The sequence below is a fragment of the Streptomyces sp. NPDC054842 genome (assembly GCF_053611025.1).
Genome location: NZ_JBSGZN010000001.1, coordinates 114,229 through 226,972 on the forward strand (window position 1 = coordinate 114,229; position 112,744 = coordinate 226,972).

The window sequence follows — 112,744 nt, forward strand, 5'->3', positions numbered from 1 at the left end:
GCCGCCAACGCCTCGCCGGGCGGCGTGAGTTCGGAGACCAGCCCGATCTCGTACGCCCGCCGGGCCGAGAGGCGCTCGGCGGTTCCCATGAGGGCCGTCCGGGCGGCTTCCCCGTACGGCATCCGCTGCACCATGTGGACGGACTCGTAGGCGCTGACCATGCCGTATGTCGTGTGCGGGTCGAAGAACGCGGCGGTCTCGTCCGCGACGACGAACTCGGCCTCGCCCAGCAGGTAGAAGGCGCCGCCGCAGGCCATTCCGGCGACCGCGGCGACGACCGGCTTCCAGAGGCCGTTCGCCTTCGGGCCCACCGTCAGCAGCGGATCGTCCATCATGTACGGCGAGTCGGGCTGCCGGACGGCCGCGCTGCGGTCGATGCCCGTGCAGAACGCGCGCCCCCCGGCGCCCGTGAGCACGACGGCCCGTACGGAGTCGTCGAAGCGGAAACCCCGCCAGGCGGCGGCCAGTTCGGCGGCGAGCGCGAGGTCGATGGCGTTGAGCCGCTCCGGCCGGTCGAGGGTGACGACGGCGACGCCGGTGTCCTTGTCGGTGGCGGTGCGCAGGCCGCCGCTCACGGCCGCTCCAGTACCCAGCGCGGCACCGTCGTGCCCGCGGTCCCGGACGGGTCCTGCGGGTCGGCGGGGCCGAAGACGACCTGCACCCGCGCGCCGATCCGCAGGCGCTCCGGGTCGACGGAGCCGAGCGGTGCGTCGGGCCCGGTGACGAGGTTCCCGACGAGCCGGATCCGCGGCGCCTCCGCCAGCTCCACCACGATCACGTTGTACGGCGCCTGCTCCGCGTAGCCCGGCAGCAGGGGCGGATGCGGCACGACGTAGGACCAGATCCGTCCGCGCCCGCTCGTCCTGCGCCACTCGGAGGCGAAGGAGTGGCAGTGCGGGCAGCAGGGGCGCGGTGGGAAGCGCAGCTCGCCGCAGCCCGGCCGGGCGCAGGCCTGGACGCGCAGTTCGCCCCGGGCGGCGTACCGCCAGAAGGGGGCGCCGTCGTCGTCGGGGACGGGGGACAGCAGGGGCATGCGGGCTCCTCAGGTCCTGAGCAGGAGGGCGGAGGTGGGGACGCCTTCGCCGGCCGTGACCAGGCAGGTGGCGGCCCCCGGGACCTGGGCGGTGCTCGTGCCGCGCAGCTGCTTCACGCCCTCGTTGATGAGGTTGAAGCCGTGCACGTACGCCTCGCTGAGGCCGCCGCCGCCGGTGTTGAGGGGCAGCCGGCCGCCGATCTCCAGCGCGCCGCCCTCGGTGAAGGCGCCGCCCTCGCCCCGCCCGCAGAAGCCGTAGCCCTCCAGCGACAGCGGTACGAGGGGGGTGAAGGCGTCGTAGATCTGGGCCACGTCGACGTCCTCGGGGGTGAGGTCGGCGTGCTTCCACAAGTGCCGGGCGGCGGTCCAGGCGGGCCCGGTGAGCGGGTCGTCGGTCCAGTAGTTGACCATGCCGTGGTGCTGCGCGGGCAGGCCCTGGGCGGCCGCGTGGACGTAGACGGGCCGGTGGCGGCAGTCGCGGGCCCGCGCGGCCGAGACGATCACGCAGGCCAGCGCCCCGTCCGTCTCCAGGCAGTTGTCGAACAGGCACAGGGGTTCGCTGATCCAGCGGGAGGTCATGTACATCTCGCGGGTCAGCGGGCGTTCGTACATCATGGCGCCCGGGTTCTGGTTGGCCCGGTTGCGGCAGGCGAGGGCGACGTTGAACAGGTGGTCGCGGGTGGCGCCGTACTCGTGCATGTAGCGGCGGGCCAGCACGGCGATCTCGTCGGCGGGTCTGAGCAGGCCGAAGGGTCGCGTCCACTGGGCGGGCGTGGGGAGTTGGACGGCGGTGTTCCGCCACGGCCGGGGGCCGCTGCCGCGCTTGCGTGAGCGCCAGGCGACGCCGACGGTGGCCTGGCCGGTGGCGACGGCGGCGGCGAGATGGGCGACCGTGGCACACGAACCGCCGCCGCCGAAGCCGACCTTGGAGAAGTGGGTGAGGTCACCGAAGCCGACCGCCTTGGCGATCTCCACCTCGTCGGTCTCCTCCATGGTGTAGGAGGCGAGCCCGTCGACCTCGGAGGGCGCGATGCCGGCGTCGTCGAGGGCGGCGAGCACGGCCCGGCACGCCAGGGTCTTCTCGGATTCGGGGAGTTGCTTGGCGAAGGCCGTCTGCCCGATGCCGACGACGGCGGTGGCGTCCTTGATCCCGGCCGTGCTCCCCGGCCCGCTTCCCGACATGGGCGCACCTCCGCACGCGGTCCCCGACTGCTGACAGGTCGTCAGGTTACAGCTAATCTGACGGTCAGTCAGCTAGTGGTGTGTCCGGTCGTCCGGTCAGGGGAGGCGTGCGATGCGCGGGGACCTGGAGTGGGGCAGCATCCCGGGGCTGGTGTGGGCGGCGGCCGAGCGGTACGCCGGCACCGAGGCCGTCGTGGAGGGCCGTACGCGGCTGTCGTACGCGGAGCTGGGCGCGCGCGTCGAGCGGGCCGCGGCGGCGTGCCTCGCCAACGGGGTGCGGGCCGGCGACCGAGTGGCGGTCTGGGCGCCCAACACCCTGGACTGGATCGTCTCGGCGCTCGGGGCGGTGTGCGCGGGGGCGGTGCTGGTCCCGCTGAACACCCGCTTCAAGGGGGCGGAGGCGGCGTACGTGCTGTCCCGGAGCCGGGCGAGGCTGCTGTTCGTGACGGGTACCTTCCTCGGGACGTCGTACGTGGCCTCGCTGCGGCGGGCCGCCGGCCGGGGGGAGGGGAAGGGCCCGCTGCCGGGGCTGCCGGACCTGGAGCAGGTCGTGGTGCTGGCGGACGACGCCCCCGCCGACTTCCGTACGGTCAAGGACTTCCTGGTCGACGGAGAGGGCGTCGGGGCGGCGGACGTACGGGCGCGCGGCGACGCCCTCGACGGCTCCTCGCCCTCCGACATCGTCTACACCTCGGGGACGACGGGCCGGCCCAAGGGGGCGATGATCACCCACGGCCAGACGCTGCGGGCGTACGCCGTCTGGTGCGAGCTGTCCGGCCTGCGCGAGGGCGACCGCTACCTGATCGTGAACCCGTTCTTCCACACCTTCGGCTACAAGGCGGGCATCGTCGCCTGCCTGATGCGGGGCGCGACCATGGTCCCGCAGCCCGTCTTCGACGTCGGCACCGTCCTCGCGAACATCGCCGCGGAACGCGTCTCGGTGCTGCCGGGCCCGCCCACCCTCCACCAGTCGCTCCTGGACCACCCGTCCCGGGACGCCCACGACCTGTCGGCGCTGCGGCTGGTGGTGACCGGCGCCGCGGTCGTCCCCCTCCAGCTCGTGGAACGGCTGAGGACCGAGCTGGGGATCGGCACCGTCCTGACCGCGTACGGGCTCTCCGAGGCGAGCGGCATCGTCACCATGTGCCGGCGCGGCGACCCGGCGCCGGTGATCGCCTCGACGTCGGGGCGGGCCATCCCCGGCACGGAGGTGCGCGTGGTGGACGCGTCCGGGACCCCGGTCGCACCCGGCTCACCCGGCGAGGTCCTGGTCCGCGGATTCAACGTCATGCGCGGCTACTTCGAGGACGCCCCCGCCACGGACGCCGTCCTCACCCCGGACGGCTGGCTCCGCACGGGCGACGTCGGCGTCCTCGACCCCGACGGCAACCTCCGCATCACGGACCGCGTCAAGGACATGTTCATCGTCGGCGGCTTCAACGCGTACCCGGCGGAGATCGAGCAGCTCCTCGGCCTCCACCCGGACGTGGCGGACGTCGCCGTCATCGGCGTCCCGGACGCCCGCCTCGGCGAGGTCGGCAGGGCCTACGTCGTACGCCGCCCGCACACCACCCTGACCGCGGACGACCTGATCGCCTGGTCCCGCCGCGAGATGGCCAACTACAAGGTCCCCCGGTCGGTCGAGTTCGTCCCCGCCCTCCCGCGCAACGCGAGCGGGAAGGTGCTGAAGGGGGAGTTGAGGGGACTCGTGCGGCCGGCGGAGGACCAGCCCCGAGAGGCCCCGCCACGCCCCTGACCCGCTTGCGGGCCACTCCTTGGCGACACTGGGTTCGCTTGCCGTATCGGCGGGGGCGGTGCCGACAGTCCGGCTCGCAGCCTGACCGGTACTGGCGGGGGCGTCGCCTACGGCTTCACCATGACGAACGCTGCCGAGGTCGGCCTCGGCAACGATGAAGTCCTCCGTCGCCATGTCCGTGGAGCGAGCCACCGAACAGGGAAGTCAAAGAGCTTCCCACCGCCGACGCACGCGGGGACGAGCCAAGGACCCGGTTGGACATGGGCGTCCTCGCGTACTACCTCAGAGCCACCCAGGTGGTGTACTTCGAGTGCGACGTCGATCTTCCCGCCGGGTCGCCCGCGTACATGAAGCGGGACAAGTACATCGGCGTCGACGTCTACGCCCGGCCGATGAAGGGCACCGGCCTCTCCGCGGTCGAGGCCCGCAAGGTCGGGCTCGACATCATGCTCCAGCTGGCGCACGACCTCGCCGACCGGGCCGGCTGCGAGAACGACACCGGCCTCCCGGACGCGGTCCCGGCGATCAGCGACGCCAACTGGCCCGGTCACCAGGGCTGAACCGGCCCCGGACGCACCTCGGCCGCGACGGCTCCCCCTCCGCGCCGCCGCGGCCGATCCCCCGTGACCGGTGGCTTGTCAGACCTGCTCGTCGGTGATGTGCGTGTCGAGCGGCTTGAGGGTGCCCGCGTCGGCGTCGGTGATGTGGGTGTCGAGCGGCTTGACCGTGCCGGCGTCGGCGTCCGTGATGTGCGTGTCGAGCGGCTTGATCGTCCCGGCGTCGGCGTCCGTGATGTGCGTGTCGAGCGGCTTGACGGTGCCGTCGGTCTTCTTGTCAGCCATGGTTCCTACTCCCCGTGAAGGTGGTGAGACAGCCCGCCCGGCGACTCCCCCGAGGGCCGCCGGGCGGGCTGTGCAAGGGCCGTTCACCATATGTGATGGGCCACTCGCCGATTCGTCTGCCCCCCGACGCGACGGATCGACGAGCTCAGAGTGGCGCAGCGCGATAAACGAACGATGAACGAGCGGGCAGCGGCACCCGAAAGCCGCGGACGGCCCCTACGCGGCGGGCAGCGGCACCGGATGAACTGCGAACAGCCCTACGCGGCGGGCAGCGGCACCGGAAAGCCGCGGACAGCGCCTACGCGGCGGCCAGCGGCGAGAGCAGCGCCCGTACCTCCGTGGACTCGGACGACCCCAGCTCCTCGTAGATGGACAGCGCCTCGCGCCAGCACGCCTGGCCGCGGTCGGTCTGGCCGATCGCGCTCAGCGCCCGGCCGAGGACGGTCAGCACGTTCCCGCGGCGCCAGTCGCCGCCGATCCCGCGCAGCACCGCGAGCGACTGCTCGGCGAGGGCGGCCGCCCGCGCGGGCTTTCCCTCGGTCAGCCGGATCTCCGCCATACGGAAGATGGCCATGCCCTCCCAGAGCCGCTGGCGGCTGTCGCGGAAGACGTCGAGCGCCTCGGTCAGCTCCGCCACGGCCTTGGCGGGGTCGCCCGCCTGCGCGAGCGCGAGGCCGAGCGCGTAGCGCCCGTTGGCGCCGCGCAGGGTGTGCCCGAGATGGTCGTAGATGCCGATGCCCTGTTCGGCGAGCGCGATGGCGCTGGCCGTCTGGCCCATGGCCAGCTGTGCCCGCGAGAGGTTGCACAGGGCGCTGGCCTCACCCGCCAGGTTCCCGTCGGCCCGGAAGCAGGTGATGGCCTGCTGGAGGTACGCCGCTCCGGCCGCGTGCTGACTGCGGTAGACGGCGATGACCCCGAGGTGGTTGGGCACCCAGCAGTTGAGGGCGGCGTCGTCGATCTCGCGCGCGAGCGCCGCCGCCCGCTCCGCCTCCTCCGCCGCCCGGTCGAAGCGGCCGCCGGCCAGATGGGCCTCGGTGAGAGCCGTCCGGGCCCGGGCCTCCGCGCGCGGGTCGCCGGCCCGCTCGGCGGCGTCGCGCGCGCCCACCGCGTTGCTGCCGTAGTCACGGGCGTTCGCGCCGGACTCCGCCAGGTCCTTAGCCGCCCAGAGGAGGTCCACCGCCCTGCTGAGCCGTGCGTCGCCGAGGGACTGGTGGACGCAGGCCAGCAGGCAGTTGGCCTCGGCGTACAGCCAGTCCAGCGCCGCGTGCCGGTCGGCGAACCGCAGCCCCGGGTACTCGGTCGGCTCCAGATGGTCCACCAGCCGGTCCCCGGGACGCTCGATCGCGTACACCCCCGCCGCCGTCGCCAGATAGAAGTCCAGGAGCCGTGACATCGCGGCGTCCCGTTCGGTCGGCGGGTGTTCGTCGCGGTCGGCGCAGGCACGCGCGTAGAGCCGGACCAGGTCGTGGTAGCGGTAGCGGCCGGGCGCGGCGGATTCCACGAGGGACGTGTCGACCAGGGACTCCAGGAGGTCCTCCGTCTCCTCGGCGGGAAGGTACAGGACCGCGGCGGCGGCGGCCAGGGAGATGTCCGGGCCGTCGGCGAGGCCGAGGAGGCGGAAGGCGCGGGCCTGGGCCGGTTCCAGCTGGCCGTAGCCGAGCTCGAACGTCGCCTTGACGGCGAGGTCGCCCGCCTGGAGCTCGTCGAGGCGGCGCCGCTCGTCGGCGAGCTTGGCGGCCAGCACCGAGACGGTCCAGGTGCGCCGGGCGGCCAGCCGGGACGCGGCGATCCGGATCGCGAGCGGGAGGAACCCGCACGCGGCGACCACGTCAAGCGCGGCCTCCCGTTCCGACGCCACCCGCTCCGCCCCGACGATCCTGGTGAAGAGCTGGAGGGCCTCCTCCGGGGACATCACGTCCAGGTCGACCAGGTGCGCCCCGGCGAGGTCCACCATGCGCACCCGGGAGGTGACGAGCGCCGCGCACCCCTCCATCCCGGGGAGCAGCGGGCGTACCTGCGCGGCGTCGCGGGCGTTGTCCAGCAGGACCAGGACGCGGCGGCCGTCGAGGGCCGACCGGTACAGCGCGGAGCGCTCCTCCAGGGAGTCGGGGATGGCGGAGTCCGGAGTGCCGAGGGCGCGCAGGAAGGCGCCGAGCACCGTCTCGGGTTCGGCGGAGCGGGCCCCGGCGCCCTGGAGGTCGACGTAGAGCTGGCCGTCGGGGAAGGCGCCGCGCGCCTGGTGCGCCACGTGCACGGCCAGGGTGGTCTTGCCGACGCCGCCGATGCCCGCGAGGGCGGAGACGGCCATCACCCGGCCCTCGGCGTGCGACGCGGCGGCCAGGACGTCGCTCAGTTCCTGGACGAAGGCCGCGCGGCCGGTGAAGTCGGTGACGGTCGCCGGGAGTTGCGCGGGCCGTACGGGTACGGCGACGGGTTCCGCGGGCGGCGCCGAGGGTTCCGCGAGCCCGGGGTCCGCCCGCAGGATGCGCTGCTGGAGCTCCTGGAGGCCCGCCCTGGGGTCGACGCCCAGCTCGTCGGCGAGGAGGCGCCGGGTGTCGGCGAAGACCGCGAGGGCCTCGGCCTGCCTCCCGGAGCGGTAGAGCGCCAGCATCAGGAGTTCACGCAGGCGTTCCCGCAGGGGGTGGGCGGCCGTCAGGGCGGTCAGTTCGGACACGGCCTCCGCGTGGCAGCCCTGCTCCAGGTCCATGTCGAGGCGCGTTTCGAGGAGTTGGAGCCGCCATTCCTCCAGGCGGGTGCGCTGGGTGTCGGCGTAGGGGCCGGGGACGCTCGCGAGCGGCTCCCCGTCCCACAGGCCCAGCGCCTCGTTGAGCAGGGCGCGGGCCCGGCACAGGTCGGCGGCGGCCCTGGCCTTCTCGGCGTCGGCGGCGAGCTGCTGGGCCCGCGCCAGGTCCAGGGCGCCCGGGTCGGCGAGGCGGATGGCGTAGCCGCCGGACTCGCTGACCAGCGTGCCGGGGTTGAGGACCTTGCGGAGCCGGGACGCGTAGGTGCGGACGGCGGCCAGTGCCTGGGACGGGGACTCCTCGCCCCACAGCGCGTCGATCAGCTCGGAGGCCGTCGCCGTACGCCCCTCGCGCAGCAACAGCGCGGCGAGCAGGGCACGTTGCTGCGGGGACCCCATGGGCAGGGGCTCCGCCCCCCGCCAGGCGCGCACCGGGCCGAGCACGCCGAAGCGCAGCGCCACCGAGTCCTCGGGGCTCCGCTGCTCCGGCACTCGCGGTACACCGTCCATCGCTGTCCCCCTGCCGACCGTCATGACAACGAGGCCAGTTTGCCTTGTTCATGGCGGATGCGTCAGCCGTGGGAGACAGCGATCACAGGGGGCCGCCCGGGACGGCACACAGTCCTCACACGCTCTCCCCACAGTTGCGCCCGGAGCGGGCCGGCGCGGACGGCGGAAGCGGGTGGGCGACAGGGAGCTGACGGGCCGTCAGATCGGCGCTACGGTGACTCGTATGGAGACCACGGAAACCACGCGGAGTCCCGCGCCGTCCTTCCCGAAGATCATCTCGGTGGACGACCACACGGTGGAGCCGCCGGGCGTCTGGCAGGACCGGCTCCCGGCGAGGTACCGGGACCGGGGCCCGCGCGTGGTCCGCGCGCCGCTCAAGGAGATGACGTTCCTGGGCGGCAGGTTCGCGCCCGTGATGGGCGCCCCGGGCGACGACGGGCCGATCGGCGACTGGTGGGTGTACGAGGACCTGCGCCGCCCGCTGACCCGCCTCGACACCGCCGTCGGCTACGCGCGGGACGAGATCAAGCTGGAGATCATCACGTACGAGCAGATGCGGCCCGGGTCGTACGACGTGCCGCAGCGGCTGGCCGACATGGACGTCAACCACGTCCAGTCGGCGCTGTGCTTCCCCACCTTCCCCCGGTTCTGCGGGCAGACGTTCACCGAGGCGGACGACCGCGAGCTGGGGCTGCTCGGGGTGCGCGCCTACAACGACTGGATGGTGGAGGAGTGGTGCGGGCCGGCGGCCGGGGGGCGCCTGATACCCCTGACGCTCGTCCCGCTGTGGGACGCGGAACTGGCGGCAGCGGAGGTGCGGCGCAACGCCGCCCGGGGCGTGCGCGCGGTGGCCTTCTCCGAGATCCCGCCCCACCTGGGGCTGCCCTCCGTGCACACCGACGACTGGGACCCCTTCCTCGCGGCCTGCGACGAGACCGGCACGGTCGTCGCCATGCACATCGGCTCCAGCAGCCGCATGCCCTCGACCTCCGCCGACGCCCCGCCCGCCGTCGGCTCCACCATCACCTTCGCCAACTGCTGCTTCTCGATGGTCGACTGGCTGATGAGCGGCAAGTTCGAACGCTTCCCGGACCTGAAGGTGATGTACGCCGAGGGCCAGATCGGCTGGATCCCCTACATCCTCGAACGCGCCGACGTGGTGTGGGAGGAGAACCGCGGCTGGGGCGGCGTCGCCGACAAGGTGCACCGGCCGCCGTCGGAACTCTTCGCGGACCACGTCTACGGCTGCTTCTTCGACGACGCCTTCGGGCTGCGGAACCTGGACGCGATCGGCGTCGGCAACGTCCTGTACGAGACCGACTACCCGCACTCCGACTCGACCTGGCCGAAGTCCCGCGAGGTGGGCGAGGCCCAGATGGGCCACCTCGCGCCGGACGTGGTCGACCGGATCGTACGGCGCAACGCGATCGAGCTGCTGGGACTGACGGACGACGGACTCTGGACGGCGTGAGCGACCGGCCCGCCGGGCCCGCCTTCACCGGAGGCCCGCACACGCTGACCCCCGCCGGAGGCCCGCACCCGCTGACCCCCGATCGAGGGCCCGCCCGCGGTGACCTCTCGCCCGAGTGCGCCCGCGGTGACCTCTCGCCCGCGGTGACCTCTCGCCCGAGGGTGCCCGCGGTGACCTCCCGGCGGCGACCCGCCCCCGCGACCTCCCGTCCGGGGCGCCGCGCACCACGAGCACGACACGGACATGACGACCGTCACCTGAGGGGTGCGCGCCCATGGAGATGCCGCCGCAGGGACGACTGGCGTACGGGATGCAGCTTCCCGTCCAGTCGCAGAGCACCATCTACGCCGAGCCGTGGGAGGCGGCGGCGGGCCCCGGCGACCTGGCCGAGATCGCCCGCACCGCCGACCGCTCCGGCTTCGCCTACCTCGCGAGCTGTGACCACGTCGGCGTCCCGCGCCGCCTCGCCGACGCCATGAGCACCGTCTGGTACGACCCCGTCGCGACCCTCGCCTTCCTGGCGGGCGTGACCGAGCGCGTCCGGCTGCTCAGCCACGTCGCCGTCGTCGGGCTGCGCCACCCGCTCGTCACCGCGAAGCAGTACGCGACGCTCGACCACCTGTCGGGAGGGCGGCTGGTGCTCGGTGTCGGCGCCGGACACGTGCGGGAGGAGTTCGAGGCGCTGGGCGTGGACTTCGAGCGGCGGGGCGCGGTGCTCGACGAGTCCATCGACGCCCTGCGTGCCGCGCTCGGGCCGGAGGAGTATCCCGAACACCACGGCGAGCTCTACGACTTCGGGGGCCTCGGGCAGCGCCCGCGGCCCGCGCAGGAGCGGGTCCCGGTCTGGGTCGGCGGGTCGTCCCCGGCCGCGGTGCGCAGGGCGGCCGTCCGCGGGGACGGCTGGCTGCCGCAGGGGGACCCGCGCGAGCGGCTCCCGGAACAGATCGCGCGGCTGCACCGGCTCCGGGCGGAGGCGGGCGTCGGCGGGCCCGTCGTCGTAGGCGCCATCACCGAGCCGCTGTACGTGGGGGAGCCGGCGTGGGACGTGGGGCGGCGGACGCTCCGGGGGGCGCCGGACGCGCTCGCCGAGTCGCTGCGCGCGTACCGGGCGATGGGGGTGCACCAGATCCAGGTGCGGTTCCGGTCGCGGAGCCGGTCCGAACTCCTCGACCAGATGACGGCGTTCGGGGCGGACGTCGCGCCCCACCTCGACTAGGGAGAGCCATGGGCAAGCTGGACGGACGCGTCGTGATCGTCACCGGCGCGGCACGCGGGCAGGGCGAGCAGGAGGCGCGGCTCTTCGTGGCGGAGGGCGCCCGCGTCGTCCTCGCGGACGTGCTGGACGACCAGGGGAAGGCGCTCGCCGAGGAGATCGGCGCCCGGTACGTCCGTCTGGACGTGAGCCGCGAGGACGACTGGCGCGCCGCGGTGGAGGCGGCAAAGGAGGCGTACGGGCGGATCGACGGGCTGGTCAACAACGCGGGCATCCTGCGCTTCAACGAGCTGGTGCGCACCCCCTTGGAGGAGTTCGAGGAGGTCGTGCGGGTCAATCAGACGGGTGTGTTCCTCGGGATCAGGACCGTGGCGCCCGAGATCGCGGCGGCGGGCGGGGGCACCGTCGTCAACACGGCTTCGTTCGCGGGCCTGACCGGTATGGCCTACGTGGGCGCGTACGCGGCCACGAAACACGCCATCGTCGGGCTGACCCGGGTGGCCGCCCTGGAGCTGGCCGCCCGGAACATCCGCGTCAACGCCGTCTGCCCCGGAGCCATCGACACCGCCATGAGCAATCCGGCCCAGCTCGACCCCGGTGCCGACGTGGTGGACGGCGCCGAGGCGCTCGACGCGGTGTACAGCAAGCTCGTGCCGCTCGGCCGGATCGGCCGGCCCGAGGAGGTCGCGCGGCTCGCCCTCTTCCTGAGCTGCGAGGACTCCTCGTACATCACCGGTCAGCCGTTCGTGATCGACGGCGGGTGGCTGGCGGGGGTCAGCGTCATCTGACGGGCGCACGACCTTATCTGACGTCAAGTCAGCTCTTGACGGTCCAGGTGGCCGGTGGAACAGTCGCCTCAACACATCTGACGGTGCGTCAGAAACACCGTCGTCATCGCAGGGACGGTGAACCGCTGTGGAATTCGGGCTCTTCGTACAGGGATACGTGGGCAAGCGCGCCGAGACCGACCCGCTCGCCGAGCACAAGGCGCTGATGGAGGAGACCGAGTACGTCATCCAGGCGGACAAGTCCGGTTTCAAGTACGCCTGGGCCTCCGAGCACCACTTCCTGGAGGAGTACTCGCACCTCTCCGCCAACGACGTCTTCCTCGGCTACCTCGCCCACGCCACCGAGCGCATCCACCTCGGCTCCGGCATCTTCAACCCGCTCGCCCAGGTGAACCACCCGGTGAAGGTCGCCGAGAAGGTCGCGATGCTCGACCACCTCTCCGAGGGGCGCTTCGAGTTCGGGTCCGGCCGCGGCGCCGGTTCGCACGAGATCCTCGGCTTCATCCCCGGTGTCACCGACATGAACCACACCAAGGAGATCTGGGAGGAGACGATCGCCGAGTTCCCGAAGATGTGGCTCCAGGACGAGTACGCCGGCTTCCAGGGCAAGCACTGGCAGCTCCCGCCGCGCAAGATCCTGCCGAAGCCGTACGGGAAGTCGCACCCCGCCATGTGGTACGCCGCCGGGTCGCCGCCCTCGTACGCCATGGCCGCCCGCAAGGGCCTCGGCGTGCTCGGCTTCAGCGTGCAGAAGGTCTCCGACATGGAGTGGGTCCTGGAGCAGTACAAGACGGCGATCGTCGAGGCGCGGCCGGTCGGGGACTTCGTCAACGACAACGTGATGGTGACCTCGACGGCCGTCTGCGCGCCCACGCACAAGGAGGCCGTACGGATCGCGGCGGGCGGCGGGCTGCACTACCTCCAGTCGCTCGTCTTCCGCTACCACGACACCTTCCCGCGGCCCGAGGGCTTCCCGGTGTGGCCCGAGACGCTGCCCGAGTTCAACGAGGAGATCGTCGAACTCCTCATCGCCGAGGAGCTGCTGATCTGCGGCGACCCGGACGAGGTGCTGACGCAGTGCAAGCGGTGGGAGCAGGCCGGGGCGGACCAGCTCTCCTTCGGGCTGCCCATCGGCATCTCGCGCGAGGAGACGCTGCAGACGATCAGGCTGGTCGGCGAGCACGTGATCCCGAAGATCGACACGGATCCGGTGCACCGTACGACCCGGTTCCGCCGGTCCGCGTGACACCGGGGACGGGCGAGGAAGGGGAGTGGGCATGCTCGACCACCTGATCAGGGGCGCCACCGTCGTGGACGGGACGGGCGCCCCCGCGTACACCGCCGACGTCGGCATCCGGGACGGCAGGATCACCGCCGTCGGACGGATCGCCGAGGAGGCGCGGACGGCCGAGGACGCGCACGGACTCGTGCTCGCCCCCGGCTTCGTCGACCCCCACACCCACTACGACGCCCAGCTCTTCTGGGACCCGTACGCCACCCCGTCCCTGAACCACGGGGTGACCACCGTCGCGGGCGGCAACTGCGGCTTCACGCTCGCGCCGCTCAACCCCGGCCGCCCCGCCGACGCCGACTACACGCGCCGCATGATGTCCAAGGTCGAGGGCATGTCCCTGGTCGCCCTGGAGGAGGGCGCGCCGTGGACCTGGCACACCTTCGGCGAGTACCTGGACGCCCTGGAGGGCCGGATCGCGGTCAACGCCGGCTTCATGGTGGGGCACTGCGCGCTGCGCCGGTACGTCATGGGCCCGGACGCGGTCGGCGGGCAGCCGACCCGGGAGCAGCTCGCGCGGATGCTCACCCTCTTCCACGAGGCGATGGACGCCGGGGCCTGGGGCCTGTCGACCACGCAGTCCTCCACCCACTCGGACGGCGACGGCGATCCGGTCGCCTCCCGCCACGCCCGCCCCGCCGAACTCCTCGCGCTGGCACGGGCGGTGGCCGACCACGAGGGCACCCAGATCGAGGCGATCGTGGCGGGCTGCCTCGACCGGTTCAGCGACGCCGAGATCGACCTGCTCGCGGAGATGAGCGCGGCGGCGGGACGGCCCCTGAACTGGAACGTCCTGACGATCGACGCCGCCGTGCCGGAACGCGTCCCGCGCCAGCTGGAGGCGAGCGCGCGCGCCCGCCGGGCCGGTGGCCGGGTCGTCGCCCTGACCATGCCGATCCTCACCCCGATGAACATGTCGCTCGGCACCTTCTGCGCGCTGAACCTGATCCCCGGCTGGGGCGAGGTGCTCGCCCTGCCCGTGCCGGAGCGCATCGCGCGGCTGCGCGACCCGGTGGTGCGGGCGGAGATGCTGCGGCGCGCGGACAGCGAGGAGGCCGGCGTCTTCCGGCGGCTCGCCCACTTCGGGCGGTACGTCATCGGGGACACCTACAGCCCCGCGAACGAGGGCCTCACCGGGCGGGTCGTCCGGGACATCGCGGCGGAACGCGGCCAGGAGCCCTTCGCGTGCCTGGTCGAGATCTGCGCCCACGACGACCTGCGCACGGTGCTGTGGCCGATGCCGAGCGACAACGACCCGGACTCCTGGGCGCTGCGGGCCGAGACCTGGCAGCACGAGGACGTGCTGCTCGGCGGCTCCGACGCGGGCGCCCATCTGGACCGCATGTGCGGGGCGCCGTACACGACCCGCTTCCTCGGGGACTGCCTGCGCGGCCGGAAGCTGGTCCCGCTGGAGCAGGCGGTGAAGATGCTCACCGACGATCCGGCACAGCTGTTCGGGCTGCGAGAGCGGGGACGGGTCGTGGAGGGCTTCCACGCCGACCTGGTGCTGTTCGACCCGGCGCGGATCGACGCGGGCAAGGCCACCCTGGTGCACGACCTGCCGGGGGACAGCCCGCGGCTCGACGCCCGGGCGATCGGGATCACGGCCGTGTGGGTGAACGGGGTCGAGTCGATCCGCGACGACGTGGTCACCGGTGCCGTGCCGGGCCGGGTGCTGCGCTCGGGGCGCGACACGCGGACGGTGAGCACCCGGTGAGCGGCGCACCGGAACGGACGGGGGAGGCCGGGTGAGCGAGGGGCAGCGGCTGTTCGTCGGGGGCGCCTGGGTCCCGCCCGACGACGGGTACTACGAGGTGACCGACCCGGCGACGGAGGGCGTCGTCGGGCTGGCCCCGGAGGCGTCGCGGGAGCAGGTGTACGCGGCGACGGCCGCCGCCCGCGAGGCATTCGGCCCGTGGTCCCGCACGCCCGCCGAGGAGCGGGCCGCCGTCCTCGGCCGGGCCGCCGGGCTCATCCGGCGCGACCTCGTGGCCTGCGCCGGGCTCGCCCAGGCGGAGAGCGGCGCCACGACGGGCACGGCGCGCGCCATGCAGGTCGGTGTCGCGGCGGCCCGCTTCCAGCGGTACGCGCGCGTCGAGCCCGTGGAGCAGCCGCTGCCGCCGCAGGTCAACGAGGCCGGGCCGTTCGGCGCGGCGGCGGTGATGGGCGCAGTTGCCGTACGCCAGCCCGTCGGCGTGGTCACTTGCGTCACCTCGTACAACAACCCCTGGGCGAACCCGGCGGGCAAGGTCGCCCCCGCCCTGGCCATGGGCAACACGGTGGTCGTGAAGCCCGCCCCGCAGGACCCGCTGTCGGTCTACCGGATGGCCGAGGCGCTGGAGGCTGCGGGCGTGCCGCCGGGCGTCGTGAACGTCGTGAGCGGTTCGCGGGCGGAGGTCGGCGAGGCGGCCGTGGACTCGCCCGACGTGGACATGGTGAGCTTCACCGGTTCGACCGCCGTCGGGCAGCGCATCGCCGAGGTGTGCGGGCGCGGGATGAAGCGGCAGCTGATGGAGCTGGGCGGCAAGGGCGCGGCGCTCGTCTTCGAGGACGCGGACCTGGACGCGGTGGTGGCCGGGATCGGCACGACGTTCTCGTTCTACAGCGGGCAGATCTGCACGGCGCCGACGCGGGTGCTGGTGCAGCGGCCGGTGCACGACCGGCTCGTCGCCCGACTGGCCGCCTACGCCGGGCGGTTGAGGGTGGGTGATCCGCGCGAGTCCGGCACGGTCGTCGGACCGGTGATCTCGGCGGCGCACCGCGACCGGGTGGAGTCCTACGTCGCACTCGGGCGCGAGGAGGGGGCGCGGGTCGTCACCGGGGGCCGCCGTCCGCCGTACGAGCGCGGCTTCTACGTGGCTCCGGCCCTGCTCGCCGACTGCACCCCCGGCATGCGGGTGGTCCGCGAGGAGATCTTCGGGCCGGTGGTCGTGGTGCTCCCCTTCGACGACGAGGACGAGGGGGTCGAACTGGCCAACGACAGCGACTACGGCCTGATCGACTACGTCTGGTCGGGCGACGTGGCGCGGGCCTTCCGGGTGGCGCGCAGGCTGCGGACGGGCGGCGTCGGCGTCAACACCGTGGGCCGCAACATGGAGGCCCCGTTCGGCGGCTTCAAGAAGAGCGGGGTGGGCCGCGACGTCGGCTCGTACGCGCTGCACGCGTACAGCGAGATGCAGTCGATCGTCTGGGCGGGGTGACGGCCGCGCGCCGCGGTGACCGTCCGAGGGGGCGGTGAAGGGCGTGCTCAGTCGTTCAGGTGACCCGCACGGTGTTCAGTCGGTCAGGTCGACCCGGACGGTCAGCAGGTCCGTACCCAGCGCGCGCACCCCGGCGCTGTTGACGCGCGGCAGGGACCGCAGCCGCGCCCGGGCGTCGTCGTCCGGCAGCGGACGGGCGACGCCGTGGTGCCACCGGCCCCGGACGCGCACCCTCACCCGCGGGTCCGCCCGGATGTTGCGCACGTACTGCGACCTCTCCCCGAACTCGGAGACGAGCCAGAACGTCCGCCCGGTCCGGCGCCCGCCGACCGGGGTGCGGCGCGGCAGCCCCGAGACGCGCCCGGTGGTCTCCAGCAGGGCCTGGAACGGCAGCCGCCGCATCAGCGGGTTGGCGATCCGCCGCTGGAACGCCGTCACCGCCCGGTGCTTCACCTCGTGATACCGCGCCATTCCGTTCCCCTCCGTACCCGGCCACCGCTGCCGTGACCGTACCCGCTCACCCGAAGGGGGCCGTTTTCGGCCGTCGTCGGCCACGGCTTCTCGCGGCGCGTCACGGGACGCGGTGCATGCGGCCGTCTTCACCCCGGACGTCACGGCGGGCACCTCGGACGAGCCCCGCCCGGACGCTTCGGGCGGGCCCGCCACCGCCGCCCGGCCGGGCGCCGTGCTCCCGAGTGGTTCGACCGCCTCGCCGACGGCCCGCGGGAGGGGACCGGCCCGGCCGGGTCCCGCGCGATCCGGTGCCGGCGCCCCTGCCCGTGGGTAGGACGTCCGGGCGGGACACCGGAGCGGGACGACGGGGAGGCCGATGGTCGTGCGGGCGGGTTGGGGAGGCGGACGTGCGCGGTCGCGGGCGGCACTCACGGGGGAGCAGGTCGACGCGGCCCGGCGGGAACTGCGCGAGCTGCCCCGCGGGAGCGACCCGGTGCCCGACGCGGCGGGAGCGGCACAGACGGAGCTGGAGGCGCTCGTCCTGACGGCCCTCAACACCGCGTTCGCACCGTGGGACCCGGTGGACGGCCCCCTCTTCGGCATCGAGCGCACCGAACCCCGGTGCGACGGAATGACGTTGTGCACCGGTCCTGGCCATGCCGTTCCCGTCCTGGAGGCACTGCTGCCCCGGCCGCACACCCCGTGGGGCGCCCGGGCGGGCACGCCGAGCGGGATACCCGGGCTGCGCTCCTCCCCCGAGCACTTCGCGGCGGGAACGGAGCTGAGCCGCGTCGGACATGAGGGGGCGATCCGTGTGCGGGTGCCGGTGGCGGAGCTGTCCGCCGTGCGGGAGTACCTCGCCGGCCACCGCACGACGCCGGGCCCGCCCGAGCCCTGGGGCGGGCAAATCACCCGATCCGAAGAGGCGTTGCTGCCCGCAGAGGCGCCGCCCGCCGACGCGCTGCCCGTCGACCTCGCGCGGGCCCGCAGCCGGGTGCTGCGCCGTCTGCCGGTCTTCGGCGGGCTGCCCGCCGTCGACCTCCTCGACGCGGAGGGCGGGGTCCCCGGCGGCGACGACTTCACCGCCCGCGCGGCCCACCGGCAGGCGGAGGTGCGGGCACCGTTCCGGGACTGGGGCCCCGGGCCGCGGCTGACCCCGCGGCGCAACGTCCTGGCCGTCGTGGCGGCGCACGACGCGGCCGGGTCGGGCTGTACGACGGTCGCGCTGTCGCTGGCCGTGGCGGCGGCCGGGCAGGGTGAGCGGGTCCTGCTGGTCAGCACGGACGAGCGGCCCGGCGTGGAGTCCCTGCTCGACGGGGCTCCGGCCCGCCGGCCCGGCGCGGGCCCGGCAGGGCGGCCGGGCGTGCTCGACGTCGTGGTCTGCCGGGCCACGGAGCTGCGGCGCACCCTCGCGGCCCGGCGGCCGTACGACCTGGTGCTGCTCGACGCCCCGCCCGCGGGCCGGCAGGCCGTCACCGACGCCTGCGACCGGTGGCTCGGCGTCGTTCCCCTCTGGCCGCGGCCCGGCGACGGGAACGCGGCCTTCCGGCCCCGGGTGCGCACGGCGGACGGCCGCGTCCTGCCCACGGCCCCGCCGGAGCGGGGCGCGGCGGCGGGGCCGTACCGGTGGGCGCACGTCATGCGCACCCACGGCTGGGCCCTGACCTGGGACATCGCGCCGAAGGACCCGGCGGGCGCGTTCGCGGGCCGGGACCCCGCCCGCTCGGCGGGGATCGTCCTCCTCGGCGCCCGGTCCGTGCCGGGCGGCGGCACGGCGGACCTCCTGGCGAACTGGCCCGACGCCCCACCGCTCAGGTCCTCGGTCCCCCGCCGCGCCGCACGGCGCGGAGCGGTCACCGGTGCCTGGTGGGGTCCCGCGGAGCAGGACCCCGACGCGTCCCTGCGCGCGGTCTACGAGGCCCTCGCCACCCACCTGCTGCCGCAGCGCCCCCGTGCCGCCGCGCGCTGAGCGGCGCCGTCCCTACGCCCGTGTCCGCCCCAGGAACACCGGGTTGGTGAACGCGGCCAGCGCCCCCGGCAGGCCCGGCGTCGTCGGCGCGTGCCGCACCTCGGCCCGTACGTAGGCCGCGTACGCCGCGGTCGTGCGCCACTCGGCGGTACCGGTGCCCGAGTCCGGCAGCGACGAGGTGAACAGGACGCCCTGGTCGGTGACGAAGCGGACCGTGCGGCCCGGGGCGCCCGTCACCTCCAGGCGTACGGTGACCGGCGCCTCCCGGTCCACCCGCAACCGCTCGCCGATCCCGGCGTGTTCGCCCTTCGGGCCGGACGCCCTGAAGGCGAGCGACACCGACGAGGACTCGGCGACGTAGCAGCGGCCGGACCGGATGCCGTCCTGGACCGCCTCGCGGGACAGCTCGTCGGCGAGGACGACGGTCTGCGGCAGGCCGACCGGGTCGGGATCGCGGTGCGCGTCGCTGTTGCCCACTGCCGGGATCCACCCGCCGCCGGTCCGGACGGAGGCGACCAGCATGCCGTCCCAGTCCGCGAGCGCGATCTCGTCGTCCGGGGTGTAGGCGCCGTTCCACACCTCGACCGCGTCCGCCTCGCCGAACCCGAACTTCCAGTTGCAGCCGATGCAGGTGGCGTGCGGATGGGCGGGCACGACGAGCCCGCCGGACCGCCGGATCCGCCGCGCGAACCGTCCGAAGCGGTTGTCGCGGGCCCGGTAGCGCCAGTCGACGAAGGTGCCCGGGTCGGTGCCGACGGCCAGCACGTGCCCGTTGCGGGTCGTCACCTCCTCCCCGAGCAGGATCAGCAGGTCGTCGCCCGCCAGGCCCGCCCAGTGGGCGTGCGAGGCGTGGGTGTTGTGCTCCGAGGTGTTGATGAAGTCCAGGCCCGCCGCCCGCGCCAGGGCGGCGATCTCGGCCGGGGTGCGGCGCCCGTCGGAGTACCAGGAGTGCAGGTGGCAGTCGCCCCGGTACCAGGCCCGGCCGCGCCCCTTGGCCCGCTCCGGCGGGTACGACGGCCTGACCGCGGCGCCCGGCTCGCCGTACGTGAGCGTCACCGTGACCTCGTACGGCAGGCCCTGCGGCGCCACCGTGTACGGGCCGAGGGCGATGTGCCAGGTGCCGGCGCGCACCGGTCCCGGGAGGTAGCCCGGCGTCGCGTCGTCCGCGCGGACGAAGAACTCCGAGCGGGCGCCGCCCGACCAGCCGCGGAAGCCCTCACCGCCCAGCTCGGTGCCGCGCTCGTCGAAGAGGCCGATGTCGAGGGCGTTGCCCGGAGTGCCCGCCGGGACCGCCGGCTTCTCGTAGCGGTACGCGACCCTGATCTCCCGTACGCCGTGCGGCACTTCGACCGGCAGGTACACGAAGTCGGGCGAGCCGGTGGGCAGGGTGCCCCGCACGGTCCGCGTCTCCTGGCCGTCCGCCGCGGCGGCGCCGCTCGCGAAACTCACGCTGCCCAGCGTCAGCGCGGCGGCCGCTCCCGTCACGAACAGCGCGCGCCTGCCGATGCCGTGGTCGTCCTCGCACATTGAGCTGCTCCCAGGGGTGATGAGGGACGGGGGTGGCACGGACCACCTTGGTATTCACCCGTGAACTCCCGTGCAAGGGAAGGGGATCCGCGCCTATCGGGTTGGCGGCGCGAGTGCTAGGAAGTGCTCATGCGGATCGCCACCACGATCTTCCTCACCGACGAGACCATCACACCCGTCCGGCTCGCCCGCGCGCTGGAGGAGCGCGGATTCGCCGGGCTGTACCTCCCCGAGCACACGCACATCCCGGTCGAGCGCACCACCCCCAACCCCTCCGGCGGGGAGCTGCCCCGCGAGTACGGCCGCACCCTGGACCCGTTCGTCGCGCTTGCCCAGGCGGCGGCCGTGACCCGGGACCTCGGCCTCGGCACCGGGATCACCCTCGTCGCCCAGCACGACCCGATCGCCCTCGCCAAGCAGGTGGCCACGCTCGACCACCTCTCCGGCGGCCGGTTCACCCTCGGCGTCGGCTTCGGCTGGAACGTGGAGGAGGCCGCCGACCACGGGGTGCGGTGGCGCACCCGGCGCGAGCTGGTCCGCGACCGGATGGCGGTGATGCGCGCGCTGTGGGCGCCCGAACCGACCGCGTACACGGGGGAGCACGGCGGCGTACGGGCGAGCCACGCCCACCCCAAGCCGCCGCACCCGCCCCGCGGACCCGTGACCGGGCCGCGCACGCTCCTCGGAGGAGCGGCGGGACCGAAACTCTTCGCCCACGTCGGCGAGTACGCCGACGGCTGGATGCCCATCGGGGGCCGCGGTCTCGCCGAGTCCGTCCCCGCGCTGCGGGCCGCCTGGGCCGCCGCCGGACGCGATCCGGCGGCCCTGCACGTGGTGCCGTCCGCCGTGCGGCCCACCCCGGGCAAGCTCGCGCACTACGCGGACCTGGGCGTCGAGGAGGTCGTCGTGCAGCTGCCGCCCGCCGGGGAGGCGGCGGTGCTGCGGACGCTCGACGCGTACGCCCCGTACACGGCGGCGGGCTCCCGGTGACACGCCCCGTACACGGCGGTGGGGCTCCGGTGACACGCCCCGTACACGGCGGCGAAGTCCCGGTGAACGGCCTCCGGCCGACGGCACCCGGTGGTGCCCGGCCCGGCGATACGAACCGGACAGTGCCTGTTTCGCCTGATCACCACGATCGTATGCTCGACGGATGACGACTTCCGCGACTTCCGAGACCTCCGGAACCGGGCCGACCGCGAACTCCATGCGGCGTGCGCTCAAACGCGCACGGGACGGCGTCGCGCTCGATGCGGGCGAGGCGGCCGTGCTGCTCCAGGCCCGCGGCACGGACCTGGAGGACCTGGCCTCGTCCGCCGCCCGCGTGCGCGACGCGGGGCTCGCCGCGGCCGGCCGCCCCGGCGTCATCACCTACTCCAAGAGCGTCTTCGTCCCGCTGACCCGGCTGTGCCGCGACAAGTGCCACTACTGCACCTTCGTCACCGTGCCGGGCAAGCTGCGCCGGGCCGGGCACGGGATGTTCATGTCCCCGGACGAGGTGCTGGACATCGCCCGCCGGGGCGCCGAACTCGGCTGCAAGGAAGCCCTGATCACCCTCGGCGACAAGCCCGAGGACCGCTGGCCCGAGGCCCGCGAGTGGCTGGACGCGCACGGCTACGACGACACGATCGCCTACGTCCGGGCCATCTCCGTCCGCATCCTGGAGGAGACGGGCCTGCTGCCGCACCTCAACCCGGGCGTCCTGTCGTGGACCGACTTCCAGCGGCTGAAGCCGGTCGCCCCGTCGATGGGCATGATGCTGGAGACGACCGCCACCCGGCTGTGGTCCGAGCCCGGCGGCCCGCACCACGGATCGCCCGACAAGGAGCCCGCCGTCCGGCTGCGGGTCCTGGAGGACGCGGGCCGCTCCTCGGTCCCCTTCACCAGCGGGCTGCTCATCGGCATCGGCGAGACGTACGAGGAGCGCGCGGACTCCCTGTTCGCCCTGCGCCGGATCTCCCGCGCCTACCACGGCATCCAGGAACTCATCATCCAGAACTTCCGCGCCAAACCGGACACCGCGATGCGCGGCATGCCGGACGCGGAACTGGACGAACTCATCGCCACCGTCGCCGTCGCCCGGCACATCATGGGCCCCGCCGCCTGCCTCCAGGCGCCGCCCAACCTGGTGGACGCCGAATACGGGCGGCTCATCGGCGCCGGCATCGACGACTGGGGCGGGGTCTCGCCGCTCACCATCGACCACGTCAACCCCGAGCGCCCCTGGCCGCAGATCGACGCCCTCGCCGCGCAGTCCGCGGCGGCCGGCTTCGAGCTGCGCGAACGACTGTGCGTGTACCCGGAGTTCGTGCTGCGGGGCGAGCCGTGGCTGGACCCGCGGCTGCTGCCGCACGTACGGGCGCTGGCGGACCCCGAGACCGGCCTCGCCCGCGAGGACGCGGTCGTCGAGGGGCACCCGTGGCAGGAGCCCGACGAGGCGTTCACCGCCTCCGGCCGCACCGACCTGCACCGCACGATCGACTCCGAGGGACGCACCGGCGACCGGCGCGAGGACTTCGACCTCGTCTACGGCGACTGGGAGTCCCTGCGCGAGGCGGCGGCCCCCGGGATGGTGCCCTCGCGCATCGACACCGACGTGCGCCAGGCCCTCGCGACCGCCGCCGACGACCCGACGAGGCTCACCGACGACGAGGCCCTCGCCCTGCTGCACGCCGACGGGCCCGCGCTGGACGCGCTCTGCCGGATCGCGGACGACGTCCGCAGGTCGGCGGTCGGCGACGACGTCACCTACATCGTCACGCGGAACATCAACTTCACCAACGTCTGCTACACCGGCTGCCGTTTCTGCGCCTTCGCCCAGCGCCGCACCGACGCCGACGCCTACACGCTCTCCCTCGACCAGGTCGCCGACCGCGCCCAGCAGGCGTGGGAGGTCGGCGCGGTGGAGGTCTGCATGCAGGGCGGCATCCACCCCGACCTGCCCGGCACGGCCTACTTCGACATCGCGAGGGCCGTGAAGGAACGCGTCCCCGGGATGCACGTCCACGCCTTCTCCCCGATGGAGGTGGTGAACGGCGCCACCCGCACCGGCCTGTCGATCCGCGAGTGGCTGACCGCCGCCAAGGAGGCGGGCCTCGACTCCATCCCCGGCACCGCCGCCGAGATCCTCGACGACGAGGTCCGCTGGATCCTGACCAAGGGCAAACTGCCCACCGCGACCTGGATCGACGTCGTCACCACCGCCCACGAACTGGGCATCCGCTCGTCCTCGACGATGATGTACGGCCACGTGGACCAGCCCCGGCACTGGCTCGGCCACTTCCGCACCCTGTCCCGCATCCAGCAGCAGACCGGAGGTTTCACGGAGTTCGTGACCCTGCCGTTCATCCACACCAACGCGCCCGTGTACCTGGCCGGCATCGCCCGTCCCGGCCCCACCGTCCGCGACAACCGCGCGGTCACCGCGATGGCCCGGCTGCTGCTGCACCCCCACATCCCCAACATCCAGACCAGCTGGGTGAAGCTGGGCACGGAGGGCGCGGCCGAGATGCTCCGCTCCGGCGCCAACGACCTCGGCGGCACGCTGATGGAGGAGACCATCTCCCGCATGGCCGGATCGAGTTACGGCTCCTACAAGTCCGTCGCTGATCTCGTCGCCGTCGCCGAGGCCGCGGGCCGTCCGGCGAAGCCGCGCACCACGCTCTACGGCGAGGTGCCGGAGGAACGGCGGCGGGCCGCCGCGGCCTCCGACGGTCACCTGCCCGAGCTGCTGCCCGTCCTGGAGTGAGGCCCGCGGGGCCGCCTCCCGCCGGAGGCGGCCCCGCGGTGCGCTACGCGCCGCCGTCCGACGGCGAGGACACCCGGCCGCCGAACGGCAGGTGCACGACCAGCAGCACGACCCCGCTCAGCGTGAGGACGCGGGTCGCGGCGTCGAGCCCGTTCCAGGTGTCCGACTGCCACATCGCGAACCACTCGCCGCCGACCCCGATGAACCCGGCACCGAACAGCAGCATCACCATCACCAGCCCGTACGTCGACAGCCGGCGCGCCTCGGTCTGCCTGCGCCGCGCCCACTGCGCGCAGGCCGCGACCAGCACGAGCGCGGAGAGCGTCTCCCACACGATGATCGCCACGTAGGCCGCGTCCTGCAGCGCCTCCGACTCGACGGCCCGCCACATCAGGTCGTCGTCCTTGAAGGTCGTGTCCATCGCGAGGACATGCCGGACGAACTGCTGGTTGGTCCCGAAGTCCGTGATGTTCCCGAACGCGACGAGCGCCATGTAGAGCGCGACGGTGCCGGTGAGCAGACCGGCGGCGAGGGGAAGCGCGAAGGGCCCACGAGAGGGACGGGTGGCGGCCATGGAGCAACTATGGCGGGGGTGGCCCGCGGGGCCCAGGGGATTTTCGGCGCTTCCGGGCCAGGGGCCGGGGAAAACCGTTCGGTGTTGTCCGTGCCCCCTGTTAGCTTCGGGCGGCTCGTGTGATCCACGGGCCGCAAGTCCACAGGGGAGGGGAAGTTGGGTATGGGGAGACGATCCGGGGCCGGACGCACCGGGGGCCGCAGGATGGCGGCGGTGTCCTGCGCGACGGTGGTGGTCACGGCCGGTTCGGTCCTGTCCGGCACGGCGTACGCGGTGGACAACCTGCCGCCGAAGCAGCCGCTCGTGCAGGACCTGAAGACCGAGAACGAGGCGTGCGGCACGGGGGACGACAAGGCGTACGTCTCGGGGCCGCCGACGCTCTGGGCGGTCCTGTACGACCCCGAGGAGGACAATCAACCCGCCGATGCCAATGTGGTCAAGGGCGAGTTCGAGGCGTGGTGGACGGATTCGGCAGGCGTCCGGCAGCGCCGCACCTACACCTCCTACGAGACGTCCTCGGGAACGCGGCAGCAGTGGAGGATGCCGCAGGACATCCCGGCGAACACCGTGGTGTCCTGGCACGTCCGCGCGGACGACGGCAAGGCCGTGTCCGCGTGGAGCGACGAGGGCGACGGCTCGGCCTGCGAGTTCGTGTACGACGACTCCAGTCCGCAGGCGGCGGTCGTCACCTCGCCCGACTACTCGGACGACCAGTGGCACGACGGTGTCGGCGTCTACGGCGGTTTCACCATGGACTCCCCGTCGCCCGACGTGGTCGAGTACCGGTACAGGTTCGTCGGCGGGACCGAAGCGGCCGTCCGGCCGGACGAGATGGGCGGACCCGCCACGATCCGTTTCCTGCCGCTCCGGAGCGGTGCCGACTACCTGAGCGTCCGGGCGATCGACCGCTCGGGGCGCAGCAGCGGGACGACGACGTACTCCTTCCGCGTCAAGGAGGGCCGCGCCCCCGCCGCCCACTGGAAGCTCGACGACCCGGCGGGCTCCCGTTCCGCCGCCGCCGAGACGGGCACCGCGGCCCGGGCCGGAACTGGGGTGACCTTCGGCGGCGCCGCTCCCTCCGGTACCGGGGCGACCGCCACCGCCGCCCTCGACGGCAGTGGCCACGGCTTCCTCACCCCGGACGTACCGGCCGTCACCCCCGGGAAGACCTTCGCCGTCAGCGCCTGGGCACGGCCGGCGCAGACCGACCGGAACATGACGGTCGCCAGCCAGGACGCGGGCGACACGGCCGGCTTCCGGCTCGGGCTGAGCAGCCGCGACTCCGGTCCCGCCTGGTCGTTCGCGATCGGCGGCACGCGGCTGTCGGGCGGCGCTGCGGAGACCGGTGAGTGGGCGCACCTGCTGGGGCTGTACGACCAGGAGACGGGCACGGCGCGGCTGTACGTGAACGGCCGCCCCGTCGGTGACGCGGTCAAGGCCACGCCCTCCGCGACGAGCGGTGCCTTCCAGATCGGGCGTGCCCGCGGCACGTCGGGCTACCACGCCCGCTGGCACGGCAGCATCGGTGACGTACAGGTGCACGACCGGGTGGTGGTGCCCGGCGAGGTGGGCGAACTGGGCTACCGGAAACCCACGTTGCTCGGCCACTGGTCGCTGGAGAACGCGGCGGACGGCGCAAGTCCGGAGCAGTCCGACGGAACCCCGCTGAGGCTCGGCACGGGGGCGACGATCTACCGTGCCCCGAGCGACTCCTGCATCCCGGAACTGGACCCCGACTGCACCTACACGCCGCCCGCGCTGGTCGGCGACGGACACCTGGAGCTGGACGGCGAGACCGGTCACGCCGTCGCCGAGGGCCCCGTGGTGGACACCGGGGACAGCTTCACCCTGGGTGTGGTCGTCCGGCTGGCGGACTCCGAGCCGGCGCGTCCGATGACCGTGCTGTCCCAGGCGGGGGAGAACACCGACGCCTTCAAGGTGCGCTACGACCCCTCCCGGCACGCCTGGCAGTTGATCGTGGCGCAGAAGGACGAGGTGGGAGCCGCCGAGACGGTCGTGTCGCAGGTGTCGGCTGCGGACGGCGGGAAGGGCGGGGGCCACCGCCTCGCCGTGGTCTACGACGACGCGGCGGACACGGTCAAACTGTTCGTGAACGGCTGGACCAACGAGCAGGCCACCGGACACCTGCCGAGCGGCTGGCACAGCTCCGGGGCACTGCAGATCGGCCGGGCCAAGTCCGGTGACGGCTGGGGCGAGTACCTGCACGGTGACGTGGACGAGGTACAGGCGTACTCCGGCGCGCTGAAGGACGACAGAATCCCTGGTCTCGGCTCGGGGACGGATCCCTGCATCTGCTGACCCGCACGACGCGCCGGCTCCGGACCCCGTCCGGATGCCGGCGCGTTACGCCACACTGGTGCTCGGCCTGACCGGTGACCGGGGGAGGGAACGGCTCATGGCGCGGGCGCGGTCCTCGACGCAGCAGGTGATCAGCGAGCGCGGCCGGCGCGCGTTCGTCGGGCGGGACGCCGAACGCGCGCTGTTCCGGGCCAACTTGGCGCACGCGCCGCAGGACGAGCGGCACACGTTCCTCTTCCACGTGCACGGCAACGCGGGCGTCGGGAAGACATGCCTCGTGCGGGAGTGGGAGCGGATCGCGCGCGAGTGCGGGGCGCTCACCGTGTACGTCGACGAGGCCGTGGGCAGCGTGCCGGAGGCGATTGCGGCCATCAGCGCCCGGTGCGCCCGGGAGGGGCACCGCCTCAAGGACCTCGACCGCCTGCTGGCCGCCCACGCCGAGCGGCGCCACGAGGCGGAGACGGCCGTCGCGGCGGCCCTCGGACCGCGGGGCGGCCACCCCGCGGACGCCCAGGGCCCCGACGCACCGGCCCAGCCGTCGCAGCTGACCCTCGCGGCGACCCGGGCCGGACTCGTGGGCCTCGGCCTGCTGCCCGGCGTCGGCGTCTTCACCGGGGCCGTCGACCCGGTGCAACTCGCCCAGGGCGCCGACCGGTTGCGGGCGTCGATGGGCGGCAGGCCGCGCAACCAGGAGGACCTGCGGCTGGTCCTCGCCCCCGAGCAGGTCCTCACGCCCGTCCTGCTGGACGAGCTCGCCGGGACCGCCGCCCGGGTGCCCTGGATCGTCCTCCTCTTCGACACCTACGAGCGCACCGGGCCCTTCCTCGACGGCTGGCTGCACGACATGCTCGGCACGGACCGCCACGGCGGTGCCCTGCCGGACAACGTCGTGGTCGTCACCGCCGGGCAGCGCCCCCTGCACACCGCCCGCTGGGGCGGCCTCGCGGACTCCGTGACGGACGTGCCGCTCGGGCCGTTCACCGAGACCGAGGCACGCCTGCTGCTCGCCGGCCGGGACGTCGTCGCCGAGCCGGTCGTGCAGGAGGTGCTGCGGCTCACCGGACGGCTGCCGGTGCTGGTCTCCACCCTGGCCGCGAACCGGCCCGCCGCCCCGGACGAGGTGGGCGACCCAAGCGCCACCGCCGTCGACCGCTTCCTGAAGTGGGAGCAGGACCCCGTACGCCGGGCCCTGGTCCTGGCCTGCGCGCTGCCCCGCCGGCTGGACGCGGACGTGTTCCGGGCGGCGTCGGTCTGCGCGGACGAGGAGGCCGACGTGCTGTACGCGTGGCTGCGGGAGCTGCCGTTCGTCGCCGACGGCGGGAACGGGCTGCGGTACCACGACGTCGTACGGGCCCCGATGCTCCGCCTGGAGCGGCGCCGTTCACCGCGCGGCTGGACGGAGCGGCACACGCGGCTGGCCGGGACGTTCGGGCGGTGGCGCGGCGAGCTGGAGGCGGGCCCGGACACCGAGCCGCCGTGGGCCGACGGGGAGTGGCGGGAGCTGCGCCTCGCGGAGTCGTACCACCTGCTGTGCGCCCGCCCCCGGGCGGCGCTCCCCGGGGTGCTGGCGGACACGGTCCGCGCGTGCGACCAGGGCGAGGAGGTGGCCGCGCGGTGGGCCCGGGTGCTGGCCGACGCGGGCCAGGACGCGGACGCCGTGGACGTGGCGCGCTGGGGACGTGACCTCACCGAGGCGCTCGCCGGCACCGGGGAACCGGCCGGTACGGGCGACCCGGAGCCCGGCGGGCAGGAGCGTCCGGACGCCGGTGTCGTCGCCGTACTCGGGCTGCTGCTGAACCGGGGCGGACTCGACCCGGCGGGGCGGGCGCTCGCGCGCTCGGTCCGCGGCGCGGCGCTGCGGCGGGCGGGGGCCCACGCCCGGGCGCTGGCCGAGTACGACCGGGCGGTCGCCCTCGATCCGGGGCTCGCCCGCGCCCACCGGGGCCGCGCCCTGAGCCGGGGCGAACTGGGCGACCACGAGGGCGCGGTGACCGACCTGGACCGCGCCCTGGCGCTGGCGCCGGACGACGGGCGGGCCTACGCGATGCGCGGCGAGTACCGGCGGATCCTGCACGCGTACGACGCCGCGATCGCCGATCTGGACCGGGGGATCGCCCTGGACCCGGCCCGCGCCTTCGCCTGGGCGTCCCGGGGCGCGACGCGGCTGGGCCGGGGCGAGCTGGACGAGGCGCTCGCGGACCTGGACCGGGCCCTGGAGCTGAGCCCGGAGTACGGCTGGGCGCTGGCCCGCCGGGCGCGCGTGTGGCGCGCGCGGGGCGAGCACGCCCGGCAGCTGGCGGACCTCGACCGGGCCGTCCGGGTCCAGCCGGACTGGGCGTGGGGCGCCTGCGAGCGCGGCGACGCCCTGCGGGTCGCCGGGCGCCACGAGGAGGCGCTCGCGGACTACGACCGGGCGCTCGCCCTGGACGGCGCGTACGCGTCGGCGTACGCGAGCCGCGGTGCCTGCCTGAACGCCCTCGGACGGCACACGGAGGCCCTCGCCGACCTGGACCGGGCCCTGGAGCTCAGACCGGGGTACGCGTGGGCCCTGGAGCAGCGCCGGGCTGTGTGCGACCGCCTGCCCGACGGCCGGGGCTGACGGCCGCCGTCCCACCGGAACACCGCGCGAGGCGGGGCAGGGCGCTCGGCACCCGACCGACCGCGAGTGCCCGCCGTGCCGGCGGAGGCGCCCGGCACCGGTCACGAGCGGACGAGCTGCCGGTCCCGCGAGCCCCCGTGCTCGGCGGACGAGCCGCCCGTCCCGTGTGACCGGGGCACCGGTCGGCGCGCCGCCGGTCCCGTGGCGCCGGGTGCTCAGCGGGCGAGCCGCTGGCCGAACAGGGCCTCCTTCTCCGGGGCGCCGAGCGAACCCGGGCCGAACGAGGCGATGTTGGTGGTCGTCGTGCCGGCCTTCGAGCCGCGCAGCACCCAGACCGCGCCGGAGTCCTTGTAGGTGCCGTCCTCCAGCGGGGCGGCCGCGACGAGGTCGGCCCGGTTGTTGGCGTTGACGTCGACGAGCAGGACCGTACGGCCGAAGTTGTCGCTCGTCTCGGACGCGCCGGGGACACCGGACGTGGACTGGTTGAAGGCCTGGGCGCCCGAACCGGTCAGGCCGGACGCGCCGCCCTTGAGCAGGACCACCGCGCCCGCCTCGCGGACCGAGCCGATGTCCTCACCGGGAACGCCGACCGCGATGTCCGGGTAGCCGTCGCCGGTCACGTCGCCCGCGGCCAGGGAGTAGCCGAACTGGTCGCCGAAGTTGCGGTAGTCGTCGCCCGCCTCGTCGGTGCCGGGGACGCCCGCCGTGTTCTGCGTGATCTTGGTGGTGCGCGTGGAGGGCCCGGTCGACGAGCCGTAGACGACCCGGACCGCGCCCGCGTCGTAGTCCATCATCTCCGACACCTGGTCGACCTGGCGGGCCACGAGGTCCCCGTAGCCGTCCTGGTTCACGTCGGCCACGACACCGCCGACGGTGTAGAAGCCGGTGCTCTTGTACGTCGAGGAGAGTCCGGTCGATGTCCCCTTGTAGTAGCGGGACTTGAACTGCATCTCCTCGAAGCCGTTCGTGGTGACGACGTCGTCCTTGCCGTCACCGTTCATGTCCCCGACGGCCATGTCCTGGGGGCCGGACTCGTCGGCGACGACGAGCGTGTCGGTGCGGGCGGGGGCGCCGGCCCGGGTGAAGGGACCGAAGCGGACCTCCAGGTTGCCGTTGCCGTTGGCGATGACGTCGGCGTGCCCGTCGCCGTCGATGTCACCGGCGGCCACCCGGTACGCGGCGTCGGCGAGCGGGGCACCGCCGCTCAGGCCCTGCGCGGAGCCCCAGAGCACCATCGGGTGGTAATAGCTGCCGACGACCAGGTCGGTGTAGCCGTCCCCGTCGAGGTCGCGGGCGGCGGTGCTGATGCCGAAGGTCCCGTACTCCATGAGATCGCCGGGCACGCCCGCGGTGGCCTGCGTGATCAGCTGCGGGTGGGCGGTGTCGGTGCCCGCCGAGGAGCCGTACACGACGGAGACGGAGCCGGCCTGGAAGACGCCGGACACGGTGGCGTACGGGGCGCTGACCGCCAGGTCGGCGAAGCCGTCGCCGTTGAAGTCCACCACGGGGGTCTTCGGCGCGGCGGCGGCGGCCGGACCGGCGGACAGGACCAGGGGCGCGGTCAGCAGGGCGGCCAGCGCCGCGCACCGTGCGACGCCGCGACGGCTCTTGGGGTGAGGCACGAGTGACTCCGAAAGTTGGGTCCGGATAGGTCTTTCGTTCATCTGGACCCGCGGGGGACCCGAACGGTTGTGGTGCAGGTGACTGATCGTGGCCCTGAACCGACCGTTCCCGTTCGATTACAGTGCTGAGCGTTGCGGACCGGAGGAGGGCGTGGTGGGTGCGACATCCGGTGCCGTCTGGGGCCGCAGGGAGCAGCAGGACTTCCGGAGCCGGGTGCGCGGGACCCTGCTGGGGGCGGCCCTCGGCGACGCCCTGGGCGCTCCCCTCGACGCGCTGACCCTGGAGGAGATCCGGACGGCGCACGGCGCGGCCGGCGCCGGTGATCTCGTCCCGGCGTACGGCAGACGCGGCACCGTCACGCACCTCACCCAGCTCACGCTGTTCACCTTCGACGGCCTGATCCGCGCCCAGGTGCGCCGGGACACCGGCGCCTGGCACCCGCCGACCGACCTGCACCGCGCCTACCGCCGCTGGGCCGCGACGCAGAGCGACTGGGGCCCCGACGAGCGCCGCAAGGACGACGGCTGGCTGGCCCGCGAGGAGTGGCTGTACGCCCGGCGTGGCCCGGCCCGCGCCTGTCTGCTGGGTCTGGGCGACGACACCATGGGCACGCTGGACGCGCCCAAGAACCCGGGGGAGCCGGGCGCCGAGGCCGCGGCGCGGTCGGCGCCCTTCGGGCTGCTCGTCGGCTGGGAGCCGCAGCTCGTGCTCCAGCTCGCCGTGGAGTGCGCGGCCCAGACGCACGGCCACCCCGTGGCCTATCTGTCGGCGGGGGCGTACGCGGTGGTGGTGCACGCGCTGGCCCGCGGCGAGAGCCTGGACGCCGCCGTGCAGCGGGCGCTGGCGCTGCTCGCCGCGCGCCCGGGGCAGCAGCCCGTCACCGACGCGCTCCAGCACGCCCTGGGTGCCGTACGGCAGGGGATGCCGTCCCCGGGCAGGGTGGAGGAGCTGGCCGGGCAGGGGACGGCGGAGGGACTGCTCGCGGTGGCCGTGTACTGCGCGCTGGTCGGCGAGGACGTGCGGCACGCGCTGTCCCTCGCCGTGAACCACGGCGGGCCCTCGGGCGCGGCCGGCGCCCTGACCGGGGGACTGCTCGGCGCCCTGCACGGCGAGACGGCCCTCCCGCCGGCTTGGCTGGCCGAGCTGGAGGGCCGTCCCACGATGCTGGTCCTGGCGGACGACTTCGCCATGGAGATGACGCAGGGGCCCGCGCTGCACGGGCCCGCCGGTTCCTCGCCGGGCTGGCTCGCCCGGTATCCGCGCGCCTGACCGGCCGCCCCGGCACGGGCGGCGGCCGGTCGGGCGCCGGTCAGTCCTTGACGGGGGTGCCCACCACCCCGTCCGCCGCCGGTGCCGGGGCGGGGACGGCGGCCGCAGCTCCGGAGCCGTCGTCGTCCGTGTTGATGATCTCGATGAGGGCGTCGCGCTCGGGGGTGTCCTCGGGCTTGAGGAAGCCGATGAGGACGTAGAGGACGAGGGAGATCGCCATCGGCACGGAGACCTGGTACTCCAGCTTCACGTCGGTGCGCTGGGAGAAGTCCAGGTGGTAGTTCATCAGGAAAAACGCGATCAGGCCGCAGGCCCAGCTGGTGAGCGCCGCCGTCGGACCGGACTTACGGAACGGCCGGAGCAGGCCGAGGATGAACGGGATCGCGATGGGCCCCATGAGGCCGGCCACCCACTTGATGACGACGGTGATGATGTCCTTGAACGTGGGGGAGTTGACCTGCGTGGCCACCGCCATGGAGAGGCCGAGGAAGGCGACGGTGGTGACGCGCCCGGCGATCAGCCCGGCCCGGGTGTCCCAGGCCCGCGCCGCCTTGGACAGCACCGGCATGATGTCCCGCGTGAAGACGGCGGCGATCGCGTTCGCGTCCGAGGAGCACATGGCCATCGTGTGCGAGAAGAAGCCGACGACCACCAGGCCCAGCAGGCCGTGCGGCAGCAGCTGTTCGGTCATCAGCCCGTAGGCGTCGGAGCCGTCGGGCTTCTCGGCCGTCACCAGCAGCGGGGACAGCCACATCGGGATGAAGAGGATGACCGGCCACACGAACCACAGCGCGGCGGAGAGGTACGCGGACCGCGTGGCCTCCTTGGCGCTGCCCGTCGCCATGTAGCGCTGGGCCTGGTTCCACATGCCGCCGTTGTACTCGAAGAGCTTGATGAACAGGTACGCGATGAAGAAGACGGTCATGTAGGGGCCCGCGAACCCGCTCGCGTGGCCGTCCAGCTTGGGCGAGTCGAGCGCCTTGGACAGCCCGCCCTGGTCGGAGATCTTGTTCAGCGCGATGACCAGCATCGCGACACCGGCCAGCAACTGGATGACGAACTGGCCGAGTTCGGTCAGCGCGTCGGCCCACAGCCCGCCGATCGTGCAGTACACGGCCGTGATGCCGCCGGTGATGAGGATGCCCTGGGTGAGCGAGACCCCGGTGAAGACGCTCAGCAGCGTGGCGATGGCGGCCCACTTGGCGCCGACGTCCACGATCTTCAGCAGGATGCCGGACCAGGCGAGCGCCTGCTGGGTCGGCAGGTTGTAGCGGTCCTTCAGGTACTCCAGCGGCGAGGCGACGTGCAGCCGTGAGCGCAGCCGGTTGAGCCGCGGCGCGAAGGCCTTGGCGCCGATCGCGATGCCGATGGCGATGGGCAGCGACCAGGTGACGTACGAGGTGATGCCGTAGGTGTACGCGATGCCGGCGTACCCGGTGAACATGACCGCGCTGTAGCCCGACATGTGGTGCGAGATGCCGGACAGCCACCACGGCATCTTGCCGCCCGCGGTGAAGAAGTCGCTGACGTCGTCCACGCGTTTGTGGGACCAGATGCCGATCGCGGTCATCACGCCGAAGTACGCGATCAGGACGGCCCAGTCGAGACCGTTCATGTGCCCCCTCCAGGGGTCCGCCTTTGTAACTGCAGATACCGGACGGCACTTCGCCAGTACGCATGGGTCCCCCGCCCGGGCGGAGCCGGGACGTCGGGGGCGGGCGGAGCCCCCGTGCGGGTGCGGGGACTTCGGGGATTGAACCGCCGGTTCGACCGGCCGGTCAAGCCCTAGTCGGTCATGGATATGAACACAGATCAGAAAGCAGAACGATTTTACTTGCTCTTGACCTGTAGGGCTGTTGTCGTGCTCGTGACGTGAACCACACGATGAGCGGGCACTTCGCCAGACGGACCAGCGACAAGGAGACAGGCGTACGGGATGCGGGTCCCGTGCGGCCGGAAGAGGAGGCGACAGCCGCGACTAGCGCATGACCTCGCCGGCGTTCACGAGCAGGGACTGCCCCGTGATCGCCCGCGCCCGGTCGGACGCCAGGAACACCACGGCGTCCGCGACATCCCCGTCCGTGGCCAGCTCGGGCAGCGCCATCCGCCCGGCCAGCCGCTCGCGCACGACCGCCTCCGGCACGCCCTCGGTGTGCGCGGTGAACCGGACGTACGCCTCGACGGGCGGTCCCCACATCCAGCCCGGCAGCACGGTGTTGACCCGGATCCGGTACGGCCCGAGCTCACGGGCGAGCGAGTACATCGCGCTCGTCAGCGCGCCCTTGGACGCCGCGTACGCCGCCTGGCGCACCTGCGTGGGGGCGGCCACCGACGACTGGGTGCCGATGACGACGACCGAGCCGCCGTCCTCCTTCAGCGCGGGCAGGCAGGCGCGGGTCATCCGCAGGGTGCCGAGCAGGTTCACGTCGATGACCGACTGCCAGGTGGCGAAGTCGGCGTCCTCCAGGCCCCCGAAGTAGCTGTCCCAGGCGGCCACATGGGCCACGGCGTCGATCCGCCCGAACCGCTCCCGGGCCAGCGCCGCCAGTGCCTCGCAGCTCGCCTCGTCGGTGATGTCCGTCGCCCGGTACGCCGTGCGGGTGCCGTCGGGGTCGAGTTCGGCGGCCGTCTTGGCGAGGTTCGCCTCCGTGCGCGCGCCGAGCACGGCGTTGCCCCCCTCGCGCACCACCGCCGCGGCGACCCGGTGTCCGAGCCCGGCGCCCACTCCCGAGACGACGACGGTCCTGCCCGCGAGCAGCGGCATCGGAGACCTCCCGGCTCTGGCGCATTGTCTGACGGGGCGTCAGAGTATGGGCTGCCGACCGAGGAGGGAAGTCCCGCGCGGGACCGGCGCAGAAAGGGGAGCGACATGAGCGAGGACACCCGCAGCGAGGTGTACGCCGAACTGGCCGCCCTCGGCCCGTACGGCGTACACCCGGGCCACGCCCTGATCACCATGGTCGAACCGCATCCGGGCCACGAGCACGCCTACAACCGCTGGTACGAGGACGACCACTACTACGCCGGCGCGATGGCCATGCCCTGGATGTTCGCGGGACGCCGCTGGGTGGCCACCCGCGACCTCCAACTGCTGCGCTACCCCGAGAAGTCGGCCGTCGCCCAGCCCGTCACCGCCGGCTGCTACCTGTCCACGTACTGGGTCACCGAGGGCCGCTACGACGACCACATGCGGTGGACCGTCGGCATCAACAAGCGCCTCAACCGGGATCACCGCATCCACCGGGAGCGCACCCATGTCTTCACCGCGTTCCAGGACCACGAGGCCACGGTCTACCGCGACGGCGCCTCGGGCCCCCGTGACACCCACGCCCTCGACCACCCGTACGCGGGCCTGGTCCTGGAGGTCGTCGACGCCGAATCCGCGGGGAGGCGGGCCGAGTTGCTGGACTGGCTGCGCACCCGCCACCTGCCCGGGCGGCTGGCCGGTTCCCCGGCCTCCCTCGTCACCGTCTTCCGGCCGACCCCGCTGCCCGGCGACCGCATGACCTACGTCAAGCAGGTCGAGGGCGTCGACACCCGGCTGACCCTGCTGTGGTTCCTCGAAGCCGACCCGCGGGAGTGCTGGGAGGCATGGTTCACGGGTCTGGACGACGCGGTGGCCGGGTCCGGGCTGGGGCGGGTGGAGCTGGTGGCCCCCTTCGTCCCCACGGTGCCCGGCACGGACACCTATGTCGACCGGCTCAGGTAGCCGCCGCCGGGCGGCCCCGGAAAGGCCGAGCCCCCTCGGCCAGGACGGCGGGCCGGACGAGAGGGCTCTGTCGGTGGTGCGTATGCGGTTGTTCGGTGTGAGGGTGGGCGTCGGTGCATCAGGTCAGGTCGAAGGCTCCCCGGCCGACCTCCGTCACGAACGCGTTCCACGAGTTCGCGGGGAACGCCAGAGTGGGACCTTCGGGGACCTTCGAGTCCCGGACGGCCATCGCCGCGACGAGCGGGGACTTGACCTCGACACACGCGCCGTTGCCGGTGGAGTAGGAGGACTTCGTCCAGGTGTCCGTGGCGCCTTGCTGGATTGCCATTTTTGCTCCGGTAGCCAGTCGTTGAGTTGCTGTCACCGCGCTGCGGGTTCCGATCGGAACCCGCAGCGCGGTTTGCGCCAACGTTGTTGCTCGATGGCGTGATCGACGCTACTCGCCAACATCGGTGGGCGAAGCGACTATTCACTCGACTGGATGGCATATTCCAGGGGGGTCTTCCATCCCGGTCCGGCGAAGGTGTACTGTGCCGCACCTTCACGCCGGAGGACCCCTTTCAGGTGGTTCCGGACGGTTCCCCGGACCCCGGCGCGGGACTCAGCGCGCGTACTCCTTGGCGATGTCCGCGATGAACTGACGGGACTGCTCCACGTTCAGCGCCTGCGCCCGCAGGTGCTCGTACATGACGCTGTACTTCTGGACGTCGTTCGCCTTCTCCAGGTACAGGTCGCTCGTGACGCCCTCGATGTAGACGACGCTGGAGTCCGCAGCGTCCGGGAACTCCAGGATCGCGTACTGCCCGTTGAGACCGGGGTGCGCGCCCATGTCGAAGGGGATCACCTGCACGGTGACGTGCGGCAGCTGCGACTGCTCGACCAGGTACTCCAGCTGGTCCCGCATCAGGGAGCGGTTGCCGACGGTCCGGCGCAGCGCCGCCTCGTCCAGCACGGTCCACAGGCGCAGCGGGTTGTCCGGCGCGGAGATTCGTTCCTGCCTGCGCAGGCGGACCTGTACGCGCTTGTCGATGTCGGCCGGGGCGGTCTCCGGCAGCGCGCCCGCGATCAGCGCCTCCGCGTACGGCCGGGTCTGGAGCAGGCCCGGGACGACCTGGGGGTCGTAGACGCGCAGGGACGCGGCGTCGGTCTCCAGGCCGATGTAGACGCTGTAGGGGATGTCGCCGAAGGAGTGCCACCAGCCCTGCTGGCGCGAGTCCTTGGCCATCTGCATCAGCGAGTCGACGATCCGGTGGTCGTCCACCTCGTAGACCCCGCACAGGTCGCGGACGTCGCGCTGGCTGATGCTGCGCCGCCCGTTCTCCAGGCGGCTGATCTTCGACTGCGAGACGAGCAGCCGCTCGGCCACCTCTTCGGCGGTCATGCCCTTGAGCTCGCGGAGCCGCCGCAGCTCCTGGCCCAGCCGGCGGCGCCGGACGGTGGGATTGACACTTGACGCCACGGGACGTGCACCTCCGGCTGCGTGCCTCTACTTTGCGTATCTGCTGCTGAGCAGACTGCCACCAAGGTGCTTTGCACCGCTGGGAAACAGTGGATGTGCGCTGCACACAGGGCAGTTCACGACGCGTCCGGTACATGCGGCCGCGCGGGGCGGCGGGGCCGTGACGGGCGTCCTGGCGGACGGACGTACGGCCCCGCCGCCCCGCGCGGGCCGGCGGCTCCCGAACCGGGTCGTGTGGGGACTGCGGTGCGGCGCTGACGTGCTGGACGTGCTGGACCTGCGGAGGTGGTGCTGGTCGTGCCGTGTGCCGGGGTACTGCGGCTCAGTGGACCACGGCCCGCGCCATGGAACCGTGGCGCGGTTGCATCGGGACGCCCCTGGCGGGCTCCGGTGCGGACCTGACGCCGGCGGTGGCCGGACGGCCTGCCGGTGCCGGGCTGCGGCGTGGCTGTGCGCCCACACCGTTCTGGACGTCCATGACCGCGTGGGCCACGAGGCCGCCCATGGGGTCGTGCCTGATCAGGTCCCGGAGCCTGGAGCGGGACGAACGTCCCTCGTTCCCCGGGTAGAGGTGCTTGCCGAGACCGACCGCGTGGGCCAGTGCGGCGAGCGCCGCGGTCCGCGGGTCCGGCGGTACGCCGGTGCGGATCGCACTGTCCAGCCGGGCCCTGATCTCCCGGCTGATCTCCGTGTCCGTCGCCTGGTAGCGAGTCGTCGGAAGCACCCCGCACATCTGGCCGGCCACGGCATGCACCATGCCGCACCTCTCCAGATGCGAGAGATAGGTCTGGCGCAGCCCCAGGCGGGGCCCGCCGATCCAGTTGACGGCGCGTACGGGTGCTCCGCGTCGGCGAAGCAGTTCCAACGCACAGTCCAGTGTCGGATCTCCAGTCGGCCGTGGTGCCACCACGGCGATACGATCCCCGTCTGGGGCTATCCGTCCGGCCAGCGCCAGCTCCACTAGCTGTGCTCCGGCCAGACCGAGGTCGAGCGACTGCGGCTGTGCGGTGGTACCCGTGGTCGGGTCCAGCGCCAGCAACAGAAGCTCCTCCGGAATTGTTCTGCGGCTCCTGCCCATCCATGCCTCCCCGCGTGGATGAATGACAGGGTGACCCCTCTCACATTGGTCTGTCGAGGGTGCGTGACCACTTCGTAGTGGAACCGGTAGATATGTCGTTCTCGTCTACCGGAGGGGTCGGGCCCGCACACAGGACACTGGTACATGGTTCGGACAGCGGTGTCCGGCGGGCGGTTCGAGGGTTCAGGGTTCGGTTGGGCGCCGCTGGGCGGCGCACGGAGGAGGCATCGGTGGCGGGCGAGTCCCCCGACAGGTCGAAGCAGCACGAGTCGTCGGCGTCGTCGGCAGAAGCGACGTCGGGGACCCCGGCCGCGGTTCCGGGTCCGACGCGGGGGTCGGCGTCGACCCCGGCCGACCCGCGGATGGCGGTGGCCCGCGAACGGGCCGCTACGGTACGGGTCGACCAGGCGACGGCGGTCTTCTCGACCCGGGCGCTGAAGGAGGCCGAGCGGTCCGAGGGCGCCTCGGCGACGCCCGGGGCCCCGGAGACGGCTCAGGAGGCGGTTCCCGAGGCGGCCGCGTCCCCGGAGTCCGCCGCGCCGGCGGAACCCGGCGAGAAGGGCCCCTCGGGTGACGCGCGGCTGCGGGCCGCGGTCGCCGCGTGGGTGGCGACCGCGGACGAACCCGCGGACGCGGCGCCCGCCTCCGAGGCGGACGCCCCGGCCGAGCGGACGGCCGTCCTGGACACCCCGGAGGCTCCGGACACCCCGGACGCCACCGGGCCGGGCACCGCCGCGGACACCCCGGACACGGGTGCCTCCGGCAAGGACACGGCCGCCGGGCCGGGCACCGCCGAGCGCCGTGCCGACGAGGCCGCCGACGCCCGCGCCGCCGAGGCCGCCGTCGCGGACGCGAAGACCGACGTGGCCCCCGGGGACGCCGAGGACACGGACGCGCCCCAGACCGAGGACGCGAAGGCCACGGAGGATGCCGACGCTCCCGAGGACGCGAGGGTCCCCGCGGACGCCGTCGCCCCCGAGGACGCGAAGGGCACCGGGGCTTCCGGGAGCGAGTCGGCCCCCGGGGACGCGAAGGACCCGAGGGCCGCGGCCACGCCCGTCGCCACCCCGGAGGACGCCAAGGGTGCCGGGGCTCCCGAGGACGCCAAGGTGACTGGAGGCGCGAGGGCTCCCGAGGACGCCAAGAGCCCCGGGGCCGCCGTAGCGCCCGAGGACGCCAAGGTGACTGGAGGCGCGAAGGCCCCCGAGGACGCGAAGGCCCCCGAGGACGCGAAGGCCCCCGAGGACGCGAAGGCCCCCGAGGACGCGAAGGTGACCGGAGGCGCGAAGGCCCCCGAGGACGCCGACGCCGCCGTAGCCCCCGAGGACGCCAAGGACGCCAAGGGCGACGGCGGGACCGGGGCCGGTGAGCCCCGGGTCGATCAGCCCACCGCCGTCTTCAAGGCCGTACGCCCGACCGCCCCGCCCGTCGACCAGCCGACGACCATGCTGAAGCTGGGCGACGCCAAGCCGGGCGGCACCCCGTCCGGCAAGGCCGGCGCCAAGCCGGAGACCGAGCCCGGGGCGAAGCCCGCCGCGGCCGCCGAGCCCGCCACCGAGCCCGGCGCCAAGCCCGGCGACAAGCCGGACGCTGCCCCCTCGGGGGACCGGCCGGCCGGAAGCGAGGCGGCCCCGGCCGAGCGGACCAGCAAGTTCGTGGCGCTGAAGCCGCTGGACGAGCCGCCGGCCGCGCGCCCCCGCGCAGCCGCCGCGCCCGCGACGGCGAAGCCCCCGGTCGCCCCGGCCGAGGCCACCACGGCCATCCCGCAGGTGGGCCCGGAGCGGACCACGCAGCAGCCGCTGCCGCCCAAGCCCCCGCTGGACCTGCTCGCCGAGCTGACGAACACGCCGCCGCCCCCGGAGACCCCGGTCCGCACGATCGTGCGGCGCTTCAAGATCTGGACCCCGCTGGTCCTGCTGCTCGCCGTCGTCTTTGCGGTAGCACAGGCCGTACGGCCGCTCCCGGCACCCGGCCTCGCGCTCACCGCCGACGAGACGTACACCTTCGAGGGCGGCGACCTCGACCTGCCGTGGCCGGGCCAGGGCCAGTCCGCGATCGAGGTCGAGGGCGTCGGCGGCCTCGGCACCGACGGCAAGCAGAAGCCCGCCCCCATCGCGAGCGTCGCCAAGATCATGACGGCGTACGTGATCCTGGAGGAGCACCCCCTCAAGGGGAACGAGGGCGGCCCGCAGATCACCGTCGACCAGAAGGCCGAGGACGAGTCGAAGAACGAGGACGAGTCGACGGCCGCGGTCTCCAAGGGCCAGAAGTTCACCGAGCGCCAGCTCCTCCAGATGCTGATGATCCCGTCCGGGAACAACGCGGCACGGCTGCTCGCCCGCTGGGACTCCGACAGCGAGACCTTCGTCGGCAAGATGAACGCCGCGGCGAAGAAGCTGGGCATGTCGCAGTCGACGTACACGGACCCGAGCGGTCTGGAGAAGACGACGGTGAGCACCGCCACCGACCAGCTCAAACTGGCCAAGGCGGTCATGCAGAAGGACGTCTTCCGGTCCATCGTCGGCATGGCCAGGGCCGACATCCCCGGCCTGGACAAGCCGATCTACAACAACAACGACCTGCTGGTGAAGCAGGTCGGCGTGATCGGCCTCAAGACGGGCTCGTCGACCCCCGCGGGCGGCAACCTGGTGTGGGCGGCCACCAAGACGGTCGACGGCAGGACGCAGACCGTGTACGGCGCGGTCCTCGGCCAGAACGCCGGCACGGGCCGGGTCTGGGACAGCCTCCAACTGGCCCTGAGCAACAGCCAGAAGCTCATCGACAAGGTCCAGCAGAGCCTGACCTCCGCCACCGTGGTGAAGAAGGGCGACGTCGTCGGGTACGTGGACGACCGGCTCGGCGGCAGGACCCCGGTGGTCGCCACCAAGAACCTCAAGGCGGTCGGCTGGCCGGGGCTGCGCACGAAGCTGTCGATCGGCCCCGGCAAGGAGGACGTCCCGCACACCGGGAAGGCCGGCACGGTCGTCGGCCAGCTGACGGTGGGCGACGGTTCCGACCACGCGGTGGACATCCCGGTCGCGCTGAAGTCGGACCTCGCCGAGCCGGGCTTCGGCGACAAGCTGACGCGGGTGAGCTGACCCGGTCGCAGGGCCCGGACGTTCACCCGTCCGGGCCTGCCCGGCGCCCGCGCCCCGGCACGGGCGGGCGTACGCCGGGTGACGTCCGCGGAGCGGCGCGCACGCACCGCGCCCGCCGGGGAGCGGCCCACCCGGGCGCTCCCCGGCGGGGTGCGTGCTAGCGTCGCGAACCGGGGCGGGTCGTGGGCCGTGGGTCCCGGCCGAGAATGCGGAACGGGACACGGGGAGTGCCTTCAGGTGGCCACAGCGGAGCCGACACACGCCGACGACGCCAAACCGGATCCGGACGCCGGTCCGCGAATACCGCTGTCCGCCGACCGTCAGGACGGGCCCGGCGCGGACACCGCTCCCACCCCGGACACCGCTCCCGCCGGCTCGGAGCCCGCTGCCGGGCCGAGCCCCGACCCGGCCCCCGGGTCCGCTCCGGGCGGCTCGTCCCGCGGCCGTCTCGACGTCGTGCTGCGGCACCCCGTCACCTTCACCACCCTGCTCGCCGGGGTCCTCCATCTCGTGTGGTTCTTCACATTCGCCAACAGTGGCGGGGACCTCGCGGCCCAGGACGCGTGGGCCGAGTTCGTGGGTCGGCATCCCGACTCGGCGTACAACCTGGCCTGGTACGGCGGCATGCACCCGGTGTCCTACAGCGTGGTGTCGCCGTATCTGATGTCCGTGCTCGGCGTGCGGACGACGATGATGATCGCCGGGACGGTCTCGGCCGGGCTGCTCACGATGATCCTGATCCGCAGCCGGGCTGTGCGGAACCCGCTGTGGCCCGCGCTGGCGGGCGTCTTCGGGCTGCTGTGCAACGCCGTGTCGGGCCGGGTGACCTTCGGCCTGGGCATGGTGTTCGGGCTCGGTGCCACCGCCGTCGTCTTCTGCTGGCCCCACCGCTGGCGTTACAAGCGCTGGGCGAAGGCCCTGTGCGCGGCTCCGCTCGCCGCCCTCGCGACCGCCGCCTCGCCCGTCGCCGGGCTGTTCGTCGGGCTGGTCGCGGTCGCCCTGTTCCTGCAGAAGCGGCGCCCCGGCGCGTGGGCGCTGGGCATCGCCCCGGCCCTCGTGGTGGCGGTCTCCGCCTGGCTGTTCCCCTTCTCCGGGACGCAGCCGATGGGCTTCGGCTCGGTCGTGCTGCCGTTCCTGTCCGCCGTCGGCGTCTTCGCCCTGGTGCCGAAGGAATGGAAGACGGTACGGATCACGTCGGCGGTGTACGGGCTCTCGGTGCTCCTGGTCTGGCTGATCAGTTCGCAGATCGGTTCCAACATCACGCGGCTCGCGATGCTCTTCACGGGGGTCGCGCTGATCGCCGCGCTCCCGTTCACGGCACCGCGCAGCCGCAAGTGGTACGCGATCGTCCTGTCCTCCGCGGTGTTCTTCGGCTGGATCGGCTTCAAGTCCGTCGACGACATCGTGCACACCACGCCCACGGCGTCCTGGGCCCGCGAACTGGCGCCCCTCGTGAACGAACTCCAGGAGGTCGGCGCCGAACGCGGCCGCGTCGAGGTGGTCCCGGCCCGCTCGCACCGCGAGGCGTCGGCGCTCGCCCCGTACGTGAACCTGGCCCGCGGCTGGAACCGGCAGGCGGACATGGAGCGCAACCCGCTCTTCTACGACGACACCCTCAACTCGGCGAACTACCACGAGTGGCTCCAGCGCTGGGCCGTGCACTACGTGGTGCTGCCCAAGGACGAGCCGGACGGCGACGGCGGCGAGCGCGAGCGGGAACTGGTCCAGCGCGGCATGCCGTACCTGAAGCAGATCTGGGGCGACGCGAACTGGCAGCTGTTCGAGGTGACCGACCCGACGCCGCTGGCCGACCCGCCGGCCGTCGTGGACCGGGCCGAGCAGGGCGAGCTGACGATCGAGGTGCGCAAGCCGGGCCGGGTGCTCATCCGGATCCCGTACTCCCCGTGGCTGGGGCTCGTCGACGCCGAGGGCCGCAGCATCAAGGCGCCCAAGGAGACGGAGGAGTCCAAGCACCGGGAGGAGGGGACGCCGAAGTCCTTCGACAACGTCCACGGCTGCCTGATGGAGGCCGAGGAGGACGCCGCCGGCGACAAGTGGACGGAACTCCTGGCCCCGTCCCCGGGCACCTACCGCCTGGCGGCCCCCTACCAACTCCCCCGAGGCACCCCCTGCCCGGAAGAACTCCGCTGACCCGACTGAGCCCGGGGACCAAATCCAGCCCCTCCGGCGTTTGAGGAGCGGGGTCCGGGGCGGAGCCCCGTGCCGGGAAGGGCAGGGGCGGAGGGGGCGAAAACTCCGGCGTCACCCGCCCCCGGGGTCACCGGAAGTCAGGGGGGACGCCCATCCCGGCCCCCGTCCCGGAAGGACCCCGGCCCACCCGTGGGGCATTACGGCACCGGGGGCCCTACGGCGCCGTAGGACCCACCGCGCCGTAGGACCTCACCGCACCGGAGGGGCCCCCCGGCCCCCGGGCGACCTACCGCACGGGAAACGCCACGTCGCACACCGCATCCTCAGGCCCCGCCGACCCCCAGTCGGCGAAATAGACCTCCCGGCAGGGACCCCCGTACTCCAGCCCCCGCTCCCGCACCCACGCCTCGACCGCCTCGAACGCGGCGAGGATCTGCGGATAGGCGACCTGCGCCTTGGTGATCCGGGCGTACGCGAGCCGGCGCGCGGGCTCGACCCGCACCCGCGTCCCCCACGCCTGCCCGTGCCGCTCCGCCCACTCCCGCGCGGCGCCCTCGTCCGCCACGGGCACGCAGGACTCGACGGGCCCGTCGCTCTCCTGCGACACCTCGGAGTGGTAGACGACGAACGGCGCCGCGACCATCCCGCCGCACGCACGCGCTCCCTCCTCCAGCCGCCCGAGCGACGCCCCGATCCACGCGGGCAACTCGTCGGCGAGCGTGTGCCGGGTCTGCGTGAGCACCACCCGCTCGGGTACGTCCACCGTCTCGACCACGAACGTTCCGTACATCTCGGAATCCCTTCCCGACAGCCGTCCACGGAGGTACGCGGCGAGCGTCCGCTGCGAGGCGAACCGCTCCTCGGCGTCGGCCCAGTACGCGGCGAGCCGCTCCGACGCCTCGGCCCCGTCCGCCTCGATCACCTCGGCGATGCGCGTGAGCGGCATGTCGAGGCGGCGCAGCAGGGCGACCGTACGGGCCCGCTCGGCCTGGTCGGCGCGGTAGTAGCGGTAGCCGCTGACCCCGTCGACGTGCGCCGGGGTCAGCAGCCCGAGCCGGTCGTACAGCCGCAGCGCCTTCGGCGAGAGCCGCGCGCGGGCGGCGAACGCGCCGATCGTGAGCAGTTCCTCGGACACGGCCCCATCCTCCGTCACCGGGCGCCCTCCGCCCGGTGGAAGGACGATGGCCCCTGCCCCAGGGGCAAGGTCCACCCGGCGGGGCCGCCGGGTGCCGGGAGGGCTACGGCAGGGCCTTCTCCACCGCGGCCACCAGCTCCGGCGCCTCCGGCTCGGTCTGCGGCGAGAACCGCGCGAGCACCTCGCCGTCCGGCCCGACCAGGAACTTCTCGAAGTTCCAGCGGATGTCCCCGGTGTGGCCCTCGGCGTCCGCGGTGTCCACCAGCAGCCCGTACAGCGGGTGCCTGCCGTCGCCGTTCACCTCGGCCTTCTCGGTCATCGGGAAGGTCACGCCGTACGTGGCCGAGCAGAACTCGGCGATCTCCTCGGAGGAGCCGGGCTCCTGCCCGAGGAACTGGTTGCAGGGCACGCCGAGCACGGTGAACCCCTGGTCCGCGTACCGCTCGTGCAGTCGCTCCAGGCCCGCGTACTGCGGAGTGAGCCCGCACTTGGAGGCGACGTTGACGACGAGGACGGCCTTGCCGCGGTACTGGGCGAGGTCCGCGGAGCCGCCCTGGAGGGCGCCGATCTCCACGTCGAACACGGAATCGAAAGTCTCAGGAGTAGTCATCCTCGGATGCTAGCCCCGCCCGGTGGCGCGCCCGCACCCGCCGGGGTTCAGCCGTCCCGCTGGGCCCGCACGAGGACCTCGCCCGCGGGCGTCCGGTAGTAGAGGACCGACCGCCCCGCCCGCCGCCGCTCGACCAGCCGCGCGTCCAGCAGCACCCTCAGATGCCGCCCGACGGAACCGAGGCCCTGGCCGGTCACGGCGACCAGCTGGCTCGTGCTCATCGGGGAGCCGAGCAGGACGAGGACGCCCGCCCGGGCCGGACCCAGCAGCGCGCCCAGGCTCTCCGGCACCGACGCGGACCCCGTCCGCACGAGCGCTCCCGAGCACGGGTACACGACGGCGTACCGGTGCGGCTCCTCCCATGACACCCAGCCGTGCCGCTGCGCGGTGATGGGCACGAAGAACAGCTCGGCACCGGAGATCTCGCGCGGCGGGTACGCGTGCCGGTTGACCTGGAGCCGGTTCTCGCCGAGCCAGCGCGTCCCGGGCCGCAGCGTGTCCAGCGCCGCGGCCCAGCCGCCCTGACCGAGCTGCGCCGTCCGGGAGACGACGTCGGCCTCCAGGACGCGCCGGCGCCGGTCCCAGTACGGGCGGACGGCCTCGGTCCACAGGAAGGTGAGCAGGTCGGCGGCGCGCTCGGGCAGGTCGTCCCGTTCCAGCGCGGCGGGCAGCGGACCGCGCAGCGCCGTCCGGAGATGGGCGCGCGCCGCCACCGGCGACGCCTCCCGCACCCGTACGACCTCGTCCTCGAAGTCCTCGGCGTCCCCGGACAGCCCGCCCGCCCTCGCCGAGACGCCATCCGCCCCGGACGCGGGGGAGCGCCCGGCGGCCCGCCCGCGGGGCGTCGGGGTCAGGAAGTCGGCGGTCCACCGCGGGCCGAGTCCGCAGCGGACGAGCAGCGCGGTGAGGGGATCGGCGGCCAGCCGCTCCCGGTACGCGGGCAGGTGGGCGTCCAGCCAGGCGTGCTCGCCGGGGTGCGCGCCGACGCCCGCGTGCAGGACCTTCAGGGAGCCGAAGGTCTCGGCGAGCGGCGACAGCACGAAACGGCTCCCGGCCAGGGTGTCGGCGTTCACCTGCCACCAGCCCACGCGGCCCGCCCCCGTTCCGTCGGTTTCGCCCAGGCGCGAAACACTAACGGCCGGCGCGGGGCCCGTCCCAGACTCCGCGCATGCGCACCTACTCCGACCTCTTCCGCACCCCGGAGTTCTCCCCGCTCTTCCTGGCCTCGGCGCTCAGGTCGGCGGCCCAGACGGTGAGCGGCCTCGCCCTCGGCACGCTGGTGTACGAGGCCACCGGCTCGCCGCTGCTCTCCGCCCTGAGCATGTTCGGCCCGTCGCTGGCCCAGGTGCTCGGCGCGGCCACGCTGCTCTCGGCGGCGGACCGGCTGCGGCCCCGCGCCACCCTGACCGGCATCGCCCTCGCCTTCGCGGCCGGCACGGCGGCCCTGGCGGTCCCCGGACTCCCGGTGTGGGGCGTCCTCGTGCTGGTCTTCGCTCTCGGCCTGGTCGCCTCGCTCGGCGGCGGCGTCACCTGGGGCCTGCTGAACGAGATCCTCACCAGGGACGGCTACCTGCTGGGCCGCTCCGTCTTCAACATGATGAACGGCCTCACCCAGATCCTCGGATACGCGACCGGCGGGGTCCTGGTGGCCGTGCTGTCGCCGCGCCGCACGCTGGCCGTGGCCGCCGGGCTGTACTTGGCGACGGCGCTCGTGTCCCGCTTCGGGCTGAGCCGCCGCGAACCCCGGACCGCGGGCCGCCCCTCCGTGGGGGAGACCTGGCGCACCAACGCCCGGCTCTGGTCGTCCGCCCCGCGCCGCCGCGTCTACCTGCTCCTGTGGATCCCCAACGGCCTGGTCGTCGGCTGCGAATCCCTCTTCGTCCCGTACGCCCCGGCCCACGCGGGCCTGCTGTTCGCCATGGGCGCCCTCGGCATGCTCGTCGGGGACGTGACGGTCGGCCGCTTCCTGCCGCCCCGGGTACGCGCCCGGCTCGGCGTCCCGTTCCTGCTCCTGCTCGCGGGCCCGTACCTGTGCTTCGTCCTGCGCCCCGGGACGGCGGTGGCGGCGGCCTGTGTCGCCCTGGCCTCCGTGGGCTTCGGCGCGAGCCTGATCCAGCAGGAGCGGCTGATGGCGCTCACACCGGACGAACTGAGCGGTCACGCCCTCGGGCTGCACTCCTCGGGCATGGTCACCTTGCAGGGAGTGAGCGCGGCGCTGGCGGGCACGGTGGCCCAACTCACCTCGGCGGCCACGGGGATGACGGTGATGGCCGCCGCGTCGGCAGCGGTGACGCTCGCGCTCTCAGCGGCGGGCAAGCGTGAGGAACGCCGTCCAGGTGGCGGGCGCGACCCGGAAGACCGGACCGTCGGGGACCTTCGAGTCGCGGACGTGGACGGCTGAGGGGAGGGGGGAGACCTCCAGGCAGGCGCCACCCTGATCGCTGCTGTAGCTGGACTTGAACCACTGCAGTTCCGTGCTCATCGCTCTCCTAGCAACCGGTCCAACAGACGCTCTGTCTCATAGGGGTTGAGGGCCTGTGTCCGCAGCATCGCATACCTGTGCTCCAGAGAGGACACCTCATCGGGACTGGCGGTGATGCGGCTGCCGTGCGGGGCCTCCGTGTAGGCGAGCCGCTGGTGATCGGGCGTCTCCAGGAGGATGAACGGGCCCGCGAGACCGGCGTGGAACTCGCGTCCGACCGGCATGACCTGGAGGGTGGTGCCGGGCGTGACGACCCACTCCCGCAGGCGGCGCAACTGCTCGAAGTGCACGTCGCATCCGCCGAGGCGATCCATCAAGGTCACCTCGGAGAAGATGAAGCTCGCCGTGGGCGGCATCTTGCGGTGCAGGATGTCCTGGCGGGCCAGCCGGGCGCCGACGCGCAACTCGATCTCGTCCTCCGTCAGGGCCGGTACGTCGTTGCGAAGGACGGCACGGGCGTAGGACTCGGTCTGCAGCAGTCCCGGCAGAACCTGGTTCTCGTACCAGGAGAGGGCGATGGCCTCCCGCTCCAAATCCATGTACTCCTCGGCCCACCGGGGGAACAGGTCCACCTCGGGCATGTGCTCAAGGGCGGCCGTCAAGACGCCCTTGGTGTCGAGGACTTGGTCGAGGAGGCCGGCGAAGTCCTCTTTGAGGGGGCGTCTGCCCTGCTCGATGGAGGCGATGGTCTCCTCGTCCACGAGGGCCCGCTCGGCGAGCGAACGCTGGGTGAAACCGGCGGCCCGCCGCAGGACACCCAACTGCGCGCCGACCATCTTCATCGCTGACGCGTTCTTGCGGGAACGCTTCCTGGAGTTCATACGGTCCAACTCCCCCTCACGGCACGTACGTCCACCGCGGGGAACCCGTACAAGAAATCTGTACGGGTCCACTCACTGCTCCATCATGACCACGGAGCGTCACTCTCGTCACGTGAACAACGAAACCGCTCACAGCCCTCGCGAGCGCTTCTACCGGCGTGAACGCCGATCGGTGCCGGCCGCACGGGAGTTCACGAGGGCCGCGCTGTCGGACTGGGGAGTACCGCCGGGCGCGTACGACGACATCCTGCTCTGCGCCGGCGAACTGACCACGAACGCCCTGGTGCACGGCGTACCGCCCGGCCGAGGTCTGCGGCTGCGCCTCGTTCCGTGCGGCGGCCTGGTGCGTGTCGAGGTCCACGACAGCGGTGGCGGCGAGCCGAGGGTGACGGCGCCGGCGGGGGAGTCGGGGCGGGGGCTGTTCCTGGTCGAGGCGCTGGCCGACAAGTGGGGTGTCGCGCACCGGAACCCCGGCAAGATCGTGTGGTGCGAGTTCGCCGTCGCCCTCGGGCTGCCGCACGGCCCGTCGAGTGCCTGACCGGGCATGCGTGGCAACTGATCACGATCGCATGACGAACCGTCACTTGAAGCCACAACTACTTCACGCCATCTTCACGTCCTGGCATGCTGCTCCAGCTGATTCCAGCACCAGCCAATGGAGCCCGCCACATGAGTGACATCCAGCCCACCACCGACGCCGGCCTGAGCGCCGCGAACCCGGCCGGTGGCACTGTCGCCCCCGCCGCCCCCGCGCCCGTCGCGCACCTGACCGGCCTGGCCATGAAGCGCCGGGGACCCGTCGCGACGTGGCTCGGCCTGCCGCTGATCACCCTCGGCATCTACCAGCTGGTCTGGTACTACAAGATCCACAAGGAGCTGAAGGAGTTCGACGGACGCCAGTCCCTCAACCCCGGCGGCAGTGTGCTGGTCCTGATCTTCCTGAGCTGGACCCTCGTCGCCCCGCTCATCTCCTTCCACAACACCGGCAAGGCCATAGCCAAGGCCCAGCGCGCGGCCGGCCTGCCGGCGACGTGCAGCCCCGCCGCGAGCATGTGGCTGGCCTTCGTCTTCGGCCTGAACACCTGGTACATGCAGCGCCAGCTCAACCTGATCACCGCCGCGTACCCGGGCGTCGAGCCCGGCGCCGGCGTGTCGCTGGCGGCCTGAACTCCCGCACGAAGCCCCGGCGTCCGTCATCGGACGACCGGGGCTCCGCGCTGCCGCCCCTGACCGGGGGCACGCCGTTCGGAGATCGGCGAGTCACCGCCCGGCCGCTCCGACCGCCCGGAACCTCCGGGTGTACGGCACCGGTCGACCCGGCGGCCGGAGCACACGGCACCTGTCGACCCGGCGGCTGCTAGGGTTCCGCTCTTCGCCGGGTGCGCCTGGACGGAGTCCCACGGCAGGTCGCCCGATGACCGTTCCCCTCGTTCCCGACCCACTCACCGCATGGCGCCGGGCGCTCACCGAGGCGGACCGCGTCTTCGCCTCAACGCCGGCCCTCAGCGCCCCCGTTGCCGGCTGTACCCACTGTTATGCCGAGTCGGAACTGCACCTCCTCGGCGGCGACCCCGACGCCGTACCGGACGACCTCCTCGGCTGCTTCCTGCGCGAGGTCCCCAGCCACTGGGACCCGGACCAGTACTCCGTACTGTGGCGCCGTCTCATGCCCCGCGCGCTGCGTCACTGGGGACCGGACGGCGAGGCCGCGGACCCGGCCGCGGAGATCGGCCATCTCGGGTCGGACGGCGCCCTGTTCGCGGACTGGCCGGAGTCCGAGCGCGCCGCGACCGAGCGGGCCTTCGGTGCCCTGCTGGGCATCGCGCTGGCCGACGGCGGCACGACAGGGGACCTCACCGGCCTCCTCGAAGGAATCGCTCACGCGACGGGGGACCTGGACCCGTGGCTGGAGCACCTCTCCGGCCTCTCGGGCCCCGGCACGGACGCCGGTCTCGTCCGCCTCGCCCTCGACTGGACGACCGACCTGCTCTGGGACGACTTCGCGTTCTCCTGGTGGTACGACGGCGACCCCCGGACGATCGCCGCCTGGCTGCCCGCCCAACGCCCCCGAGTGGCAGCCTTCGCCACGGACCACCCCGGGTGCAAGACGGCGAACGACGCCCTGGCCGCCCTCGACGCCCTCACGGCGGACGACCACAGCCCCTGGCTCTACCCGTGCGGCTACGAGAGGTGCCTGAGACTGCTCCCCTGACCGGACGGACGCACGCGACCCTCGCCGGACGCGCCCGGCGAGGAACGTACGGCGCGGCACGCGCACTCGGCCTGCGGGATGGCTACCCGTGCGGCGTACGGACGCGTCACACGTATTCGGCGCGCGGACGCGTCACAACGGGGCGGCATCGGACGCGTCACGCAGATTCGGCGTGCGGACGCGTCACCGTCACGCCGGGGCGGCGCCGACGCAGAACTCGTTGCCCTCCGGGTCGGCCAGCACGACGTGGTGCCCGTCGAACACCTCCAGGACCGTCGCGCCCGCGCCCACCAGACGCTCGGACTCGGCCGTGATCCGCGCCCACCGCGCCTCCGGACCGCCGTGCCCCGGCACCCGGACGTCGATGTGGAGCCGGTTCTTGGCCGTCTTCGGCTCGGGCACCTTGAGGATGCAGAGCCGGGGCCCGACGCCGTCGGGGTCGCGGAGCCAGGCCCCCTCGTCCACGGAGTCGTCGGCCGGGAGACCGAAGCTCGCGTGCCACTCCTCGCGGGTCGCGAAGGGCGCGGGCGGCGGCTCGTCGACGTACCCGAGAGCCGTCTTCCAGAAGCGCCGGAGGAGCTGCGCGTCGGCGCAGTCGAGAGTGAGATCGATGGTGACGGCCATGGCAGGACGGTACTGCCCGCCCACGACGACGGAACCGGCCGTCGGTACCCGGCGGTGGCCGACTGCCCGCACGCTCCCCCCGATTGACCTCGGGGGAGGCGGCGACGAACGCCGGGCGGAGGATCGGAGGGACGCTTACGGGGCGACGATCAGGGGCGGTCGAGTCCCCACGTCTGGAGGACGAAGGGCCGCCCCTTGTCCTCGCCCGCGATCAGCGGCACGTCGAGCAGGCGGAACCCCGACTTGGTGGCCACGGCGACACTGGCGTCGTTCTCGGCCTCCAGCTCCAGGATCACCCGTCGCGCACCGAGCTGCTCGAAGGCGTACGCGGCCATCACCCGCACCGCCCGCACGGCCAGCCCCTGCCCGCGGTGCGCGGGTCCGACGGCGTAGCCGATCTCCGTGCCCTCGGGAGCCCGCCGCAGCATCACCTCGCCGAGCGGCGCGCCGCCGTCCACGGTGATGGCGAGCAGGATCGCCGTACCCTCCGCACGCAGCTGCCGGTCCTTCTCCAGCCGCGCCCGGGCGGCCTCCTCGTCGAAGGGCGAGACGATGGGCGTCCAGTAGGCGATGTCGGGATGGTCGAACAGCCCCGGCATCGCGGCGATGTCGCCCTCCGTCCAGTCACGCAGGACGAGCCCCTCCCCGGACAACTCGATCCGCGCGGGAAAGGGCGACGTGGTGCTGCTCATGATGGGGCCTCTCTGACCTGTCCAGGACGACGCAGGATAACCGGCACGGAACAGGCACCCGGCGCCCAGGCGGCCCGCACCACGTGAACGCCGTACGCCGGGGATGCCAGGCGGTCGGCGGACCCGGGGTGCAGGTGCCTCAGCGGACGGGGAAGCCGAAGGAGTAGCCCTGCTCCTTGAGCCGGGGGAGGATCCGGCGCAGCGCCTCGACGGTCTGGGAACGGTCGCCGCCCGCGTCGTGGAAGAGGAGCGTCGGCCCGTTGGGCAGCTCCCGCTCGACGGTGGCCACGATGGCGTCGGTGCCCGGCTGCTCGAAGTCCTTGGTGTCCACGTTCCAGCCCAGGGGGCGCATGCCCCGGGAGGCGGCCAGCTTGCGGCTGTACGGGGTGAACGCGCCGCCGGGCGCCCGGTAGTACATCGGCCGCACACCTCCGGACGCCTTGGTGATCATGCGCTCGGCGTCGAGTATCTGCTGCGACTGGTAGCTCTCGGACTGCTTGTCCATGGCGGTGTCGTGGGAGACGGAGTGGTCGCACAGCCGGTGCCCCGCCGCGACCACCTTCCTGACGAGGTCCGGGTGGGCCTGCGCCTGCGTCCCCACCATGCAGAACGTGGCCTTGACCCCGTACTCCCGCAGGACGTCCAGCATTTGGGGCGTCCACTTCGGATCGGGGCCGTCGTCGATGGTGATGTTGACGCCGCGGGCGCCCTTGTCGGAGGCGTGCACGATGCTCACCGCGACCGCCTTGCCGTGGTTGCCCGTGGTGTCGGACACGGCGGCCTTGCGCGCGGAGCCGCCGACCGCACCGGCCTGCGCGGTCCACACCGAGGCGCCGGTGGCGAGCAGGGTCACCCCCAGCGCCGCCCCGACCACCTTGCCGTACCAGCCCCGAGCGTTCCCGTGCCGTGCCATGTCCGCCCCCGATTCCCGCAGTTCCTCGCCGCCCCCGGATGACCAGGCGCCACCTGCCAGGACGACAGAAGCCCCCGAAGGGATCCCCCCGTTACAGATCGCGCACAATTCCGCAGGGGCCCGGGGACAACCGGGCGGAAGGGAGCGGCCGGCTGGCCGCGCTGAAGGGGGCCCGAAAACGAGACGTGCTCGTCGACCACGCCCCGGGCGAGGGCGTAGCGATGCCGGGCGCTGGATACTTCTCCGACTACTGATGCGCGCAAGTGCCGCCAGTGGCAAACGCCTTGATGCCCCTGGCCGACCCGTTCTGCTCCCCACCCCGATCGGGGGCCCGCCCGCCGGCGTCCCTCGACAGGGTGACGGGCTGCCGGTTCCTCGTCGGGGATCACTCCGGCACCCCTATGGTGCGTCTCACTCTTGCAGCCCAGCACATCGAGGAGACGACGCCGCATGGCGACAGCGCCGGACCAGCAACCTGCCCAGCCCTACGGGCAGCCTCCGACGATCATCATCAACAACAGCAACTCCGCTGTGGCGTCCTCCGCGGCATTCATCGGGGGCGCGGGCTTCAGACGCCGGCATCAGTCGCTGTGGGTCCACTTCTGGCTCTTGATGTTCACCGCCGGCATCGGCAACGTCTTCTACGCGGCGCACGTGAACCGATGGAACCGAGACCGGGGTCTCTGACATCTGGGGCCTCCTCTTGGCCCGGCATCGTGCGCGGCGCCCTCGGCACACTGACGGGCCGAGCCCGAAGAACCAGCGGGTGGTGTCAGGCCGTACACAGAGGTGGCTCGACATCGCCCGCGGCACGCTCACCGCCTAACCCCCCGGGAGCTCCACGCCCGCCTGGCAGAGCTGCGCCACCACCTCGACCACTTCGAGGAAAAGTGCCGCGCCCGGACGCCCTCGCCGGACGAGGTAGGCACCGTGATCGCATGACTGGTGTCAGCGGGGCGCTAGGCCTCCGGTGTGAACATGTCGCCGATGTTGTTCCACATGAAGCCGTCGCGCCAGCCCGGCTTGCCGGTCGCCCAGCCGATGAGCGCCACCCGCACTTTCTCCTGCGAAACGGTCCGCGTCTGGTAGTGCTCGGCAGGGACGCCGTCCCGGTACTCCAGCTGGTAGGTGTTGTTGTCGCGGAACAGCACCTGGATGTACCAGTCCCCGTCGAGGTCCTCCTCCTGGCGCTCAAGCACCAAGTGCTCGTTGCCGCGCCGAAGATTGGCGAGCATCGTCCCGATGGCCGGCTTGGTGGGACGCTTCAGAAGGTGACCGTTGGCGCTTGTCGCTATCAGCATGACGGAATTCTGGCGGGAGGGTCTGACAGTGCCCTGCGAGGGCAGGGCTGAGGCCGCTTGCCCGTGCGGGCTCGGTTGGCGGCATCAATTTACGTACGTGACCCTGATCAACTCAGCTCTTCGATGAGACGCCGGTACGTTTCGAAAGCCGGCTTGGCGGTGTAGTCGTCGTGCAGAAGACCGAAGCGGTGAAAGAGCCCCTCTCCGGTGCTGTCGGCGTCTCGCAGGGCGAAGAACGAGTATCCGTCGATGTTCAGGTCGGCGGCGAGGGCGGCCACGGTCCGCACTACGACTTCGAGGACCTCGGCCTGCTGCTGCTCGGGCCGGCCGGGGCCGGTGGGCCAGCCGTTCTCACAGATACGGATCGCGACGCTGTCAGGGATGCCGGCCTTCGGCAGATCTGTTCGCCGGAACGCGGTGAGGACCGCGGTGACCGCTTCCGCCAACTGCTCGGCGGCAATGGGACGGAACACGTCAGGGAAGAAGTCCAGGCCGACGTAGTCCAGGCTCTGGCGGAAGCGGTCGTCGGCCAGGGCGCCGAGCTCGGACCAGAAGGTGTCGGCCGGGTTGAAGGTCGGCACGGCGTTGAAGCCGACCGCCAGGCCGTGACCCAAGGCCCGGGCCTCCTGCTTGGCCGCGACAACCCCCTCAACGAGCGCGTTCAGGACGTTGGGGATGCTGCCGTCGACCACGGGCAGGTCGGCGTTGGGTTCTTCGCAGATCTGGACGGATGCCAGGTGCGGCCCACCGGTGCGGACGGCCTCGCGGACGAACTCCAGCCACCCCTCCAACTCGCCGGACGGCTCCCGGAACTGCAGCACGAGGTCCAGTTTGCGGCCCCGCTCGAGATACGTCTCGGGGTCGGCGGGCGTGGGCGGTTCCAGCGGCGTCACGGTGGCGGCGAACGACTGGTAAGCGCGCACCAACAGGGTGACTGCGTCGCCTTGCAGCGCGTCAAGCGCCTCGGTGATGCGGTCCGGCAGGTCCGGGCGGACCGGGCGGACGATGCCCTGGTCGTCCCCCAGGATCCCCCCGGGATAGATGCCGAAGTGCAAGGTCATGATCCCACCCCAAGAATCTTGGTGTCACTATAATTTTGTGGTGACACTATCATTTGGGCATGGGCCTTCGAGAGACCAAGAAGCAGCAGACCCGCACGGCGATCGCTGACGCGGCCCTGCCTCTCTTCATGAAGCACGGCTTCGACCAGGTCACGGTCGCCGAGGTGGCGCGGCACGCAGGCGTCTCCACCAACACCGTGTTCAACTACTTCCCCACAAAGGAAGACCTCTTCTTCGACCGCCAGGCAGAGGTGGAAGACCATCTCGCCGCTCTGGTGCGCAACCGTGCACCCGGCACCTGCCCAGTGGAGACCATCCGCAACGACCTGCTGACCGCCCTGCGTAACGAGGACCCCACGCTCGGGCTTCACCCCGACGCGCCCAGGTTCTGGCAGGTCATCCACGACAGTTCCGCATTGCGCGCACGTGAACGCGAGATCAGCGAACGCGCCGAGGACGTGCTGGCGGCGGCCCTGGCCGAACATCCGCCGAACACCGCCAACGGATGGGATGCGGCACACCCGATGCCCGCACTCCTGGCAGGTGCCATCGCCGGCACACACCGGGCAGCCCTGCGCGAACTACAACGACGCATTCTGTCCGGCGAATCGCCCACAGACGCCCGCGACAGTGTCGCCACCGCGGCAGTCCAGGCATTCAACCTGCTCTGCTCCGGACTGCACGCAGATGCCGAGCAGACGTCGCAGGAGCTACGGCTCCCCCAGTAACTCCGCAGCCCAGCCGAGGTATTCAGACAGTTCCCATACCCGACGTCACCATTGCACGTCGCGCAGGACACCCTCGGCGCGGCCATCAGCCACTGGATCGCCGTCAAGGCGGGCCCCGCCGCAGCGTCACGTGCGCGCTTCGACGCACTGTCGTCACATCAGGAAGCTCAGCCGCTCGTCCGTCATGCCCGGCGCGATCTCGATGATCTCCGCGGTGACGACGTTCCGTGCGACGAAGGGGTCCTCGTCGACGCGCTTTTGCAGTTCCTCCGGCGAGGTGTTGTGCGCGAGGACCGCGCCCCCGAGGCCCGGCTGAATGCTGCCGACCAACAGGAAGACCCCGTCGTCCAGGCCGCGCTTGATCCACTCCTGGTGGCCGGCCATGTGCTCGGCGGCGGCGGCTTTGTTGTCGGAGAACCGGAGCAGGACCATGAACATGCTTTGTCTCATCTCTCGTAGGTGTGCAGCCAGTCGCGCATCCGGTCGACTTCGCGCTGGATGAACGCCTCGTCGTGGAAGGCGTTGGCCATGACCGCGACGCCCTGGCTGAAGGCGAGCACGTGCATCGCCAGCTCGTCGGCCTGCTCGGCGTGCCCGAGCTGTGCGAACTGCTCGCGCAGCCAGGTGCGGAACAGGGTGAACAGGCGCCCGGCCTGGCCGAGCATGGCGTGCTCCAGCTTGGCCAGCTCTGTGGTCAGGGTGCCCACGGGGCAGCCGTACTCCTGGATGTCGGCACGGTTGGTCAGCACGATCTCGACGTACCGCATGACCCGGCCGGCCGGGGTCGGCGCCTCCGCCTCCCACTGCTCCAGCATCCGCCGGGTGTCGGCGAGGCGGGCGTCGATCACCGCGTCCAGGATCGCGTCCTTGGACTTGAAGTGGTAGTAGAAGTTGCCCCTCGACAGACCGACGGCTCCGGCGATGTCCGCGAACGAGGTGTGCTCATAGCCGTGTTGGTAGAAGAGTCGGTCGGCCGCCGCGACGATCTGCTCGCGGGTCGCCACAGCAGTCATGGTGATTCCTTCCGGTGCCGTAGGACAGTCGACCTAGGATTCGAACGTAGGTCAGCCGTCCTAGATCGTCAAGCCATTGACACCGCCGAGAGCGGAGAAGCGATAGCGGCATCTGAGCCGACTGTGGAAGGCCACTACCGAGCTGCCCGTGTCGGCATGCTCGTTTTACGGGCGCTCGGGATACCGGCGGGCAAGACGCAGCGGGAGGTGGAGGATGCGGCGCTCGACGGCGCAGCGCCTGGTCATGGCGGCGCGGCGCCGACCGCCCCAGCCACGACGTACCTCTTCTCTGGCATCAAGGCTCTGATTGGTGTGTGCGCGGTACGGGCGTCGGCCGGGCTGGAGCGAGGCGGAGACTGGAACGCAGACCCGGCCGGGGCCGGGCCGCACGCGCGGGGAGCGGAGCGAGCCGCCTTGTAATCAGTAGAGAAAGTTGTAACTCAGTCGGACTGCTGGGGCTGTTCAGCCTCGGTGGGTGCTTGGCCGTCCGGCTTCACCTGGTGGGCACCGCGGCCTTCGGCGCGGAACTCGTCCAGTAGCTCGAAGAACATTTCCATGGCAGGCACGTCGGTCTGTTCCGCCCTGCGCTCGATCTCGACCGCCCAACCCAGTGAGCTGGGGTACGCCATCCCCAGGCGACGCCAAAGCCACTGAGCGAACGGCCCCAGACTCCCAGGGCGGAGATCGCAACCCTCGTCGATGCCGTGGACGCCGAGGGCCGCTGTGTAACCGATCAGCATGGACTCCAGGTGCAGGAGCGACTTGCCTCGCACCCACATGCTCGGGCGAAGCCTGACTTGGTCCAGGACGTCATACACATCCGCCAGCTCGCTGAGCTGTCTGGGCCCCCGTGCAGCCTTTGCCGTCTCTGTCATAGGACCACGCTAGTGGAGGCCGTCACCGCTGGCGGCCACCGTGGAGCGGCTTGAAGTCAGCCACTCATGCCGGAAGTTGGGTGCCCTTCCGGTGGGCGAGGGGCAGGAAGACCAGGCCACTGGTCGGATAGTCCATGTGATGCGAGTGGTGAAGAAGGTGACTGACACGGGCAGGGCTCTGAGCACAGGAAGGCTCGTCGTGTCCTATGCGGCCGTCGTACAGCCACTGCCATGCCTGCTCGGACGCTTCCGAGTCGAATGCCGGTGAGATGGTGCGGAGCGCGACGGCAACCCATCTGTCGGCCTGGGTGCCGAGTAGGCGTCAAAGGATGCGCCGAGCACCGGCTCGCCCTCGTCGGTGAGGCCTTCGGTCCAGCACTCGCACCAGTAGCCCTTGCGGGCTTCGCTCTTCAGCACAGGTGGTCTCCCGGTCAGGTGCTGGGCCACAGCAGCTCGCGTGCCGCGCTGAACTATCAGCAGATGACTAGCGACCGTGACCGCATCACCGATCGGCTCGGAGCCATGATCCGCGAGGGCGGGGGAGACGCTCCCGTGCCAGGCGGTGTGGATTCCGCGTGGACTCCAGTGGCACCGGTGTGGCACGGCCTCGAACACGACGAAGGGCCAGCCCGGAAGGAAATCCTTCTGAGCTGGCCCTTCTCTCTGTGCCCCCGGCAGGATTCGAACCTGCGACACCCGCTTTAGGAGAGCGGTGCTCTATCCCCTGAGCTACGAAGGCGTGCGGATCTCCGTGGAGACCCGGCGACTAGCCTAGCGGATGGCGGCCCGGGTCGAGGGGGCAGTCCGAGGCGTGTGGGCCGCGGCCGCCAAGGTCGCTGCGCACCCCCTGACTTGGCAGGGCGGCCCCTGCGGCGCGTCCGTCCGAGCCGGCCGGTGCCGCCTTCGCGACGCGAGTGCCGTCGGGACCCGACGTACCGCGCCCAAGCCGGGAGCGACGGACCGCCTACCCCGCACGGGACCCGACGTACCGCACCCCAGCCGGAAGCCCACGGACCGCCCACCCCGGCCGGAAGCCGACCTACCGCCCACCCCGCCCCGGCCCCGACGCGCCGCACCCCTGCCGGGACCCGACCGACCGCCCACCCCGCCCGGAAGCCGGCGTGCATGCCGCACCCCCGCCGGGGCCCGAACTCCCCTCCTCTCAAGCCCTCGCCGCCCTCCCTCCCCACCCCCCATATTCCGCACCGCCCTCCCGTATCCCCCATCCCTTCGCGGCGTTGAGCGGGGCGTTTCTGCGGAAGTCCAGTGGAGGCCCGTCGACCTTCGAGTGGAGATCGAGGCCCCGCACCCTAAACCGCATGGACGGTTTGTTACCCTCATCGGAGTCTCCGGTGAGGATGGGAGTCCCCGATGGCCAAGCAGGAGCGCGCGGTCCGTACCCGCAACGCGTTGATCGAGTCCGCCGCCCAGCTCTTCGACCAAGAGGGTTTCGAGGTGGTCACCCTGGCCGCCATCAGTGCCCGGGCCGGCGTCAGCAACGGGGCGCTGCACTTCCATTTCGCCAGCAAGGCGGCTCTCGCCGATGCCGTCGGCCGGGCCGCCGCCCAACGCCTGGAACGCATCACGGGAGTAGGTGAGGGCTCCGGAGGCGGGGGAGCGCCGCATGCCGCCGGGTCGGCCGGTCCGCCGCGAGACGACGGAGCCGTTCCCGCCGGCGGCGGTTCCCTCCAGGTTCTCGTCGACGCCTCCCACGCCCTGCTCCACGGGCTGAGTCACGACGTCGTGCTCCGGGCCGGGTTCGCGTTGACCGGAGGGGCGGATTCCGCGACCGGCGGCGATCATCTGCATCGCCATTGGCACGAGTACGTCATCGACATGCTCGGCCGCGCCGACCGCGAGGGCGTGCTCGCCGAGGACGTGTCCGCGCGGGACGCCGCGTCCACCATCGTCGCCGCCGTCGTCGGCTTCGAGACCCTCGGAGCCCGTGACGAGCGGTGGCTCTCCCGGAACACCCTCACCCGGTTCTGGACGCTGCTGCTGCCGCGCCTCGCCACCTCGGCCGCCCTGGGAGCACTGGACGCCTCGGGACGGTCCCCGGTCGGCACGCCCGGCGCACCCGGCGGAGCTGCCGCGCCTGGCGGACCGGGCATGTCCGGCGGACCCGGCACGCCCGGCGGACCCAACGGCCTCACAGGACGCCCCCGACCCGGCACCCCCGGCCCACCGCACGACTCCCCGGGACGCCCCCGACCCAGCACCCCTAACCCGCCGAACGACCCCCCAGGACGCCCGCGCCCCGGCGCCCCCGGCGGCGGGCCCAGGTAACAGCCCGGACGGTACGGACGGTACGGACGGCACTGACGGCACTGACGGCACTGACCGGACTGAAGGGACCGGAGGGACTAGAGGGACTGACGGAGCTCAGGGGACCAACGCGAGTACGGAAGTCACGACCGGAACTCACGGACCCACGGGACCGCCGGACCTCCGGAACCTGCAGACGCCCCGGAACCGCCAGACCCCCGCAACCCCGCCCCCGAAACCGACGGAACCGTCGGTAACGAGCGCTCGGAGCCCGGAGTCTCACGTGCCGGGGACCTGCCGGAATCTTCCCGCCACCCGCAGGTCCGTCTCGATGCGCGTCGCCGCCGCGTGGAGCTCGGGGAGCACCTTCGTCACGCACTGCTCCACCGTGCGGCGGCTGCTGTGCATCGCGACGTTCACGGCGGCCACGACCCGGCCCTCGCCGTCGCGCACCGGTACGGCGATCGAGCGCAGGCCCTCCTCCAGTTCCTCGTCGACCAGGGCGTACCCCTCCGCGCGTACGCGGTCCAGGGCCGCTCGCAGGTGTGCGGGGTCGGTGATCGTGTGCGGGGTCAGGCGGGCCGTCTCCGGGAGCTCGGGGTCCGGGAGGTCCGCCAGCATCGCCCGGCCCAGCGAGGTGGCGTACGCGGGCAGCCGGGTGCCGACGGTGACGTTGACGCTCATCACGCGGCGGGTGGCGACCCGTGCCGTGTACTGGATGTCGTCGCCCGCCAGGATCGCCAGCGACGCCGAGTCCTGGAGGCGCTGGGACAGGGCGGTGAGGTGCGGCGTCGCGATCTGGGGAAGGGACAGCCGGGACAGCGGCGGATAACCGAGGCCCAGGACGCGCGGGGTCAGCCCGAAGAAGCGGTCGCGCGCGGTGACGTAACCGAGGTGCTCCAGGGTGATGAGGGCGCGGCGGGCCGTGGCCCGGGCGAGTCCCGTGGCCTGGGCGACCTCGGAGAGCGTCAGTTCCGCGCGGCCCTCCCCGAACGCCGTGAAGACCGTCAGCCCGCGGGCCAGCGACTCGATGAAGTCGCGGCCCAGCTCCTGCTTGGACGCCCCCGTCCAGGTGGCGAGCCCGGTGCGGGGGGCCGGCCCGGCGGGCGGGGTGTGCCGCAGTTCCTGTTCCATCGCCCGCACGGCGGTCCGCAGGCGGGGCAGCAGGGTGTCCCGGAGGTCCGCGGCGGTGTGCCGGCTGGTGTGGCTGACCACGCTGACGACACAGGCGATGCGGCCGGAGCCCGGATCGCACACCGGCACGGAGAGGGCGACCAGGCCCTGTTCGATGAGCTGGTCGTCCAGGGACCAGCCGGACTCCCGGGCCGCCGCCGTACGCCGTTCGAAGTCGTCGCCGAGGGCGGGTTCGCGCCGGGGCGGGGCGCCGGCGTCCACCGGGGCGTCGGCGGACGCCGGTCCCGTCCCGTGGGCGGCGGCGTCGCGGTCCTCGGTCCCGTCGATCGGGCGGCTCCTGGCCGGTACCGCGGGGAAGCCGCGGTCCTCCGGGTCGGCGGCCCGGCGGGCGTGCCAGTGCGCCCATTCCGCGGGGCCCCACTCGGTGGCGAAGAGCGGCCCCGGCGCGGTGCGCTCCACCGGGAGCAGGTCGCCGATGCGGAAGCTGAGGGACATCGCGCGGCGGCGGGTGGCCTGGTGGATGAACCGGATGCCGTCGAGGTCGGCGACGGCCAGCGACACCGACTCGTCGAGTTCGTCGGCGAGCGCGTCGGCGTGCGCGCCGAGCAGGCGGGGCAGGCGCAGCGCGGCGAGGTAGGCGTTGCCGAGCTCCATGAGGCGGGGTGCGAGGACGGCGTCACGGCCGTCGAGGCGTACGTATCCCATGCGCGCGAGGGTGGCCGTGATCCGGTCGACGGTGGAACGGGCGAGCCCGGTGGCCCGTTCCAGGCCGCTGAGGCTGGACGTGCCGTCGGCATCGGTCAGCCGCCGCAGTACGGCGATGCCGCGCATCAGGGGGGCGACGGCTTCGGCGGGTACGGGGATGTCGAGTGCCGGCGAGACGTTCGATGGCATGGAAGCTCTCCGTTGCGGATCTCGGATGAGACACCGTAATGCCTGCCCGGCCGCCCCAGCAGGTCGAGGACGTCCGGCCGGCCTCGGCGCCGCCACCTGCGGCACCGTCCCGCCCGCCCGGGCGGCCGCACCGGCACCCGCGGCGCCGTCGGAGCCGCGTACGGCCGCCGCCGGTCGCCGTCCCCACGGCCGCCGTCCCCCCTCATCGCCGCGTCACGTACACCCGGTGGTCTCCCGCCACGTCCGCCCCCGCGACCGTGATCCGGACGCCCGTCTTCGGGTCCTGGAAGGACTCGCCGGGGGTGAAGGGGGCGTCGGAGAGTTCGGCGTGGACGTTGGGGCTGCGGGTGCAGCCGCCGCTGTCGCGCTGGGAGTCGAAGACGTTGACGGGGCCGTTGCCGGTGTCCACGTCGGCGTCGACCTTGTAGATGAGGATGCCGGGGCGGCAGACGGTCTCGTCGTTGCCCGCGCGGGTACGCAGCTCCAGCGCGTACCCGGTCTTCGCGCTCAGTGGGACGACGACCAGCTTGGTGCCGCCGGCCCTGGCGAGCGGGGTGAGGGTGTACTCGCTGGTGCCGGGCGTCGCGGCGCAGCGGACCTGGGACTCTTCGAGCCAGCCCAGCTTCCACTTGTGCCAGCCGAGGAGGTCGTTGTCGGCGCCCCAGTCCTCGCTCATGATGTCCCAGTGGCCGACCGCGCCGCCGCCGTCCTGGGTGTAGAGGTCGGGCAGGCCGAAGGTGTGGCCGTTCTCGTGGGGCAGGACGCGGTAGCCGGTGTCGCCGTAGGAGCCGGAGCCGTCGTCCTGGCGGCTGTAGACGAAGGACGCGTTGGCGACGGGGACGCCGTCGGCGACGGGGGCCTCGGTGTTGCCCGCGAAGGTCACCGACAGGACGGTGTCCAGGGCGGAGGGGCCCGCGTTCGGGGTGACCAGGACGTTCAGGATGTCGTACGCGCGGAAGTCCACCTTGGGGTCGGCGACGGCGACGATGTCCTGGACCAGGTCGCGGTAGCCCGGGTCGAAGGGGGCGCCGCGTTCTATGCCGTAGTCCTTGAAGGATCTCGGCATCCGCAGCCAGTCCCGGACGGGCGCCTCGGGGCGGTAGTCCAGGCGGCCGTACGAGCTGGTGCGGAACCACTCCCGGGTCTTGGGGAAGAACTCCGCCAGCCGGTCGAGCGCGCTGCCCTGGCCGGGCGCGTCGGAGAAGTCGACCATGAGGTTGAGGGCGCGGACGGTGCCGGTGGAGCGGGCGTAGCCGGCCGGGGTGGGGATGCCCTCCGACATCTGGACGCCCGCGGCGCCGGTGATCATGCAGGGGCCGAGCGCCGTGGAGCGGGCCAGCGCGATGGAGCCCGACGCGGTCGAGCCCGCCGTGAGGTGCCCGGTGCCGGCGGAGGTGCTGACCGCGAGCGTCAGGGCGGTCACCGAGGCGAAGGCGGCCACACGGCGCGGGCGTATCCGGCGGCGGGTCGGCTGCATGCATGGGCCCCTTCGCTCCCCGGCAGCCGCCGGTCTCCGGCTGCACCCTTCGGCCAGCCTCGGTCGCGGGGTGCGGGGCCGCTCGTTGGAGGAGCCCGAACGTGGGTTTCCGACCCGTAGGTGGTGTGACGCAGGTCACAGGAGGTCGGGGAAATAACCGGGGATCGTTTCCCCGTTTAGCTGTGTGTCCAAGCGAAACGGGGAGGTCTTCCCCGGATCGCCCCGGGCACCCGGAGGGGCGTCGGATCACCGCCGCGCCGGGTACCCGGACCGCGACGGAACCCGCCGCGAAGGACACGCGAGACCCGGAAGCCCTTCCGGAGCCGGCACCCCGGCCCGGAGTCGTCCGGAGAGCACCACCCCGGCAGCCGCCGGGACAGCATCACCCGGTTCACACCCGGCAGCCGCCGGGACAGCACCACCCGGAGTCATCCGGGCGAGCAGCACCTCCGGAGTCCATCCGGAGCACCGACCTACTGGAGGAGTACGCCGTGGAGACCGCCACCCCCACGCAGCGCCGAGCGACCCGGCCGCGTGCCGATGCCCTGCGCAACCGGGAGCGGATCGTCGGCGCCGCCCGGGAGATGTTCGTCGAGTTCGGCCCGGAAGTGCCGTTCGACGAGATCGCCCGCAGGGCCGGCGTCGGCAACGCCACGGTGTACCGCAACTTTCCCGACCGCGACGCACTGGTGCGCGAGGTCGTCTGCTCGGTCATGGACCGCACCTCGGAACAGATCGAGACCGCACTCGCCGGGGACGGTGACGCGTTCGAGGCACTGAGCCGCTTCGTGCACGCCGCCGCCGACGAGCGCATCGGCGCCCTGTGCCCCATGCTCTCCAAGGGCTTCGACCAGGAACACCCGGACCTGGTCGCCGCCAGGGACCGCTTCACGGAACTGGTCGAGCAGCTCATGGAGCGCGCTCGCAAGGCCGGAAAGCTGCGTCCCGACGTCGAGTTCGGCGACATGATGATCGCCCTGACCCAGCTCACCCGGCCGTTGCCCGGCACCGCGTGCCAGGGCATCGACCGGTTCGTGCACCGCCATCTGCAGCTGTTCCTGGACGGTATGCGGGCGCCGGCCCGCTCCGAACTGCCCGGGGTGGCCGCGACCGTGGAGGATCTGCGACGCGCCTGACCGATGAGTCCGGCGCCCGGCGCCGGTCACTCCTCACACCACTCTTCCGGCCGTCACCGTCGACGAGCCGACTCTCCTGACGACACCCCGGGCCGTCACCGGCGACGCCCCGACCTCTTCTTAGCCGACCCATTCCTTTTTCGCTGCGAAGTACCGAAGTGGGTACCCCCATGTCTGAAACAGTCCCGGCCACCGCCAAGGCGGATCTGGCCGACGCCCATTCCAACCGCTGGAAGGCGCTCAGCTTCATCGCGCTGGCCCAGCTGATGGTCGTCCTCGACGCCACCATCGTGAACATCGCGCTGCCCTCCGCCCAGCAGGACCTGGGGATCTCGGACGGCAACCGGCAGTGGGTCATCACGGCCTACGCCCTGGCCTTCGGCGGTCTGCTGCTGTTCGGCGGGCGCATCGCCGACCTGTGGGGCCGCAAGCGCACCTTCGTCGCCGGCCTGATCGGTTTCGCCGGCGCGTCCGCCCTCGGCGGCGCCGCCACGAACGAGGCGATGATGCTCGGCGCCCGTGCCCTCCAGGGCGCGTTCGGCGCACTGCTCGCGCCCGCCGCGCTCTCCCTGCTCGCCGTGATGTTCACGGAGCCCAAGGAGCGCGCCAAGGCGTTCGGCATCTACGGCGCCATCGCCGGTGGCGGCGGCGCCGTGGGCTTCATCCTCGGCGGTGTCCTGACCGAGTACCTCGACTGGCGCTGGACGTTCTTCGTGAACATCCCGTTCGCGATCATCGCCGCCGCGGGCGCGTACTACGTCATCCGTGAGCCGGCCGGCGGCCGCAACCGCTCGCCGCTCGACATCCCCGGCGTCATCCTGTCCATCCTCGGTCTGGTCACGCTGGTCTACGCCTTCACCCGCGCCGAGTCCGAGGGCTGGGGCGACTCCGTGACCGTCGGCCTGTTCGTGGCCGCGGCCGTGCTGCTCGCCGCGTTCGTCTTCACCGAGTCCCGGGTCAAGGCCCCGCTGCTGCCGCTGCGCGTCATCACCGAGCGCAACCGCGGAGGCGTCTACCTCTCGCTGGGTCTCGCGATCATCGCGATGTTCGGCCTGTTCCTCTTCCTGACCTACTACCTGCAGATCGTGAAGGGCTACTCGCCGGTCAAGACCGGCTTCGCCTTCCTGCCGATGATCGGCGGCATGATGGTGGGCTCGACGCAGATCGGCACCCGGCTGATGACCCGGGTCCCGCCGCGCTTCCTGATGGCTCCGGGCTTCCTGGTCGCCGCGCTCGGCATGCTGGTCCTGACCCAGCTGGAGATCGGGTCCAACTACTCCAGCACGATCCTGCCTGGAATGATCCTGCTCGGCCTCGGCATGGGTACGGCGTTCATGCCCGCCATGTCGCTGTCCACGCACGGCGTCGAGCCGCGTGACGCCGGTGTCGCCTCCGCGATGGTCAACACCTCGCAGCAGGTGGGCGGTGCGATCGGTACGGCCCTGCTGAACACGATCGCCGCGTCGGCGACGACCTCCTACATCAAGGACCACATCGCGGGCGCCGGTTCGAAGTCCCAGCAGCAGCTGGTGCAGCTCCAGGGCCAGGTGCACGGCTACACCAACGCGATCTGGTTCGCCGTCGGCATCCTCGTGGTCGCCGCGACCATCGCCGCGACCTTCATCAACACCGGCCGCCCGGACATCACGGCCGTGTCCGGCGACGGTGCGGGCGAGGGCGTCGAGGACGAGTTCAAGGTCCCGGTCATCGCCCACTGACACCCCGTACGGCCGGGTGCCGCCACACCCGGCCGGCGGTCATGCCCCGTGTACGGGCGCGGGGTGGGGACGCCTCGCCCGTACGCGTCCTGGGGTCCGCCCCGGTTCCGAGCTCAGCGGAACCGGGGCGGACCCGCGTCCGGACACCCAGGCGTCGCGGGGCGGGAGGGACTTCGCGGCCTAGCGCAGCCAGGGCAGGTCCGCGCCCGCGTCCTGCGGCTGGAGTCCCTCGGCGACGATCCGCATGATGTCGCCGAGGGACTTCTGCTGCTCCGGGGTCAGCCGGTCGAAGAGGGCCTGGCGGACGGCGTTCACATGGCCGGGCGCGGTCCGGGCCAGCACCTCGCGCCCCTCGTCCGTCAGCACCGCGAACTGCCCCCGCTTGTCGGAGGGGCAGTCCTCGCGCCGCACCCAGCCGCTCTTCTCCAGCCGGGCGACCGCGTGCGAGAGCCGGGACCGGGTGATCTTCGCGTTCATCGCCAGCTCGGTCATCCGCAGCCGCCGGCGCGGCGCCTCGGCGAGCTGCACGAGCAGGCCGTAGTAGATGTGCGGCATGCCCGCGTCACGCTGGAGCTGACGGTCGAGGTGGTCCTCGAGCAGGGTCGTGGCGTGCATGTACGCGCGCCAGATGCGCTGTTCCTCGTCACTGAGCCAGCGCGGCTCTTCCGCGGGTGCCGTGTTCATGCCTCCACTCTACGAGGCTCCTTCTTGAAGCTTAAACAAGTGCGGAGTAGTCTCGAATGCAGAGCTTTAAAGTTCAAGCATCAGCCAGGGAGCCGCCGCCATGTCCGCCACCACCGATGAGCGCCCCACGCCCGAGCGCATGCCCGCGCTCTACCTGAGCCACGGCGCCCCGCCGCTCGCCGACGACCCCGTCTGGCCCGGCCAGCTCGCCGCCTGGTCCGCCGACCTGCCGCGCCCCAAGGCGATCCTGATGGTCTCCGCCCACTGGGAGGAGGCCCCGCTCGCCCTCGGCGCGGTGGAGACGGTGCCGCTGGTGTACGACTTCTGGGGCTTCCCGGAGCACTACTACCGCGTCCGGTACGACGCCCCCGGCGCGCCCGAGCTGGCCGAGTCGGTGCGCAAGCTGCTGCGCGCCCCCGGTACGCCGGTCCAGGACATCCCGGACCGCGGCCTCGACCACGGGGCCTACGTGCCGCTGGTGGAGATGTTCCCGGACGCCGACATCCCGGTCCTCCAGATCTCCATGCCGACGCTCGACCCCGTCCGGCTCATGGAGATCGGCCGCAGGCTGGCGCCGCTGCGCGACGAGGGCGTGCTGATCGTGGGCTCGGGCTTCTTCACCCACAACCTGCGGGCACTCAGCCAGGAGGGCCGGGTCTCCTCGGTCATGGCCGAGTTCGACGACTGGGGCCGGCGGGCCCTGGACGCCCAGGACCTGGACGCCCTGCTCGACTTCGAGAACAAGGCCCCGGCGGGCCGGCTGGCCCACCCCCGCACCGAGCACTTCGCGCCCCTGTTCGTCACCCTGGGCGCGGCGCACGAGGAGCTGGCCTCGCAGCGCACGGTGATCGACGGCTTCTGGCTGGGACTCGCCAAGCGCTCACTCCAGATCGGCTGACCCCCGCGCCGGCCGCCCGGTCACGGGCCTCCGGCTCGGCTGTACGGGCCGACCGGGCGGTCGTGGCTCCCGGCGGACCCGGCCCCCTGCGGCGGCCGCGCGGTCAAGGCTCCCCGGCGGACCCGGCCCACCCCTGCGCCGCCCGCCGCGTCACAGCTCCTTCTCGTACCAGGCCACGTCCCAGTAGCCCCCGAACTTCCGGCCGACCTCGCGGTACGTGCCCACGTGCCGGAAGCCGAAGCGTTCGTGCAGTCGCGCGGACGCCTCGTTGGGCTGGGCGATACCGGCGTACGCCCGGTGTAGATCCTCGCCGGCGAGGGACTCGAACAGGGCGTTGTAGAGCAGAGTGCCGATTCCGCGGCCGCCGGCGCCGGGGGCGACGTAGACCGTCACCTCCACCGACGTGGCGTACGCGGGCTTGGGGCGGAAGGGACCGGAGGTGGCGTACCCCAGAATCCGCTGTGAGCCGGCCGCCTGGGCAACCATCAGGCGGTGCGGGCCGTCTTCCGGGTGGGAGAGCAGCCACGGGCGGCGCTCCTCCGGGGTGAAGGGAACCGTGTCGAACGTGATCGGTGTCGTCCGCACGTAGTGGTTGTAGAGGTCGGTGAGAGCACCGAGGTCAGCCTCGACTCCTGTTCTGACCTGCACCTCTGTGAGTTCCGTACTCATCCGCCCTCCCCATGTGGCCGGACAGGGTACTGCATGATCACAAAAAGAAGGGGTCGGCTTGGGAATTCTGTCCGGATTCCAGTCGTTGTTTCCATCGGATGCAGGGCACCCGGGAGGGTGAATCCAGTGTCCAGGACGACCGCCAGCCCACCACCGCAAGGGAGCACGCATGGCAACCCGTGCCGTCGCCCGTCGTAAGTCCGCCGCCGGCGAGACCGACGCGGCAAGCAGTGTTCGCGCCGCAGGCGGCGAGATCGCCGATCGCGACCTGGTCGGCATGTATCTCGACGAGATCGCGCGTACACCGCTGCTCGACGCCGCCAAGGAAGTCGAGCTGTCCCAGACCATCGAAGCCGGCGTGTTCGCGCAGCAGATCCTCGAGGGAGAGGTCGACGACGCCAAGGCGGACGCGACCCGTGAGGAGCTGGAGGCGCTCGTCGCCGCCGCCGAGCGGGCCAAGGACGTCTTCATCCGCTCGAACCTCCGGCTGGTCGTCGCCGTGGCCCGGCGCTACCCGCGCAGTGGCCTCCCCCTGCTCGACCTGATCCAGGAGGGCAACGCGGGCCTGGTCCGCGCCGTCGAGAAGTTCGACTACCGCAAGGGCTTCAAGTTCTCGACGTACGCCACCTGGTGGATCCGCCAGGCGATCACGCGCTCCATCGCGGACCAGTCCCGCACGATCCGCCTCCCCGTCCACCTGGTCGAGGAGCTGGGCCGCATCCGCCGTGTGCAGCGCGAGTTCAACCGCGAGCACGGCCGCGACCCGGAGCCCACCGAGATCGCCGCCGAGCTCGGCTCGAACCCGGAGCGGGTCATCGACGTCCTGGACTGGGCACGCGACCCGGTCTCGCTGAACATGGCGGTGGACGACGCGGGCGAGACCCAGTTCGGCGACCTGCTCGAGGACACCTCGGCGGTCTCGCCGGAGCAGTCCGTCCTCACCCTGCTGCGCAGCGAGGAACTGGACGACCTCATAGGCCGTCTCGACCAGCGCACGGCCTCCATCATCAAGATGCGCTACGGCATCGAGGACGGCCGGGAGCGCACGCTGACGGAGGTCGGCAAGGAGCACGGACTGACCCGTGAGCGGATCCGGCAGATCGAGAAGCACGCGCTCATGGAGCTGAAGAAGCTGGCTCGCGACACCGGTTTCGACGCCGCAGCGTGACGAAACGCGCCCATCCGGCGTACATGGCCAGGTAAGGCCGCTTCAAAAGGGCGGAGGCGGGGCACAAGACCTCAGGGCCCGGACATCGGGCCCGGGTCGTGCGGCCCGGGTCCCCGGGCACGAGCCGCGGCGCGGCTCGTCCACCACCCACAAGCCGAGTCCCGACGCACTCCCCCCCGGCGCCGGGACTCACCCGGGCCGAGCCCCGGCGCCTCCCCCCCCTGGCGCCGGGGCTCGGCTCTTTGTGCGCGCCCGCGAGCGGCGCCGGCCGGTGCACGCCCGCGACCTGCGCGGGGCCCGTCCGGACGGGCACGTCTCCGGGCCACCCCGAACCTGAACCCCGGGGTGACCCGGAATGGCAGATTGTGCCACAGCGGCATAACCTGCCTGCCGTGACCGGTACCTCTCGCCTCGGCGCTCTCCCCGTTCCCGCCGACGGCGGTCCCCGCGCAGCCGCCGGGCGCACCCGGCCGGCCCCCGGGCAGCGCGCCCCGCGTGTCCCTTCCGAGGCGGCGCCCTCGCTCACCGAGCGGCGGAAAGCGGCTACCCGGATGGACATCGCACGGGCGGCGGCCGGGCTGTTCGTCACGCACGGTCTTCGCGCCACCCGGGCCGAGGACATCGCCCGCGCCGCGGGGGTCGCGCCGCGCACGTTCTACCGGTACTTCGCGACCAAGGAGGAGGCCCTCGGCCCGCTCTTCGCCGCGGGCGCGCAGAAGTGGGCGGAGGCCGTCCGGGACGCCCCCGCGGAACTCGGCGTCCCCGAGGCCCTGCGCCACGCGGTCACCGGCACCCTGACTGCGGGCGTCGGGGTCAGGGCCGAGTCGCTGGAGTGGGTGCGCACCCTGCTCCGGCTGGCCGACGGCAGTCCCGCCCTGCGCCGGGTCTGGGGCGAGGCCTGCCAGACCGCGGAACGCACACTCGCGGAGGTACTGGCGGCACGCCTCGCACCGCCCAGGCCGGCCACGACCCCGGACGCCGGGGAGCCCACCGCCACCGGGCCGGCTCCCGCGCCGGGCGCCGCGTGGCCAACCACTCCGGACGCCGCGGAGTCCGCCGTCGGCGGGTCGGCTCCCATGCCGGGCGCCGAGGAGCCTGCCGCCACCGCGTCCCCGACGTCGCCCGGCTCCGCGAAGTCCGCCGCCAGCGGTGAGTCCGCCGTCGCCGGGGTCCCCGCGACCCCGGGCACCACCTCGGGAATGCCCGCCGATCTGCGGCTGGCCGCGGCCGTCGCCAGTGCCGCCGTGCGGGTGGCCGTCGAGGCGTGGGCCGCCGGTGAGGACCCGCCGGACGGTCCGACGGGACCCCCCGCGCTCGCCCTGCGCAACCTCGCGACCCTGGACGACTTCCCCTGGAGCGCCGTACGGATCTGAGGTCCCGGCCCTCGTCAGGCGGTCGTTCCGAGGCCCTCGTCAGGAGAGGTGCGGAGGCCCTCGTTCTGGGGGCCGCCCGCCGCCCGGGTCAGGCGGGTGCCCAGATCCCGCAGGTAGCCGATCAGTTCCGCCGGCTCCCGCACGGTGAACTCGCAGTCGACCATCGCCAGCCGCACCGCCAGCCACTCCACGGAGTCGCCCGCGGCGGCACGCAGTCGGCAGCTGCGGTCGTCGAGCGGTTCGGGCGCGCCCAGCCAGGCGGGCAGACGGGCCGCGACGAACTCGGCCGGCGCCGCGAAGGTGACGTCGAAGGCGTACGTCTCCTGCCGCCGGAACATGGACTGCCGCAGATACTCGGCCGCGCTGCCCGTCGGCAGTTCCCGGGGAGTGAACCGCGCCCCGGTGGCGAACGGTTCGGCGACCCGGTCGACGCGGAAGGTGCGCCAGTCCTCGCGGTCGAGGTCGTAGGCGACGAGGTACCAGCGGCGGCCGGTCGAGACGAGCCGGTACGGCTCGGTCAGGCGCCGCGAGGGCGTCCCGTCCCCGGAGCGGTAGGCGAACCTCAGCCGCTCGCGGCCCGCGACCGTCGAGGCCATCACGGTCAGCGTCTCCGGCGCGATACTGGCGCCGTCACCGCTGGTCAGCGGGGTGGTGGCCGCCTGGAGCGTGGACACGCGGTGCCGCAGCCGCGACGGCAGCACCTGCTCCAGCTTGGCGAGGGCGCGCACGGAGGCCTCGTCCAGGCCCTCGACGGCGTGCCCGGCACCGGCGCGCAGGCCGACCGCGATGGCGACGGCCTCCTCGTCGTCGAGCACGAGCGGCGGCATCGCCTTGCCCGCCACCAGCCGGTACCCGCCGTCGGCGCCCTTGGTCGCCTGCACCGGATAGCCGAGCTCGCGCAGCCGGTCGATGTCCCGGCGGACGGTACGGCGGGACACCCCGAGCCGGTCGGAGAGCTCGCCGCCGGGCCATTCGCGCGGGGTCTGCAGGAGCGAGAGGAGCTGGAGCAGGCGCGCCGGGGTGTCGGTCGTCATGGTGTCTCCTCGGTCCTGGCCGGTGGGTCTCCAGCCTGCCGCAGATCTAGGACACGATCTGACCTAATGCGGTCCTAGCGTGTCCGTATGACCTCCACCGAGACCCCTCCCAGCAGTACGGCCGCCGCGGCCGACCGGCGGCGCTGGTTCGCGCTCGCCATCGTGATGACCGCCGCCTTCATGGACCTGGTCGACGTCACGATCGTGAACATCGCGATCCCCTCCATACAGCGGGACGCGGGCGCGTCGTTCAGCCAGATCCAGTGGATCACCGCGGGCTACGCGCTGGCGTTCGCCGCGGGGCTGATCACCGGCGGGCGGCTCGGCGACATCCACGGCCGCAAGCGCCTCTTCCTGATCGGCATCGGCGGTTTCACGCTGGCGTCGGCGCTGTGCGGCTTCGCCGCCAACCCGGAGATGCTCGTCGCCTCGCGGATCCTGCAAGGGGCGATGGCCGCGCTGATGGTGCCGCAGGTGCTGTCGATCGTGCACGCGACCTTCCCGGCGCACGAGCGGGGCAAGGTGTTCGGGCTGTTCGGCGCGGTCGTGGGACTCGGCGCGGTGTCCGGTCCGCTGCTCGGCGCGCTGCTCACCGAGTGGAACCTGTTCGGGCTGGAGTGGCGGCCGATCTTCCTCATCAACCTGCCGGTCGGCGTGGCCGGGCTGATCCTGGGCCGCAGATTCATCACCGAGTCCAAGGCGCCGCGGGCGCTCAAGCTCGACCTGGTCGGCGTCGCGCTGGTGACGCTGGGCCTGCTGATGCTGCTCTACCCGCTGACCCGCGGCCGTGAGCTGGGCTGGCCGCTGTGGGGGTACGCCTCGATGGCGGGCGCGGGTGTCGTCTTCGCGGCGCTGGTGGCGTACGAGAGGCGCAAGGCGCGGCAGGACGGTTCGCCGCTGGTCGAGCTGTCGCTGTTCCGGGTGAAGAGCTTCGCCGCGGGTATCGCGGTGCAGACCGTCTTCGGGGTCGGCCTCGGCATCTTCTTCCTGGTGTGGACGCTGTACATGCAGGTCGGGCTGGGCTGGAGCGCGCTGCGGGCGGGTCTGACCGGGGTGCCGTTCTCCATCGCGGTGTCGGCCGCGGCCGGGATGTCGGTGCAGCTCCTGGTGCCGCGCTTCGGGCGCAAGGTGCTCCAGGCGGGCGCGCTGATCATGGCGCTCGGCGTGCTGCTCTACATCTGGGAGTCCGACCGCTACGGCGCCTCCATCGCCTCCTGGCAGATGGCGCTTCCGCTGGTGGTGATGGGTGCCGGGATGGGGTTCATCGTGGCGCCTCTGACGGACGCGGTGCTGTCGGAGGTCCCGCGCGAGCACTCCGGCTCGGCGTCGGGTCTGATCAACACCGTGCAGCAGATGGGCAACGCGCTCGGTCTGGGCCTGGTGTCCGTGGTGTTCTTCGGCACGATGAGCGACCGGCTGGCTCCCGCCGAGACCGGGCCGGCCTTCGTGAACGGCTTCCAGCACGCGCTGGGCTGGGTCGCCGCGGTGATGGGGGTCATCTTCCTGCTGATGTTCGCGCTGCCGAAGCGGCCCGCGCAGCATGTGGAGGGCGCGGACGAGGAGACCGGAGCGTCCGACAAGCCCGGGACGCAGAAGAAGCCCCGGACGCCCGGGACGAAGAAGGAGTCCGTGCTCGTCCCGTGAGCGACGGCTGAACGGATGAGGGCCCGGCACCGATGGTGCCGGGCCTTCCGCCTTGCCCCGCGCGGCTCCGCCCCCCGTCACCAGGTTCTCCCGGATCTCCTCGCGCGGCCCTCCGCGCACGCCAGGACCGTGCAAGCGGGCGCGACCACCCCGCCCGAATCGACGGCTCTCCCCGCCCACCCCCGGGCCGTGCACCCGCGCCCACTCCGCGGCCTGAAGCCAGCCACCCCACCCCCCGATCGAGTCCGTTCATGCCCGAATGAAGCCCGAACCTGTTTACTTTCCCGGAATCCAGTCGTAGCCTCCAAGAAGAACAACAGGTTCGGGCATCAGGCGGAGGCGAACGGACATGTACGCACCGGAGCGGCAGCAGGAGATCCTCCGGCTGGCGCGTGACGGCGGCCGGGTCGACGTCCTGTCGCTGGCAGACGAGTTCCAGGTCACCGCGGAGACCATCCGCCGGGACCTGAAGGCGCTCGACCGCGCGGGACTCCTGCGCCGGGTGCACGGCGGCGCGATCCCGGCGGGCCGGCTCGACTTCGAGCCCGACCTCGCCGAACGCGAGTCCACCGCGGCCGACGAGAAGGACCGCGTCGCCCGCGCCGCCCTGGCGGAACTGCCGGGCGAGGGCACGATGATCCTGGACGCGGGCAGCACGGTCGCCCGGCTCGCGGGCAGCCTGCCGCTGGAGTCGACGCTCACCGCCGTCACCCACAGCCTGCCGATCGCGGCCCGGCTCGCGGACCACCCCGGCATCCAGCTCCACCTCGTCGGAGGCCGCGTCCGGCACCGTACGCGTGCCGCCGTCGACGCCTGGGCGCTGCGGGCCTACGGCGAGATCCGCGCGGACGTCGTCTTCATCGCGGCCAACGGCTTCTCCGTCGAGCACGGGCTCACCACCCCCGACCTGGCCGAGGCGGCCGTGAAACGCGCCGCCGTCCGCGCCGCCCGCCGCGTGGTGCTGCTCGCCGACTCCTCCAAGCACGGCCAGGAGCACTTCGCCCGCTTCGGCGACCTCGCCGACGTGGACCTCCTGATCACCGACAGCGGGCTGGGCCCGGAGGACGTCGTCGCCATCGAACGCGGCGGCACGGAAGTGCAGTGTGTCTAGAAACGAGTCCGCATGATCCTCACCGTCACCCCCAACCCCTCACTCGACCGTACGTACGAGGTCCCCTCCCTCGGCCGCGGTGAGGTCGTCCGGGCCACCGGCGAGCGGATGGACCCCGGCGGCAAGGGGGTCAACGTGTCCCGGGCGGTCGCCGCGGCCGGACGGCGCACCGTCGCCGTCCTGCCGCTGGGCGGGGCGCCCGGCGCTCTCGTCGCCGAACTCCTCGACGCCCAGGGCATCGAGGTCGCCCCCGTCCCCGTGGCCGGCGCGACCCGCTCCAACATCTCGGTGGCCGAACCCGACGGCACCCTGACGAAGATCAACGCGCCGGGCCCCCACCTCACGCCCGCCGAGGCCGAGTCGCTGCTGGAGACCGTGCGGCGGCAGTACCGCCCCGGCGAGACGGACTGGATCGCCTGCTGCGGCAGCCTGCCGCGCGGACTCTCCCCGTCCTGGTACGCCGACCTCGTCGCCCGCGCCCACGCGGCCGGTGCCCGGATCGCGCTGGACACCTCGGGACCGGCGCTGCTCGCGGCACTGCGCGAGCGGCCCGACGTCGTGAAGCCGAACGCCGCGGAGCTCGCGGAGGCCGTCGGACGCCCCCTCGCCACCGTCGGCGACGCGGTCAAGGCCGCCGAGGAACTGCGCGGACTGGGCGCCCGTACCGTACTGGCCAGCCTCGGCGCGGACGGGCAACTGCTGGTGGACGCGTCGGGCGCCTGGTTCGGCAGCGCCCGCGTCGACGCCGTACGCAGCAACGTGGGCGCCGGTGACTCCTCACTGGCGGGCTTCCTGGTCGCCGGCGGCGGCGGTCCCGAGGCCCTCGCCTCCGCCGTCGCCCACGGCGCCGCCGCCGTCCGGCTGCCCGGCAGCGTGATGCCGGCCCCGGCCGACCTCGACCCCTCCGCCGTGACCGTCACACCGGAGGTCCCCGTGGACCGCGTCCTCACGGAGCCGGTGTCATGACGCCGGCGGCCACCCCCTCGGGACAGGCACCGACGCGGCGGGGAATCCCCGCCCCCGCCGCGGCCGTCCCCGCGCACCCCGCCCGCCGCGAGAGCGGCACCCCCGTCCCCACCCCCGCCCGGCGGTCCCCGCGGGCCATACGCGTGCGAAGGAGCCCGCGATGAGCGAGATGATCACCGCGGACCTGGTCGACCTCGACCTGTCCGCCGATACCAAGGAGGCGGCGGCGCGCGCCCTCGCCGAGCGCATGGCGGCCCTGGGCCGGGTCACCGACCTCGACGGCTTCCTCGCCGACGTGGCCGCCCGCGAGGCCCAGATGCCGACCGGCCTCGACGGCGGCATCGGCATCCCGCACTGCCGCAGCGCCCACGTCACCGAGCCGACGCTCGCCTTCGGGCGCAGCGCCACCGGCATCGACTTCGGCGCGCCGGACGGGCCCGCCGACCTGATCTTCCTGATCGCCGCCCCGGCCGGCGCGGACGACGCCCACCTCACGATCCTGTCCTCGCTCGCCCGGCAGCTGATGAACGACGAGTTCACCTCCGCGCTGCGGGCCGTGGACGACGCGGCGGCCGCCGCCGCGCTCGTCCGGGGCGACCGGCCCACGGCGCCCGCCGCGGCCCCGGCCGGCTCCGGCACGGGCGCACCCGACGACTCCGCGGCGGCGTCGAACGCGGCGGCCTCCGCCGACGCCGCCGCGGGCCCCTCCGCCCCGGCACCGGGCCGGGCCGTCCAGGACGGGGCCGCCCCGGCACCGGGCGACCCCGGCGGCGCGGGCACCGCCTTGGCGCCGGGCGACACCGGCGACGCGGGCACTGCCTTGGCGCCGGGCGACAGCGGCGGCGCGGGCAGCGGCCCGGCCGAGGGTGCGCGGCCGTTCCGGATCGTCGCCGTCACCTCCTGCCCCACCGGCATCGCGCACACCTACATGGCGGCCGAGTCGCTGGAGAACGCCGGCCGCGCGGCAGGGGATGTCGAGATCGTCGTCGAGACCCAGGGCTCGGCCGGCTTCACCCGGCTCGACCCGGCGGTCGTCGCGGCGGCGGACGGCGTGATCTTCGCGCACGACGTGCCCGTACGCGACAAGGACCGGTTCGCCGGGAAGCCGACCGTCGACGTCGGCGTGAAGGCCGGCATCAGCCGGGCCGCCGAGCTGATCTCCGAGGTCCGCGGCAAGGCGGAACGCGGCGAGGTCACCGCCGGCTCCGCCCCCGGCAGCCCGGTGGAGCGCACCGGGGAATCCGGCGAGGGCTACGGCACCAAGCTGCGCAAGTGGCTGATGAGCGGCGTGAGTTACATGGTGCCGTTCGTCGCCGCGGGCGGCCTGCTGATCGCCCTCGGCTTCGCGATCGGCGGCTACGAGGTCAACAAGGCGCCCTCCGTCATGGACCACTTCGTGTGGATGCAGGCGGACAGCTGGGGCGCGCTGTTCTTCCAGATCGGCGGCGTGGCCTTCGGCTTCCTCGTCCCGGTCCTGGCCGGCTACATCGCGTACGGCATGGCGGACCGGCCCGGTCTCGTCCCCGGCTTCGTCGGCGGCGCGATCTCCCTCACCATCAACGCGGGCTTCCTCGGCGGCCTGGCCGCCGGTCTCATCGCCGGTGGTGTGGTGATCGGCATCCAGCGGGTGCCGATCCCGGCGGCGCTGCGCGGCATCATGCCGGTGGTGGTGATCCCGCTGATCTCCGCGGCGATCGTCGGGTTCCTGATGTTCGTGGTGATCGGCAAGCCCATCGCCTCCGCGCAGAAGGGCATGACCGACTGGCTGAACGGTCTCACCGGCACGAACGCCGTCCTGCTCGGCGCCCTCCTCGGCCTGATGATGTGCTTCGACCTCGGCGGCCCGGTCAACAAGGTCGCCTACACCTTCGCCACCGCGGGCATCGCGGTCGCGAGCCCAAGCGACTCCGCGATGAAGATCATGGCCGCGGTGATGGCGGCCGGTATGGTGCCGCCGCTCGCGATGGCGCTGGCGACGACCGTGCGCGGCAGGCTGTTCACGCCGACCGAGCGGGAGAACGGCAAGGCCGCCTGGGTCCTTGGCGCCTCCTTCATCTCCGAGGGCGCGATCCCCTTCGCCGCGGCGGACCCGCTGCGGGTCATCCCGGCGTCGATGGCGGGCGGAGCGGTCACCGGTGCCCTGTCGATGTCCTTCGGCGCCACGCTGCGCGCCCCGCACGGCGGCATCTTCGTGGTCCCGCTGATCGGCAACCCGTTCCTGTACCTGGTGGCCATCGCCGCCGGGGTCTGCGTCACCACCGCCGTGGTGATCGTCCTCAAGGGCATGCGCAGGCAGGCACCGGAGGGTGCGGGGACGCTGCCCGGGGTGCCGGCACCGGCGGGCGGGAGCACGAAGGAGCCGGTCGCGGCCTGAGCGGCCGAACGGGGGCCGCGCACATGCCCCTTTAGGGCGGTGGTGAGTCGTTCACCGCTTCTGCGAGATGCGTCACGGTCCGGGGCCGAAGTCCCGGATCGTGGTGTTCACTGGGCGCATGCCTGAGCATGTGTCGAACCTTCAGCCGGCGGGCGCGAGCGTCCTGGCCCTGGCGGCCGTCATCGGGGTCGTCGGCCTGGTACGGCTGCTGCGCCGAAGCCGGTCCGCGGCGGCGCCGCGCCCCGTCGGCACGCTGCGCGCCGTGCCCGGCCAGCGGCGGTCCGGCCCGGGTGCGGAGAGCGTGGAGCTGACCCCTCAGGAACGTGCCGCCTTCGCGGGCCTGGTACGGCAGTTCACCGACAGCCGCCCATGACGAAGCCCTGACGAGACGCCTCACGGTCACTGGAGCCCGCTTGGGTCCGGGTTGCCGGTGTCCCGTCGCGGGCATGGGCGTCGGTGTGCAGATGCGTGCCGACGCGGGCGTGCGTCGGAGTGCGGGTGCCGAGGTGCGCCGTCGCGGGCGTGCAATGGAGTGCGGGTGCGCAGGCGTACCAGTGCCGGAGCGGGCGCGGGTGTGCCGTTGCGGGGGCGGGCGTCGGTGCGGTGCTGCGGTGTGCCGGTCGTCGTGATGCCGGGTCAGCCGAGCCGCGCGGCCCGGCGTTCCATCGCCTCGCGGGCCACGCTCTCCGTCGCGTACACCTCGCACATGTGCCGGCGGTCGGGGGTCGCCGTGTGCTCGACCTCCCACAGGGAGATCTCGCGCCCGTCGCGCAGCAGGAAGGCGTGCTCGTAGAGCGAGAAGCTGAGGCGGGACGTCTGGCCCGCCCGGCCGGGGCGGCCGAAGGCCTGGGTGATCTGGTGGGCGCACGCCTCACGCAGCAGCAGCGCGGTCAGGGCGGCGTCGGGCCCGTCCGCGTTCTCCGCGCGGCGCAGCAGCCGGCGCGCGTGGTCCGCCGAGTCGTCCGGGACGTACGCGTGCCGGGGCTCGGGGACGGGGGACAGCTGCACCGTCACGGGCAGCTCGAAGTCCGGTGTGTCCGAGGGCAGGGGTAAGCGGCCCGTCGCCGCCCGCAGCTCCTCCTCGTCCACGTACACCTCGTGCTGCGCCTCGGCGCCCCGCGCGGTGTTGTGGACCAGCTCCCACAGCGTGACCGCCGAGCCGTCGGCGAGCAGCCAGGTGTGCCGGTACGTCTCGCGGTGCAGCCCCGCGCTGTGGTGCGCGGAGTGCAGCGAACTGTCGTGCGCCAGCGCGCAGTCGAGCAGCCGCAGGGTCTCGTCCGGCAGCTCGAAGGAGTTCAGGGCACGGCCGAGAAGTCGCGCGAGATGCTCCTCAGGAGACTCGGGCGACTCGGGTGGCTCGTACGCTGCTGTCTCGTACGGAACGCTCAAGGCTTCTCCCGGCGTTGCTGCATGTCACCTTGTGGGTGCATACCGTAGCCCCTCGGTCGGACATCATGTCCGCGAACCGAGAAAACGTACGGAGGGAAAACGCGCGGGCCGCGCGGAGTGTTCCCGCGCGGCCCTTACGACCCCCGAAAAGCCCTCGTCAGACGGCACTTCCGGCGGTCCACTCGCTCCACGGCATGTTCCAGCCGTTGAGCCCGTTGTCGGGTGCGACCGGCTTGTCCGGGGAGTTCTTCACCGTCACGACGTCCCCGACGAGCGAGTTGTCGAAGAACCACCTGGCGACCGTGTCGCCGTGCGCGCCCCGCTCGTCGGCGAGACCCACGCAGCCGTGGCTGGTGCCCTCCCGGCCGAACGGCGGATTCCCGCGGTTGTACCAGTAGTTGCCGTGGATGAAGGTCCCCGACGTCGTCAGCCGCATCGCGTTCGGCACGTCCGAGATGTCGTACTCGCCGCCGTGGCCGACCGTCGCGCCGTTCATCCGGGTCTGCCGGAACTTCTCGGAGATCACCATCTGGCCGTTGTACGTGGTGTTCTCGGCGCTGCCCGACGAGATCGGGATCGACTTGATGGTCTTCCCGTCCCGCACCACCGTCATCGTCTGCGTCGCCACGTCCACCGTGGAGACCTGCCGGCGGCCCACGGTGAAGGTGACCGTCTTGTCCTGCACGCCGTAGACGCCGTTCGCGCCCTCCACGCCGTCCAGGTCGATCGTCATGGTGACCTTGGAGCCGGCCTTCCAGTACTGCTCGGGCCGGAAGTCCAGCCGCTGCGCCCCGAACCAGTGCCCCACGACCTTCTGGCCGCTGCTGGAGCGCACGGTGATGTGCGACTGCACCTTCTTCTTCGCGCTGATCGCCTTGTCGAAGGTGAAGGACACCGGCATGCCGGCCCCGACCGTGGCGCCGCCGTCGGGTGTGTACGTCCCGATGAAGCTGTTGGCCGTGGAGACCGTGCTGAAGTCGGAGTCGGCGGCGACCTTGCGCCCGTCACCGTCCTCGGCCGTCGCCGTGATCCGGTACTTCGTCCCGCGCTCCAACTGCTCCTTGGGCTTCCACGCCTTCCCGTTGCCGGAGATCGCCCCGGGCACGGCGGCCCCGGTCCCCGTCACCGTCATCTTCACGTCGGTCAGCCTGCCCCCGCTGACCTTGACGCCGGTCGCGTTGATGGACGCGTTCTTCGAACCGTCCTCGGCCGAGATGACGATCTTCGCCGCCGACGTCCTGGACGAACGCCCGTTCTTCCCGTCCTTGTTGTCCGCACTGGCGTCTCCGCCGCAGGCGGTGAGGGTGAGGGCGCCGACCATCAGGGCGGCACAGGCCCCCACTGCGCGCCGCATTGATATGTCCGGCGTTGTCACGGGCTGCTCCAGGTTCGTGTCGTGTGGGTGATCCGCTCCGTTGCGTGGAGAAAGAGCGCCACGTGCCTGGAAGGGTTCCTTCCGTAGCCGACGGACGCCATCGCGTGACAGAACCGCGACAATCCCCACCCCGCCCACCGTCCTTGCCACCCCGGATCCCGCAAGGCCCGCCTGGCTCACCGCCCTTCCCGCCCCGGATTCCGCAAGGCCCGCCTGGCTCACCGCCCTTCCCGCCACGGATCCCGCAATGCCCGCCTGGCTCACCGCCCTTCCTGCCCCGGATCCCGCATCTCTGCGCCGCTCTCACAGCCCGGCCTCCGCAATTCCCGGGCCGCCCAGCGCCATTGCCCCCCGGATCCCGCCCGCTACCGGCCCCCGTACAGCTCCTCGTACGACGGCCACGTCCCGCCCGGTCCCTCCACCGGCCCGGCCGTCCGCACCGCCCGGACGATCGCCCGCGTCACCACGTCCGCGCCGGCCGCGAGCACCTCGTTGAGCGCGAGGGGCTGGTCCGCTGCGAGCGGCCGGTCACCCGTGGCGAGCGCGAAGACCGTGTCCCCGTCGTTCAGCAGATGGACCGGCCTGACCGCACGCGCGATGCCGTCGTGCGCCGTGCCCGCCAGCTTCTGTGCCTGCGCGCGGCTGAGGTCGGCGTCGGTGGCGACGACGGCCAGCGTCGTGTTCAACGGCGGAGGGGCGTTCCGCTCGGCGACCTCGGTGAGCCGCCGCTCGGCCGCGGCGTGCACCTCGGCGGGCGGAAGGGCCATGGTCCCGCTCAACAACTCCCCGTACAGCGCCCCCGTCCTCGGCTCCACCGCGGAACCCGCCGCGTTGGCCACCACCAGCGCGGCCACGGTGATCCCCGAGTCGAGCAGCATGCTCGCCGTCCCCACCCCGCCCTTGAGCGGACCGACGGCCGCCCCCGTGCCGGCGCCGACGCAGCCCTCCCGCACCGGGGCGCCCGGCCCGCTCGCCTCGGCGGCCTCGACCGCGGCCCGCCCGGTGGCCGCGTCCGGCCGCGCCCGGAAGTCGCCCCCGCGGCCGAGGTCGAAGACACAGGCGGCCGGCACCACCGGCACCACGTGCGCCGCGTCGGGACCCACCCGCACCCCGTGCCCGCGTTCCTCCAGCCAGGCCATCACCCCCGACGCGGAGTCCAGCCCGTACGCACTGCCGCCGGTCAGCACGATCGCCTCGACCTTCTGGACCAGGTTCCGGGGGTCCAGCGCGTCGGTCTCCTTGGTGCCGGGACCACCGCCGCGCACGTCCACGGCCGCGACCGCGCCGCCCGGGGGAGCCAGCACCACGGTGGTACCGGTGAGCCGGCCCTCGCCGGTGAGCGTCGCGTGGCCCACCCGCAGTCCCGCGACATCCGTCAGAGCGTCAAGTGTCATGCCCCCAGTGTTCCTTCGCCGCTCCTCCGCAGCCGGATGCCCATCACCGTGGCGCGGTCACCCCCGCCGGTTCCCCGCTACCGCGGCGCGGTCGCCTGCGCCGGGTTCCCCGCTACCGCGGCGCGGTCGCCCGCTCCTTCCGGCCCGCCGCCGCCCGTCTCGCCGTCCGTGCCGTCAGCGCCACCCCGGCCGCCACCGTCGCCGCGCTCACGACGCCTGCCGCGAGCACCGCCCAGTGGCCGAGGAAGGTGCTCAGGACGACGAGGAGCGCGGACGTCGGCAGGACGAGCTGCTGGGCCACGCCCACCTTGAAGTAACGGGCGTGCAGCGCCCACACGGTCAGGAAGAACAACGCCGTCGGCAGCGTCACCGCGGCGGACGCGGCCAGCGTCGAGATGTGCGCCTGGCCGACGGCCTGCTCGACGGCCACCTCGACCCCCGCCCCGATCGCGGCCGCCGAGGCGAGGATCAGGTAGTGGCCGTACCCCCACACGAACGCCTGCACGCTCGTCCGCAGATGGCCGTGGATCGGCACCGCGAAGTAGATCCACCAGGCGGCGAACACCACCAGCAGCCCGCCCACCGCGATGGGCAGCAGCTCACCCAGCGCCTCGTGCTCGTCGACGGCCGACTTCACGGCGACCGTGGCCGCGGCGATCGTCTCGCCCAGCACGATGATGGTGAACAGGCCGTACCGCTCGGAGATGTGACGCGGATGCCAGGGCGTGGCGGCGTCCTTCTCCGCGTACAGGGGGACGGCCATCTCGACGACCGCCATCACCAGGAACACCCAGGGTCGGGCGGGCTCGGGCAGCACCAGCAGTCCGAGCCAGCCGATCTGGCAGAGCAGCACGCCGCCCGCGTACCGCAGCGCGGTCGTTCTCTCGCGGCCCTCGCAGGCCCGTGCCGCCCGCAGCCACTGGGCGATCATCCCGAACCGGATGATCGCGTAGCCGAGCCAGACGAGCAGGAAGTCGTGGTCGGCGAACGCCTTCGACACCCCCGCCGCGAGCACCAGGGCGCCGGCGATCTGGATCAGCGTGACGACCCGGTACAGGACGTCGTCGTTGTCGTAGGCCGAGGCGAACCAGGTGAAGTTCATCCAGGCCCACCAGATCGCGAAGAAGATCATCGCGTAGTTCAGGATGCCCTCGCCGGCGTGCCCCTCGGCGACCGCGTGCACCAACTGCGCGCCGGCCTGCGCGACGGCCACGACGAAACAGAGGTCGAAGAAGAGCTCCAGGGGCGTCGCGACGCGGTGTGCCTCGTCGCGGCCCCGGGCGGTCATCCTGCGCAGCGGGCTTCGGTCGGCCGGTCGCGCCGCACGGTCGGAGGCGGATGCGGAACCGGTGGAACCGGCGGAACTGGTGGTCATGAGGCCAAGCACAGCAGAGATGGAACGGAAAGTCTTGTGAAGGCGTTCACATGAAGGCGGCCCTCCACCGGCCTCGCGGCGGCGCCCGGCAAGCGCCCCCGGTTCTGGCAGGCGGACTTCTCGCCCTCCCGGTTCCGGCGAGCGGCGACCGGAACGCCTCCTCGACCCCGGCACGTACCCTGGAGGCATGAGTACCGCCCCCGCACCCGAGCCGCGCGACCCCAAGGCCGCGCTGGTCTTCGACGACCCGCTGAGCGAGCAGTCCTCGGACGACACCGACCGCGGGTGGGGCGAGCGGCCCGGCGGCGAGGGCGACAGCGCGGCGGACCTCCGGCGCTTCCTCGACGAGAAGCCGCCGCACCACATCTGAGCCGCCGTCCGCCGGCCCGCGCCTGTGCTCATTTCCGGCACGGGTGCCGGTGCCGGTTCTGTTTTCGGTGCGGGTGCGGGTGCGGGTGCGGGTGCGGGTGCGGGTGCGGGTGCGGGTGCGGGTTCGGCTTCCGCGTCCGGTCCTAGTCCCGGTCGTGGCCGGAGCCGCGCTGGGCCACCAAGGCGTCGCGGATGTCCTTGAGCACCTCCAGCTCGGTCACCTCGATGATCTCGTGCGTGTCCTCCTTCGCCTTCCGGCGGGCCTCCTGGCGGGCCAGGTACTTGGACATCGGCAGGACCATCAGGAAGTAGACGACGGCTCCCGTGATCACGAAGCTGAGCGTCGCGCTGAGCACCGTGCCCCACATGATGGGGATGCCGCTCGTGACCGTGCCGTCCTTCGCCATCGCGCAGGGCGACTTCAGGCAGGAGTGGTACTTGTCGAGGTCCTTGGTGCCGAAGGCCCCCACCAGGGGGTTGATGATGCCCTTCACCACGGAGTTGACGACGTTGGTGAAGGCGGCGCCGATGACCACGGCGACGGCCAGGTCGATGACGTTCCCCCGCATCAGAAAGGCCTTGAAGCCCTCCAGAACGCCCGGCTTCTTCTTCTCGCTCACCGAGAGGCCCCTCTGCACAAGTTGTGGAACAAACAGTTCCGCAACCTACGTCAGAGTGTCCCGGGCCTGTCCAATTCGGTCGCTCGATCGTGCGACTTGACACCATTTCCGCGAACGGCGCCCGCCCTTTTGCCCCGGTCCGGACGACGGTCCCGGTGGACATCACGGTCCCGGTCAGCACAGCGTCACCGCCAGCCGTGCCGTGGTGCCGGCTCCGGCCAGCCGGGTCGCCGTGGCCCGCGGCACCGACAGGACGACCAGTGCCCCGGCCTCGGTGGCGCCGACGTCCGGCAGCTCGGTGACACGCGCCCCGGCCGCCACCACCCGCGCCCGGCCGGTGCCGTCCGCCGCGACGACGTCCACCCGGTCGCCCGCACGCAGCAGCCCGACCGTGGCCCCGTCGGCGATGCGGACGGCCGCCGTGACGCTCTCGGGCGCGGGGCGCCCGCGTGCGGGAGCGGACACCGGAGCCCGTGGGGGAGCCGCCGTCGGACGGTCGCGGGCCCGCTCGGCGTCCCGGGGCCCGGCCGCCACGAGCGCGGCCGCCGTGACCGCCAGGCCCGCCGCCAGCGCCCGCCTCCGGTGCCGCAGCAGACGGCGAAGCCGGCCGTGGGCGCCGCGCACCCGCACGGGAGCGAAGTGCGGCACCTCGCACGGAGGAGGCGCGTCCGTGCCCGCGGGGCCCGTGACGGGGGAGACGAGCGAGGAGAACGGTGCGGGGGAGAACTGGGCCATGACTGCCACCACCTGCGACGAGAGATCGGCTTGCGATCCCACGATGAGGCCTCGCGGCCGAGCCCGCCGGAGCCCGTGGACCACCGGCGGATTGTGGACAACTCCCTCACCCGAACGAGCAGTTCCGCAGGCTCTCACCGAGAGAACCCGGGATCCGTCCCCTCAGGGAACTTGGAACCCCGAACCCGGGATCCGTCCCCCTTTAGGGCCTTACAACCCGGAATTCGCGATCCATCGCCTCAAGGGAGCTGGAACCCCGGATCCATCCCGCCCAGCGCAGTCGTGCACAGGCAGTCCCGTGTCTCGTTCGACGGGAGGCCCGCGACCGCGTCGAAGAGCACCCCGCGCAGCCGGTCCACGTTCGCCGCGAACACCTTCAGCACCTCCTCGTGGGAGACGCCCTCGCCGGTCTCGGCGCCCGCGTCCAGGTCGGTGACCAGGGTCATGGAGGTGTAGCAGAGCTCGAGTTCGCGGGCCAGCGCGGCCTCGGGATGCCCGGTCATGCCGACCACCGACCAGCCCTGCGCCTGGTGCCAGAGGGACTCGGCCCGGGTGGAGAACCGCGGCCCCTCGACGACCACGAGGGTGCCTCCGTCGACGGGCTCCCAGTCCCGCCCGCGGGCGGCGGCCAGCGCGGCCCGGCGCCCGACGGGGCAGTACGGGTCGGCCAGCGACACGTGCACGACGTTCGGCACCTCGCCGCCCGGCAGCGGCAGGCCGTCGAAGTACGTCTGCGTCCGGGCCTTGGTGCGGTCGACCAGCTGGTCCGGTACGAGCAGGGTCCCCGGGCCGTACTCGGGGCGCAGCCCGCCGACCGCGCACGGGCCGAGCACCTGGCGCACGCCCACGGAGCGCAGGGCCCACAGGTTGGCGCGGTAGTTGATGCGGTGCGGCGGCAGATGGTGGCCGCGGCCGTGGCGGGGCAGGAAGGCGACCCGTCGGCCGGCGATCTCGCCGAGGAAGAGGGAGTCGCTGGGCGGCCCGTACGGGGTGTCGACCCGTATCTCGGTCACGTCGTCGAGGAACGAGTAGAAGCCCGAGCCGCCGATGACCCCGATCTCGGCCGTGACCGGCGGCTGTGCCTGTGCCGGGCGCCCCGCGCCCGCCGGGTCCTGTGCGTTCTCCGTGTTCGCCATGACGGCACCCTAACCGGGGCCGCGCACGCCGAAGACCCCGCCGTCCAGGACGACAGGGTCTCGTAAGAAAGGCCTTACGCGGCGGTGCTGCCGGCCGACGAGGAGCCGCTCGACGAGGAGCTGCTCGACGAAGAGCCGGACGACGGCTTCGAGTCCGACGAGGACGTGGACTTGGCGTCCGACGAGCTCGACGACTTCGAGGACGAGGCAGGGCTGCTGCTCGACGAGGAACCGCGGCTGTCATTGCGGTAGAACCCGGAGCCCTTGAAGACAATGCCGACCGCGGAGAACACCTTCTTCAGGCGGCCATCGCAGTTGGGGCACACGGTCAGGGCGTCGTCCGTGAACTTCTGCACCGCCTCGAGGCCCTCGCCGCACTCGGTGCACTGGTACTGGTAGGTCGGCACTTGTCTTCCTCCTGGCACTCTCACTCAATGAGTGCTAACGACGGTCCATAGTGACGTATTCCGAGGGATCAGTCCACCGCCACCGGTGTGCGGTGACCGACGCCACGTGCGACGGTCCGGCTCCGGGGGCGCTGGGACAGGCGTGAACGCAGGGCCACCAGGGTCACCAGGGCCAGTACGGTCCCGGCCATCGGCACCAGGAAACCGGCGCCGTCCCAGAGGCGGTCCTCCAGCTGTCCGGCGACCGTGACGGCCGCCGCCTGGCCGAGGGCCACCGCCCCGGTCAGCCAGGTGAACGCCTCGGTGCGGGCGCCCGCCGGCACCAGACCCTCGACCAGCGTGTAGCCGGTGATCAGGGCGGGCGCGATGCACATGCCGACCAGCAGGCCGAGCCCGGCGAGGACGACCACGGACTGGGCGGCCCACAGGCCCGACGCGGCGAGCGCGAGCGCCCCGTAGCCGAGGACCAGGCGGCGCTGCGGGGCCACCTTCCAGGCGACGGCGCCGCAGACGACCCCGGAGAGCATGTTGCCCGCGGCGAAGACGCCGTACAGGACGCCGTTCAAACCGGGCTCGCCGATCGACTCGCTGAACGCGGCGAGGGCGACCTGCATACCGCCGAAGACCGATCCGATGCCGAGGAAGGCGACGATCAGGACGCGTACACCGGGGATGCCGAGCGCGGAGGCGTGCTTCACGCGCGTGTGCCCCGCCTCCACGGAGGCGACGGCGGGCTGGGTGCTCTTCTGCGCCGCGAACAGCAGTCCGCCGACCAGGGTGAGCGCCGCCTCGGTCAGCAGGCCCGCCGCCGGGTCCACGGCGGTGCACAGGGCGGTGGCGAGCAGCGGGCCGAGCACGAAGGTCAGCTCGTCCGTGACGGACTCGAAGGCCGCCGCGGTCGTCATCAGGGGGGAGTCCTGGAGCTTGACGCCCCAGCGGGCGCGCACCATGGGGCCGACCTGGGGCACGGAGGCGCCGGTCGGCACGGCCGCCACGAAGAGCGCCCACAGCGGGGCGCCGGTCAGCGCCAGCAGCGTGAGGGACAGGCCCGCCAGGGTGTGCACGAGGACGCCGGGCAGCAGTACCGCACGCTGGCCGTGGCGGTCGGCGAGCCGCCCGCTCCAAGGCGCGAACAGCGCCATGGAGACGCCGGTGGCCGCCGCTACGGCGCCGGCGGCCCCGTAGGAGCCGGTGGTGTGCTGGACGAGGAGCACGATGGAGATCGTGAGCATCGCGAACGGCTGTCGCGCGGCGAAGCCGGGGAGCAGGAACGTCCAGGCGCCGCGGGTGCGCAGCAGCTGTCCGTATCCCGGGCGGGAGGTGACCGTGGATGCCACGGCCCGTGCCTTTCTGCCGCCTGGTAGCGCGCCCCCCTGGTGAGCGGCGGCGCCGAGAGCTGTCCTCTTGCGCGGAACTGCGGTAGATACCGGCGTCCCGGTGGGGACGTCACGGCCGCCATACGGTCGCGCCAGCTCTGCGTCAGGCAGAGTTGGTTCGATCAAAGCTGTGCCTTCATCGTACAGGGGTGCAGGTCTGTGGCGCCTGTGAAAGCGAGCACCATGGCGGTGTCGGCCTGCGAATACCTGATGCCGTCTATGCCCTGGTAAGTCCGTGTGCGACCGTCACGCGCGCGGGGGCGCTAGTGGCCGGCCCGGTGTTCCGTCCCGTCGGCCCGGGTGCCCAGCCAGCCGGCCAGCTTGCCGCCCTGCGCCACCGCGCGCAGCCGCCTCTCGGCCGCGTCGCGGACCGGGTCGGTGGCCACCACGAGCAGCTCGTCGCCGTACCGCAGCGTCGTCGTGGGAAGCGGCACGAAGGAGGTGCCCTCGCGCACCACGAGGGTGACGGCGGCGCCCGGGGGCAGCCGCAGCTCGTTGATCTCCACGCCGTGCATGCGGGAGCGCGGCGGGATGGCGACGGACAGCAGGTGCCCGCGCAGGCGCTCCAGGGGCGCCGACTCGATCCCCAGGTCGGCGGCCTCGGTGGGCGCTCCCAGGTTCAGCTTCCGGGCCAGCCAGGGCAGGGTGGGCCCCTGGATGAGGGTGTAGACGACGACCAGCACGAAGACGATGTTGAAGATCCGGCGGCTCTCCGGGATGCCGCTCACCATCGGGATGGTCGCCAGGATGATCGGCACGGCGCCCCGCAGGCCGGCCCAGGCGATCAGCGTCTGCTCCTGCCACGGCATGCGGAACGGCAGGAGGCTGGAGAAGACGCTCAGCGGGCGGGCCACCACGGTGAGCACCAGCCCTATGACGAGCGCGGGCCAGACGTCGTCGCCCATCTCGTGCGGAGTGACCAGCAGTCCGAGCAGCACGAACATGCCGATCTGGGCGAGCCAGCCGAGACCCTCGGCGAAGCCGCGCGTGGCGGGCCAGTGCGGCAGCTTGGCGTTGCCGAGCAGCATCGACGCCAGGTAGACGGCGAGGAACCCGCTGCCGTGCGCGAGGGCACCGGCCGCGTACGCCGTGACCGCGATGGCCATGACGGCGATCGGGTAGAGGCCGGAGGCGGGCAGGGCCACGTGCCGCAGCCCCCAGGCGCCGAGCCAGCCGACCGCGAGGCCGACGGCCGCGCCGATGGCCAGTTCGAGCGCTATCTCGCCGAGGAGGGCGTACCAGTGCTCCACGGGGCCGGCGGTGGAGAACGCGACGACCAGGATGACCACCGGAGCGTCGTTGAACCCGGACTCGGCCTCCAGGACGCCCGTCACGCGCGCGGGGAGGGGGATTTTCCGCAGGACCGAGAAGACCGCCGCCGCGTCCGTCGAGGACACCACCGCCCCGATGATGAGCGCCTGCCGCCACTCCAGCCCGATCAGGTAGTGGGCGGCCGAGGCCGTGACCCCCACGCTCACCGCGACGCCGCCGAGAGCCAGGGCGGAGGCGGCCGGGAGGACCGGTCCGATCTCCTTCCACTTCGTGCCGAGGCCGCCCTCGGCCAGGATCACGACGAGGGCCGCGTACCCGATGACCTGGGTCAGTTCGGCGTTGTTGAAGTGGATGTCGCCGAGGCCGTCCTGGCCCATGGCGACGCCGATGCCGAGGTAGACGAGCAGGCTGGGGAGCCCGCTGCGCGACGAGATGCGGACCGCTGCCACCGCGATGAGCAGAACGAGCGAGCAGACGAGCAGGAGCTGGTTGAGGTGGTGGACAGTCAGCGGCCGTTCCCTTCACTGGCCCGCGCGGGTCGGCGCGGGCACACGTACTACGGACCCAAGTACTTCATTACCTTACCTAAGTCTTGACTTTTTCTTGACACTCCTGGAGGCAAGATCGAACGCCCGTGCTCTCGGGTTCCCGACTCCGCGTCAAGGCGCGGTGGGCCCTGCGCCTATGGTTGCTCCTGCGCTCAGTCAAAAGCACAGCCCGCCCTGCCGCTCGCGTTAGGACAGCAAGGACAGCGATGCCCCCCAACACCACCGCCTCTTCCGGCCAAAAGCCCGGCAAGTCCGGCAGGAAGAAGGGGCGCAGAGCCCGTCTGCTCGTGATCGTTCTGGTTCTGGCCCTCGTCGGAGGCGTCGCCTACGGCGCCTACTGGAGCATCAGCACCGTCCGGGCCTCCTTCCCGCAGACCAAGGGTTCGATCGAACTCGACGGGCTGTCAGGTCCCGTGGACGTGAAGCGGGACGGCTACGGCATCCCGCAGATCTACGCCTCCTCGGACGAGGACCTGTTCATGGCGCAGGGCTACGTCCAGGCGCAGGACCGGTTCTACGAGATGGACGTGCGCCGGCACATGACCTCGGGGCGCCTGTCCGAGATGTTCGGCAAGGGGCAGGTCGAGAACGACGAGTTCCTGCGCACCCTCGGCTGGGACCGGGTGGCGAAGAAGGAGTACGACACCAAGCTGTCGCCCTCCACGAAGAAGTACCTCCAGGCCTACGCCAAGGGGGTCAACGCGTACCTGAAGGGCAAGGACGGCGCGGACCTGTCGCTGGAGTACGCGGCCCTCGGCTTCGCCAACGACTACAAGCCGCACGAGTGGTCGCCGATCGACTCGGTGGCCTGGCTCAAGGCGATGGCCTGGGACCTGCGCGGCAACATGCAGGACGAGATCGACCGCTCCCTGATGACGAGCCGCCTCGGCCCCAAGCAGATCGCCGACCTGTACCCCGACTACCCGTACGGCCGGAACAAGGCGATCGTGCAGGAGGGGCAGTACGACGAGGTCACCAAGACCTACGTCCAGGGCGCCGCGGCCACGGGCACCGGGACCGGCACGGCGGGCTCCGCGGCGGGCAGCGGGCTGGCCGGGAACACCGCCGCCCCCGAGGGCCTGCAGAGCCAGCTGTCGGGGCTCTACGACGAGCTGGAGGACGTCCCCACGGCCGTCGGCGTGAACGGCAACGGCATCGGCTCCAACTCGTGGGTCGTCTCCGGGGACCACACCATCACCGGCAAGCCGCTGCTCGCCAACGACCCGCACCTGTCGGCCTCGCTGCCCTCGGTCTGGTATCAGATGGGCCTGCACTGCCGCAGCGTCGGCGACAAGTGCCGCTACGACGTCGCCGGCTACACCTTCGCGGGGATGCCCGGCGTGGTGATCGGCCACAACCAGGACATCGCCTGGGGCATGACGAACTCGGGCGTGGACGTCACCGACCTCTACCTGGAGAAGCTCACCGGGGACGGCTACCAGTACGGCGACAAGGTGCTGCCCTTCGAGACCCGCCGGGAGAAGATCCGGGTCGCGGGCGGCCGGACCAAGACGATCGTCGTCCGGGAGACCGACAACGGCCCGCTGCTGTCCGACCGGGACGACGAGCTGGTCAAGGTCGGCAAGAGGGCCACCGTCGACAGTGCGGCGCCCGACCGGGGCGACGGCTACGGCATCGCGCTGCGCTGGACCGCGCTGGAGCCGGGCAACTCCATGGACGCCGTCTTCGAGATGGACAGGGCCGCCGACTGGAGCGACTTCCGCAAGGCCTCGCGGTCCTTCGACGTGCCCTCGCAGAACCTGGTCTACGCCGACACCGAGGGCAACATCGGCTACCAGCTGCCCGGCCGCATCCCCACGCGCGGGACGGGCGACGGTTCGCTGCCCTCGCCCGGCTGGGAGAGCAAGTACCGGTGGACGGGCTACATCGACCAGGCCGAGCTGCCGTTCGAGTACAACCCCGAGCGCGGCTACATCGTGACGGCGAACCAGGCCGTCGTGAACAAGGACAAGTACCCCTACACGCTCACCACGGACTGGGGCTACGGCTCGCGCAGTCAGCGCATCACCGACCTGATCGAGTCGAAGATCAAGGGCGGCGGCAAGATCTCGACCGACGACATGCGGCAGATGCAGCTCGACAACAGCAGCGAGATCGCCAAGCTGCTGGTGCCCAAGCTGCTGAAGATCGACGTCGCCGACAAGGACGTGCGCCAGGCCCAGAAGCTCCTGGAGGGCTGGGACTACACCCAGGACGCCGATTCCGCGGCGGCCGCGTACTTCAACGCGACCTGGCGCAACATCCTCAAGCTCGCCTTCGGCAACAAGCTCCCCAAGGAGCTGCGGGTCAAGGGCCAGTGCCTGTACGTGGACCGGGTCGACACCACCGGGCCCGCGGACGAGGACGAGACGGTGCGCGAGTGCGGCGAGCGCGACGCGGACCAGGCGCAGCCGGACGGCGGCGACCGCTGGTTCGAGGTGGTCCGCTCGATCATCGACGACGAGGACAACGCCTGGTGGGCCTCGCCCAAGACGCGCCTGGACAAGGCGACCGGCACCCGTGACGCGCTGTTCGCCCGCGCCATGAAGGACGCCCGCTGGGAGCTGACCGCCAAGCTCGGCAAGGACATCGACACCTGGAGCTGGGGACGGCTGCACCGCCTGTTCCTGAAGAACCAGACCCTCGGCACCGAGGGCCCGCGCGTCGTGCAGTACATGCTCAACCGCGGCCCGTGGAAGCTCAGCGGCGGCGAGGCGACGGTCAACGCGACCGGCTGGAACGCGGCGGGCGGCTACGGAGTCGTCTGGGTCCCGTCGATGCGCATGGTGGTCAACCTCGGGGACCTCGACAAGTCCAAGTGGATCAACCTGTCCGGTGCCTCGGGACACGCCTACAGCGCCCACTACACCGACCAGACGGACAAGTGGGCCAAGGGCGAGCTGCTGTCGTGGCCCTTCTCGGACAAGGCGGTCGGCAGGAGCACGAGCGACACGCTGCTGCTGAAGCCCTGACGTCGTCCGCGGAACCCACCGGAACGGCCCTCCACGCACGCGTGGAGGGCCGTTCCGCGTTCCCGGGGGATCTTGGGCGGAGGGCGTCAGCGGAAGCGCCGTACGGCCGACGGGGTGACCGCCGCGTGCACCGGCCGGTCGTGGGGCTCCGCGGGTACCCGCTCCACGACCTCGGTGTCGTACAGGAGCACCACGAGGGCAGGATCGGCTCCCGCGCGCTCCAGCCGGGCCAGCACGCGGTCGTAGGAGCCGCCGCCGCGGCCCAGGCGCATCCCGCGTCCGTCGACGGCCAGGCCGGGCAGCAGGACCGCGTCCGCGTCCGTGACGGCGGCCGGCCCGAGTCGCTCGCCCGCCGGCTCCAACAGGGCCATCCGCGCGCCGTGTCGAACGCTCACGAGCGACGCCTCTCCCGTATAGGCGCCCCAGTCCAGGTCGTTGTCCGGCAGCAGGACCGGCAGGAGCACCCGCACCCGGCGCGCGCGGAGCGCGTCGAGGAGCGCGAGCGTGCCCGGCTCACTCCCCACGGACCCGTACGCCGCCACCGTGCCCGCGTGCGCCAGTTCGGGCAGCTCCAGGGCGCGCGCCGCGAGAGCACGGCCGGTTTCCCGCACGTCATCCGCCGTCAACCGGCTCCTCACCGAGAGGAGCTCTCGCCGCAACATTCGTTTGGCAGGCTCGGCTTCGCGTCCCAGGTGGCTCACAGGTTGCTCCCGTACTCTTCGTAATGTGCTCATATGAGAACGAATTAACCGGAGACACAGAATCCGCACATAGCCACCGGATATGGTTGCGGGCATGACTGAGTCGCACCCCAGGATCAGCAAGGCTGTCATCCCCGCAGCGGGCCTCGGCACCCGGTTCCTGCCGGCCACCAAGGCCACTCCCAAAGAGATGCTGCCGGTCGTCGACAAGCCCGCGATCCAGTACGTGGTCGAAGAGGCCGTGTCGGCGGGGCTGGACGACGTCCTCATGATCACGGGCCGCAACAAGCGCCCCCTGGAGGACCACTTCGACCGCAACTACGAACTGGAGTCGGCCCTCCAGAAGAAGGGCGACGCCGGGCGCCTCGCCAAGGTCCAGGAGTCCAGCGACCTCGCGACGATGCACTACGTGCGCCAGGGCGACCCCAAGGGACTCGGCCACGCCGTCCTGTGCGCCGCCCCGCACGTCGGTGACGAACCCTTCGCCGTCCTGCTCGGCGACGACCTGATCGACCCGCGGGACCCGCTCCTCGCGCGCATGGTCGAGGTTCAGGAACAGCACGGCGGCAGTGTCATCGCGCTCATGGAGGTCGCGCCCGAGCAGATCCACCTCTACGGCTGCGCCGCCGTGGAGGCCACCGGTGAGGGCGACCTCGTCAAGGTGACGGGTCTGGTCGAGAAGCCCGACGCGGCGGACGCCCCCAGCAACTACGCGATCATCGGCCGCTACGTCCTCGACCCGAGCATCTTCGGCATACTGCGCACCACCGAGCCGGGCCGCGGCGGCGAGATCCAGCTCACCGACGCCCTGCAGCAGCTGGCCACGGACGAGAAGGTCGGCGGACCGGTGCACGGCGTGGTCTTCCAGGGCCGCCGCTATGACACCGGCGACCGCGGCGACTATCTGCGTGCCATTGTCAGACTCGCGTGCGAACGTGAAGACCTGGGACCGGACTTCCGGGCCTGGCTTCGCAGTTACGTAGCCGAGGAGATGTAGCAACGTGAGCAGCGCCGCGACCCGCGCCACCGGCCAGGACCGCCTCTGGTCGGTGTCCGAGCACCTGGAGGACATCCTCGCGACCGTCCGCCCCCTGGAACCCATCGAGCTGCAACTGCTCGACGCCCAGGGCTGCGTCCTGGTCGAGGACGTCACGGTGCCGGTCTCGCTGCCGCCTTTCGACAACAGCTCGATGGACGGGTACGCGGTCCGGGTCGCCGATGTCGCGGGCGCGAGCGAGGAGTTCCCGGCCGCCCTGACGGTCGTCGGCGACGTGGCCGCGGGCCTCGCCGAACTGCCCTACGTGGGCCCCGGCGAGGCCGCCCGCATCATGACCGGCGCCCCCCTGCCGCCCGGCGCGGAGGCGGTCGTCCCGGTGGAGTGGACCGACGGCGGACTGGGCGAGGGCGCCGTCGTCGGGATGCGCGCTCACAGTTCGGCACCCGAGGGTGCCACCGGCCAGGTCCGCGTCCACCGCCCGGCGACGGCCCGCGCGCACGTGCGCGCCAAGGGCAGCGACGTGAAGGCAGGCGACCGCGCCCTGGAGGCCGGCACGATCCTCGGCCCGCCGCAGATCGCCCTGCTCGCCGCGATCGGCCGCGGCACGGTGCGCGTGCGCCCGCGCCCCCGCGTGGTCGTCATGTCCACCGGCAGCGAACTGGTCCAGCCCGACGAGCAGCTCGGCAGCGGCCAGATCTACGACTCCAACAGCTTCGCCCTGTGCGCCGCGGCCCGGGACGCCGGAGCGATCGCCTACCGGGTCGGCGCGGTCGCCGACGACGCCGAGACGCTCCGCTCCACCATCGAGGACCAGCTCATCCGGGCGGACCTGGTGGTGACCACGGGCGGTGTCAGCGTCGGCGCCTACGACGTCGTCAAGGAGGCGCTGTCCTCCGTCGCCGACGAGGACGAGGAGGGCGCCGGCATCGACTTCCGCAAGCTCGCCATGCAGCCCGGCAAGCCCCAGGGCTTCGGCTCCATCGGCCCCGACCACACGCCGCTGCTCGCGCTGCCGGGCAACCCGGTCTCGTCGTACGTCTCCTTCGAGCTGTTCGCCCGCCCGGCGATCCGCGCCCTGATGGGCCTCGACGACCTGCACCGGCCCACCACCCGGGCCGCCCTCGACACGGACAAGGCGCTGACGTCCCCGGCGGGCCGCCGGCAGTTCCTGCGCGCGACGCACGCGGACGGGAAGGTGAGGCCCGTCGGCGGCGCCGGATCGCACCTGGTGGCCGCCCTGGCGCACGCGGACGCGCTGATCGTCGTCCCCGAGGACACGACCTCGGTCGAGCCCGGAGCCGACGTCGAGGTCGTCCTGCTGGGCTGAACCGGCGGGGCCGGGCGGGTCGTCCCCGTCCGGCGGGCCGGGCCCGGGAGGGTCCGTTCCGCTCCGCACCCCGAGTTGGCGGTACCGTGTCGCGCACGACAGGCCGCGCGCCGCACCGCGAGGGGCCCTTACCGGGAGCGCCACAGCAGATGAGTACGCAGGACCGACTGACGCACATCGACGAGGCGGGCGCCGCCCGCATGGTCGACGTATCCGGGAAGGACGTGACCGCGCGCACCGCCCGCGCCAGCGGCCGCGTCCTGGTCTCGCCCCGGGTGGTCGAGCTGCTGCGCGGCGAGGGGGTCCCCAAGGGCGACGCCCTCGCGACCGCGCGCATCGCCGGCATCATGGGCGCCAAGCGCACCCCCGACCTGATCCCGCTCTGCCACCCGTTGTCGGTGTCGGGTGTCAAGCTGGACCTGTCGGTCGCGGACGACGCCGTGGAGATCCTCGCCACCGTGAAGACCACGGACCGCACGGGGGTCGAGATGGAGGCCCTCACCGCGGTCAGCGTGGCGGCGCTCACCGTGATCGACATGGTCAAGGCGGTCGACAAGGGAGCGGTCATCACGGACGTACGGGTCGAGACGAAGACGGGCGGCGCGTCGGGCGACTGGAGCCGGGCATGACCGCTCAGCCCTACCGCGCGCTCGTCGTCACCGCCTCCAACCGCGCCGCCGCGGGGGTCTACGAGGACCGGGGCGGCCCTCTGATCGCCGAGGCGCTCACCGCGTGCGGCTTCCGGGTGGACGGCCCGCGGGTGGTGCCGGACGGGGACCCCGTCGAGGCCGCCCTGCGCACCGCCGCCGAGGCCGGGTACGACGTCGTCGTCACCACCGGCGGCACGGGCATCTCGCCGACCGACCGCACGCCCGAGGCGACCCGCCGCGTCGTCGACCGGGAGGTGCCGGGCATCGCGGAGGCCATCCGGGCGTTCGGCCGGGACAAGGTGCCGACGGCGGCCCTGTCCCGGGGTCTCGCGGGTGTCGCGGGACGGACGCTGATCGTCAACCTGCCGGGTTCCACCGGCGGGGTCCGGGACGGCCTGGCCGTGCTGGAACCGCTGCTGATCCACGCCGTCGACCAGATCCGCGGCGGCGACCACCCGAGACCCAGCGGCAGTGGGGGTGCGAGCTGAACAGCCCATCCTGGCCCGTCGAGCTGCGGGAGGGCGACATCGTCCTGCGGCCGATAAAGCTGCGCGACCAGCGGGCCTGGCGCGAGGTCAACCGGCGCAACCGCGACTGGCTGCGGCCCTGGGAGGCGACGATCCCGCCGCCCACCCCGAGCGGCCCGATGGCGCACCGGCCGACCTACCGGCAGATGGTGCGGCACCTGCGCGCCGAGGCCAACGCGGGCCGGATGCTGCCGTTCGTCATCGAGTACCAGGGGCGCCTCGTCGGGCAGTTGACGGTCGCGGGGATCACCTGGGGCTCGATGTGCTCCGGGCACGTGGGCTACTGGGTGGACGAGGCGGTGGCCGGGCGGGGCGTGATGCCGACGGCCGTCGCGCTGGCGACCGACCACTGCTTCCGCACGGTCGGACTGCACCGCCTGGAAGTCTGTATTCGCCCGGAGAACGGGCCGAGCCGCAGAGTCGTGGAGAAACTCGGATTCCGCGAGGAAGGACTCCGGCCGCGTTATCTCCACATCGACGGGGCCTGGCGCGACCATCTCGTCTTCGCGCTCACCGCCGAGGAGGCGCCGGAGGGCCTGCTCGCCCGCTGGCAGCGCCGACGTGCGCACGGACCTCGGCAGAGCACCCCGGGAGACCAGTGACGAACGCCCCGCGCCGCTCCGCGTGACGCTGTGAATGCGGTGGTGGCCGGTTCACAGCCCGATCGCGGCGATAAATGAAATAGGTGTTCGAAATTGATCGGCGCGCGATCACCTGAGGGCGTTAATTTGGCGGTGTCGGCGGGCTGCTGATCGCATCGGTCACAAAAAAAGCTCGAAATATCAGCCAGATCGTGCGACACACCGGCGCAATTGGCAGATGGCCTCACGCAAACCCCTCTACCGTGTGAGGCGTGAGCAGCAGCGGCCTCATCTACGCAGTCATTGTCGGGGCCTGGGCCGCCTACTTGGTGCCGATGTGGCTCCGTAGGCAGGACGAGCTGAACGAGGCCCGTCCGACGGAACGCTTCAGCACCGCCATCCGGCTGCTGTCCGGACGGGCGGGGATGGAGCGCCGGTACGCCAAGGACCTGCAGGCGCGCTCCGCCGACGAGGAGGAGCTCAGCGCCGAACCGGAAGGTGTCACCGACTCGGTGGACGTCCGGGCCTTCGCCGTGCCCCCGACGGAGCCGCAGGTGCCGGTCGCACCGCCGCGGCCCCGGGCGCAGGCGCAGGCGCAGGAGCGTCCCCAGGTACAGGCCCGGGTACCGGTCGAGAGCCCCGAGCGGCGCGAGACGCCGGCGCCGTCCGCCGACAGATCCGCGGCCGGCCGGGCCGCCTCCCGCGACGCCGGAAGACCCCTGCCGCGGCAGACCGCCCGGTCCGGGCACCCGGCCCCGCCCGAGACCTCCGCCGCCGAGGCGCCCGAACCCGCGGAGACCGTCGCGCAGTCCGTGCCGGCCGCGCGCCGGGCGGCCTCCTCGGCGGAGGCCGCAGCGCGCGCCCGGCGCCTGAAGGTGCTCGCGCGCCGCCGGCGTACGACCGTCATGCTCTTCCTCGCCTTCACCCTCGGCGCGATCGTCGCGGCGGTCGGCGGCCTGGCGTTCCTGTGGGCGCCCGGTGTGCCCGCGGTGCTGCTGAGCGGGTACATCGCCTACCTGCGCGCCCAGGAGCGGCGCCGCTTCACCTACGTGATGGACCGGCAGCGGGCCGAGGTGGCGGCGCAGCGGCTGCGTGAGCGGCAGCCCCGGCGGCGGCCCGCCCTGGACCCGGGTGCCGAGGAGCCCGACGAGTCGCCCGAGCCGGAGGCCGACCCCGGCCTGTCCGCGCTCGCCGCCGACCGCCGGGCGCTGGTCGAGCAGACCGACCACGCCGAGTGGGTCGACCAGCAGCGCGAGCGCCAGCGCCGGCCGGGACACGGCGACAGCTGGGACCCGGTACCGGTCCCGCTCCCCACCTACGTCACCGCTCCGGTCGCCCCGCGGGCCACGCCCAGCGTCGACCTCGGGGCGCCCGACGCTTGGAGCTCGGCGCGGTCCAGCGCCGCGGAGCCGAGTGCGCCGGAGGCGGAACCCGCCGCCGAGGAGCGGCCGGAGACCGCCGACGACGACGGCCGCTGCGACGCCCGGCGGGCCGCGTCCGCCCGCCGGGCCCGTGAACGGGGGCGCACCCCGCTCTTCGACCAGTACGAGGACGGGGACCGGCCGCGCGCGGCCAACGAGTGACGAGGGGCGGCCGTCCGGGGCCCTGGTGACCAGCCAGGAACGGATTTCCAAGCACCCAGACGGGGATGCTAGAGTTTCACTCGTTGCAAGGGCCTGTGGCGCAGTCCGGTAGCGCACCTCGTTCGCATCGAGGGGGCCAGGGGTTCGAATCCCCTCAGGTCCACTGCAATTGAGAACCCCGTCGGATCCGTCCGGCGGGGTTCTCGCGTGTTCCGGGCTACAGCGGCTTCGCGAAGCAGCGGCTCAGCGGCTCGTGGCGGTAGAGGCCGAACTTGGCGCAGGGCTCGTAGCCGCTGGAGGTGTACAGGGCGATGGCCTCCGGCTGCTTCGTGCCGGTCTCCAGGACCATCCGGGTGCGGCCGGCCGCGCGGGCGTCGTCCTCCAGGGCCGACAGGATGCGCCGGGCGAGACCGAGGCCGCGCGCCTCCGGGACCACGTACATCCGCTTCAGCTCGGCGTCCCCGTCCGAGTAGCCCTCGTCGTTCTCGTCCTGGGTCCGCCAGCCGCCGGTGGCCACCGGCCGGTCGCGCTCGTCGTACGCGACGAGGTACAGGCCGAGCGGCGGCCGGAACATCGTCGGGGCGAGCGGGGTGGCGTCGCCCCCGTCCCCGTAGCGCTCGGCGTATTCGAGCTGCACCTGGTCGTTGAGCTTGACGGCGTCGGGATGGTCGTAGGGGACCGGACGGATATTCATACGGTGCATCGTACATCTATGCGCCGGACGGGAGCTCCGGATTAAGTATCGTTCGCGGGTGCTGACTGTTACCACCGCCAACGTGAACGGGCTCCGGGCCGCCGCCAGGAAGGGCTTCGTGGAGTGGCTCGCCGGAACCTCCGCCGACGTCGTGTGCCTCCAGGAGGTGCGGGCCGAACCGGCGCAGCTCCCGGACGCCGTACGGGGGCCCGAGGGGTGGCACGTGGTGCACGCGCCCGCCGCCGCCAAGGGGCGCGCCGGTGTGTCCCTCTACACCCGGCGCGAGCCCGACCGCGTCCGGGTCGGCTTCGGGTCGGCCGAGTTCGACGCGAGCGGCCGCTACGTCGAGGCCGACCTGCCCGGTGTCACCGTGGCCAGCCTCTATCTGCCCTCCGGTGAGGTCGGGACCGAGCGGCAGGACGAGAAGATCCGGTTCATGGAGGAATTCCTCCGGTACCTGAAGGGCCTGCGCGAGCGGGCCGCCGCCGACGGGCGCGAGGTCGTCGTGTGCGGCGACTGGAACATCGCCCACCAGGAGGCCGACCTCAAGAACTGGCGCGGCAACCGCAAGAGCTCCGGCTTCCTGCCCGAGGAGCGGGAGTGGCTCGGACAGGTCCTCGGCGAGGGCGCCGGGTACGTCGACGTGATGCGCGCGCTGCACCCCGGCGTCGAGGGGCCCTACACGTGGTGGTCCTACCGCGGGCGGGCCTTCGACAACGACACGGGCTGGCGGATCGACCTCCAGGTCGCCACGCCCGGGCTGGCGGGCAAGGCCGTCAAGGGGTACGTGGAGCGAGCAACGACCCACGAGGAGCGGTGGTCGGACCACGCCCCCGTGACCGTGGTCTACGACCTGTAGGCGGACCGGCCCGGCGGGGCCCGCGCGCCAGGACTGCGCACGTGTCGCGGCCCGGCGGGGGTCCCCGGCCGGTGTCCGGCGGGGGTCAGGGTGTGGGGCCGGGGTGCCGCAGGCGGCGGTCCAGGGCCATGGACAGTTCCGCCTCGACCACGCTCTTCGCCAGCGGGCGCAGGCGCCCGAGGTCCTCGGGCGTGCGGTCCTCGGTGAGGACGAGGTCGGTGAAGAGCGCGGCGAGCGCCTCGGTGTGCTCGCGGACGCGCCCGGCGGCGGCCAGTACGTCCGCGAGCGGGATGCCCTCGCGGACCAGGGCCGCCGACACGTCCAGGAGCCGCCTGCTGATGTGCACGATCTCCGTGCCGTCGGTGCCCAGGTAGCCGAGGTCGAGCGCGGCGGCCAGGTTCTCCGGGGTGGCCTGGCCCGCGAAGACGTCGGCCAGTTCCTCGGGGGAGAGGCGGACCGGCGTCTCCTCGCTGGGTTCGCCGAGGCCCAGCAGTTCGCCGACGTCCCGGCCGTGGTCGAAGGCCTCGGCCAGTTCCGCGATGCCGTTCAGGGTGTGGCCGCGCTCCAGCAGCGCCGAGATGGTGCGCAGCCGGGCCAGGTGGCTCTCGTCGTACCAGGCGATACGGCCCTCCCGCCGGGGTGGCGGGATCAGCTTGCGCTCGCGGTAGAAGCGCAGGGTGCGCACGGTGATGCCGGCCGCCTCGGCCAGTTCCTCCATGCGGTACTCGCGCCTGCCCGGCTCGGACGCGCCCGCCTGCGCCTGCGTCCGCACCCCTGGGCTCCGTTCTCCTGATCCGTCGGCCACGTCGGCACCCTACGTCGTACCCGGGGTAACTTTCCCGGCGCAGACCCCTACCCATGAGTACGAAGCTCCTCTAGTCTCCCCATTGCGCCAGTGTTCACTGGCAGAGTCGTGCGGAGCAGGGAGGCGTCGGGATGACCGAGCACGAGCATGTACGGGTGGCGGTGGTCGGCTCCGGGTTCGGAGGTCTGGGAGCCGCCGTGCGGCTGCGCCGCGAGGGCGTGACCGACTTCGTCGTCCTGGAGCGGGCGAGCGGCGTCGGCGGCACCTGGCGGGACAACAGCTACCCCGGCTGCGCCTGCGACGTGCCGTCCCATCTCTACTCGTTCTCCTTCGCCCCCAACCCGGACTGGCCGCGCACCTTCTCCGGCCAGGACCACATTCACGCCTACCTGGAGCACGTCACCGACCTCTTCGGCCTGCGCCCGCACCTGCGCTTCGACTCCGAGGTCAAGGTGATGCGCTGGGACGACGAGAAGCTGCACTGGGAGATCGAGACCGCGAGCGGCACCCTCACCGCCGACCTCGTCGTCTCCGCCACCGGACCGCTCTCCGACCCGAAGATCCCGGACGTGCCCGGCATCGACACCTTCCCCGGCAAGGTCTTCCACTCGGCCCGCTGGGACCACGACTACGACCTGCGCGGCAAGCGCGTCGCCATGATCGGCACCGGCGCCTCGGCCATCCAGATCGTGCCCGCGATCCAGCCCGAGGTGGGGAAGCTGACCCTCTTCCAGCGCACCCCGCCGTGGGTGATGCCGCGCATGGACCGCGCCATCAGCGGAGCCGAGCGCTGGCTGCACCGGCGGCTGCCGTTCACCACCAAGGCCCGGCGCGGACTGCTGTGGGGCATCCGGGAGCTTCAGGTCCAGGCCTTCACCAAGCGGCCCGAGGAGCTGGGCCTGGTGGAGAAGCTCGCCAAGCGGAACATCGCCCGCGCGATCAAGGACCCGGAGCTGCGCGCCAAGCTGACCCCGGACTACCGCATCGGCTGCAAGCGCATCCTGCTCTCCAACACCTACTACCCGGCGCTCGCCCGGCCCAATGTCGACGTCGTCGCCTCGGGCCTCGCCCGGATCGAGGGCTCCACCCTGGTGGCCGCCGACGGCACCACGACCGAGGCCGACGCGATCGTCTTCGGCACCGGGTTCCACGTCACGGACATGCCGATCGCCGAGCGGGTCGTCGGCGCGGACGGCCGGACGCTCGCCGACACCTGGAAGGACGGCATGCAGTCGCTGCGCGGCGCCACCGCCGCCGGCTTCCCCAACTGGATGACGATCATCGGCCCCAACACCGGCCTCGGGAACTCCAGCATGATCCTGATGATCGAGTCCCAGCTGAACTACCTGGCCGACTACGTACGGCAGTTGGACGTGCTCGGCGGCCGGGTGGCGCTCGACGCCCGCCCCGCCGCGGTCGACGCCTGGAACCACCGGGTCCAGGAGCGGATGCGGCGCACCGTCTGGAACACCGGCGGCTGCAACAGCTGGTACCTCGACGCCAACGGCCGCAACACCACCATCTGGCCCGGCACGACGACCGAGTTCCGCAGCGCCACCCGGCGCGTGGACCTCGCCGAGTACGAGGTGCTGCGGGCGCCCGTCGCCGGGCCCCCGGCGCAGGAGAAGGCGGAGGCCCGGGCATGAGCCGGATCACGCACGCGGCCAACGGCCCCTACGCGCCTCCCGTGCCCGCGCGGGTGCTGACGGTGGACTCCGCCGACGGCGCCCGGCTGCACGTCGAGGTGCACGGACCCGAGGGCGCGCCCGCGGTCGTCCTCGCGCACGGCTGGACCTGCTCGACCGCCTTCTGGGCGGCGCAGATACGCGACCTCGCGGTGGACCACAAGGTGATCGCGTACGACCAGCGCGGGCACGGACGCAGCCCGGCGAGCCCCGCGTGCAGCACCGACGGGCTCGCGGACGACCTGGAGGCGGTGATCCGGGCGACGCTCGCGCCCGGCGAGAAGGCCGTGTTCGCCGGGCACTCCATGGGCGGGATGGCGCTGATGGCGGCGTCCGGGCGGGCCGCCTTCCGGGAGCACGCGGCGGCCGTGCTGCTGTGCAGCACCGGCAGTTCGCGGCTGGTCGCGGAGTCCCTGGTGATCCCGATGCGCGCCGGCCGGCTGCGCACCCGGCTCACCAAGTCGGTGCTCGGCTCGCGGGCGCCGCTCGGGCCGGTGTCGCCGGTCGCGCGGCGGATCCTCAAGTACGGGACCATGGGCGCCGGTTCGTCCCCGGTGATGGTGGAGGCGTGCGCGCGGATCGTGCACGCGTGTCCGCGCCGGGTGCGCCACTCCTGGTCGCAGGTGCTCGACCTGCTCGATCTCGACCACTGCGTACGGGAGTTGCGGGTGCCGACCGAGGTCCTGGTGGGGTCGGCGGACCGGCTGACGCCCGCCGTGCACGCGAGGTCCCTGGTGGCGGCGCTGCCCCAGTGCGTCGGCGTCACCGAACTGCCCGGAGTGGGCCACATGACCCCCATCGAGGCGCCGGAGCTGGTCACCGCCAGGATCCGCGGTCTCGTCACCACATACGCACAGCCCCTGCGGCAGGAACAGCCGCTCGGTCACGACGAGTTGAAGGAGGCGGGCGCATGAGCAGGGCGAGCCTGGAAGGACAGGTCGCGGTCGTCACGGGAGCCGCGCGGGGCGTCGGGGAACTCCTCGCCCGCAAGCTCTCCGCGCGCGGCGCCAAGGTCGCGCTCGTCGGCCTGGAGGCGGACGAGCTCAAGCAGGTCTCCGAGCGGCTGCACAGCGAGAGCGACCACTGGTACGCGGACGTCACCGACCACGAGGCGATGGCGCGGGTCGCCCAGGAGGTCAAGCAGCGCTTCGGCAAGGTCGACATCGTCGTCGCCAACGCCGGTGTCGCCAGCGGCGGCCCGTTCGTCGACTCCGACCCGGTCGCCTGGCGGCGCGTCATCGAGGTCAACCTGATCGGCTCGGCCGTGACCGCCCGCGCCTTCCTGCCGGTGCTGATGGAGAGCCGCGGCTACCTGCTCCAGATCGCCTCCCTGGCCGCGATCACTCCGGCCCCCATGATGTCCGCGTACTGCGCGTCCAAGTCGGGCGTCGAGGCGTACGCGCACAGCCTGCGCGCCGAGGTCGGCTACAAGGGCGTACGCGTCGGGGTGGGTTACCTCTCCTGGACCGACACGGACATGGTGCGGGGCGCCGACCAGGACGACGTGATGCGCGAGCTGCGCCAGCGGCTGCCGTGGCCCTCGAACAAGACGTACCCGCTGGGTCCGGCGGTCGACCGGATCGTCGCCGGGATCGAGCGGCGGTCGAGCCATGTGTACGCGCAGTGGTGGTTGCGGGGCATGCAGGGCATCCGCGGCTACCTCCCGGCGCTCATCGGGGCCGTGGGGCAACGGGAGATGCGGCGCTTCGAGCCGCGGCTGACCGGGGTCGCCAAGGGGCTCGTGGGCGCGGGCGGCGCGGCGGACGAGACGGAGCGCCGGACCCCGTCCCCGTGAGCGCGCGGACCCCTCGCCGGGCCCCTGCTCACGGTGCGTGACCGGTCGACATGCGGGGTGTGACCGTCCGTGCAACTCTGGTCGAGCCCCGATCCCCTCACCCACCACGGGAGTGAATTCCATGGGCATGAAGGACCAGTTCCAGGACAAGTCCGAGCAGCTGCAGCAGCAGGCGAAGAAGAAGTTCGGCGAGCGGCAGGACGAGGCGGGCGAGCGCTCCTCGCAGGAGCGTGAGCGGGCCCAGCAGGGTGCCGAGCACGCTCAGCGCGACGCGCGTGACCGCCTCGACCAGGACTACGACGCCTGACTCGCTGCGCCCGGCCTTGGCCGGAACGGGGTGCCCTCCGCTAGGGGGGCACCCTTTCGGCGTGCCCCGCGCCTCCGGCCGCCGTTCGCCGGACAGCCGGACAGCCGGACAGCCGGACAGCCGGACAGCCGGACAGCCGGACAGCCGGACAGCCGGACAGCCGGACAGCCGCAGTGCCGCAGTGCCGCAGTGCGCCGGGTCTCCGTGGCGCCGGATCTCCGCGCGCCGTGCCACCCGTCGTGCCCGTAGTGCCGTTCAGCTCGTCGTGCGCGGGGGCAGTGGGGGCCGGGCGAGGTCGGGGACGTCCGAGAGGTCGGGCGGGGCGGCGGCGGGGTGGGTGGACAGCAGCTCCAGGGCCAGCTGGACGGCGTCGTCGAGCTGGGCGTGGCGGCCCTCGGCCCAGTCCAGCGGGGTCCGCAGGATCTCCAGGTCGGGGGAGACGCCGTGGTTCTCGACCGACCAGCCGTAGGCGTCGAACCAGGCCGCGTTCATCGGGACCGTGATGACCGTGCCGTCGCCGAGCTGGTGCCGGCCGGTCATGCCGACGACCCCGCCCCAGGTGCGCTGGCCGACCACCGGCCCCAGCTTCAGCAGCTTGAACGCCGCCGTGATCATGTCGCCGTCGGAGGCGGTGGCCTCGTCCGCGAGGGCGACCACCGGGCCGCGCGGCGCGTTCGACGCGTACGAGACCGGCTGGGCGTCGCGGGTGAGGTCCCAGCCCAGGATCCGTCGGGTCAGCGTCTCCACGACCAGCTCGCTGATGTGGCCGCCCGCGTTGCCGCGCACGTCGACGATGAGCGCGGGGCGTGACACCTCCATGCGCAGGTCGCGGTTGAACTGGGCCCAGCCCGAGCCGCCCATGTCGGGGATGTGCAGGTAGCCGCAGCGGCCGCCGCTCAGCTCGCGCACCACCTCACGGCGCTTGGCCACCCAGTCCTGGTAGCGCAGCGGCCGTTCGTCGGTCAGCGGCACCACGGCCACCCGGCGGGAGCGGCCCCCGCCCTCCGCCGGGGTGAACGTCAGCTCCACCGTCGTACCGCCCGCTCCCGCGAGCAGCGGGTAGGGGCCCGTGACGGGGTCCACGGGGCGGCCGTCCACGTGGGTGAGTACCGCGCCCTCGCGGATGCCCGAACCGGCCAGCGGGGATCGGGCCTTGGAGTCGGAGGAGTCGCCGGGCAGGATCCGCTTCAGGGTCCACCGGCCTTCCCGGTTCACGAAGTTGGCGCCGAGCAGGCCCTGCCGGCGCTGGTAGTGGGGCGGGCCCTCGTTGCGGCGGGCGGCGGAGACGTAGGCGTGCGAGGTGGCGAGTTCGCCCAGCACCTCGCGCAGCAGGTCGGCGAACTCGTCGGGGGAGGCGACCCGTTCGACCAGCGGGCGGTACTGCGCGAGGACCGCGTCCCAGTCGATCCCGCACATGTCGGGGTCCCAGAAGTAGGCGCGGATCAGGCGGCCGGCCTCCGCGTACGCCTGGCGCCACTCGGCGGGCGGGTCGACCTCGTGCAGGATGCGGCGCAGGTCGATCCAGACCGTCGAGTCGCCGTCGCCGGACTCGGTGGACGGGACGGCCCGCAGATCGCCCTCGTCGGCCACCACGAGCCGGCTGCCGTCGCCGCTGACCGCGAAGAAGTCCAGGTGGCCGACGAGTTCGGACTTCTTCGCCTTGGCGATGCTGAAGTACTCCAGGGTGGGGCGGCCGGTCGTGTCGTCGGGGTTGGCGAAGGTCTCGCCGAGCGCCCCGGAGATCGGCCAGCGCAGCCAGACCAGGCCGCCGCCCGCCACCGGGTACAGCGCCGAGTACTTGGAGGCGGTCACCGGGAAGGGCGTCACCCGGCTCTCCAGGCCCTCGGTCTCGACGGTCGTCGTGCCGCCGTCGTCAGGTCCGTCGTCGACCGGGTCGAGGCCGCCGGCGACCGGCCGCCCGTCCGGGTTGAGCGCGAAGGGGGAGGGGGTCGCCGAGGAGAGGGGCACGAGGTAGGGGCGGCAGCCCAGCGGGAAGGACAGGTCACCGGTGTGCACGTCGTAGACCGGGTCGAAGCCGCGCCACGAGAGGAACGCCAGATAGCGGCCGTCCCGGGTGAACACCGGGTTCTCGTCCTCGAAGCGGCCGTTGGTGACGTCGACGACCAGGCCGTCCTTGATGCGGGCCATCTTGATCTGCCGCAGCGACCGCCCGATGCCCGGGTGCGACCACGTCAGCCAGCTCCCGTCCGGCGAGAACGCCAGGTCCCGCACGGGCCCGTTGCCGGACCGGATCAGCTCCACCGCCCGCCCCGGGGCGAGCGTCTCCCCGGCACCCTTGGGCGCCGCCTCCCCGTCGACCTCTCCGGTCGTGTCCTCGGCGGCCGCGCCCTCGGCGATCCCGTCCTCCGTAGGCTCCTCCGTCGCGTCGATCAGCAGGACCCGCCCGTCGTGCGAGGCGACGGCGAGGCGCTCGCCCCGCGGGTCCGACACCAGCTCCAGGACGCGGCCGAGGTCACCGGCGGCGGGCCGGCGCGGTGCGCGGTCGCCGGTGGCGCGCGGCAGATGGGCGATCTCGACGGCGTCCTCGCCGTCCGCGTCGGTGACGTAGGCGACCTGGCCGCCCGAGCCGAGCATCTCGGGGAGCCGGACGCGTACGCCGGGGGTGTCGGTGATGGTGCGCGCGGGGCCGTCGCGGTGGGTGAGCCAGTACAGGGAGCCGCGTACGACGACGGCGCTGGCGCGGCCCGTCTCGTCCACGGAGATGCCGTCGACGTGCTGGGCCGCGGGCACCTGGTAGCGGCGCCGCCCGGCGCGCGGGCCGCCGAGGCGGACGTCGATCCGGCGCGGCACCGAGTCGGCGGCGAGGTCGTCGACGATCCACAGGTCGCCCGCGCACTGGTAGACGACCCGGCTGCCGTCGCTCGCCGCGTGCCGGGCGTAGAAGGCGTCGTGGTCGGTGTGCCGGCGCAGGTCGGAACCGTCGTACGCGCAGGAGTAGAGGTTGCCGATCCCCTCGTGGTCGGAGAGGAAGGCGACGCGCCCGCCGACGAACATCGGGGAGTGCAGGTGTCCTTCCAGGCCGGCGAGGAGCTGCCGTCCGTGCAGCCACAGCCGCCCCGTCGCCCCGCCCCGGTAGCGCTTCCAGGCGGCGGGCTCGTGCGGCGGCGTGCCGGTGAGCAGGAGGGTTCTGCGCTCGCCCTCGATGTCGGCGACCTGGATGTCGGAGACCGGGCCCCAGGGCAGCCGGCCGCCGGGGTCGCCGTCGGTGGGGACGCTGTAGGCCCAGGTGAAGTAGGAGAAGGGCTGGCCGTGCGAGGCGACGGCGAGGATGTGGCAGTTCCCGTCCTTGTCGGGCGGTGCCCAGCCGCAGACCTGGGTGTCCGCGCTGCCCCAGTAGGTGAGCCGCCGGCCGGGGCCGCCGTCGACGGGCGCGAGATGGATCTCCGGCACGAGACTGCGCCAGCTCGTGTACGCGATGTGGCGGCCGTCGGGGGAGAAGCGGGGGTGGCCGACCTTGGTGCGGTCGACGGTGAGGCGCCAGGCGCGTCCGGCCCCGTCGAGGGGGGCGACCCACAGGTCGTCCTCGGCGGCGAAGCACAGCAGGTCGCCGCTCAGATGCGGGCATCGCAGATAGCCGGGGGCGCTCTCGTCGGCGGTCGCCTTCTCGTGCTCGTCGCTCACCTCCCCATGCTTTGCCGACGGCGGGGTAGCGGCAAGTCGGGTGCCTCCGCGTACGGTCGTGACCGATGACACGTACGAAACGGTTTCGTTTCGCTGCCCGGAGGGGTATGTTCGGTGGCGTACGGACGTCGTGAGGCGTACGGAACGGTGTCGTTCGAGTGTGGAGAGGTGAGTGGGATGACTGAGGCCGCAACGGTGCGTCGCAGTCGCATCACGCCCGAGCGCGAGGCCGAGCTGTACGGGGCCGTGCTCGACCTGCTCCGCGAGGTCGGTTACGACGCCCTGACCATGGACGCCGTCGCCGCCAGGACCCGGTCCAGCAAGGCCACCCTCTACCGTCAGTGGGGCGGCAAGGCCGAGCTGGTCGTGCGGGCGATGCGGCACCACAAGCGGCTCAGACTCACCGACCTGGACACGGGGTCCCTGCGGGGCGACTTCCACGCCCTGGCCTCCCGGCACGACGACTGCCAGATGGAGCAGGACTCCGCGCTCATGCGGGGTCTGGCGATGGCGGCGCACGGGAACCCCGAGCTCCTCACGGCCTTCCGTGAGTACCTCGTCGAACCCGAGCGGGAAGAGATGCGCAGCGTGCTGCGGCGTGCCGTCGAGCGCGGCGAGATCCGGGCGGACAACCCCGCCATGGAGTACGTGATGCACATGATGATCGGCGCCTTCGCGGCCCGCACCATGATCGACGAACTGCCACCCACGCAGGCCTTCCTCACCTCGTACATCGACGCCGTGGTCCTCCCCGCTCTCGGCGCCTGACCCTCCCCTCGATCCCCGTTGAGTCCCTGTCCCACCTGACGCGACCGCTCACGTCGTCGGGCTGATCATCCCTGCCGTTCCCCGTGCCCCACCGGGTGAGCGCACCAGCCCCCTGCCGTCCACGACCTGACCGGGAGTACGCCTTCGTGGCCACGTTCCTCTACAAACTCGGCCGACTCGCCTTCCGGCGACGGCACTTCGTCGCCCTGATCTGGGTGGCCCTGCTCACGCTCGCCGGCGCCGGGGCAGCCTCGGCGCCCACCGCGGGCTCCAGCTCCTTCTCGATCCCGGGCACCGAGGCGCAGAAAGCCTTCGACCTGCTGGAGAACCGTTTCCCCGGTATGAGCGCCGACGGAGCGACCGCACGCGTCGTCTTCAAGGCGCCCGACGGCGGGAAGATGGCGGACGCGCCGAACAAGGCCGCCGTGAAGAAGACCGTCGAGGAGCTCGGCAACGGCTCCGAGGTCACCTCCGTCACCGACCCCTTCAAGGCGAAGACCATCAGCAAGGACGGCACCGTCGCGTACGCGCAGGTGTCGTACGAGGTCTCCGGCATGGAGCTGAAGGAGGTCTCCAAGGACGCCCTGAAGGAGGCCGCTCAGGACGCGCGGGCCTCCGGGCTCACCGTCGAGATCGGCGGCGACGCCCTCCAGGCCGTGCCCGAGACCGGGTCCACCGAGATCATCGGCATCGCGATCGCCGCCGTCGTCCTCGTGATCACCTTCGGTTCGCTGATCGCGGCCGGGCTGCCGCTGCTGACCGCGCTGATCGGCGTCGGCATCGGCGTCTCCACGATCACCGCCCTCGCGAAGGCGCTCGACCTCGGCTCCACCACCTCCACCCTCGCGATGATGATCGGCCTCGCCGTCGGCATCGACTACGCCCTGTTCATCGTCTCCCGCTACCGGGCCGAGCTGGCCGAGGGCCGGGAGCGCGAGGAGGCGGCCGGACGGGCCGTCGGCACGGCGGGCTCGGCCGTCGTCTTCGCCGGTCTCACCGTCGTCATCGCCCTCGTGGGCCTCGCCGTCGTCAACATCCCGATGCTGACCAAGATGGGCGTCGCCGCGGCCGGCACGGTCGCCATCGCCGTCCTCATCGCCCTCACGATGATCCCCGCGCTGCTCGGCTACGCCGGCCGCAAGGTGCAGCCGGCCGGACAGAAGAGCCGGCTGCTCGGCGGCGGCCGGAAGAAGGCGCGGGAGGCCGCCACCGGGGGACGGCCCAACATGGGCACCCGCTGGGCGCGCTTCGTGGTACGCCGTCCCCTCGCCGTCCTCCTCCTCGGCGTCATCGGCCTCGGTGCCGCCGCCGTCCCCGCGGCCTCGCTGGAACTGGGCCTGCCGGACGACGGCTCGCAGCCGACGTCCACCACCCAGCGCCGCGCCTACGACCTGCTGTCCGAGGGCTTCGGGCCCGGCTTCAACGGCCCGCTGATGGTCGTCGTCGACGCCAAGGCCGCCGACGACCCGAAGGACGCCGTCGCGACGGTGTCCGACACCGTCGAGAAGCTCGACGACGTCGTCTCCGTCTCCCCGGCGACCTTCAACAAGGCCGGCGACACGGCCATGATCAGCGTCGTCCCGGACTCCAAGCCGTCCTCGGTGCGCACCGAGGACCTGGTCCACGAGATCCGCGACGCGGGCGCCGGCATCAAGGCCGACTCCGGCGCGACCGTCCTGGTCACCGGCTCCACGGCCATGAACATCGACTTCTCGCAGAAGCTCAACGACGCCCTGGTCCCGTACCTGGCGCTCGTGGTCGGCCTCGCCTTCCTCCTGCTGATCGTGGTGTTCCGCTCGATCCTGGTCCCGCTGAAGGCGGCCCTCGGCTTCCTGCTGTCGGTGATGGCCGCGCTCGGCGCCGTCGTCGCGGTCTTCCAGTGGGGCTGGCTGGCCGGACTGATCGGCGTCGAGGAGACCGGCCCGATCATGTCGATGATGCCGATCTTCATGGTCGGCGTGGTCTTCGGCCTCGCGATGGACTACGAGGTGTTCCTCGTGACCCGGATGCGGGAGGCGTACGTCCACGGGGAGCGGCCCGGCCAGGCCATCGTGACCGGCTTCCGGCACGGCGCCCGGGTGGTCACCGCCGCGGCCGTCATCATGATCGCCGTTTTCTCCGGCTTCATCGGCTCCAGCGAGTCCATGATCAAGATGATCGGCTTCGGCCTCGCCATCGCCGTCTTCTTCGACGCGTTCGTGGTCCGCATGGCGATCGTCCCCGCGGTGCTCGCCCTGCTGG

General features: G+C 72.7%; 94 protein-coding genes, 2 tRNA genes and 3 pseudogenes (2 of these 99 running past the window's edge). 51 read left to right on the top strand and 48 right to left on the bottom strand.

Features of this window, described 5'->3' with window-relative positions:
* The 3 genes in view from ACWGIS_RS00470 to ACWGIS_RS00480 are tightly spaced (at most 9 nt apart) and all read right to left on the bottom strand, a layout consistent with a single transcriptional unit that may run on beyond the window.
* Positions 1–575 carry the 5' portion of an enoyl-CoA hydratase/isomerase family protein gene (locus tag ACWGIS_RS00470; RefSeq protein ID WP_453360190.1) on the bottom strand. Its footprint begins 205 nt before the window's first position, so only the first 575 of its 780 coding nucleotides appear in the window; its start codon is at positions 573–575; its stop codon lies off the left edge, out of view.
* Positions 572–1,033, bottom strand: coding sequence for a Zn-ribbon domain-containing OB-fold protein (locus ACWGIS_RS00475; RefSeq protein WP_453360191.1), 462 nt, complete (start codon positions 1,031–1,033; stop codon positions 572–574). Before ACWGIS_RS00475 ends, ACWGIS_RS00470 begins: the two co-directional genes overlap by 4 nt.
* A gap of 9 nt (positions 1,034–1,042) precedes the next feature.
* Positions 1,043–2,215, bottom strand: a complete 1,173-nt coding sequence (locus ACWGIS_RS00480) for a lipid-transfer protein (protein WP_453360192.1) — start codon at positions 2,213–2,215, stop codon at positions 1,043–1,045.
* 112 nt (positions 2,216–2,327) lie between these two features.
* On the opposite strand from ACWGIS_RS00480, the gene ACWGIS_RS00485 reads away from it, so the two are divergent.
* Both ACWGIS_RS00485 and ACWGIS_RS00490 read left to right on the top strand, forming a co-directional pair.
* Positions 2,328–3,971, top strand: coding sequence for a FadD3 family acyl-CoA ligase (locus ACWGIS_RS00485; protein ID WP_453360193.1), 1,644 nt, complete (start codon positions 2,328–2,330; stop codon positions 3,969–3,971).
* Between the two features lie 260 nt (positions 3,972–4,231).
* Positions 4,232–4,531 (top strand): hypothetical protein, encoded by a 300-nt coding sequence (locus ACWGIS_RS00490; protein WP_453360194.1) that lies wholly within the window; start codon positions 4,232–4,234, stop codon positions 4,529–4,531.
* Positions 4,532–4,609: 78 nt separating this feature from the next.
* On the opposite strand, the gene ACWGIS_RS00495 is transcribed toward ACWGIS_RS00490, so the two are convergent.
* Both ACWGIS_RS00495 and ACWGIS_RS00500 read right to left on the bottom strand, forming a co-directional pair.
* On the bottom strand, positions 4,610–4,813 hold the full coding sequence (locus tag ACWGIS_RS00495; RefSeq protein ID WP_453360195.1) for a hypothetical protein: 204 nt from the start codon (positions 4,811–4,813) through the stop codon (positions 4,610–4,612).
* 298 nt (positions 4,814–5,111) lie between these two features.
* Positions 5,112–8,063, bottom strand: coding sequence for a BTAD domain-containing putative transcriptional regulator (locus ACWGIS_RS00500; RefSeq protein WP_453360196.1), 2,952 nt, complete (start codon positions 8,061–8,063; stop codon positions 5,112–5,114).
* Positions 8,064–8,286: 223 nt separating this feature from the next.
* Here ACWGIS_RS00500 and ACWGIS_RS00505 point away from each other — a divergent pair, with 223 nt between their 5' ends.
* The 6 genes from ACWGIS_RS00505 (at position 8,287) to ACWGIS_RS00530 (ending at position 16,026) form a co-directional block, all read left to right on the top strand.
* Positions 8,287–9,534 (top strand): amidohydrolase family protein, encoded by a 1,248-nt coding sequence (locus ACWGIS_RS00505; protein WP_453360197.1) that lies wholly within the window; start codon positions 8,287–8,289, stop codon positions 9,532–9,534.
* Between the two features lie 274 nt (positions 9,535–9,808).
* On the top strand, positions 9,809–10,750 hold the full coding sequence (locus tag ACWGIS_RS00510; protein WP_453360198.1) for an LLM class F420-dependent oxidoreductase: 942 nt from the start codon (positions 9,809–9,811) through the stop codon (positions 10,748–10,750).
* A gap of 8 nt (positions 10,751–10,758) precedes the next feature.
* Positions 10,759–11,535, top strand: coding sequence for an SDR family NAD(P)-dependent oxidoreductase (locus ACWGIS_RS00515; protein WP_453360199.1), 777 nt, complete (start codon positions 10,759–10,761; stop codon positions 11,533–11,535).
* Between the two features lie 127 nt (positions 11,536–11,662).
* On the top strand, positions 11,663–12,781 hold the full coding sequence (locus tag ACWGIS_RS00520) for an LLM class flavin-dependent oxidoreductase (protein WP_453360200.1): 1,119 nt from the start codon (positions 11,663–11,665) through the stop codon (positions 12,779–12,781).
* Between the two features lie 31 nt (positions 12,782–12,812).
* Positions 12,813–14,543, top strand: a complete 1,731-nt coding sequence (locus ACWGIS_RS00525) for an N-acyl-D-amino-acid deacylase family protein (protein WP_453360201.1) — start codon at positions 12,813–12,815, stop codon at positions 14,541–14,543.
* A gap of 31 nt (positions 14,544–14,574) precedes the next feature.
* Positions 14,575–16,026, top strand: coding sequence for an aldehyde dehydrogenase family protein (locus ACWGIS_RS00530; RefSeq protein WP_453360202.1), 1,452 nt, complete (start codon positions 14,575–14,577; stop codon positions 16,024–16,026).
* A gap of 75 nt (positions 16,027–16,101) precedes the next feature.
* Here ACWGIS_RS00530 and ACWGIS_RS00535 read toward each other — a convergent pair whose 3' ends face one another.
* Positions 16,102–16,497: a nitroreductase/quinone reductase family protein gene (locus tag ACWGIS_RS00535; protein WP_453360203.1), complete on the bottom strand. Its 396-nt coding sequence runs from the start codon at positions 16,495–16,497 to the stop codon at positions 16,102–16,104.
* 358 nt (positions 16,498–16,855) lie between these two features.
* On the opposite strand from ACWGIS_RS00535, the gene ACWGIS_RS00540 reads away from it, so the two are divergent.
* Positions 16,856–18,448, top strand: a complete 1,593-nt coding sequence (locus ACWGIS_RS00540; protein ID WP_453360204.1) for a hypothetical protein — start codon at positions 16,856–16,858, stop codon at positions 18,446–18,448.
* Positions 18,449–18,460: 12 nt separating this feature from the next.
* Here the strand turns inward: ACWGIS_RS00540 and ACWGIS_RS00545 are convergent, their stop codons facing one another.
* Entirely contained in the window at positions 18,461–19,975 is a 1,515-nt protein-coding gene (locus ACWGIS_RS00545) for a CehA/McbA family metallohydrolase (RefSeq protein ID WP_453360205.1), read from the bottom strand.
* A 129-nt stretch (positions 19,976–20,104) separates the two neighbouring features.
* Here ACWGIS_RS00545 and ACWGIS_RS00550 point away from each other — a divergent pair, with 129 nt between their 5' ends.
* Positions 20,105–20,965, top strand: a complete 861-nt coding sequence (locus ACWGIS_RS00550; RefSeq protein WP_453360206.1) for a TIGR03619 family F420-dependent LLM class oxidoreductase — start codon at positions 20,105–20,107, stop codon at positions 20,963–20,965.
* Between the two features lie 163 nt (positions 20,966–21,128).
* Positions 21,129–23,723, top strand: a complete 2,595-nt coding sequence (locus ACWGIS_RS00555; RefSeq protein ID WP_453360207.1) for a bifunctional FO biosynthesis protein CofGH — start codon at positions 21,129–21,131, stop codon at positions 23,721–23,723.
* 43 nt (positions 23,724–23,766) lie between these two features.
* On the opposite strand, the gene ACWGIS_RS00560 is transcribed toward ACWGIS_RS00555, so the two are convergent.
* Entirely contained in the window at positions 23,767–24,297 is a 531-nt protein-coding gene (locus tag ACWGIS_RS00560; RefSeq protein WP_453360208.1) for a DUF2165 domain-containing protein, read from the bottom strand.
* Positions 24,298–24,501: 204 nt separating this feature from the next.
* On the opposite strand from ACWGIS_RS00560, the gene ACWGIS_RS00565 reads away from it, so the two are divergent.
* Positions 24,502–26,616, top strand: a complete 2,115-nt coding sequence (locus ACWGIS_RS00565) for a LamG-like jellyroll fold domain-containing protein (protein WP_453360410.1) — start codon at positions 24,502–24,504, stop codon at positions 26,614–26,616.
* A gap of 34 nt (positions 26,617–26,650) precedes the next feature.
* On the top strand, positions 26,651–29,215 hold the full coding sequence (locus tag ACWGIS_RS00570) for a tetratricopeptide repeat protein (RefSeq protein ID WP_453360209.1): 2,565 nt from the start codon (positions 26,651–26,653) through the stop codon (positions 29,213–29,215).
* A 215-nt stretch (positions 29,216–29,430) separates the two neighbouring features.
* Here ACWGIS_RS00570 and ACWGIS_RS00575 read toward each other — a convergent pair whose 3' ends face one another.
* Entirely contained in the window at positions 29,431–30,837 is a 1,407-nt protein-coding gene (locus tag ACWGIS_RS00575) for an FG-GAP-like repeat-containing protein (RefSeq protein WP_453360210.1), read from the bottom strand.
* 154 nt (positions 30,838–30,991) lie between these two features.
* Between ACWGIS_RS00575 and ACWGIS_RS00580 the strand changes: the two genes are divergently transcribed.
* On the top strand, positions 30,992–32,107 hold the full coding sequence (locus tag ACWGIS_RS00580) for an ADP-ribosylglycohydrolase family protein (protein ID WP_453360211.1): 1,116 nt from the start codon (positions 30,992–30,994) through the stop codon (positions 32,105–32,107).
* Between the two features lie 40 nt (positions 32,108–32,147).
* On the opposite strand, the gene ACWGIS_RS00585 is transcribed toward ACWGIS_RS00580, so the two are convergent.
* Together ACWGIS_RS00585 and ACWGIS_RS00590 are read right to left on the bottom strand one after the other, a co-directional pair.
* Positions 32,148–33,722 carry a sodium:solute symporter family protein gene (locus tag ACWGIS_RS00585; RefSeq protein WP_453360212.1) on the bottom strand — a complete coding sequence of 525 codons (1,575 nt, stop codon included), beginning with the start codon at positions 33,720–33,722 and terminating at the stop codon, positions 32,148–32,150.
* Positions 33,723–34,085: 363 nt separating this feature from the next.
* Positions 34,086–34,871 carry an SDR family oxidoreductase gene (locus ACWGIS_RS00590; RefSeq protein WP_453360213.1) on the bottom strand — a complete coding sequence of 262 codons (786 nt, stop codon included), beginning with the start codon at positions 34,869–34,871 and terminating at the stop codon, positions 34,086–34,088.
* Positions 34,872–34,976: 105 nt separating this feature from the next.
* Between ACWGIS_RS00590 and ACWGIS_RS00595 the strand changes: the two genes are divergently transcribed.
* Positions 34,977–35,816: a hypothetical protein gene (locus ACWGIS_RS00595; RefSeq protein WP_453360214.1), complete on the top strand. Its 840-nt coding sequence runs from the start codon at positions 34,977–34,979 to the stop codon at positions 35,814–35,816.
* A gap of 118 nt (positions 35,817–35,934) precedes the next feature.
* Here the strand turns inward: ACWGIS_RS00595 and ACWGIS_RS00600 are convergent, their stop codons facing one another.
* From ACWGIS_RS00600 to ACWGIS_RS00610, 3 genes are all read right to left on the bottom strand, one after another.
* Complete coding sequence (locus tag ACWGIS_RS00600; RefSeq protein WP_355785459.1) at positions 35,935–36,144, bottom strand: DUF397 domain-containing protein; 210 nt, start codon at positions 36,142–36,144, stop codon at positions 35,935–35,937.
* 273 nt (positions 36,145–36,417) lie between these two features.
* Positions 36,418–37,275 (bottom strand): helix-turn-helix domain-containing protein, encoded by an 858-nt coding sequence (locus tag ACWGIS_RS00605; protein WP_453360215.1) that lies wholly within the window; start codon positions 37,273–37,275, stop codon positions 36,418–36,420.
* 322 nt (positions 37,276–37,597) lie between these two features.
* Positions 37,598–38,353, bottom strand: coding sequence for a GOLPH3/VPS74 family protein (locus ACWGIS_RS00610; RefSeq protein WP_453360216.1), 756 nt, complete (start codon positions 38,351–38,353; stop codon positions 37,598–37,600).
* A gap of 230 nt (positions 38,354–38,583) precedes the next feature.
* Between ACWGIS_RS00610 and ACWGIS_RS00615 the strand changes: the two genes are divergently transcribed.
* Together ACWGIS_RS00615 and ACWGIS_RS00620 are read left to right on the top strand one after the other, a co-directional pair.
* Positions 38,584–41,451, top strand: a complete 2,868-nt coding sequence (locus ACWGIS_RS00615) for a serine hydrolase (protein WP_453360217.1) — start codon at positions 38,584–38,586, stop codon at positions 41,449–41,451.
* 237 nt (positions 41,452–41,688) lie between these two features.
* Positions 41,689–43,602, top strand: coding sequence for an MFS transporter (locus tag ACWGIS_RS00620; protein ID WP_453360218.1), 1,914 nt, complete (start codon positions 41,689–41,691; stop codon positions 43,600–43,602).
* A 286-nt stretch (positions 43,603–43,888) separates the two neighbouring features.
* Here ACWGIS_RS00620 and ACWGIS_RS00625 read toward each other — a convergent pair whose 3' ends face one another.
* From ACWGIS_RS00625 to ACWGIS_RS00635, 3 genes are all read right to left on the bottom strand, one after another.
* The gene (locus ACWGIS_RS00625) at positions 43,889–44,755 is read right to left on the bottom strand and encodes a MerR family transcriptional regulator (protein WP_453360219.1); all 867 of its coding nucleotides are present in this window, start codon (positions 44,753–44,755) and stop codon (positions 43,889–43,891) included.
* 85 nt (positions 44,756–44,840) lie between these two features.
* The gene (locus ACWGIS_RS00630; RefSeq protein WP_453360220.1) at positions 44,841–45,347 is read right to left on the bottom strand and encodes a glutathione peroxidase; all 507 of its coding nucleotides are present in this window, start codon (positions 45,345–45,347) and stop codon (positions 44,841–44,843) included.
* Positions 45,348–45,394: 47 nt separating this feature from the next.
* Positions 45,395–46,435, bottom strand: coding sequence for an ArsR/SmtB family transcription factor (locus ACWGIS_RS00635; protein WP_453360221.1), 1,041 nt, complete (start codon positions 46,433–46,435; stop codon positions 45,395–45,397).
* 80 nt (positions 46,436–46,515) lie between these two features.
* On the opposite strand from ACWGIS_RS00635, the gene ACWGIS_RS00640 reads away from it, so the two are divergent.
* Positions 46,516–47,748 (top strand): MFS transporter, encoded by a 1,233-nt coding sequence (locus ACWGIS_RS00640; protein WP_453360222.1) that lies wholly within the window; start codon positions 46,516–46,518, stop codon positions 47,746–47,748.
* Here ACWGIS_RS00640 and ACWGIS_RS00645 read toward each other — a convergent pair.
* Both ACWGIS_RS00645 and ACWGIS_RS00650 read right to left on the bottom strand, forming a co-directional pair.
* A pseudogene (locus tag ACWGIS_RS00645) lies at positions 47,719–47,829 on the bottom strand (DUF397 domain-containing protein); the annotation flags it as partial. The gene ACWGIS_RS00640 and the pseudogene ACWGIS_RS00645 overlap by 30 nt on opposite strands.
* Positions 47,826–48,650 (bottom strand): helix-turn-helix domain-containing protein, encoded by an 825-nt coding sequence (locus tag ACWGIS_RS00650; protein WP_453360223.1) that lies wholly within the window; start codon positions 48,648–48,650, stop codon positions 47,826–47,828. The gene ACWGIS_RS00650 and the pseudogene ACWGIS_RS00645, both read right to left, overlap by 4 nt.
* A gap of 85 nt (positions 48,651–48,735) precedes the next feature.
* Between ACWGIS_RS00650 and ACWGIS_RS00655 the strand changes: the two genes are divergently transcribed.
* The 3 genes from ACWGIS_RS00655 to ACWGIS_RS00665 all read left to right on the top strand — a co-directional run bounded on the left by ACWGIS_RS00655 (position 48,736) and on the right by ACWGIS_RS00665 (position 50,862).
* On the top strand, positions 48,736–49,188 hold the full coding sequence (locus ACWGIS_RS00655) for an ATP-binding protein (RefSeq protein WP_453360224.1): 453 nt from the start codon (positions 48,736–48,738) through the stop codon (positions 49,186–49,188).
* 131 nt (positions 49,189–49,319) lie between these two features.
* Entirely contained in the window at positions 49,320–49,817 is a 498-nt protein-coding gene (locus ACWGIS_RS00660) for a DUF4234 domain-containing protein (protein WP_453360225.1), read from the top strand.
* 247 nt (positions 49,818–50,064) lie between these two features.
* A complete protein-coding gene (locus tag ACWGIS_RS00665; protein WP_453360226.1) occupies positions 50,065–50,862 on the top strand; it encodes a hypothetical protein in 798 nt (265 codons plus the stop codon).
* Between the two features lie 189 nt (positions 50,863–51,051).
* On the opposite strand, the gene ACWGIS_RS00670 is transcribed toward ACWGIS_RS00665, so the two are convergent.
* The 3 genes from ACWGIS_RS00670 to ACWGIS_RS00680 all read right to left on the bottom strand — a co-directional run bounded on the left by ACWGIS_RS00670 (position 51,052) and on the right by ACWGIS_RS00680 (position 53,091).
* Entirely contained in the window at positions 51,052–51,486 is a 435-nt protein-coding gene (locus ACWGIS_RS00670; RefSeq protein ID WP_453360227.1) for a VOC family protein, read from the bottom strand.
* Positions 51,487–51,635: 149 nt separating this feature from the next.
* Positions 51,636–52,178: a GNAT family N-acetyltransferase gene (locus tag ACWGIS_RS00675; RefSeq protein ID WP_453360228.1), complete on the bottom strand. Its 543-nt coding sequence runs from the start codon at positions 52,176–52,178 to the stop codon at positions 51,636–51,638.
* A gap of 139 nt (positions 52,179–52,317) precedes the next feature.
* Positions 52,318–53,091 (bottom strand): polysaccharide deacetylase family protein, encoded by a 774-nt coding sequence (locus ACWGIS_RS00680; protein ID WP_453360229.1) that lies wholly within the window; start codon positions 53,089–53,091, stop codon positions 52,318–52,320.
* A gap of 450 nt (positions 53,092–53,541) precedes the next feature.
* On the opposite strand from ACWGIS_RS00680, the gene ACWGIS_RS00685 reads away from it, so the two are divergent.
* Entirely contained in the window at positions 53,542–53,778 is a 237-nt protein-coding gene (locus ACWGIS_RS00685) for a hypothetical protein (protein ID WP_453360230.1), read from the top strand.
* A gap of 272 nt (positions 53,779–54,050) precedes the next feature.
* Here ACWGIS_RS00685 and ACWGIS_RS00690 read toward each other — a convergent pair whose 3' ends face one another.
* Positions 54,051–54,392 (bottom strand): hypothetical protein, encoded by a 342-nt coding sequence (locus ACWGIS_RS00690; RefSeq protein ID WP_453360231.1) that lies wholly within the window; start codon positions 54,390–54,392, stop codon positions 54,051–54,053.
* 107 nt (positions 54,393–54,499) lie between these two features.
* Positions 54,500–55,453, bottom strand: coding sequence for a hypothetical protein (locus ACWGIS_RS00695; RefSeq protein WP_453360232.1), 954 nt, complete (start codon positions 55,451–55,453; stop codon positions 54,500–54,502).
* A gap of 59 nt (positions 55,454–55,512) precedes the next feature.
* Here ACWGIS_RS00695 and ACWGIS_RS00700 point away from each other — a divergent pair, with 59 nt between their 5' ends.
* On the top strand, positions 55,513–56,181 hold the full coding sequence (locus ACWGIS_RS00700; protein WP_453360233.1) for a TetR/AcrR family transcriptional regulator: 669 nt from the start codon (positions 55,513–55,515) through the stop codon (positions 56,179–56,181).
* A gap of 153 nt (positions 56,182–56,334) precedes the next feature.
* On the opposite strand, the gene ACWGIS_RS00705 is transcribed toward ACWGIS_RS00700, so the two are convergent.
* The 4 genes and pseudogenes from ACWGIS_RS00705 to ACWGIS_RS00720 all read right to left on the bottom strand — a co-directional run bounded on the left by ACWGIS_RS00705 (position 56,335) and on the right by ACWGIS_RS00720 (position 58,486).
* A complete protein-coding gene (locus ACWGIS_RS00705) occupies positions 56,335–56,631 on the bottom strand; it encodes a YciI family protein (RefSeq protein WP_453360234.1) in 297 nt (98 codons plus the stop codon).
* Positions 56,628–57,194 (bottom strand): TetR/AcrR family transcriptional regulator, encoded by a 567-nt coding sequence (locus ACWGIS_RS00710; RefSeq protein WP_453360235.1) that lies wholly within the window; start codon positions 57,192–57,194, stop codon positions 56,628–56,630. The genes ACWGIS_RS00705 and ACWGIS_RS00710 overlap by 4 nt, the downstream gene beginning before the upstream one ends.
* A 440-nt stretch (positions 57,195–57,634) precedes the next feature.
* The gene (locus ACWGIS_RS00715; RefSeq protein WP_453360236.1) at positions 57,635–58,069 is read right to left on the bottom strand and encodes a hypothetical protein; all 435 of its coding nucleotides are present in this window, start codon (positions 58,067–58,069) and stop codon (positions 57,635–57,637) included.
* A gap of 64 nt (positions 58,070–58,133) precedes the next feature.
* Positions 58,134–58,486 (bottom strand): annotated as a pseudogene (locus ACWGIS_RS00720) (hypothetical protein).
* A 21-nt stretch (positions 58,487–58,507) separates the two neighbouring features.
* Between ACWGIS_RS00720 and ACWGIS_RS00725 the strand changes: the two are divergent.
* Positions 58,508–58,618: pseudogene (locus ACWGIS_RS00725) on the top strand (integrase); the annotation flags it as partial.
* Between the two features lie 117 nt (positions 58,619–58,735).
* On the opposite strand, the gene ACWGIS_RS00730 reads toward ACWGIS_RS00725, so the two are convergent.
* Positions 58,736–58,808 (bottom strand) — tRNA-Arg (locus tag ACWGIS_RS00730).
* Between the two features lie 632 nt (positions 58,809–59,440).
* Between ACWGIS_RS00730 and ACWGIS_RS00735 the strand changes: the two genes are divergently transcribed.
* Entirely contained in the window at positions 59,441–60,355 is a 915-nt protein-coding gene (locus ACWGIS_RS00735) for a TetR family transcriptional regulator (RefSeq protein ID WP_453360237.1), read from the top strand.
* Positions 60,356–60,613: 258 nt separating this feature from the next.
* Here ACWGIS_RS00735 and ACWGIS_RS00740 read toward each other — a convergent pair whose 3' ends face one another.
* Together ACWGIS_RS00740 and ACWGIS_RS00745 are read right to left on the bottom strand one after the other, a co-directional pair.
* On the bottom strand, positions 60,614–62,362 hold the full coding sequence (locus ACWGIS_RS00740) for an IclR family transcriptional regulator domain-containing protein (protein WP_453360238.1): 1,749 nt from the start codon (positions 62,360–62,362) through the stop codon (positions 60,614–60,616).
* A gap of 202 nt (positions 62,363–62,564) precedes the next feature.
* The gene (locus ACWGIS_RS00745) at positions 62,565–63,839 is read right to left on the bottom strand and encodes a M6 family metalloprotease domain-containing protein (RefSeq protein ID WP_453360239.1); all 1,275 of its coding nucleotides are present in this window, start codon (positions 63,837–63,839) and stop codon (positions 62,565–62,567) included.
* A gap of 491 nt (positions 63,840–64,330) precedes the next feature.
* On the opposite strand from ACWGIS_RS00745, the gene ACWGIS_RS00750 reads away from it, so the two are divergent.
* A complete protein-coding gene (locus ACWGIS_RS00750; RefSeq protein WP_453360240.1) occupies positions 64,331–64,975 on the top strand; it encodes a TetR/AcrR family transcriptional regulator in 645 nt (214 codons plus the stop codon).
* Positions 64,976–65,145: 170 nt separating this feature from the next.
* Positions 65,146–66,693 carry an MFS transporter gene (locus ACWGIS_RS00755; RefSeq protein WP_453360241.1) on the top strand — a complete coding sequence of 516 codons (1,548 nt, stop codon included), beginning with the start codon at positions 65,146–65,148 and terminating at the stop codon, positions 66,691–66,693.
* A 180-nt stretch (positions 66,694–66,873) separates the two neighbouring features.
* Here the strand turns inward: ACWGIS_RS00755 and ACWGIS_RS00760 are convergent, their stop codons facing one another.
* Positions 66,874–67,377, bottom strand: coding sequence for a MarR family winged helix-turn-helix transcriptional regulator (locus ACWGIS_RS00760; RefSeq protein WP_453360242.1), 504 nt, complete (start codon positions 67,375–67,377; stop codon positions 66,874–66,876).
* A gap of 100 nt (positions 67,378–67,477) precedes the next feature.
* On the opposite strand from ACWGIS_RS00760, the gene ACWGIS_RS00765 reads away from it, so the two are divergent.
* Positions 67,478–68,275 carry a dioxygenase family protein gene (locus tag ACWGIS_RS00765; protein ID WP_453360243.1) on the top strand — a complete coding sequence of 266 codons (798 nt, stop codon included), beginning with the start codon at positions 67,478–67,480 and terminating at the stop codon, positions 68,273–68,275.
* Positions 68,276–68,425: 150 nt separating this feature from the next.
* Here the strand turns inward: ACWGIS_RS00765 and ACWGIS_RS00770 are convergent, their stop codons facing one another.
* Entirely contained in the window at positions 68,426–68,944 is a 519-nt protein-coding gene (locus tag ACWGIS_RS00770; RefSeq protein WP_453360244.1) for an N-acetyltransferase family protein, read from the bottom strand.
* A gap of 169 nt (positions 68,945–69,113) precedes the next feature.
* Between ACWGIS_RS00770 and ACWGIS_RS00775 the strand changes: the two genes are divergently transcribed.
* Positions 69,114–70,112: a sigma-70 family RNA polymerase sigma factor gene (locus ACWGIS_RS00775; protein WP_453360245.1), complete on the top strand. Its 999-nt coding sequence runs from the start codon at positions 69,114–69,116 to the stop codon at positions 70,110–70,112.
* Between the two features lie 551 nt (positions 70,113–70,663).
* On the top strand, positions 70,664–71,485 hold the full coding sequence (locus tag ACWGIS_RS00780) for a TetR/AcrR family transcriptional regulator (protein WP_453360246.1): 822 nt from the start codon (positions 70,664–70,666) through the stop codon (positions 71,483–71,485).
* A gap of 14 nt (positions 71,486–71,499) precedes the next feature.
* Here the strand turns inward: ACWGIS_RS00780 and ACWGIS_RS00785 are convergent, their stop codons facing one another.
* Complete coding sequence (locus ACWGIS_RS00785; RefSeq protein WP_453360247.1) at positions 71,500–72,519, bottom strand: helix-turn-helix transcriptional regulator; 1,020 nt, start codon at positions 72,517–72,519, stop codon at positions 71,500–71,502.
* Positions 72,520–72,606: 87 nt separating this feature from the next.
* Here ACWGIS_RS00785 and ACWGIS_RS00790 point away from each other — a divergent pair, with 87 nt between their 5' ends.
* From ACWGIS_RS00790 to ACWGIS_RS00810, 5 genes are all read left to right on the top strand, one after another.
* Positions 72,607–74,163 carry an MFS transporter gene (locus tag ACWGIS_RS00790; protein ID WP_453360248.1) on the top strand — a complete coding sequence of 519 codons (1,557 nt, stop codon included), beginning with the start codon at positions 72,607–72,609 and terminating at the stop codon, positions 74,161–74,163.
* 349 nt (positions 74,164–74,512) lie between these two features.
* Positions 74,513–75,274 (top strand): DeoR/GlpR family DNA-binding transcription regulator, encoded by a 762-nt coding sequence (locus ACWGIS_RS00795; protein ID WP_453360249.1) that lies wholly within the window; start codon positions 74,513–74,515, stop codon positions 75,272–75,274.
* Between the two features lie 12 nt (positions 75,275–75,286).
* Positions 75,287–76,240 carry a 1-phosphofructokinase gene (pfkB, locus tag ACWGIS_RS00800; protein WP_453360250.1) on the top strand — a complete coding sequence of 318 codons (954 nt, stop codon included), beginning with the start codon at positions 75,287–75,289 and terminating at the stop codon, positions 76,238–76,240.
* Positions 76,241–76,400: 160 nt separating this feature from the next.
* Complete coding sequence (locus ACWGIS_RS00805; protein ID WP_453360251.1) at positions 76,401–78,614, top strand: PTS fructose transporter subunit IIABC; 2,214 nt, start codon at positions 76,401–76,403, stop codon at positions 78,612–78,614.
* Between the two features lie 118 nt (positions 78,615–78,732).
* Positions 78,733–78,987: a hypothetical protein gene (locus ACWGIS_RS00810; RefSeq protein ID WP_453360252.1), complete on the top strand. Its 255-nt coding sequence runs from the start codon at positions 78,733–78,735 to the stop codon at positions 78,985–78,987.
* 263 nt (positions 78,988–79,250) lie between these two features.
* On the opposite strand, the gene ACWGIS_RS00815 is transcribed toward ACWGIS_RS00810, so the two are convergent.
* The 4 genes from ACWGIS_RS00815 to ACWGIS_RS00830 form a co-directional block, all read right to left on the bottom strand.
* A complete protein-coding gene (locus ACWGIS_RS00815) occupies positions 79,251–80,003 on the bottom strand; it encodes a DUF6227 family protein (RefSeq protein ID WP_453360253.1) in 753 nt (250 codons plus the stop codon).
* A 157-nt stretch (positions 80,004–80,160) separates the two neighbouring features.
* Entirely contained in the window at positions 80,161–81,378 is a 1,218-nt protein-coding gene (locus ACWGIS_RS00820; RefSeq protein WP_453360254.1) for a L,D-transpeptidase, read from the bottom strand.
* A 365-nt stretch (positions 81,379–81,743) separates the two neighbouring features.
* Complete coding sequence (locus ACWGIS_RS00825; protein ID WP_453360255.1) at positions 81,744–82,772, bottom strand: P1 family peptidase; 1,029 nt, start codon at positions 82,770–82,772, stop codon at positions 81,744–81,746.
* A gap of 112 nt (positions 82,773–82,884) precedes the next feature.
* Entirely contained in the window at positions 82,885–84,147 is a 1,263-nt protein-coding gene (locus tag ACWGIS_RS00830) for a low temperature requirement protein A (RefSeq protein ID WP_453360256.1), read from the bottom strand.
* A gap of 187 nt (positions 84,148–84,334) precedes the next feature.
* Between ACWGIS_RS00830 and ACWGIS_RS00835 the strand changes: the two genes are divergently transcribed.
* Positions 84,335–84,517, top strand: a complete 183-nt coding sequence (locus ACWGIS_RS00835; protein ID WP_453360257.1) for a hypothetical protein — start codon at positions 84,335–84,337, stop codon at positions 84,515–84,517.
* A gap of 142 nt (positions 84,518–84,659) precedes the next feature.
* Here ACWGIS_RS00835 and ACWGIS_RS00840 read toward each other — a convergent pair whose 3' ends face one another.
* The 6 genes from ACWGIS_RS00840 to ACWGIS_RS00865 all read right to left on the bottom strand — a co-directional run bounded on the left by ACWGIS_RS00840 (position 84,660) and on the right by ACWGIS_RS00865 (position 90,571).
* Positions 84,660–85,136, bottom strand: a complete 477-nt coding sequence (locus ACWGIS_RS00840) for a large conductance mechanosensitive channel protein MscL (protein ID WP_453360258.1) — start codon at positions 85,134–85,136, stop codon at positions 84,660–84,662.
* Positions 85,137–85,310: 174 nt separating this feature from the next.
* Positions 85,311–85,871 carry a hypothetical protein gene (locus tag ACWGIS_RS00845; RefSeq protein WP_453360259.1) on the bottom strand — a complete coding sequence of 187 codons (561 nt, stop codon included), beginning with the start codon at positions 85,869–85,871 and terminating at the stop codon, positions 85,311–85,313.
* 239 nt (positions 85,872–86,110) lie between these two features.
* Complete coding sequence (locus ACWGIS_RS00850; RefSeq protein ID WP_453360260.1) at positions 86,111–87,007, bottom strand: S-methyl-5'-thioadenosine phosphorylase; 897 nt, start codon at positions 87,005–87,007, stop codon at positions 86,111–86,113.
* 74 nt (positions 87,008–87,081) lie between these two features.
* Positions 87,082–87,414, bottom strand: a complete 333-nt coding sequence (locus tag ACWGIS_RS00855; protein ID WP_453360261.1) for an FmdB family zinc ribbon protein — start codon at positions 87,412–87,414, stop codon at positions 87,082–87,084.
* Positions 87,415–87,482: 68 nt separating this feature from the next.
* Complete coding sequence (locus tag ACWGIS_RS00860; protein WP_453360262.1) at positions 87,483–88,751, bottom strand: MFS transporter; 1,269 nt, start codon at positions 88,749–88,751, stop codon at positions 87,483–87,485.
* A 302-nt stretch (positions 88,752–89,053) separates the two neighbouring features.
* Entirely contained in the window at positions 89,054–90,571 is a 1,518-nt protein-coding gene (locus ACWGIS_RS00865; protein ID WP_453360411.1) for a potassium/proton antiporter, read from the bottom strand.
* A 245-nt stretch (positions 90,572–90,816) separates the two neighbouring features.
* Between ACWGIS_RS00865 and ACWGIS_RS00870 the strand changes: the two genes are divergently transcribed.
* Complete coding sequence (locus tag ACWGIS_RS00870) at positions 90,817–93,582, top strand: penicillin acylase family protein (RefSeq protein ID WP_453360263.1); 2,766 nt, start codon at positions 90,817–90,819, stop codon at positions 93,580–93,582.
* An 86-nt stretch (positions 93,583–93,668) separates the two neighbouring features.
* Here ACWGIS_RS00870 and ACWGIS_RS00875 read toward each other — a convergent pair whose 3' ends face one another.
* Entirely contained in the window at positions 93,669–94,244 is a 576-nt protein-coding gene (locus ACWGIS_RS00875; protein ID WP_453360264.1) for a 5-formyltetrahydrofolate cyclo-ligase, read from the bottom strand.
* 133 nt (positions 94,245–94,377) lie between these two features.
* Here ACWGIS_RS00875 and galU point away from each other — a divergent pair, with 133 nt between their 5' ends.
* From galU to ACWGIS_RS00910, 7 genes are all read left to right on the top strand, one after another.
* Positions 94,378–95,280 carry a UTP--glucose-1-phosphate uridylyltransferase GalU gene (galU, locus tag ACWGIS_RS00880; RefSeq protein WP_453360265.1) on the top strand — a complete coding sequence of 301 codons (903 nt, stop codon included), beginning with the start codon at positions 94,378–94,380 and terminating at the stop codon, positions 95,278–95,280.
* 4 nt (positions 95,281–95,284) lie between these two features.
* Positions 95,285–96,607, top strand: a complete 1,323-nt coding sequence (gene glp, locus ACWGIS_RS00885; protein WP_453360266.1) for a molybdotransferase-like divisome protein Glp — start codon at positions 95,285–95,287, stop codon at positions 96,605–96,607.
* A gap of 149 nt (positions 96,608–96,756) precedes the next feature.
* Complete coding sequence (gene moaC / locus ACWGIS_RS00890) at positions 96,757–97,236, top strand: cyclic pyranopterin monophosphate synthase MoaC (RefSeq protein WP_453360267.1); 480 nt, start codon at positions 96,757–96,759, stop codon at positions 97,234–97,236.
* A complete protein-coding gene (locus ACWGIS_RS00895) occupies positions 97,233–97,745 on the top strand; it encodes a MogA/MoaB family molybdenum cofactor biosynthesis protein (RefSeq protein WP_453360268.1) in 513 nt (170 codons plus the stop codon). The genes moaC and ACWGIS_RS00895 overlap by 4 nt, the downstream gene beginning before the upstream one ends.
* Positions 97,742–98,386: a GNAT family N-acetyltransferase gene (locus ACWGIS_RS00900; protein ID WP_453360412.1), complete on the top strand. Its 645-nt coding sequence runs from the start codon at positions 97,742–97,744 to the stop codon at positions 98,384–98,386. The genes ACWGIS_RS00895 and ACWGIS_RS00900 overlap by 4 nt, the downstream gene beginning before the upstream one ends.
* 251 nt (positions 98,387–98,637) lie before the next feature.
* Positions 98,638–99,948, top strand: a complete 1,311-nt coding sequence (locus ACWGIS_RS00905; RefSeq protein ID WP_453360269.1) for a hypothetical protein — start codon at positions 98,638–98,640, stop codon at positions 99,946–99,948.
* A gap of 89 nt (positions 99,949–100,037) precedes the next feature.
* A tRNA-Ala gene (locus tag ACWGIS_RS00910) sits at positions 100,038–100,111 on the top strand.
* A 54-nt stretch (positions 100,112–100,165) separates the two neighbouring features.
* On the opposite strand, the gene ACWGIS_RS00915 is transcribed toward ACWGIS_RS00910, so the two are convergent.
* Positions 100,166–100,642 carry a GNAT family N-acetyltransferase gene (locus ACWGIS_RS00915; protein WP_453360270.1) on the bottom strand — a complete coding sequence of 159 codons (477 nt, stop codon included), beginning with the start codon at positions 100,640–100,642 and terminating at the stop codon, positions 100,166–100,168.
* A gap of 58 nt (positions 100,643–100,700) precedes the next feature.
* Between ACWGIS_RS00915 and ACWGIS_RS00920 the strand changes: the two genes are divergently transcribed.
* Positions 100,701–101,501, top strand: coding sequence for an exodeoxyribonuclease III (locus ACWGIS_RS00920; protein ID WP_453360271.1), 801 nt, complete (start codon positions 100,701–100,703; stop codon positions 101,499–101,501).
* 85 nt (positions 101,502–101,586) lie between these two features.
* Here ACWGIS_RS00920 and ACWGIS_RS00925 read toward each other — a convergent pair whose 3' ends face one another.
* Positions 101,587–102,219 (bottom strand): MerR family transcriptional regulator, encoded by a 633-nt coding sequence (locus ACWGIS_RS00925; RefSeq protein ID WP_453360413.1) that lies wholly within the window; start codon positions 102,217–102,219, stop codon positions 101,587–101,589.
* A 218-nt stretch (positions 102,220–102,437) separates the two neighbouring features.
* Here ACWGIS_RS00925 and ACWGIS_RS00930 point away from each other — a divergent pair, with 218 nt between their 5' ends.
* The 4 genes from ACWGIS_RS00930 to ACWGIS_RS00945 all read left to right on the top strand — a co-directional run bounded on the left by ACWGIS_RS00930 (position 102,438) and on the right by ACWGIS_RS00945 (position 106,093).
* Positions 102,438–103,952: a flavin-containing monooxygenase gene (locus tag ACWGIS_RS00930; protein ID WP_453360272.1), complete on the top strand. Its 1,515-nt coding sequence runs from the start codon at positions 102,438–102,440 to the stop codon at positions 103,950–103,952.
* Complete coding sequence (locus ACWGIS_RS00935; protein WP_453360273.1) at positions 103,949–104,905, top strand: alpha/beta fold hydrolase; 957 nt, start codon at positions 103,949–103,951, stop codon at positions 104,903–104,905. The genes ACWGIS_RS00930 and ACWGIS_RS00935 overlap by 4 nt, the downstream gene beginning before the upstream one ends.
* Positions 104,902–105,786 carry an SDR family oxidoreductase gene (locus ACWGIS_RS00940; protein ID WP_453360274.1) on the top strand — a complete coding sequence of 295 codons (885 nt, stop codon included), beginning with the start codon at positions 104,902–104,904 and terminating at the stop codon, positions 105,784–105,786. Before ACWGIS_RS00935 ends, ACWGIS_RS00940 begins: the two co-directional genes overlap by 4 nt.
* A 121-nt stretch (positions 105,787–105,907) precedes the next feature.
* Positions 105,908–106,093 (top strand): hypothetical protein, encoded by a 186-nt coding sequence (locus tag ACWGIS_RS00945; RefSeq protein WP_453360275.1) that lies wholly within the window; start codon positions 105,908–105,910, stop codon positions 106,091–106,093.
* Between the two features lie 255 nt (positions 106,094–106,348).
* Here ACWGIS_RS00945 and ACWGIS_RS00950 read toward each other — a convergent pair whose 3' ends face one another.
* The gene (locus ACWGIS_RS00950) at positions 106,349–109,735 is read right to left on the bottom strand and encodes a S41 family peptidase (protein ID WP_453360276.1); all 3,387 of its coding nucleotides are present in this window, start codon (positions 109,733–109,735) and stop codon (positions 106,349–106,351) included.
* A gap of 177 nt (positions 109,736–109,912) precedes the next feature.
* Between ACWGIS_RS00950 and ACWGIS_RS00955 the strand changes: the two genes are divergently transcribed.
* Positions 109,913–110,503 (top strand): TetR/AcrR family transcriptional regulator, encoded by a 591-nt coding sequence (locus ACWGIS_RS00955; RefSeq protein WP_453360277.1) that lies wholly within the window; start codon positions 109,913–109,915, stop codon positions 110,501–110,503.
* A 146-nt stretch (positions 110,504–110,649) separates the two neighbouring features.
* Positions 110,650–112,744, top strand: partial view of an MMPL family transporter gene (locus tag ACWGIS_RS00960; RefSeq protein WP_453360278.1) — the 5' portion only. Its footprint extends 137 nt past the window's final position; 2,095 of the gene's 2,232 nt are visible here — the first part of the coding sequence; it begins with the start codon at positions 110,650–110,652; the stop codon falls past the right edge of the window.

Excerpts from the sequence above, each read along its gene's own strand:
- ACWGIS_RS00590 (WP_453360213.1), bottom strand. The coding sequence starts at position 34,871 with ATGCCGCTGCTCGCGGGCAGGACCGTCGTCGTCTCGGGAGTGGGCGCC.
- ACWGIS_RS00585 (WP_453360212.1), bottom strand. The coding sequence starts at position 33,722 with ATGAACGGTCTCGACTGGGCCGTCCTGATCGCGTACTTCGGCGTGATG.
- ACWGIS_RS00915 (WP_453360270.1), bottom strand. The coding sequence starts at position 100,642 with ATGAATATCCGTCCGGTCCCCTACGACCATCCCGACGCCGTCAAGCTC.
- ACWGIS_RS00555 (WP_453360207.1), top strand. The coding sequence starts at position 21,129 with ATGACGACTTCCGCGACTTCCGAGACCTCCGGAACCGGGCCGACCGCG.
- ACWGIS_RS00850 (WP_453360260.1), bottom strand. The coding sequence starts at position 87,007 with ATGGCGAACACGGAGAACGCACAGGACCCGGCGGGCGCGGGGCGCCCG.
- ACWGIS_RS00565 (WP_453360410.1), top strand. The coding sequence starts at position 24,502 with ATGGCGGCGGTGTCCTGCGCGACGGTGGTGGTCACGGCCGGTTCGGTC.
- ACWGIS_RS00825 (WP_453360255.1), bottom strand. The coding sequence starts at position 82,772 with ATGACACTTGACGCTCTGACGGATGTCGCGGGACTGCGGGTGGGCCAC.
- ACWGIS_RS00705 (WP_453360234.1), bottom strand. The coding sequence starts at position 56,631 with ATGAGACAAAGCATGTTCATGGTCCTGCTCCGGTTCTCCGACAACAAA.
- ACWGIS_RS00830 (WP_453360256.1), bottom strand. The coding sequence starts at position 84,147 with ATGACCACCAGTTCCGCCGGTTCCACCGGTTCCGCATCCGCCTCCGAC.
- ACWGIS_RS00870 (WP_453360263.1), top strand. The coding sequence starts at position 90,817 with ATGCCCCCCAACACCACCGCCTCTTCCGGCCAAAAGCCCGGCAAGTCC.
- ACWGIS_RS00570 (WP_453360209.1), top strand. The coding sequence starts at position 26,651 with ATGCCGGCGCGTTACGCCACACTGGTGCTCGGCCTGACCGGTGACCGG.
- ACWGIS_RS00525 (WP_453360201.1), top strand. The coding sequence starts at position 12,813 with ATGCTCGACCACCTGATCAGGGGCGCCACCGTCGTGGACGGGACGGGC.
- ACWGIS_RS00655 (WP_453360224.1), top strand. The coding sequence starts at position 48,736 with ATGACCACGGAGCGTCACTCTCGTCACGTGAACAACGAAACCGCTCAC.
- ACWGIS_RS00925 (WP_453360413.1), bottom strand. The coding sequence starts at position 102,219 with ATGGAGGAACTGGCCGAGGCGGCCGGCATCACCGTGCGCACCCTGCGC.
- ACWGIS_RS00550 (WP_453360206.1), top strand. The coding sequence starts at position 20,105 with ATGCGGATCGCCACCACGATCTTCCTCACCGACGAGACCATCACACCC.
- ACWGIS_RS00945 (WP_453360275.1), top strand. The coding sequence starts at position 105,908 with ATGGGCATGAAGGACCAGTTCCAGGACAAGTCCGAGCAGCTGCAGCAG.
- ACWGIS_RS00490 (WP_453360194.1), top strand. The coding sequence starts at position 4,232 with ATGGGCGTCCTCGCGTACTACCTCAGAGCCACCCAGGTGGTGTACTTC.
- ACWGIS_RS00495 (WP_453360195.1), bottom strand. The coding sequence starts at position 4,813 with ATGGCTGACAAGAAGACCGACGGCACCGTCAAGCCGCTCGACACGCAC.
- ACWGIS_RS00805 (WP_453360251.1), top strand. The coding sequence starts at position 76,401 with ATGAGCGAGATGATCACCGCGGACCTGGTCGACCTCGACCTGTCCGCC.
- ACWGIS_RS00640 (WP_453360222.1), top strand. The coding sequence starts at position 46,516 with ATGCGCACCTACTCCGACCTCTTCCGCACCCCGGAGTTCTCCCCGCTC.
- ACWGIS_RS00765 (WP_453360243.1), top strand. The coding sequence starts at position 67,478 with ATGTCCGCCACCACCGATGAGCGCCCCACGCCCGAGCGCATGCCCGCG.
- ACWGIS_RS00650 (WP_453360223.1), bottom strand. The coding sequence starts at position 48,650 with ATGAACTCCAGGAAGCGTTCCCGCAAGAACGCGTCAGCGATGAAGATG.
- ACWGIS_RS00935 (WP_453360273.1), top strand. The coding sequence starts at position 103,949 with ATGAGCCGGATCACGCACGCGGCCAACGGCCCCTACGCGCCTCCCGTG.
- moaC (WP_453360267.1), top strand. The coding sequence starts at position 96,757 with ATGAGTACGCAGGACCGACTGACGCACATCGACGAGGCGGGCGCCGCC.
- ACWGIS_RS00630 (WP_453360220.1), bottom strand. The coding sequence starts at position 45,347 with ATGACTACTCCTGAGACTTTCGATTCCGTGTTCGACGTGGAGATCGGC.
- ACWGIS_RS00835 (WP_453360257.1), top strand. The coding sequence starts at position 84,335 with ATGAGTACCGCCCCCGCACCCGAGCCGCGCGACCCCAAGGCCGCGCTG.
- ACWGIS_RS00540 (WP_453360204.1), top strand. The coding sequence starts at position 16,856 with ATGGTCGTGCGGGCGGGTTGGGGAGGCGGACGTGCGCGGTCGCGGGCG.
- ACWGIS_RS00665 (WP_453360226.1), top strand. The coding sequence starts at position 50,065 with ATGACCGTTCCCCTCGTTCCCGACCCACTCACCGCATGGCGCCGGGCG.
- ACWGIS_RS00670 (WP_453360227.1), bottom strand. The coding sequence starts at position 51,486 with ATGGCCGTCACCATCGATCTCACTCTCGACTGCGCCGACGCGCAGCTC.
- ACWGIS_RS00780 (WP_453360246.1), top strand. The coding sequence starts at position 70,664 with ATGGACATCGCACGGGCGGCGGCCGGGCTGTTCGTCACGCACGGTCTT.
- ACWGIS_RS00760 (WP_453360242.1), bottom strand. The coding sequence starts at position 67,377 with ATGAACACGGCACCCGCGGAAGAGCCGCGCTGGCTCAGTGACGAGGAA.
- pfkB (WP_453360250.1), top strand. The coding sequence starts at position 75,287 with ATGATCCTCACCGTCACCCCCAACCCCTCACTCGACCGTACGTACGAG.
- ACWGIS_RS00560 (WP_453360208.1), bottom strand. The coding sequence starts at position 24,297 with ATGGCCGCCACCCGTCCCTCTCGTGGGCCCTTCGCGCTTCCCCTCGCC.
- ACWGIS_RS00875 (WP_453360264.1), bottom strand. The coding sequence starts at position 94,244 with ATGTTGCGGCGAGAGCTCCTCTCGGTGAGGAGCCGGTTGACGGCGGAT.
- ACWGIS_RS00735 (WP_453360237.1), top strand. The coding sequence starts at position 59,441 with ATGGCCAAGCAGGAGCGCGCGGTCCGTACCCGCAACGCGTTGATCGAG.
- ACWGIS_RS00505 (WP_453360197.1), top strand. The coding sequence starts at position 8,287 with ATGGAGACCACGGAAACCACGCGGAGTCCCGCGCCGTCCTTCCCGAAG.
- ACWGIS_RS00475 (WP_453360191.1), bottom strand. The coding sequence starts at position 1,033 with ATGCCCCTGCTGTCCCCCGTCCCCGACGACGACGGCGCCCCCTTCTGG.
- ACWGIS_RS00510 (WP_453360198.1), top strand. The coding sequence starts at position 9,809 with ATGGAGATGCCGCCGCAGGGACGACTGGCGTACGGGATGCAGCTTCCC.
- ACWGIS_RS00955 (WP_453360277.1), top strand. The coding sequence starts at position 109,913 with ATGACTGAGGCCGCAACGGTGCGTCGCAGTCGCATCACGCCCGAGCGC.
- ACWGIS_RS00940 (WP_453360274.1), top strand. The coding sequence starts at position 104,902 with ATGAGCAGGGCGAGCCTGGAAGGACAGGTCGCGGTCGTCACGGGAGCC.
- ACWGIS_RS00745 (WP_453360239.1), bottom strand. The coding sequence starts at position 63,839 with ATGCAGCCGACCCGCCGCCGGATACGCCCGCGCCGTGTGGCCGCCTTC.
- ACWGIS_RS00535 (WP_453360203.1), bottom strand. The coding sequence starts at position 16,497 with ATGGCGCGGTATCACGAGGTGAAGCACCGGGCGGTGACGGCGTTCCAG.
- ACWGIS_RS00480 (WP_453360192.1), bottom strand. The coding sequence starts at position 2,215 with ATGTCGGGAAGCGGGCCGGGGAGCACGGCCGGGATCAAGGACGCCACC.
- ACWGIS_RS00845 (WP_453360259.1), bottom strand. The coding sequence starts at position 85,871 with ATGGCCCAGTTCTCCCCCGCACCGTTCTCCTCGCTCGTCTCCCCCGTC.
- galU (WP_453360265.1), top strand. The coding sequence starts at position 94,378 with ATGACTGAGTCGCACCCCAGGATCAGCAAGGCTGTCATCCCCGCAGCG.
- ACWGIS_RS00695 (WP_453360232.1), bottom strand. The coding sequence starts at position 55,453 with ATGACCTTGCACTTCGGCATCTATCCCGGGGGGATCCTGGGGGACGAC.
- ACWGIS_RS00685 (WP_453360230.1), top strand. The coding sequence starts at position 53,542 with ATGGCGACAGCGCCGGACCAGCAACCTGCCCAGCCCTACGGGCAGCCT.
- ACWGIS_RS00895 (WP_453360268.1), top strand. The coding sequence starts at position 97,233 with ATGACCGCTCAGCCCTACCGCGCGCTCGTCGTCACCGCCTCCAACCGC.
- ACWGIS_RS00515 (WP_453360199.1), top strand. The coding sequence starts at position 10,759 with ATGGGCAAGCTGGACGGACGCGTCGTGATCGTCACCGGCGCGGCACGC.
- ACWGIS_RS00810 (WP_453360252.1), top strand. The coding sequence starts at position 78,733 with ATGCCTGAGCATGTGTCGAACCTTCAGCCGGCGGGCGCGAGCGTCCTG.
- ACWGIS_RS00595 (WP_453360214.1), top strand. The coding sequence starts at position 34,977 with ATGAGCGAGGACACCCGCAGCGAGGTGTACGCCGAACTGGCCGCCCTC.
- ACWGIS_RS00680 (WP_453360229.1), bottom strand. The coding sequence starts at position 53,091 with ATGGCACGGCACGGGAACGCTCGGGGCTGGTACGGCAAGGTGGTCGGG.
- ACWGIS_RS00545 (WP_453360205.1), bottom strand. The coding sequence starts at position 19,975 with ATGTGCGAGGACGACCACGGCATCGGCAGGCGCGCGCTGTTCGTGACG.
- ACWGIS_RS00700 (WP_453360233.1), top strand. The coding sequence starts at position 55,513 with ATGGGCCTTCGAGAGACCAAGAAGCAGCAGACCCGCACGGCGATCGCT.
- ACWGIS_RS00675 (WP_453360228.1), bottom strand. The coding sequence starts at position 52,178 with ATGAGCAGCACCACGTCGCCCTTTCCCGCGCGGATCGAGTTGTCCGGG.
- ACWGIS_RS00770 (WP_453360244.1), bottom strand. The coding sequence starts at position 68,944 with ATGAGTACGGAACTCACAGAGGTGCAGGTCAGAACAGGAGTCGAGGCT.
- ACWGIS_RS00930 (WP_453360272.1), top strand. The coding sequence starts at position 102,438 with ATGACCGAGCACGAGCATGTACGGGTGGCGGTGGTCGGCTCCGGGTTC.
- ACWGIS_RS00775 (WP_453360245.1), top strand. The coding sequence starts at position 69,114 with ATGGCAACCCGTGCCGTCGCCCGTCGTAAGTCCGCCGCCGGCGAGACC.
- ACWGIS_RS00790 (WP_453360248.1), top strand. The coding sequence starts at position 72,607 with ATGACCTCCACCGAGACCCCTCCCAGCAGTACGGCCGCCGCGGCCGAC.
- ACWGIS_RS00660 (WP_453360225.1), top strand. The coding sequence starts at position 49,320 with ATGAGTGACATCCAGCCCACCACCGACGCCGGCCTGAGCGCCGCGAAC.
- ACWGIS_RS00610 (WP_453360216.1), bottom strand. The coding sequence starts at position 38,353 with ATGGGCAGGAGCCGCAGAACAATTCCGGAGGAGCTTCTGTTGCTGGCG.
- ACWGIS_RS00785 (WP_453360247.1), bottom strand. The coding sequence starts at position 72,519 with ATGACGACCGACACCCCGGCGCGCCTGCTCCAGCTCCTCTCGCTCCTG.
- ACWGIS_RS00755 (WP_453360241.1), top strand. The coding sequence starts at position 65,146 with ATGTCTGAAACAGTCCCGGCCACCGCCAAGGCGGATCTGGCCGACGCC.
- ACWGIS_RS00500 (WP_453360196.1), bottom strand. The coding sequence starts at position 8,063 with ATGGACGGTGTACCGCGAGTGCCGGAGCAGCGGAGCCCCGAGGACTCG.
- ACWGIS_RS00715 (WP_453360236.1), bottom strand. The coding sequence starts at position 58,069 with ATGACAGAGACGGCAAAGGCTGCACGGGGGCCCAGACAGCTCAGCGAG.
- ACWGIS_RS00485 (WP_453360193.1), top strand. The coding sequence starts at position 2,328 with ATGCGCGGGGACCTGGAGTGGGGCAGCATCCCGGGGCTGGTGTGGGCG.
- ACWGIS_RS00690 (WP_453360231.1), bottom strand. The coding sequence starts at position 54,392 with ATGCTGATAGCGACAAGCGCCAACGGTCACCTTCTGAAGCGTCCCACC.
- ACWGIS_RS00740 (WP_453360238.1), bottom strand. The coding sequence starts at position 62,362 with ATGCCATCGAACGTCTCGCCGGCACTCGACATCCCCGTACCCGCCGAA.
- ACWGIS_RS00600 (WP_355785459.1), bottom strand. The coding sequence starts at position 36,144 with ATGGCAATCCAGCAAGGCGCCACGGACACCTGGACGAAGTCCTCCTAC.
- ACWGIS_RS00710 (WP_453360235.1), bottom strand. The coding sequence starts at position 57,194 with ATGACTGCTGTGGCGACCCGCGAGCAGATCGTCGCGGCGGCCGACCGA.
- ACWGIS_RS00795 (WP_453360249.1), top strand. The coding sequence starts at position 74,513 with ATGTACGCACCGGAGCGGCAGCAGGAGATCCTCCGGCTGGCGCGTGAC.